Origin of the sequence: Sinomonas cellulolyticus, assembly GCF_014656475.1 — a bacterium.
Lineage (GTDB): Bacteria > Actinomycetota > Actinomycetes > Actinomycetales > Micrococcaceae > Sinomonas > Sinomonas cellulolyticus.
Genome location: NZ_BNCM01000003.1, coordinates 288,358 through 380,321, shown reverse-complemented (window position 1 = coordinate 380,321; position 91,964 = coordinate 288,358). Strand labels below are relative to the sequence as shown.

General features: G+C 69.4%; 81 protein-coding genes, 1 tRNA gene, 1 other RNA gene, 2 pseudogenes and 1 riboswitch. Of the genes and pseudogenes, 48 read left to right on the top strand and 37 right to left on the bottom strand.

Annotation, left to right across the window (positions count from 1 at the left end; translation table 11 throughout):
* Window positions 1-73 precede the first annotated feature (73 nt).
* A pseudogene (locus IE231_RS05815) lies at window positions 74-541 on the top strand (ISL3 family transposase); the annotation flags it as partial.
* Window positions 542-836: 295 nt separating this feature from the next.
* Here IE231_RS05815 and IE231_RS05810 read toward each other — a convergent pair.
* From IE231_RS05810 to IE231_RS05800, 3 genes are read right to left on the bottom strand one after another with little or no spacing between them, the layout of a single operon-like run.
* On the bottom strand, window positions 837-2,762 hold the full coding sequence (locus IE231_RS05810) for a hypothetical protein (RefSeq protein ID WP_189692968.1): 1,926 nt from the start codon (window positions 2,760-2,762) through the stop codon (window positions 837-839).
* A gap of 43 nt (window positions 2,763-2,805) precedes the next feature.
* Window positions 2,806-3,180 (bottom strand): DUF2304 domain-containing protein, encoded by a 375-nt coding sequence (locus IE231_RS05805; protein ID WP_189692967.1) that lies wholly within the window; start codon window positions 3,178-3,180, stop codon window positions 2,806-2,808.
* Window positions 3,180-3,920 (bottom strand): glycosyltransferase family 2 protein, encoded by a 741-nt coding sequence (locus IE231_RS05800; protein ID WP_189692966.1) that lies wholly within the window; start codon window positions 3,918-3,920, stop codon window positions 3,180-3,182. Before IE231_RS05800 ends, IE231_RS05805 begins: the two co-directional genes overlap by 1 nt.
* Window positions 3,921-4,074: 154 nt before the next feature.
* Between IE231_RS05800 and IE231_RS05795 the strand changes: the two genes are divergently transcribed.
* Together IE231_RS05795 and IE231_RS05790 are read left to right on the top strand one after the other, a co-directional pair.
* Window positions 4,075-5,088: a polysaccharide biosynthesis protein gene (locus IE231_RS05795; protein ID WP_189692965.1), complete on the top strand. Its 1,014-nt coding sequence runs from the start codon at window positions 4,075-4,077 to the stop codon at window positions 5,086-5,088.
* 4 nt (window positions 5,089-5,092) lie between these two features.
* Window positions 5,093-6,322, top strand: coding sequence for a glycosyltransferase family 4 protein (locus tag IE231_RS05790; RefSeq protein WP_189692964.1), 1,230 nt, complete (start codon window positions 5,093-5,095; stop codon window positions 6,320-6,322).
* A gap of 273 nt (window positions 6,323-6,595) precedes the next feature.
* On the opposite strand, the pseudogene IE231_RS18595 reads toward IE231_RS05790, so the two are convergent.
* The 9 genes and pseudogenes from IE231_RS18595 to rfbA form a co-directional block, all read right to left on the bottom strand.
* Window positions 6,596-7,128 (bottom strand): annotated as a pseudogene (locus IE231_RS18595) (IS1634 family transposase); the annotation flags it as partial.
* On the bottom strand, window positions 7,092-7,694 hold the full coding sequence (locus tag IE231_RS05785) for an IS110 family transposase (RefSeq protein WP_255429950.1): 603 nt from the start codon (window positions 7,692-7,694) through the stop codon (window positions 7,092-7,094). The gene IE231_RS05785 and the pseudogene IE231_RS18595, both read right to left, overlap by 37 nt.
* 251 nt (window positions 7,695-7,945) lie before the next feature.
* A complete protein-coding gene (locus IE231_RS05780; RefSeq protein WP_189692963.1) occupies window positions 7,946-8,200 on the bottom strand; it encodes a helix-turn-helix domain-containing protein in 255 nt (84 codons plus the stop codon).
* Between the two features lie 293 nt (window positions 8,201-8,493).
* On the bottom strand, window positions 8,494-9,678 hold the full coding sequence (locus IE231_RS05775; protein WP_189692962.1) for a polysaccharide biosynthesis protein: 1,185 nt from the start codon (window positions 9,676-9,678) through the stop codon (window positions 8,494-8,496).
* Between the two features lie 92 nt (window positions 9,679-9,770).
* Entirely contained in the window at window positions 9,771-10,769 is a 999-nt protein-coding gene (locus IE231_RS05770; RefSeq protein WP_189693012.1) for a GDP-mannose 4,6-dehydratase, read from the bottom strand.
* Window positions 10,769-11,752 (bottom strand): GDP-mannose 4,6-dehydratase, encoded by a 984-nt coding sequence (locus IE231_RS05765; RefSeq protein WP_189692961.1) that lies wholly within the window; start codon window positions 11,750-11,752, stop codon window positions 10,769-10,771. The genes IE231_RS05770 and IE231_RS05765 overlap by 1 nt, the downstream gene beginning before the upstream one ends.
* A gap of 82 nt (window positions 11,753-11,834) precedes the next feature.
* On the bottom strand, window positions 11,835-12,914 hold the full coding sequence (locus tag IE231_RS05760; RefSeq protein ID WP_189692960.1) for a glycosyltransferase family 4 protein: 1,080 nt from the start codon (window positions 12,912-12,914) through the stop codon (window positions 11,835-11,837).
* Between the two features lie 95 nt (window positions 12,915-13,009).
* The gene (locus IE231_RS05755; RefSeq protein WP_189692959.1) at window positions 13,010-14,389 is read right to left on the bottom strand and encodes a GH25 family lysozyme; all 1,380 of its coding nucleotides are present in this window, start codon (window positions 14,387-14,389) and stop codon (window positions 13,010-13,012) included.
* Between the two features lie 639 nt (window positions 14,390-15,028).
* Complete coding sequence (gene rfbA / locus IE231_RS05750; protein ID WP_189692958.1) at window positions 15,029-15,892, bottom strand: glucose-1-phosphate thymidylyltransferase RfbA; 864 nt, start codon at window positions 15,890-15,892, stop codon at window positions 15,029-15,031.
* 55 nt (window positions 15,893-15,947) lie between these two features.
* Between rfbA and rfbB the strand changes: the two genes are divergently transcribed.
* Together rfbB and IE231_RS05740 are read left to right on the top strand one after the other, a co-directional pair.
* Window positions 15,948-16,943: a dTDP-glucose 4,6-dehydratase gene (gene rfbB / locus IE231_RS05745; protein ID WP_229866517.1), complete on the top strand. Its 996-nt coding sequence runs from the start codon at window positions 15,948-15,950 to the stop codon at window positions 16,941-16,943.
* Entirely contained in the window at window positions 16,940-18,379 is a 1,440-nt protein-coding gene (locus IE231_RS05740) for a sugar nucleotide-binding protein (protein WP_229866516.1), read from the top strand. The genes rfbB and IE231_RS05740 overlap by 4 nt, the downstream gene beginning before the upstream one ends.
* Window positions 18,380-18,465: 86 nt before the next feature.
* On the opposite strand, the gene IE231_RS05735 is transcribed toward IE231_RS05740, so the two are convergent.
* Window positions 18,466-18,687, bottom strand: coding sequence for a hypothetical protein (locus tag IE231_RS05735; protein WP_189692956.1), 222 nt, complete (start codon window positions 18,685-18,687; stop codon window positions 18,466-18,468).
* Between the two features lie 103 nt (window positions 18,688-18,790).
* On the opposite strand from IE231_RS05735, the gene IE231_RS05730 reads away from it, so the two are divergent.
* The 25 genes from IE231_RS05730 to IE231_RS05610 all read left to right on the top strand — a co-directional run bounded on the left by IE231_RS05730 (window position 18,791) and on the right by IE231_RS05610 (window position 41,441).
* Entirely contained in the window at window positions 18,791-20,017 is a 1,227-nt protein-coding gene (locus IE231_RS05730; RefSeq protein ID WP_189692955.1) for a TadA family conjugal transfer-associated ATPase, read from the top strand.
* Entirely contained in the window at window positions 20,017-20,871 is an 855-nt protein-coding gene (locus IE231_RS05725) for a type II secretion system F family protein (protein ID WP_189692954.1), read from the top strand. The genes IE231_RS05730 and IE231_RS05725 overlap by 1 nt, the downstream gene beginning before the upstream one ends.
* Window positions 20,868-21,809, top strand: coding sequence for a type II secretion system F family protein (locus tag IE231_RS05720; protein WP_229866515.1), 942 nt, complete (start codon window positions 20,868-20,870; stop codon window positions 21,807-21,809). The genes IE231_RS05725 and IE231_RS05720 overlap by 4 nt, the downstream gene beginning before the upstream one ends.
* A 48-nt stretch (window positions 21,810-21,857) precedes the next feature.
* On the top strand, window positions 21,858-22,154 hold the full coding sequence (locus tag IE231_RS05715; RefSeq protein ID WP_229866532.1) for a hypothetical protein: 297 nt from the start codon (window positions 21,858-21,860) through the stop codon (window positions 22,152-22,154).
* A gap of 71 nt (window positions 22,155-22,225) precedes the next feature.
* Complete coding sequence (locus IE231_RS05710; protein WP_306341558.1) at window positions 22,226-22,570, top strand: TadE family protein; 345 nt, start codon at window positions 22,226-22,228, stop codon at window positions 22,568-22,570.
* A gap of 73 nt (window positions 22,571-22,643) precedes the next feature.
* The gene (locus tag IE231_RS05705; RefSeq protein ID WP_189692953.1) at window positions 22,644-23,036 is read left to right on the top strand and encodes a hypothetical protein; all 393 of its coding nucleotides are present in this window, start codon (window positions 22,644-22,646) and stop codon (window positions 23,034-23,036) included.
* Window positions 23,033-23,515 (top strand): pilus assembly protein TadG-related protein, encoded by a 483-nt coding sequence (locus tag IE231_RS05700; RefSeq protein WP_229866514.1) that lies wholly within the window; start codon window positions 23,033-23,035, stop codon window positions 23,513-23,515. Before IE231_RS05705 ends, IE231_RS05700 begins: the two co-directional genes overlap by 4 nt.
* Before the next feature lie 57 nt (window positions 23,516-23,572).
* On the top strand, window positions 23,573-24,694 hold the full coding sequence (gene prfB / locus IE231_RS05695) for a peptide chain release factor 2 (protein WP_189692952.1): 1,122 nt from the start codon (window positions 23,573-23,575) through the stop codon (window positions 24,692-24,694).
* A 233-nt stretch (window positions 24,695-24,927) separates the two neighbouring features.
* Window positions 24,928-26,127, top strand: a complete 1,200-nt coding sequence (locus IE231_RS05690; protein ID WP_189692951.1) for a substrate-binding domain-containing protein — start codon at window positions 24,928-24,930, stop codon at window positions 26,125-26,127.
* 3 nt (window positions 26,128-26,130) lie between these two features.
* Entirely contained in the window at window positions 26,131-26,898 is a 768-nt protein-coding gene (locus IE231_RS05685) for an ABC transporter ATP-binding protein (RefSeq protein ID WP_189692950.1), read from the top strand.
* Window positions 26,895-27,683 carry an ABC transporter ATP-binding protein gene (locus IE231_RS05680; protein WP_189692949.1) on the top strand — a complete coding sequence of 263 codons (789 nt, stop codon included), beginning with the start codon at window positions 26,895-26,897 and terminating at the stop codon, window positions 27,681-27,683. The genes IE231_RS05685 and IE231_RS05680 overlap by 4 nt, the downstream gene beginning before the upstream one ends.
* Complete coding sequence (locus tag IE231_RS05675; RefSeq protein WP_189692948.1) at window positions 27,680-28,552, top strand: branched-chain amino acid ABC transporter permease; 873 nt, start codon at window positions 27,680-27,682, stop codon at window positions 28,550-28,552. The genes IE231_RS05680 and IE231_RS05675 overlap by 4 nt, the downstream gene beginning before the upstream one ends.
* 50 nt (window positions 28,553-28,602) lie before the next feature.
* On the top strand, window positions 28,603-29,682 hold the full coding sequence (locus IE231_RS05670; RefSeq protein WP_374189415.1) for a branched-chain amino acid ABC transporter permease: 1,080 nt from the start codon (window positions 28,603-28,605) through the stop codon (window positions 29,680-29,682).
* Window positions 29,679-31,247 carry an AMP-binding protein gene (locus IE231_RS05665; protein WP_229866513.1) on the top strand — a complete coding sequence of 523 codons (1,569 nt, stop codon included), beginning with the start codon at window positions 29,679-29,681 and terminating at the stop codon, window positions 31,245-31,247. Before IE231_RS05670 ends, IE231_RS05665 begins: the two co-directional genes overlap by 4 nt.
* Window positions 31,244-31,924, top strand: coding sequence for a TetR/AcrR family transcriptional regulator (locus IE231_RS05660; protein ID WP_189692947.1), 681 nt, complete (start codon window positions 31,244-31,246; stop codon window positions 31,922-31,924). Before IE231_RS05665 ends, IE231_RS05660 begins: the two co-directional genes overlap by 4 nt.
* Window positions 31,917-32,957, top strand: coding sequence for an alpha/beta fold hydrolase (locus IE231_RS05655; protein ID WP_189692946.1), 1,041 nt, complete (start codon window positions 31,917-31,919; stop codon window positions 32,955-32,957). Before IE231_RS05660 ends, IE231_RS05655 begins: the two co-directional genes overlap by 8 nt.
* A 115-nt stretch (window positions 32,958-33,072) precedes the next feature.
* Window positions 33,073-33,789, top strand: a complete 717-nt coding sequence (gene ftsE, locus IE231_RS05650; RefSeq protein ID WP_189692945.1) for a cell division ATP-binding protein FtsE — start codon at window positions 33,073-33,075, stop codon at window positions 33,787-33,789.
* Window positions 33,786-34,700: a permease-like cell division protein FtsX gene (gene ftsX, locus IE231_RS05645; protein WP_189692944.1), complete on the top strand. Its 915-nt coding sequence runs from the start codon at window positions 33,786-33,788 to the stop codon at window positions 34,698-34,700. Before ftsE ends, ftsX begins: the two co-directional genes overlap by 4 nt.
* Window positions 34,701-34,722: 22 nt before the next feature.
* Window positions 34,723-36,195 carry a M23 family metallopeptidase gene (locus IE231_RS05640; RefSeq protein ID WP_229866512.1) on the top strand — a complete coding sequence of 491 codons (1,473 nt, stop codon included), beginning with the start codon at window positions 34,723-34,725 and terminating at the stop codon, window positions 36,193-36,195.
* A gap of 40 nt (window positions 36,196-36,235) precedes the next feature.
* Window positions 36,236-36,706 (top strand): SsrA-binding protein SmpB, encoded by a 471-nt coding sequence (gene smpB, locus IE231_RS05635; protein WP_189692943.1) that lies wholly within the window; start codon window positions 36,236-36,238, stop codon window positions 36,704-36,706.
* Between the two features lie 34 nt (window positions 36,707-36,740).
* Complete coding sequence (locus IE231_RS05630; protein WP_229866511.1) at window positions 36,741-38,060, top strand: glycoside hydrolase family 3 N-terminal domain-containing protein; 1,320 nt, start codon at window positions 36,741-36,743, stop codon at window positions 38,058-38,060.
* A 149-nt stretch (window positions 38,061-38,209) separates the two neighbouring features.
* Window positions 38,210-38,578: a transfer-messenger RNA gene (gene ssrA, locus IE231_RS05625) on the top strand.
* A gap of 103 nt (window positions 38,579-38,681) precedes the next feature.
* On the top strand, window positions 38,682-39,599 hold the full coding sequence (locus tag IE231_RS05620) for an alkaline phosphatase family protein (protein WP_229866510.1): 918 nt from the start codon (window positions 38,682-38,684) through the stop codon (window positions 39,597-39,599).
* Between the two features lie 26 nt (window positions 39,600-39,625).
* A complete protein-coding gene (locus IE231_RS05615; RefSeq protein ID WP_189692942.1) occupies window positions 39,626-41,047 on the top strand; it encodes an MFS transporter in 1,422 nt (473 codons plus the stop codon).
* Window positions 41,037-41,441, top strand: coding sequence for a YrdB family protein (locus tag IE231_RS05610; protein ID WP_189692941.1), 405 nt, complete (start codon window positions 41,037-41,039; stop codon window positions 41,439-41,441). Before IE231_RS05615 ends, IE231_RS05610 begins: the two co-directional genes overlap by 11 nt.
* Window positions 41,442-41,498: 57 nt before the next feature.
* Here the strand turns inward: IE231_RS05610 and IE231_RS05605 are convergent, their stop codons facing one another.
* The 8 genes from IE231_RS05605 to IE231_RS05570 all read right to left on the bottom strand — a co-directional run bounded on the left by IE231_RS05605 (window position 41,499) and on the right by IE231_RS05570 (window position 50,039).
* Window positions 41,499-42,221, bottom strand: a complete 723-nt coding sequence (locus IE231_RS05605) for a metal-dependent transcriptional regulator (RefSeq protein WP_189692940.1) — start codon at window positions 42,219-42,221, stop codon at window positions 41,499-41,501.
* A gap of 21 nt (window positions 42,222-42,242) precedes the next feature.
* Window positions 42,243-43,520: an Nramp family divalent metal transporter gene (locus IE231_RS05600; RefSeq protein WP_374189410.1), complete on the bottom strand. Its 1,278-nt coding sequence runs from the start codon at window positions 43,518-43,520 to the stop codon at window positions 42,243-42,245.
* A gap of 83 nt (window positions 43,521-43,603) precedes the next feature.
* Window positions 43,604-44,392 (bottom strand): class I SAM-dependent methyltransferase, encoded by a 789-nt coding sequence (locus IE231_RS05595; protein ID WP_189692938.1) that lies wholly within the window; start codon window positions 44,390-44,392, stop codon window positions 43,604-43,606.
* A 68-nt stretch (window positions 44,393-44,460) separates the two neighbouring features.
* Window positions 44,461-45,882: an aminotransferase class V-fold PLP-dependent enzyme gene (locus IE231_RS05590; RefSeq protein WP_189692937.1), complete on the bottom strand. Its 1,422-nt coding sequence runs from the start codon at window positions 45,880-45,882 to the stop codon at window positions 44,461-44,463.
* A 32-nt stretch (window positions 45,883-45,914) separates the two neighbouring features.
* Window positions 45,915-46,028: riboswitch (SAM riboswitch) on the bottom strand.
* 70 nt (window positions 46,029-46,098) lie between these two features.
* Window positions 46,099-46,911, bottom strand: coding sequence for a histidinol-phosphatase (gene hisN, locus IE231_RS05585; RefSeq protein WP_189692936.1), 813 nt, complete (start codon window positions 46,909-46,911; stop codon window positions 46,099-46,101).
* 53 nt (window positions 46,912-46,964) lie between these two features.
* Window positions 46,965-48,083 (bottom strand): ribosome small subunit-dependent GTPase A, encoded by a 1,119-nt coding sequence (gene rsgA, locus IE231_RS05580; protein WP_189692935.1) that lies wholly within the window; start codon window positions 48,081-48,083, stop codon window positions 46,965-46,967.
* A 1-nt stretch (window position 48,084) separates the two neighbouring features.
* The gene (gene aroA / locus IE231_RS05575; RefSeq protein ID WP_189692934.1) at window positions 48,085-49,443 is read right to left on the bottom strand and encodes a 3-phosphoshikimate 1-carboxyvinyltransferase; all 1,359 of its coding nucleotides are present in this window, start codon (window positions 49,441-49,443) and stop codon (window positions 48,085-48,087) included.
* Window positions 49,440-50,039, bottom strand: a complete 600-nt coding sequence (locus IE231_RS05570; protein ID WP_189692933.1) for a DoxX family protein — start codon at window positions 50,037-50,039, stop codon at window positions 49,440-49,442. Before IE231_RS05570 ends, aroA begins: the two co-directional genes overlap by 4 nt.
* Before the next feature lie 229 nt (window positions 50,040-50,268).
* On the opposite strand from IE231_RS05570, the gene IE231_RS05565 reads away from it, so the two are divergent.
* Window positions 50,269-50,949, top strand: coding sequence for a sigma-70 family RNA polymerase sigma factor (locus IE231_RS05565; protein ID WP_229866509.1), 681 nt, complete (start codon window positions 50,269-50,271; stop codon window positions 50,947-50,949).
* Entirely contained in the window at window positions 50,946-51,203 is a 258-nt protein-coding gene (gene rsrA, locus IE231_RS05560; RefSeq protein ID WP_189692932.1) for a mycothiol system anti-sigma-R factor, read from the top strand. The genes IE231_RS05565 and rsrA overlap by 4 nt, the downstream gene beginning before the upstream one ends.
* Window positions 51,204-51,323: 120 nt before the next feature.
* Here the strand turns inward: rsrA and IE231_RS18540 are convergent, their stop codons facing one another.
* The 3 genes from IE231_RS18540 to IE231_RS05550 all read right to left on the bottom strand — a co-directional run bounded on the left by IE231_RS18540 (window position 51,324) and on the right by IE231_RS05550 (window position 56,211).
* The gene (locus IE231_RS18540; RefSeq protein ID WP_369299106.1) at window positions 51,324-51,398 is read right to left on the bottom strand and encodes a 50S ribosomal protein bL37; all 75 of its coding nucleotides are present in this window, start codon (window positions 51,396-51,398) and stop codon (window positions 51,324-51,326) included.
* Between the two features lie 174 nt (window positions 51,399-51,572).
* Window positions 51,573-52,175: a GDSL-type esterase/lipase family protein gene (locus IE231_RS05555; protein WP_189692931.1), complete on the bottom strand. Its 603-nt coding sequence runs from the start codon at window positions 52,173-52,175 to the stop codon at window positions 51,573-51,575.
* Window positions 52,176-52,374: 199 nt separating this feature from the next.
* A complete protein-coding gene (locus IE231_RS05550) occupies window positions 52,375-56,211 on the bottom strand; it encodes a multifunctional oxoglutarate decarboxylase/oxoglutarate dehydrogenase thiamine pyrophosphate-binding subunit/dihydrolipoyllysine-residue succinyltransferase subunit (RefSeq protein WP_189692930.1) in 3,837 nt (1,278 codons plus the stop codon).
* 476 nt (window positions 56,212-56,687) lie between these two features.
* Between IE231_RS05550 and IE231_RS05545 the strand changes: the two genes are divergently transcribed.
* The 5 genes from IE231_RS05545 to IE231_RS05525 all read left to right on the top strand — a co-directional run bounded on the left by IE231_RS05545 (window position 56,688) and on the right by IE231_RS05525 (window position 61,897).
* Complete coding sequence (locus IE231_RS05545) at window positions 56,688-57,998, top strand: hemolysin family protein (protein ID WP_189692929.1); 1,311 nt, start codon at window positions 56,688-56,690, stop codon at window positions 57,996-57,998.
* The gene (locus IE231_RS05540; RefSeq protein WP_189692928.1) at window positions 57,998-59,050 is read left to right on the top strand and encodes a hemolysin family protein; all 1,053 of its coding nucleotides are present in this window, start codon (window positions 57,998-58,000) and stop codon (window positions 59,048-59,050) included. The genes IE231_RS05545 and IE231_RS05540 overlap by 1 nt, the downstream gene beginning before the upstream one ends.
* 88 nt (window positions 59,051-59,138) lie before the next feature.
* The gene (locus IE231_RS05535; RefSeq protein WP_189692927.1) at window positions 59,139-60,065 is read left to right on the top strand and encodes a metal ABC transporter solute-binding protein, Zn/Mn family; all 927 of its coding nucleotides are present in this window, start codon (window positions 59,139-59,141) and stop codon (window positions 60,063-60,065) included.
* 57 nt (window positions 60,066-60,122) lie between these two features.
* The gene (locus IE231_RS05530; RefSeq protein ID WP_189692926.1) at window positions 60,123-60,989 is read left to right on the top strand and encodes a metal ABC transporter ATP-binding protein; all 867 of its coding nucleotides are present in this window, start codon (window positions 60,123-60,125) and stop codon (window positions 60,987-60,989) included.
* On the top strand, window positions 60,986-61,897 hold the full coding sequence (locus tag IE231_RS05525; protein WP_189692925.1) for a metal ABC transporter permease: 912 nt from the start codon (window positions 60,986-60,988) through the stop codon (window positions 61,895-61,897). Before IE231_RS05530 ends, IE231_RS05525 begins: the two co-directional genes overlap by 4 nt.
* Window positions 61,898-61,940: 43 nt before the next feature.
* On the opposite strand, the gene IE231_RS05520 is transcribed toward IE231_RS05525, so the two are convergent.
* Entirely contained in the window at window positions 61,941-62,372 is a 432-nt protein-coding gene (locus IE231_RS05520) for a Fur family transcriptional regulator (RefSeq protein WP_229866508.1), read from the bottom strand.
* 117 nt (window positions 62,373-62,489) lie between these two features.
* Between IE231_RS05520 and IE231_RS05515 the strand changes: the two genes are divergently transcribed.
* On the top strand, window positions 62,490-63,170 hold the full coding sequence (locus IE231_RS05515) for an MBL fold metallo-hydrolase (protein WP_189692923.1): 681 nt from the start codon (window positions 62,490-62,492) through the stop codon (window positions 63,168-63,170).
* A gap of 72 nt (window positions 63,171-63,242) precedes the next feature.
* Here IE231_RS05515 and IE231_RS05510 read toward each other — a convergent pair whose 3' ends face one another.
* Window positions 63,243-64,355 carry a PLP-dependent cysteine synthase family protein gene (locus IE231_RS05510; protein WP_189692922.1) on the bottom strand — a complete coding sequence of 371 codons (1,113 nt, stop codon included), beginning with the start codon at window positions 64,353-64,355 and terminating at the stop codon, window positions 63,243-63,245.
* A gap of 31 nt (window positions 64,356-64,386) precedes the next feature.
* Between IE231_RS05510 and IE231_RS05505 the strand changes: the two genes are divergently transcribed.
* The 3 genes from IE231_RS05505 to IE231_RS05495 are packed head-to-tail and all read left to right on the top strand — an operon-like array spanning window position 64,387 to window position 66,927.
* Entirely contained in the window at window positions 64,387-65,310 is a 924-nt protein-coding gene (locus tag IE231_RS05505) for a sulfurtransferase (RefSeq protein ID WP_189692921.1), read from the top strand.
* Between the two features lie 10 nt (window positions 65,311-65,320).
* Window positions 65,321-66,502, top strand: a complete 1,182-nt coding sequence (locus tag IE231_RS05500; RefSeq protein ID WP_189692920.1) for an NAD(P)-dependent alcohol dehydrogenase — start codon at window positions 65,321-65,323, stop codon at window positions 66,500-66,502.
* A complete protein-coding gene (locus IE231_RS05495; protein ID WP_189692919.1) occupies window positions 66,499-66,927 on the top strand; it encodes an HIT family protein in 429 nt (142 codons plus the stop codon). Before IE231_RS05500 ends, IE231_RS05495 begins: the two co-directional genes overlap by 4 nt.
* A gap of 54 nt (window positions 66,928-66,981) precedes the next feature.
* Here IE231_RS05495 and IE231_RS05490 read toward each other — a convergent pair whose 3' ends face one another.
* From IE231_RS05490 to benA, 9 genes are all read right to left on the bottom strand, one after another.
* Window positions 66,982-68,013 (bottom strand): hypothetical protein, encoded by a 1,032-nt coding sequence (locus IE231_RS05490; protein ID WP_229866507.1) that lies wholly within the window; start codon window positions 68,011-68,013, stop codon window positions 66,982-66,984.
* Entirely contained in the window at window positions 68,010-69,005 is a 996-nt protein-coding gene (locus IE231_RS05485) for a hypothetical protein (RefSeq protein ID WP_189692918.1), read from the bottom strand. Before IE231_RS05485 ends, IE231_RS05490 begins: the two co-directional genes overlap by 4 nt.
* A gap of 141 nt (window positions 69,006-69,146) precedes the next feature.
* Entirely contained in the window at window positions 69,147-73,223 is a 4,077-nt protein-coding gene (hrpA, locus tag IE231_RS05480) for an ATP-dependent RNA helicase HrpA (protein WP_189692917.1), read from the bottom strand.
* Between the two features lie 89 nt (window positions 73,224-73,312).
* Window positions 73,313-76,159, bottom strand: a complete 2,847-nt coding sequence (locus IE231_RS05475; protein ID WP_189692916.1) for a helix-turn-helix transcriptional regulator — start codon at window positions 76,157-76,159, stop codon at window positions 73,313-73,315.
* An 85-nt stretch (window positions 76,160-76,244) separates the two neighbouring features.
* Window positions 76,245-77,666 carry an MFS transporter gene (locus tag IE231_RS05470; protein ID WP_189692915.1) on the bottom strand — a complete coding sequence of 474 codons (1,422 nt, stop codon included), beginning with the start codon at window positions 77,664-77,666 and terminating at the stop codon, window positions 76,245-76,247.
* Window positions 77,667-77,800: 134 nt separating this feature from the next.
* Complete coding sequence (locus IE231_RS05465) at window positions 77,801-78,664, bottom strand: 1,6-dihydroxycyclohexa-2,4-diene-1-carboxylate dehydrogenase (protein WP_189692914.1); 864 nt, start codon at window positions 78,662-78,664, stop codon at window positions 77,801-77,803.
* Window positions 78,661-79,737 carry a benzoate 1,2-dioxygenase electron transfer component BenC gene (gene benC, locus IE231_RS05460; protein WP_189692913.1) on the bottom strand — a complete coding sequence of 359 codons (1,077 nt, stop codon included), beginning with the start codon at window positions 79,735-79,737 and terminating at the stop codon, window positions 78,661-78,663. The genes IE231_RS05465 and benC overlap by 4 nt, the downstream gene beginning before the upstream one ends.
* Window positions 79,738-79,748: 11 nt before the next feature.
* Window positions 79,749-80,267 (bottom strand): benzoate 1,2-dioxygenase small subunit, encoded by a 519-nt coding sequence (gene benB, locus IE231_RS05455; RefSeq protein WP_304944921.1) that lies wholly within the window; start codon window positions 80,265-80,267, stop codon window positions 79,749-79,751.
* A gap of 46 nt (window positions 80,268-80,313) precedes the next feature.
* Entirely contained in the window at window positions 80,314-81,735 is a 1,422-nt protein-coding gene (gene benA, locus IE231_RS05450; protein WP_189692912.1) for a benzoate 1,2-dioxygenase large subunit, read from the bottom strand.
* A 250-nt stretch (window positions 81,736-81,985) separates the two neighbouring features.
* On the opposite strand from benA, the gene catA reads away from it, so the two are divergent.
* Window positions 81,986-82,843, top strand: a complete 858-nt coding sequence (gene catA, locus IE231_RS05445; RefSeq protein ID WP_189692911.1) for a catechol 1,2-dioxygenase — start codon at window positions 81,986-81,988, stop codon at window positions 82,841-82,843.
* Window positions 82,844-83,078: 235 nt separating this feature from the next.
* Here the strand turns inward: catA and IE231_RS05440 are convergent.
* Window positions 83,079-83,151 (bottom strand) — tRNA-Arg (locus IE231_RS05440).
* Window positions 83,152-83,266: 115 nt separating this feature from the next.
* Window positions 83,267-83,509 carry a DUF2630 family protein gene (locus IE231_RS05435; RefSeq protein ID WP_201896939.1) on the bottom strand — a complete coding sequence of 81 codons (243 nt, stop codon included), beginning with the start codon at window positions 83,507-83,509 and terminating at the stop codon, window positions 83,267-83,269.
* 23 nt (window positions 83,510-83,532) lie between these two features.
* On the opposite strand from IE231_RS05435, the gene IE231_RS05430 reads away from it, so the two are divergent.
* The 6 genes from IE231_RS05430 to thrB are packed head-to-tail and all read left to right on the top strand — an operon-like array spanning window position 83,533 to window position 91,916.
* Window positions 83,533-85,011, top strand: a complete 1,479-nt coding sequence (locus IE231_RS05430) for an MFS transporter (RefSeq protein WP_201896938.1) — start codon at window positions 83,533-83,535, stop codon at window positions 85,009-85,011.
* A gap of 50 nt (window positions 85,012-85,061) precedes the next feature.
* Window positions 85,062-86,720, top strand: coding sequence for an arginine--tRNA ligase (argS, locus tag IE231_RS05425; RefSeq protein WP_189692910.1), 1,659 nt, complete (start codon window positions 85,062-85,064; stop codon window positions 86,718-86,720).
* Between the two features lie 3 nt (window positions 86,721-86,723).
* On the top strand, window positions 86,724-88,283 hold the full coding sequence (gene lysA, locus IE231_RS05420) for a diaminopimelate decarboxylase (RefSeq protein ID WP_189692909.1): 1,560 nt from the start codon (window positions 86,724-86,726) through the stop codon (window positions 88,281-88,283).
* A gap of 26 nt (window positions 88,284-88,309) precedes the next feature.
* Window positions 88,310-89,740 (top strand): homoserine dehydrogenase, encoded by a 1,431-nt coding sequence (locus tag IE231_RS05415; RefSeq protein ID WP_189692908.1) that lies wholly within the window; start codon window positions 88,310-88,312, stop codon window positions 89,738-89,740.
* Entirely contained in the window at window positions 89,740-90,894 is a 1,155-nt protein-coding gene (gene thrC, locus IE231_RS05410) for a threonine synthase (protein WP_189692907.1), read from the top strand. The genes IE231_RS05415 and thrC overlap by 1 nt, the downstream gene beginning before the upstream one ends.
* Window positions 90,891-91,916, top strand: a complete 1,026-nt coding sequence (gene thrB, locus IE231_RS05405; RefSeq protein ID WP_189692906.1) for a homoserine kinase — start codon at window positions 90,891-90,893, stop codon at window positions 91,914-91,916. Before thrC ends, thrB begins: the two co-directional genes overlap by 4 nt.
* Window positions 91,917-91,964 lie beyond the last annotated feature (48 nt).

The following is a 91,964-nucleotide window of genomic DNA, read 5'->3' as shown; positions in this document are numbered from 1 at the left end:
CTTGTACACGGCAGCCCAGACAGCATGCTGAACACCGCCACCACGCCCAAAGTGGAAGACCCCCCAAAGTGGAAGACCCCACAAGGGCGACCCGCTCTACGGCATCCAGCGCACCCTGCGCTGCGGGGCCGAACGGCTGACCGAGAAGCAGAAGGGCCGTCTCGCCAAAGCGTTCGACGCCCACAGCGAGCACTTCGAGGTCGAGCTCGCCTGGGCGTGCGCCCAGCAGCTCCGGTCCGTCTACACAGCCGCCGACCCTGCCGCTGGCAGGCGGACCGCCGCGCACATCCTCGCCGCGTTCCCGTCCTGCCCGATACCCGAGATCGCCCGGCTCGGGAAGACCCTGCGCCGCTGGCGTGTCGCTTTCCTGGCCTACTTTGACACCAAGGGCGCATCCAACGGGCCCACCGAGGCCGTCAACGGCGTCATCGAGACCACCCGTCGCATCGCCCGCGGCTTCCGCAACTTCGAGAACTACAGACTCAGATGCCTGCTATCCGCAGGCGGCCACCGCCCATGGAGAACCCCGAAGCATGCTTGAATCCGAAGAGCCATCAAACCCGGAACGGTTCATCCTGTTCCTCCACGACGGACCCAGCAGCCGGTTCAACGTCAACGCTCATCGGGTACCTCCTGTGTCAGAGTTACACCGTTGAAAGTACAGTCCCCACCCTTGGGCGATCAGAAGCCTACGGAAGCCCCGAACCGACACCTCGATAACTGTAAGAAGAAAAGCGGCCGTCCCGGGCCTCTCTCCAGAGCCACCGTAGGCGCCGGCAACCCGGACACCAACAGGGGGCCACTTCGAGGGATACAAGCCCCTATGTCCCGGATATTCAGACCCCGAGAATGCGGTCACTGTAGCTCGGAAGCGCCCTTCGGAGTTCTGGGACGAGATATTGGTCAACAGCAACTTTGAGCGACGGAGTGTTCGAAAGAACGCCCTCGATGGCCTGCGGAACTTGGGAAGGACCTCTATAGAGGGGACTGAGGAACGGGATCGCTTGTTGGCTGCCTTCGGTCCACTTGCCTTGAAGCGTTAAAGACCATTGTGCCGCCAGCATGGGATCCAGCCCTTCTACGTAACCCACGTAGATGAACGGTGACTTCTCCGAGGAATGGCTCAGTGCAAGGAGTTTGCTCACGGCCGGCCCTGGGTTAGCTTCGGTCGAAGCCAGGACCGCGTCCTGCGTGGCGCGTGCCCTAGCCCCAGGGGCCGTCGTGACGAGCCCCTCTTGGTTCAAGGCCGGCGTCGGCCAGCCGAACACACTTACGGCTCCCAGCGAAACGAAGGCCAAGGGCATGATGGTGCGCCGGCCCGAGGATGCCCACTTTGAAATCCGCGGAACAAGTATTTCTCCGCAGGCGATCGCGGCAGCGGCTATGGCGAGCATGAGGGCCGCAAGCCCGAACTTATAGAAATAGTAGCTGAGGTGATCCGAGGTGAGGAGCTGCCAGACGCCGAAGCCAATGGCAGTCAAGCCTCCGAAGAGCGCCGAGCCTATTGTTCCCAGTCGCCCCACGAAGGCTATGCCACTCGGCCCGTTGAGCTTCGCTCGGTCGAGGACCAGCATCGAGAAGACCGCGGCACAGGTACAGATGAAGGTCATGCCCAGGCCCCAGTCGGGCTGGGTGATGCCGCCGGGAGTTGTAAGCACGGCGCCGGGCGCCAGCTGCTTGAGCTGCCACGCCGCAAGACCAGCGCCTACAAAGGCAACCACACCTGCCACATACCACGAGGTTTGAACAACCAAGCTGCGCTGCCGGAACTTGCGGGCTTCCGTACCGATGATGACGAGGCTGGACGGAATGCAGAGGACGAGCAATAGGATCCAGTTGTGGGCGATCGAGACTACCGATGCGGCGAAGAGAACGGCGATCCGGACGGGGCTGCTCTGGTGCTGAAGTCGCATCACGGAAAGGAGAGCAACGCACACCGCAACCCCAAGCGCAAAGTTCGGGAAGCCGTTGAAGACCGGGATTGATCCAGGCCCGACGAGCCACGCGCTCGCTACAAGCACGGCGAGCGGAAGAGACACAAGGGGTTGATGGCGCAGGGCCGGAACGGAGGTGACTGACGCTACGACCAATACCGCCGACAGAACCCCTATCACGCCGACAAGACGGAGGAACAGGAGGGTCTCTGCGTCGTTCCCAGAGAAGCTCGGTCCGGCGACGACGCCCGCGATCGTCGCCATGAGTGCATGGACTCCTTGGGGGTAGGTGGCTGCCGTCCACGCTGAGCCATCGTTAGACAGGGGCAAGAGCGGGATGACTGTCCCGTAACGACGCAGCATCGCATACATGTTGAAGTGCGGAGCGAAGTCCCAGGTCGTCACGAGAATCGACAGCGTTCCCAAAGCTGACTTGGAGATGAAGAAGTTCCAGAACACGAGCACCGAGCCTGCCCCGGTGAGGATCGGATAGGCGTCGATGACGTTCCAGTCGGGAAGGAAATTCCTCCATGGCCGTCCTAGGACGACCCACTCGACAATACAGCCGATCAGAGCACCGACAACTATCCCCCAGATAATCCCCGTCCTCAGTGACGGGTTCGTCATATGGATCCACCAGAGGAGCGGCGTCAAGCCGCTGATCACGACAATGACATTGACAATCCGTCGCGATAGATGGCGTGATGAGGGTATCGCGAGCCCCAGGAGCCCCAGTACGACGAGGGAGAACCATCCGCTGAGCCCTCGCGTGGGAACTCCAGTAGCGATGACAGCGGCGACAATTCCGGTCGTCGCTGCCGCAAGCATTGCTATCGCGCGCCTCCACTTAAGAAAGGACGCACGGCGGGGTCTAGGCATCTGTTGAGTCCTCGTTCACCTGAAGGCGCCGTTCGAGCCTTTCCACGGAGTGCCTGAGGATCGCTACTTCTTCAGCAAGTGTGCGGTTCTCGTCCTCGATGACCGAGAGCTCCCATGAGAGGTGGAGGCATACACCGAGCAGAAGAATGATGCAGAGCGCGAAGAGGAGGTTCGAGGCAACCTGGACGCCCAGGATCCCGCTGACCCAGGAGAGCATTCCCGGAAAGCCCGCCAAGACTAAGGTGCACGCACCGATAATGAGCCAGAGTGCAGCGTATTTTTCCCGGAACACCTTGCGGCGGAGCAGCTCGAGTACTACTCCGAGGATGATGAGCGCAAAGATGAACGCTGCGAAGTTGTTTCCCATCAAGCTCCTGTCTGGCTGATGTTGATGTTGGAACGCTTTCTCGTGAGCGCGAAGACGAGGGCCAGAATGGCCCGGAGGAGATAAACGGCCGATTTCCATGGATTGTGGCTCGGTTGACCGCCTTGCCGTGGACGCATTTCGACCGGCACTTGCATGACCTTGCAGCCCGATCGGATCGCCACGACGAGGGAGTCAAGCGTATCGCCAAGATATTCCGCGGGATAATGGTCGAGATACTGGGCTATGGCGCGCCGATTTCCCGCTCTGAAACCCGACGTCACATCCGTAAGCCTCACCTTCGCGATGCGCGAGACGACAAGGGCGAGAAATACCATTGCCCACCGCCTAGGTCCGGTTGCCTTATAGCTGCCCCGCTCGGCGAAGCGGGCACCGATGCATATGTCGGCGTGCTCCAACCCCGCAATGACTGAAGTGATGTCGTTCGCGTTGTGCTGACCATCTGCGTCGACTTGGATCACGGCGTCATATCCATGCCGCTGCGCGAACTTGAAGCCCGCCCTCATAGCCCCGCCGACGCCCATATTGAAGGGAAGGCGGAGGACCTCTGCTCCCGCCTTGGAAGCTTCGCGCGCGGTGGCGTCCGTCGACCCGTCGTCGACAACGAGGACGTCGAGCCTCTCGGGCTGACCTAGTACTTCCAAGACTGTCGTCCCGACCGTGGCTTCTTCATTCCACGCGGGCATGATAACAAGGACGCGCCTAGGCATTGCAGTGGGCATAGCGGCGATTATACCCGGAGGGGTGGCCATCCCTTTGCACGCGGAGTTGGAACCGTTCGGTCCCCGGGGTAGGCGTAAGGGCTCCCACGTGCGGCTGGTACCATCGAAAGGGCTCCGCCGGGTGTGGCCGGCCCGTCTAGATTGAGGAGACGTGTTGTTCAAGGATAAGACCCTGCTTATAACGGGCGGAACTGGCTCATTCGGAAACACCGTCCTGAAGCACTTCCTGCACACGGATATCGGTGAAATCCGTATCTTTTCTCGGGATGAGAAGAAGCAGGACGACATGCGCAAGTTCTTTAATAACGACAAGCTGAAGTTCTATATAGGTGATGTGCGGAATCTAGAGTCCGTTCGCGAGGCGGTCCGCGGAGTCGACTTTATTTTCCACGCCGCAGCACTCAAGCAGGTGCCGTCCTGCGAGTTCTTCCCGATGGAGGCTGTACGCACGAATGTCCTAGGCACGGACAACGTCCTCACTGCGGCCATCGACGAAGGCGTGAGTCGGATCGTTTGCCTGTCGACCGACAAGGCTGCATACCCGATTAATGCTATGGGAACATCGAAGGCGATGATGGAGAAGGTCATCATCGCTAAGTCCCGCAACGTGGATCCGGCTCGGACGCTTATTGCCTGCACCCGCTACGGCAACGTCATGGCTTCGCGTGGCTCCGTGATTCCCCTCTTCGCGGAGCAGATCCGTGCGGGCCGCGCACTTACAGTTACCGATCCGAGCATGACCCGCTTCCTTATGAACCTCGATGAGGCTGTGGAACTCGTCCTTTTTGCCTTCGAGCACGCGAATCAGGGCGACTTGTTCGTCCAGAAAGCGGATGCGTCCACGGTGGGGGACCTCGCAGTTGCCATGAAGAAGCTTTTTCAGTCCGATGTCGAGGTCAGGGTCATCGGAACGCGTCACGGCGAGAAGGCGCACGAAACCCTTCTGACGCGGGAAGAGCGTGCGAAGGCTGAGGACTTGGGGGGATACTTCCGGGTTCCTGCAGACGTCCGGGACCTGAACTACGGCAAGTTCGTCGAGCAGGGTGAGATGGTTGCGGAAAGCACTGAGGAGTACACGTCACACAACACCCGACGCCTGACCGTTGACGAGATCGTCGAGAAGGTAAAGTCGACCGACTACATCCAGCAGCTGCTGGCGGGAGTGTAGGAGGGTGGCCTCAGCTCCGCGCGTTCTGGTTGTAGGCCAGCATTTCTGGCCAGAAGGTTTCAGGATCAACGACATCTGCGACTACTTCGTCGAGCAGGGCGTGCAAGTCGAAGTTCTCTGCGGTCTGCCGAACTACCCGAAGGGTGAGTTTTTCCCTGGATACTCGCTGCGCGGTCCGTACAAGCAAGAGCACGGGGGAATCCAGATCCGGCGCGTTCCGGAAATTAAGCGCGGGAGCAACTCGAACCTCCGGATCTTCCTGAACTACATGTCCTTCCCGGTGATGAGTCTGTTGCACCTGCCGCGGCTGCTGTTCCGGCGCTTTGATCGGATTTTCATCTACCAGCTCTCACCGGTGATGATGGCGTGGACTGGCATCGTGCTGGGGTGGCTAACACGGACGACGACAGTTATGTACGTCCTGGATCTCTGGCCAGAGAACCTCTTCTCCGTCTTACACGTGAAGACGCCCTGGCTTCGAAAGTTCGCAACAGGTGTGTCGCACTGGCACTACCGCCGGGTGGACCGGATCGTCGTCCTCTCCGAACTGATGCGCGATCGACTCGCCGAGGTCACAGGCAAGGCTAAGGACGAGATCGAGGTCGTGCCGCAGGCATGCGAGAAGTTCTACGAGGAGACGGTGGTCTCCGCGGAGCTTCAGGAGAGCCTTGGCGGAAAGTTCACTGCCGTCTTCACCGGGAACATCAGCCCGGCTCAGTCATTTGTCACCATCATCGATGCAGCTGAGCAACTCGAGGCCGAAGGACTTGACATCCGGTGGCTGATCGTTGGAGACGGTATGAGCCGATCAGATGTCGAGGACCAGGTCAGGGCCCGGGGTCTTGAGCACGTCTTCCGCTTCGAGGGCCACCATCCGGCGACTGAGATGCCCAAGTATTTCGGAAGCGCCTCCGTCCTCGTCGGATGCCTGGTCCAGAGCGACTTGCTCGAGGCAACGATTCCTGCCAAGGTGCTGTCCTATATTGCGGGAGGGCGCCCCCTCGTGCTTGCGATGGACGGCGACGTCAAGAAGCTGGTCGAGGACGAGGCGAAGTGCGGCTTTGTCGGCCCCGCAGGGGATTCAGCGGCGTTCGCCGCGAACCTACGAACTGTCTACAACCTTTCCGAGACAGAGAGGCGTTCGATGGGGGAGCGGGGGCGCAAGTACCATTTCGAACACTTGGAGCGGAACAAGGTGCTGGCACGCTTGACCGACTTCATTATGCGCGGCTGACTGACAAACCCGCTGATGCCGAAGCGCGTGCCTGGTACGAATTTCTTGCGGGGGCACTAGCCTCGATCTTTCAGCGGGGCTGGTTGGCTCGGTGTCAGGGCCTACCGTCTCCCTGATGGTGTGGATTGTGGCATGGGGGTGCGACAGTTCTTCCCGCTGACCGCGCTGGATGGTCGGTGCGATTCCACTGCTCGCACGGCTGGTTCTGGTTCTGTCTTGCCGCTGCTGGGTCTGTGCACGGGCGTCGCCTCCGACCCGACTTGCACAGGCTTTGTGCCCCGGTGCGTTGATGGGTGGTGGCCGGTTGAGGATGTTGCGGGCGTCGGTACTGATGGCGGGGGCGGCAGTGATGGTCTGGGTGCCGATGCGGATGTCCACGGTGCGGAGGGGCCGCAGGGTGCGGACGAGCTTCTTGATCGTGATGCCGGTGGTGTTCTGAAGATGGCGGGCGATCGCGGGGGCGGCGAACACGATGGTGAGGTGGGCCTCGATGGCCTCGCGCTGGTGGTGAAAGACCGGCCGGGGTTCAGGTCGGACTTGGTCATGCGGAAGGAGGCCTCGACCTGCCAGAGGTCGTGGTAGGGGCAGATCACCGCGTTCCCGGCCATCTTCTCGGGGTGGAGGTCGGTGACGGAGCCTTTCAGGCCAGCGAGCTGGCGCGCGCGGTCGATGGTGGCCTGGTCGAGGGCCTTCTCGGCGCCGGTGACTTTCAGGAACCGCGCCTTCTTCAAGGGGGTGGTGCCGGCGGCGGTGCGTTCGGCCTTCTCGATCATGAGGTTGATGGTGCGCCGGTCCCGTTTGGCCCGCGTGCGATCTCCGCGACCGCGCCCTCGCGGTCCTCGATAGCGGCAGCGACCTGCTCGAGGACCGAATGGCGGCGCAGCCCGCGGGATGGAACGGGCAGGTCGGGGTCCAGCTCGTGGAGGAACCAGCGCAGCTTCGCCTGCAGGGCGGTGCGCTGCTCCACCAGCCTCTTGCGGTGGTCGGAGGACAGCTTGATCTCCCGGTCGGGACCGGCCAGCTGCGCCGCGGGCAGCTGCTCCTCGCGCAGGGCGACACGGGCGACCGCCTCAGCGTCGATCGGATCGGACTTGCCCCGCTCCCGTGCGCTGCGGCGCATCCCGGCCATCAGCCGGGTATGGACCCGCACCACGCGGTGCTCGGCGTCGAGCAGATCGGCCTCCAGTGCCCGTGTCAGGTGCCGGCAGTCCTCGACCGCGACGGTGACCTCGCCGAAGCCGGAGAGCCATTCCAGGATCCGCTCGTGCCCGGCCCTTCGGGCCTCGACCGTCAGGATGCCGAGGCCCTTCCCGACCGGGTCCACGGCAACGAGGGTGTGGCCGTTCTTGTGCGCATCGACTCCGACTGCGATAATGCTGCGCTCCTTCGCTGGGCAGGTCTGGATGGCCCGATTGAGGCGTGCCGACGGGCACGCCTCAATCGGGCACGGGCAAGGGCCCGTGCAGGCTCCCTATCAGGCCACGCCGGCATCCCGGACGTCGGCGCCGGCGGGACGGCACATCGCGGAGAAGCCACCGCCCGGGGGCGGGGCAGCGAAGAAAAGAGCCAACTCCGCCGACGCCAACAAGCCTGACATTGACGCGAAGAAAGCCGAGGGCTGCTTCAGGATGGTGTTCGCCCGGCGCAGCTCGCGGTTCTCCCGCTCGGGCTCAGCGATCCGCGCCGCACACCCGGGCGGATCCCCTCGTCGACCTCTGTATCGCGGACCCACGTGCGCAGGGCCTCCGGGTGGACGCCGAGCTGGTCGCCGACCCGCTTGAATGCCCCGGCCCGCGTTGCAGGGTGATTGCGTGCCTCGATCGCCAGACGTGTCGCCCGCTCCTTCAACTCCTGCGGGTGCTTCCTCGGTGCTGCCATGAGAACAATCCTTCCGGGTGATCGATGTCTCCATCAAACCCGGCACGGTTCAAGCGTGAGCGCCGAGCCGAAGGACCAGAAGGCCAACCGCATATGCAAGGGCTCGCGCTGCGGCCTGCCCGCGGTCTTTGATGCGGAAACCTATAGGGTCGAGCCGCCGTCAAGCAGTCCTTCGGCCTCGTCAAGCAATCGCGCGGGATCGCGACCCGAGGCGACAACCTCGCCGGGACGTATCGCGCGGGACCCGGCCTGTACACCTACATCATCTGGCTACGCCAATAAAGACACACACCCTAGCCGTTTCGGCGGGGCGGCCGGAGGCTGAGCGCGTGGATCACTGCTCCGCAGAGGGGCCCTACGGTGAGACTGAGGACCGTACGCAGATCCGTTTCGAGCGGAAGCAGGAGGACTCCGATGCAGACAATAGTCGCTGCGAGCCAGCCTCGGGAGAACGCAGCGTGGTGGCCCAGAGACACTACTACTGTCCCTAGAAGTGTCAGGATCGCCATGAGGACTGCTGCGAGCGTCAACGCGGAGACCACCAATGGTGTGACGATGTAGGCGGGTCCGAACAATAGAATAATGGACGGCCCTATGAACCAGGCGAGCGCGGTCCCGAGGGCCCCGATGAGGGAGACCCACATGAGCGGCTTGCTCAGCGCCCGCCACCCCGCATCTGGATTTCGTGCAATGTGGGCGATCGCGACCCCCTGAAAGGCTTGGAGAGGGATCATGATGGGCGCCCGGGTCAGCGATACGGCGAGCAAGAGGGGTGCCGTCAGGGCGTAATCCTGGGTCGACGTCGTCAACTTGAGGAGGATCGGGAAGCCGACGACCAAAGCGGCCGAGGAGGCTGCTGAGAGAAGCGTGTGCCCCACATTCGCCAGCAGTACCGAGAGCGTGAGCGATGTCCGCACTCGGAGAGCGACTCGTGCGCGCCTCGACGCGAGGAGCATCAAAACCCAAGCCAGGAGCGACGTCAGGCAGGCAGCCTCGATTCCGCCCAAGGCTGCCCCCAATCCGCCCGCCACGGCGACGCCCGCAAGGCGCAACGTCGCTTCGAGCGACACGAGCTGGCCGAATCTGTCCCACTGCCGTAGGCCTTGAAGTACTCCCGAAAGAGCTGAGTGGAGGGGAAAAGTAAGCGCAGTCACGGTAAGGCAGGCGACGGCGATCCAGCCGTCCCTTTTGAAGACCACTGTGGCCAACAAGGGGCTGAGGACAAGGAGGATGGCGCCAGCGGCGCCCCCAACGATCATCGCTGCCGACGTGACGCGAGCGCCCGAGCGGCTCACGCTGTCGCGGCTCATTTCGCTAACGGCCCGCGTCGCTTCCGTCTGCACGCCGCCCAAGAGCCCGCAGATGAAGAATAGTCCAGCCCAGAAGGAGAGGAATTCAGCGTTGTCTGCCGGAGTCAAGGTGTGGCTCGACACGAACATGATGGCAACGCCCGCCACGGCGGCAACTGCGGACGACACTCCGACCCAAGCTGCTCCGCGCGGAGTGTCGGAACCATCGCTGCGCGGGCCAATCCCTTCGCTGGGGCTACTCACTTCACGAGTCCGCCGAGTCACAGGTCGAGGCCTTCGGTGCCATGCGTTTTGAGCCATTCGATGTCGTGTTCGACCATACGGGCAGCGACCTCTTCGAACTTTGTGGAGGCCTTCCACCCGAGGACACGCGCGATCTTGCTGGGGTCCCCCCGCATGGTGGGAGCTTCGGCCGCTCGTACAAACCTCGGGTCTGTGCGGAGGTAGTTGTCGACCCGGTCGAGCCCCGCTGCGGTGAACGCGGCCTCGGCGAAGTCGCGAATCGAGTGTGATATACCCGTTGCAACGACGAAGTCGTCCGGCTCGGGAGCCTCGGCGATGGCGATCATAGCCTCCACGTAATCCTGCGCCCAACCGAAGTCGCGCAGAGCATTGAGGTTTCCCAGCGTTAGTGTCTCGCGAAGACCGATGCTGATCGCGGCGGCCCCGAGGGTGATTTTTCGGGTGACGAAGTTCGGGGGTCGGAGCACCGATTCGTGGTTGAAGAGGATGGCAGATGATGCGGCAAGGCCTTGGCTTCGGAACGTGCCGACCGCCGAATGCGCCATAGCTTTCGCGACCCCGTATGGGGTAACCGGCCGGAACGGCGTGGCCTCGCTCTGGGGGGCCTTGGCAGCACCGAAGATCTCCGCGCTTGACGCCTGGAAGAACCGGATTTCCCTGCCCGTGGCGCGCTGCGTTCGGAGTGCCTGGTCCATGAGGGCGATAGGGGCCGCTCCGGTGACCACGGCGGTAGTGTAGGGCTCGGACCACGAATAGCCGACCGAACTGATGCCGCCGAGGTTGTAGATCACGTCGGGAACGATCTCCTGCACTATGGCCTCGAGCCGTCCCGCGTCGGCGAGGTCTGCGAAGTGCACATTGATGCCTGCGCGACCCCACTCGTGTCCGGGGCGAACGAGGCCATGCACTGACCAGCCGCGCTGTGCGAGCGCTTCAGCCAGATAAGAGCCATCCTGCCCCGAGATGCCAGTGACGAGTGCTACGCCGGGCTGCCGTCCTTCAGTCCTCGTGGTCATCATCGAGCCAGGACAGACTGCTCCCGCAGGTCCGACTCGACCATCATGTTTACGAGGTCGCCAAACGAGACCTTTGGCTTCCACTTCAGGACACGCCGCGCCTTGGATGAATCGCCGATGAGCAGGTCGACTTCGGCGGGACGCATGAAACGAGGGTCTTGACGTACGTACGGGCGCCAGTCGGCAAGGCCGGCGGCGTCGAAAGCCGCCTCGAGAAAGTCCTCGATGGAGTGTGTCTCGCCTGTGGAGATGACGTAGTCGTCGGCGACGGGCTGCTGGAGCATGAGCCACATGGCCTCCACATAGTCGCCCGCGAAGCCCCAGTCGCGCTTTGCATCGAGGTTGCCGAGGACGAGCTCGTCCTGCAGGCCAAGCTTGATGCGCGCCGCCGCCTGGGAGATCTTGCGGGTCACGAACTCGGGGCCGCGGCGGGGCGATTCGTGGTTGAAGAGGATGCCCGAGGAGGCATGCATCTCGTACGATTCGCGATAGTTGATAGTCATATAGTGTCCGTAGACCTTGGCCACCCCGTAGGGGGAGCGCGGCCACAGCAGAGTGTCCTCGCGCTGAGGAACCTCCTGCACCTTTCCGAACATCTCGGAGGACGAGGCCTGGTAGAAGCGCACCTTCGAAACGTCCTCACCTGCGTAATGGCGGGTCGCCTCGAGCATGTTCAACACACCTTTGCCCGTTACATCGGATGTCACCGAAGCGTTTTCCCATGAGTACGCCACGAAGGATATGGCCCCGAGGTTGTACACCTCCTCGGGCTGGGCCGCGTCCAAGATCCGCACAAGGGAGGAAACGTCCATGAGATCGCCCGTGAGGAGCTTGACGTCGGGAACTACCTCGCGAACCAGCTCGTACTTCGGGTTATTCTGGCCCCGGATGAGGCCGAAAACCTCGTACCCCTTGGACAGGAGGAGTTCAGAGAGATAAAGGCCGTCCTGGCCGGTGATGCCAGTGATGAGCGCACGAGGCATGAGGATCCTTAAGAAGTTAGTAGATGCAGAGACACTATAACGGTTCCGATTGCGTCGACCCCGGCGGAGAGCCGTCTTGGAGTCAGCGCTCGGCGGCGAGACGTCGGTCCCGTGCGCCGGCAGCGTACGCGTAGGCCTCCTCATGGGCTTTGGCACATGCCTCCCACGTGAACTTCCGTATACGTTCCAAGCCGAGGACCTGCAGCTCGCCCGAACGGGCGATCGCCTCGACGATCGCCCGCGCGATCGCGTCGGGGGAGTGCGGGTCGAAGAGTACAGCGGCGTCGCCCACGACCTCGGGGAGGGAGCCTGCGGTGGAGCTGGCCACCGGGCAGCCCGAGGCCATGGCCTCGAGCGGCGGCAAGCCGAAGCCCTCGTAGAGGCTCGGAAAGACGGTGCAGCTCGCGCGGCGGTACAGCTCGCGGAGCTCGGTGAGCCGAACCTGCCCGCGCACCTCGACGTTGCCGGGGATGTTTTCGAGAGACTCGAGCCCACCGCCGGTGAGCACGAGCTTGAGGTGCGGGTGGCTCACCTCGAGGAGTCGCATGGCTTCAAACAGCCGGGCATGGTTTTTGTGAGCCCATCCGCGTGCCGGATAAAGGATGAAGTCGTCCCGTTCGCCCAAGTTCGGTGTGAAGTCCTCGGCCTCGACAGCGAGGTGTGCGATGAAGATTTTCTCCGCGGGGATCCCGAGGTGTTCGATAATCGTCCGCTTCGCGAAGTCGCTGATGGTCACTACTGCGTCCGCGGCTCGTGTGGTCCGTTCGTAGAAGAGACGACGGTAGAGCCTCTCGGCGGAGGAGAAGAGGTGGGGGAGGTCTCGGTGCTGCACGTCGCAGAGCGTCTGGACGACCGCCATTTCCTTGGCCGGCTTCGGAAGGGCGACCGCGAACGGCACGTGGAAGACGTCTGCATCCTCCATAACCCGGCGGAGCTTAGAACCTGACGCGAAGCCTCGTGCGAGCGTCGTGAGCTTGCCCGCCGTCGTGCCCCGCCCGTTGATGCTCTGACACACGACTTCGGGGATTGTAGAGGCAAAGCCTTCGGCCTGACGACCCACGTATGCCGTCGCTTTGATCCCAGGCCGGGACGGCAGCCCGCGGAGCAAGCCGCGGGCGTAGGTCTCTCCTCCCCCCATGGTGCCGGGGACGAGCGTGAGCATCGCGATCGCAACTTTGAGCTGGTTTTCGCGAGTGGGGTCAGGCAAACTCATGCGTCCAGCCTATCCGGTTGGCTGTAGCACGCAGGAATCGACCGTCAGTTGAAGATGATGTTCACCTGACGAGCCCAGTCGCTGTTGGTCAGCTGCCATGTGCCGCCCCGGACAATTCCCACAGTAGAGCCGCCAGAGCCGTCCCAGTCACCGGTGACGGGCGCGTCTGTACCCAAGCCATAGGGGAACGCGTTGTCAACAGACTGGCCGTTGTTGCTCAAGTAGAACCACCCGTCTCGCCATACGCCAACGCCGAAGTTTCGCCCCCCGGTCCAGTTTCCGCTCATCGGCGTGTCTTCAGGGTTGCCGAACGGGAAGGCATACCTTACCCCCGGATAGGGCTCCAACGAATCGGTCAAGTACCACATTCCGTTTCGCACCACCCCGATGGTAGTCACGCCCTGACCGTCCCAGTCACCAGTGATCGGCGTGTCCGTCGGCAGGCCATACGTGATGATGCGGTCTACGGTGAGCGTCGAGATTGAGTTGGAGAGCTGCCATACACCGCCGCGTACGATGCCCGGTGTGTCCACGCCATCGCCATTCCAGTCACCCACCACAGGAATATCCGTAGATCTGCCGTACCAGAAGCAGTAGGGTCCGGACGCGGGCTGCTGGAAGCACCATTGGCCTGCCTTGAACCAGCCCGCATACGCCTTCCCGCCTCCCCACCATCGACCGCTGATCGGCGTGGCGCCCGTCGGCATGCCTATGCCAGGCCGATCCCATGAGCTCACCATCATCGACAGCTGAGTCAAGTTGCCGTTCCAAACGTTGCTGTCGCCGTCGAACGGACCAGTGGAGCTGTACTGCCAGAAGCTGAATTGGCCCCAGCTTGCCGGCAGCGTCCCAGGCGAGGTCGATGGCGAATTCGGATACGCCGCGATCCACAGAGGGTAGTCGTTGAACGAAGAGTCGTTGAGGAGGCACCCCTGCCACCAGTCGGTCGTCGAGTAGATCACCGGGTAGCGGCCGGTTAACGCGTGGACAGTATTGCCGAAGTCGTGGATCCACGAGGAGAGTTGGGCCGCGTTCATGCTGTAACAGACGTCGCCGGCGCTCCAGCCGTTGATAGTCTGTCCCTGATATGGGTTGTACTCGATGTCCAAGACCGGCGGAAGTGTGATTCCGTCCGCGGTCCACTTTCCGCCGTTGGCCACGAAGTACTCGGCCTGCTCGGACCCTGAGGACCAGTTCGGGATGGCGAAGTGGTAGGCACCGCGCACCATGCCGACCCTTTGTGAACCTTGAATCTGCTGCCAGAAGGTCGGGCTAGTGTAGTAGTCTCCTTCGCTCGCCTTCACATACGTGAACCGCGAGCCGAGGTTCCACTGTGCTTGCCAGTCTACGTTTTGCTGCCATGCGCTCACATCTTGCCCCGGGATTCCGTACCCGGGTTGCCAGTGGCTCGGGTCGGTGCTCATTGGGAGTGTGCCCGGCACAGCGCGGGAGCCCGCCGGGAGGCCACCCGACGAGCGCTTCTCCTCGATTACTCGCTTGGACCGCTGGCCCATCTCCGCACCCCCAATCCCGATGGATCTCCGCATCGCTTCCTTCTGCTGGTCCGACTTGCGGCTCAGCGGGGTGGAATTCACGCTCGGGACTGACGGAGTGCCCGTGGTCTGGGATGTTGGCGTACGATCCGACGGTCGGCCTGTGGATACAGCTGGACTCGGTGGCGAAGGGGCCGCCGGAGTGGCAGAAGACGATGGAGAAGCAGAAGCCGAAGGCCCGTTGGGGGCCGCCGCAGATGGTGCCACGACCGCCAGGGAGAGCAGGGCTGCTGTTGCCAGCGCTCCAAAGATAGTAGGCCTCGTACGGTGGTGAGGCGATTGACTCAGCATGCCCCTTCTCCAAACTGCGGACGAGTGACCACGAGGGCCCATCTCTTCGCTTTGCTAGTTCGTGCGGCGGTCCTCCACGGGCGCGCGGGGTCCATCGACCCGTTTCAGATTAAAACACTCTTGTGACGGATGTGAAAAGGGAGCCTGTCGTGGTTTGTGAGACGTTGTTGCTTGGGTCCATGACGAGCGAACGATCACTCGGTACGGTCGTGAATCGGTCTATGCTTTGAGCATGTCCAACAGGTAAGTTCCATATCCACTCTTGGTGAGTTTTTGGGCTCGGGCGCGGAGTTGGTCGTCGGTGATGAAGCCCTGGCGCCAGGCGACTTCTTCGGGGGCGCCGATTTTGAGTCCCTGCCGGTTCTCAACAGTCCGGATGAAGTTCGAGGCGTCGTTGAGGTCCGCGAAAGTGCCCGTGTCCAGCCACGCCGTGCCGCGGGGGAGGACTTCGACCTGTAGCTTCCCGGCTTCGAGGTAGGTGCGGTTGACGTCTGTGATCTCGAGCTCGCCGCGCGCCGAGGGCTTGAGGGACTTCGCTATGGCGACGACGTCGTTGTCGTAGAAGTACAGCCCGGGGACGGCGTAGTTGCTCTTTGGGGAGGCAGGCTTCTCCTCGAGGGAGACCACGCGGCCGTCGCCGTCGAGTTCGACGACACCGTAGGCGCTGGGGTCTTTGACCCAGTAGCCGAAGACGGCGGCGCCGTCGATGTCGCGGTGCCGGCGCAGCTGTTCGCCCATGCCCGTGCCGTAGAAGATGTTGTCGCCCAAGACGAGAGCGACGGTGTCGTCGGCGATGTGGTCCTCGCCGAGCAGGAAGGCCTGAGCGAGCCCGTCGGGGGAAGTCTGCTGGACGTAGCTGATCGAGATCCCGAAGTCGGCTCCGTCTCCTAGGAGGCGATGGAAGTGGGCCGCGTCGTCCGGTGTCGTAATGATGAGGATGTCCCGGATCCCTGCCAACAGAAGTGTGGAGAGGGGGTAGTAGATCATGGGCTTGTCGTAGACGGGGACGAGCTGTTTGCTGACGCCTAGCGTAATCGGGTGGAGGCGCGACCCTGTTCCCCCGGCCAGGATGATTCCCTTCATGCCTGTTATCTTCGCGGTTCGAGCTGCCATTCCCCAACCCGATAGATTCACGTGTATGAAACTCCTCGTCACCGGCGGGGCCGGCTTCATCGGCTCCAACTTCGTCCACTACGTGATCGCGAACACCAGCCACCACGTCACGGTCTTGGACAAGCTGACCTACGCCGGGAACCTCGAGTCGCTCAAAGGCCTGCCGAGCGAGCGTTTCAGGTTCGTCAAGGGAGACATCGCCGACGCGGCGCTGGTCGACGAGCTCGTAGCGGAGGCAGACGCAGTCGTGCACTATGCCGCAGAGAGCCACAACGACAACTCGCTCCACGACCCGCGGCCGTTCCTCGACACCAACATCATCGGCACCTACACGCTCATCGAAGCTGCGCGCCGCCATGGCACGCGCTTCCACCACATCTCGACGGACGAGGTCTACGGCGACCTCGAGCTTGATGACCCCGCGCGCTTCACCGAGCAGACCCCGTACAACCCCTCGAGCCCGTACTCCTCCACGAAGGCCGGCTCGGACCTGCTCGTGCGGGCGTGGGTGCGGTCCTTCGGCCTCCAGGCCACGATCTCCAACTGCTCGAACAACTACGGGCCCTACCAGCACGTCGAGAAGTTCATCCCGCGCCAGATCACGAACGTGATCGACGGCGTCCGCCCGAAGCTCTATGGGAAGGGTGAGAACGTCCGTGACTGGATCCACGCCAACGACCACTCCTCGGCCGTCCTGACCATCCTCGACAAGGGCGAGATCGGGGAGACCTACCTCATCGGCGCCGACGGCGAGCAGAACAACAAGGACGTCGTCGAGCTGATCCTCGAGGAGATGGGCCAGCCCCGCGACGCCTACGACCACGTTGTCGACCGGCCCGGCCACGATCTCCGCTATGCCATCGATTCCACCAAACTCCGCAACGAGCTCGGCTGGAAGCCCGAGTACTCCGACTTCGAGGCGGGCCTGGCGGCAACCATTGCCTGGTACAGGGAGAACGAGGGCTGGTGGCGTCCCCAGAAGGCGGCGACCGAGGCCAAGTACAAGGAGCAGGGCCAGTGAACGCCGGACACATCGAGTTCTCCAAGCCCCTCGCAGCGCATGAGACGACCATTCCCGGCGTCGTGCTCTACGACCTGCCAGTGCACGGCGACAACCGCGGATGGTTCAAGGAGAACTGGCAGCGGGAGAAGATGCTCGCACTCGGCCTGCCGGACTTCGGGCCCGTCCAGAACAACATATCGTTCAACGAGAAGGCCGGCACCACACGTGGAATTCACGCCGAGCCATGGGACAAGTACGTGTCGGTGGCGACTGGCCGCATCTTCGGGGCATGGGTGGACCTTCGCGAGGGGCCGACCTTCGGCGCGGTGTTCACCGCCGAACTCGATCCTTCCAAGGCCATCTTCATCCCGCGCGGCGTCGGCAATGCCTTCCAGACGCTCGAGGACGGAACCGCCTACTCCTACCTCGTCAATGACCACTGGTCGGCGGACGCCCAGAGCGAATACACGTTCCTGAACCTGGCGGACGAGACGGCGGCGGTCCCCTGGCCGATTCCCCTCGAGCAGGCCGAGCTCTCCGAGAAGGACAGGGCGCATCCGCGCCTGGCCGACGTCACTCCCATGAGGCCGAAGAAGATCCTCGTGCTCGGCGCCGGTGGCCAGCTCGGCAAGGCCCTGCGGAAGGCGTACGACGGCGCCGGCTCGCCCGAGGGGCCGAACGCGCCCGTCGAGTTCGCGACCCGGGCGGAGTTCGACCTCGCCGATCCGAACGCGTACGCCTCGAGGAACTGGTCGCAGTACTCGACGATCATCAACGCAGCGGCCTACACCGCCGTGGACAAGGCGGAGACGCCGGAGGGGCGCCGCGATGCCTGGGCGATCAACGTCAGTGCCGTCGCTAAGCTGGCCGCCATCGCTGTAGAGCACCGCCTCACCCTCGTCCACGTCTCAAGCGACTACGTGTTCGACGGGACTGTCGAGGTGCACGACGAGGATGAGCCGTTCTCGCCGCTGGGAGTATACGGCCAGACCAAGGCGGCCGGGGATGCTGTCGTGTCGGTCGTTCCGAAGCACTATATTGTGCGCACCTCCTGGGTCATCGGCGAGGGCAACAACTTTGTCCGGACCATGGCGAATCTCGCGGCGAAGGGCGTTAAGCCGTCGGTTGTGAATGACCAGATCGGCCGGCTCTCGTTCACTGAGGACATCGCTGCAGGCATCCGGCACCTCGTCGAGACCGCCGCCCCTTACGGCGTCTACAATCTGAGCAATGACGACGAGCCGCAGTCGTGGGCCGACGTTGCGAGGTCGGTCTACCACCTCACGGGCCACGAAGCCACGGACGTGACAGGCATCACCACCGAGGAGTACTTCACTGGAAAGACAGCAGCTCCTCGCCCCCTGCACAGCTCTCTGAGTTTGGCCAAGCTCATTGCGCTCGGCTATGTACCCGAGCCCCAGGACCGCCGACTCGCCGTGTATCTGCGCTCCTAGTATGCGTTCGTGGGGCGCAGTGCCGGCCCTTCCCAGCCGTGCGCCCCGACCCCGTCACCGGACTTGTCGAATGTTCCGCCGGGGCATCAGTTGCCGCCGCGCGAGCGGGCACTGGTCTTCCGGATGAGCTCTCTCGGGGTTCCCGCCGCGAACTCGACAAGGCACGACGCTTCGAAGTTTCGACGGCGGAAGTCGGCAATGAGGGCTTCGACTGAATCACGCCACGTGTGCTGCGATGAGGAGGCTGCGTAGGCGTTGTCGAACTCGCGGGAGGTGGCCGGCGGCCGCTCCTGAAGCGTGTCCACCATGGCCTGCCTCCTGCAATTCACCCGACGTTTACAGAATCCGTTAGGCTGGGCTTGCTGCCGGGCCGGGGGGCCCGTAGGGGGCAGCACGCCAGGGGGGAATCCTGTGGAGGCACTGCGTCTCGCCGAGGCTGAGATCCGCGAGCTTATCCGTTTGCGCGGTATCGATCCGCTGCTCGAGGCAACCGAGACACGTCGGCTCGTGGACGCCGCCGTCGTCGACTATGACGAGCGCGCACTGCTCGGCGCTGTCCCGCCGTTGGGATCGCTTGAGGCCGCGCGCAAGAGCCTGTTCGACGCCGTCGCCGGTTTCGGACCGCTCCAGCCGCTCCTCGATGATCCGAGCATCGAGGAGATCTGGCTCAACGCTCCGCACGAGGTGTTCGTGGCCCGCGGTGGCGAGTCCGAGCTGACGGGGGTGACCCTCACAGAGCAGCAGGTCAGGGACCTCGTCGAGCGGATGCTCAAATCCTCCGGGAGGCGGTTGGACCTCTCGAGCCCCTTTGTGGACGCTGCGCTGCCCGACGGGTCTCGCCTCCACGTGGTCATCCCGGACGTGACGCGCCGGCACTGGGCCGTGAACATTCGGAAGTTCGTGGTGAAGGCAAGCCGTCTCGACCACCTCGTTGAGCTCGGTTCCCTCACCCCGCAGGCGGCTCGCTTCCTCGCAGCAGCCGTGTCGGGCGGACTCAACATCCTGGTCTCGGGGGCTACCCAGGCCGGGAAGACAACCATGCTCAACTGCTTGGGCGCAGCGATCGGCTCCCGTGAGCGCGTCGTGACAGTCGAGGAGATCTTCGAGCTGCAGTTCCCGCTCCGCGACGTTGTAGGCCTTCAGTGCCGTCAGCCTAACCTCGAGGGCACCGGAGAGATCCCGATGCGCCGTCTGGTGAAGGAGGCGCTGCGCATGCGTCCGGACCGGCTTGTGGTCGGGGAGGTCCGCGAAGCCGAAAGCCTGGACATGCTGATCGCTTTGAACTCCGGGCTTCCCGGGATGTGTACCGTGCACGCCAACTCCGCCGCCGATGCTGTCACGAAGCTGTGCACACTGCCGCTTCTGGCTGGCGCCAACATCTCCTCATCCTTCGTTGTGCCCACCGTGGCGGCCTGCATTGACCTCGTGGTCCACTGCAGCCGCCACGCGAACGGGAGGCGGCAGGTGACCGAAATCCTCGCGCTCGGCCAGCGTGTCGAGAACGGCATCATCGAGACGTCTTCAGTTTTCGCCGTGGACGGCGACGGTATGCTACGGGCCAGCCCCACCGGGCTTCCAGCTCTTGAGAAGTTCGAGCGCGCGGGCATCGACGTCTTCCCGCTCTTGGCGAGCGCCTGATGGCGGCCGCTGTCGGACTCCTCGGCGGAGCAGGGCTCTTTCTCGTCTGGTGGTCCTTCTGGCCGCTGCCTGAGCGGTTGCAGACGGAACGCAGGCCCGGGCGCCTCGCGCAACTCATCGTCCAGGCTGGCATCCAACGTGTCACGCCGGGCGGGCTCGTGCTTTCGAGCCTCGGTCTCGGCGCCTTTGTCGCCCTCGCGTTCTATGCGGTCACCGCTGCAGCTCCTGTGGGACTGTGTTTTGGCCTCTTCGCTGCAGGACTCCCAGTGGCGCTCGTGAGCTGGCAGGCAAAACGCAGGGCCGCCGTCATGCGCGAGCTCTGGCCAGACGTCGTGGACCACATCCGCTCCGCCATACGTGCCGGCCTCTCCCTCCCCGAAGCACTCATGCAACTGGGATACAAGGGTCCCGAACAGCTGCGAGGAACGTTCCTCGAGTTCGCGGCGGACTACCGCTCCGGCGGCAGCTTCAGCGTCGCCCTCGATCGCCTCAAGGAGCGGCTCTCCGATCCGGTCGCCGATCGCATCGTGGAGGCGCTGCGGCTCACGACGGAGGTGGGCGGTTCCGACCTCGGCCGGCTCCTCGGAACTCTGTCGGAGTTCCTCCGCGAGAGCGCCAGGACGCGCAGCGAGCTCGAGGCACGTCAGTCGTGGACCGTCAACGCGGCGCGGTTGGCCGTGGCGGCGCCATGGATCGTGCTCCTGCTGATGTCGACCCGCCCCGAGGCCATGGCTGCGTACGCGCGCCCCGCGGGTCTCGTCGTGCTGATAGCCGGTCTCGCCGTGTCGGCGTTCTGCTACCGGCTCATGCTCCGCATCGGGGCGCTTCCGCAGGAAGAGCGGGTGCTGAGGTGAGCGGGACGAGTGCCGTCGCCGCGTTTGCGGGGCTGCTGCTCGGGATCGGGCTGTGGCTCACATTCGTCAGGCTTCCCGTGATGCGCCGGACCACGTTCAGTGAAAGGGTCGCGCCGCAGCTGCGTTCAGCAGAGAAGCGCTCCCGGTTGCTTGCAAGCGAGCAGGCCGGCATCACACCGTTCGGTCCGCTCGAGCAGATCCTGCGTCCGCTGCTGCGCGATGCCGCCGGCTCGCTTGGTCGGCTCAATCTCGGCAATGCCGCGCTTGCGCGGCGGCTTGCGAGGGCCGGCTCGCCGAAGAGCCCTGTCGACTTCCGTGCGGAGCAGCTGCTCTGGGCGGGTGCCGCGTTCGTCGCCGCCGCACTCGCTGCGGCGGCCGGTGCAGTGGCGGGCAGGCTCAACCCGGTCTTCGCGACGCTCATGGTCCTCGCGGCAACGAGCGCCGGATTCATGGCGCGGGACTACGTGCTCGGCTCTGCCATCGCCAAGCGCAAGCAGCGGATCCTGGGCGAATTCCCTGCGGTGGCGGACATGATGGCACTGACGGTGGGCGCCGGTGAAACTGCCGCGGGTGCTCTGGACCGTACTTCCAAGGTCTCCCGCGGCGAGCTGGCTCGTGAATTCGCCCACACCCTCGCGGACACGCGGTCAGGGACGCCCCTCGTGGACGCGCTCCATGCCATGGCCGACCGAGTGGACCTCGCGCCCATCACGCGGTTCGTCGATGGTCTGGTCGTTGCTGTGGAGCGCGGCACGCCTCTCGCAGACGTCCTCCGCGCCCAGGCCCAGGACGTGCGCGACCTCGCGAAGCGCGACCTCATGGAAGCGGCGGGCAAGAAGGAGATCGGCATGATGGTGCCGCTGGTCTTCGGTGTGCTTCCGCTCACCGTCGTCTTCGCCGTCTATCCAGGCGTCGCAGCCATCACTTTGGGCTTCTGACCACATACCCATCACATCGCTACACACCCAATCGGGGGAGAGGGAACTATGTACACCAGGAACCGACAGGCAGACCACCGACGCGTCAACACGTCGACACCGCGCACGAGGCAGCTCCAGAGGGCCACTCTCGGCCGGCTGGTCGTCACGGTCATCGGACTGCCGGCCGTCATTGCCGCCTACATGTGCAACCGGGCGGTGAGCGGTGGCCGCGACCGCGGTGACGTGCCGGGCTGGGTCATGATCACCCTGATGTCGGCCGTGCTCGTCATGGGCCTCCTCGCGGTCGCGGGCCCCGCCCTTGAGGGCCTGTTCAATCAGGCCATCAACAGGGTCAGCAAGTAGGAGTGGACGGAGACCTCAGCCGCGGTTCGTGGGCGGCCCGGCCCACGAGGGGCGGCGAAAATGGATCCGCGGTGGCGGACTTCGTCATGGTGGGCGGCCTTCTCGTGGCACTCGCCCTGTCGATCGTCCAGCTCAGCCTCGTGCTCCACGTGCGCAACGTGCTGGTTGATGCTGCCGCCTCCGGTGCGCGCTATGGCACGCTCGCGGACCGTACCGCCGCCGACGCCCGTCAGCGCGCCGAGGAGCTCATCACTGCATCGGTCGGCGCGGACTATGCCAGGGACATCCGGGTCGGGCACGCCGACGTCGCCGGGCTGCGCACGCTCGAGGTGCGTGTGCTGGCGCCGATGCCGGTCGTGGGACTCCTCGGACCGGCGGGACAGATGGAGGCGGCCGGTCATGCGCCGGTCCAGTGACTGGGCTCGTCGGATCTCGGTCACCTGCCGCCACCTGGCAAGGAGTGGGGCGAGCAGTGAGTCCGGGAGTGCAGTGGTCGAGTTCGTCTTTCTGGGCGTGCTCCTGCTCGTGCCAGTGGTGTACTTCGTCATCACCGTCGCGGCCCTGCAGGGCGCCTCGTTCGCTGCGACAGGAGCAGCTGACCACGCGGTGAAGTCGTTTGCCCAAGCCACGGACGACGGCGCCGCGAGTGCGGCTGCGGAGGCTGCGGTGGCGGTAGCCATGGCAGACTTCGGCCTCGCCGACCACAGTGCACGCCTCGAGCTCACGTGCGACCGCAGTCCATGCCTCCAGGCCGGTGCCGCGGTGCGCGCCGTGGTGCGGGTCGATGTCCCGCTGCCGTTCAGTCCGGTCGAGCCCCGATTCGGGTTGACAGTGGGCCGCGTCGAAGCGGCGGCGACGCAGATCGTCGGGAGGTTCAGGTGAGGGCATCGGCGCGGGCCATCGCACTCAGGGCGCGGCCGGCAGTGCGGGGCGACGAGTCCGGCCAGCTGATGGTGATGATCATCGGCTGCGTTGTGCTCTGCCTGCTCGTGGCCACCACGGTCATGGCGGTCTCGGCCGTGCACATCGAGCAGCGCAAGCTACTGTCCGCGGCCGACGGCGCGGCGGCGGCCGCCGCTGACAGCTTCCGGATCGCGGAAACAGACTCCGCGGATGGCCCGCCCTCCGCTGTCCTCGCGCCGGACCGGGTCCGCGGCGTCGTGGCCACCTACCTTGAGCGCGACGGCGCGCTAGCCCGCTTCGAGTCGCTCACGGTGACCTCCGCGACCGGGACGCCGGATGGAAGGACCGCGACCGTCAGCCTCGCGGCCGTCGCTCGCATACCGGTCGCCAACTTCCTCCTGCCCGATGGGGTGCCCATCCAGGCAACCGCCAATGCCCGGGCCCGGCTCGTACGGTGACCCTCCCGCAAGCCGTGAAAGTTGGGGATCACGTCCATGGCGTAACCTTGGATGGTTATGGCTGACATCGATTTTCCCGCAGAAATCCGCGCGCTGCGCGCCACCCACGCCTCCATCGAGCAGGTGACCGACGTCGACGCACTGCGGGAGGAGATCAGCGAGCTGAGCGAGGCCGCCGGCGCGCCGGACCTGTGGGACGATCCGTCGAAGGCCCAGCAGGTGACGTCCCGCCTCTCGCACCGGCAGTCGGAGCTCGAACGGGTGGAGAAGCTGGGAGAGCGGATCGATGACCTCGAGGTGCTCGTCGAGCTCGGCCAGGAGGAGGGCGACGCCGACTCGCTCACCGAAGCCGAGAAGGAGCTCGCCTCGATCCGCAAGTCCCTCGAGGAACTCGAGGTCGTCACGCTCCTGAACGGCGAGTACGACGAGCGAGAGGCAGTGGTCACCATCCGCTCGGGCGCCGGCGGTGTCGACGCCGCGGACTTTGCCGAAATGCTCATGCGCATGTACCTCCGCTGGGCGGAACGCCGCGGCTACCCGACCAAGGTCATGGACACTTCGTACGCGGAAGAGGCGGGCCTGAAGTCTGCCACGTTCGAGGTCAACGCCCCTTTCGCCTACGGCACACTCTCGGTCGAGGCCGGCACCCACCGCCTCGTGCGCATCAGCCCGTTCGACAACCAGGGCCGCAGGCAGACGTCCTTCGCCGCGGTCGAGGTCATCCCGCTCATCGAGCAGACCGACTCGATCGAGATCCCGGACAACGAGATCCGGGTCGACGTGTTCCGCTCGTCGGGCCCCGGCGGCCAGTCCGTCAACACCACAGACTCCGCGGTGCGCCTGACGCACCTGCCGACGGGCATCGTCGTGTCGATGCAGAACGAGAAGTCCCAGATCCAGAACCGGGCCGCGGCCATGCGCGTGCTCCAGTCGCGGCTCCTGCTGCTGAAGAAGGAGCAGGAGGACGCCGAGAAGAAGGCGCTCGCCGGAGACGTGAAGGCCTCGTGGGGCGACCAGATGCGCTCCTACGTGCTCAACCCCTACCAGATGGTCAAGGACCTCCGCACCAACCACGAGGTCGGCAACACGGCCGCCGTGCTGGACGGGGACATCGACGACTTCATCGACGCCGGCATCCGGTGGCGGGCAGGCCAGCGGCACGAGGCCAACGAGAACTAGACACTCCCGGCGGTCAGAGGCCCGGCGCTACCTTCGGGGGCGCCGGGCCTCTCTGTGTCCCGCACCGACCGCAAGCGATGGGCCGCGAGGCTCAGCGGTGGCATCCCGACGTCCTGGGATCGTGAGCGCCAGGCGCGAACCCCTTGACGGCCAGCCCCCCGCCGTCGTACGTTTTCTGTGACCTGAATCACCTTTCATGTTTCCGCTCCTGCACCCGCGAGAAAGGCATTCGCGTGAAGGCAACAAAGAAGTTCCTCCTCACCGCGGCACTGGCCACCGGCCTCGTCGCCACGGGCTGCGCGCCGAGTACGTCCACCGCCTCGGGCGGTGGCTCCTCCGACGCCGCGCGGACCGTCAACGTCGGCATCGTGTACTCCAAGACGGGCCCGCTCGCGGCCTACGGCGAGGCCTACTACGAAGGCCTCCAGGCCGGCATCAAGTACGCCACTGGCGGCACCGGCAAGGTCGGCAATGCCACCCTGAACCTGACGTACCAGGACGACGCAGGCGACCCGGACAAGGCCGTCTCGATCGCCAAGGACCTCATCGGCAAGGACTACAAGATCCTCGCCGGTACGGTGGTCTCCGGCGTCGCGCTCAAGCTCGCCGAGCAGGCAGCGCAGAACAAGGTCCTCTACATTTCCGGGCCGGCCGCGACCGACGCGCTCCAGGGCATCAACAAGTACACCTTCCGCTCCGGCCGCCAGTCCCTGCAGGATGTCGCCACCGCCGGCACCTTCGTGGAGGACCTGAAGGGCAAGAAAGTCGTCGTCTTCGCGCAGAACAACGCGTTCGGCCAGGGCAACGTCGCCGCCGTGAAGGCCGTTCTCGGCGCGAAGGGCGCTACGGTCGAGCAGGTCCTCGTCCCCGAGGACGCCACCGAGTTCACTCCCTTCGCGCGGCAGATCATCGACGCGAAGCCGGCGCTGACGTTCGTGGCCTGGGCGGGCGCGACGAGCGGGGCCATGTGGCAGTCGCTCACCCAGCAGGGCGTCTTCGACGCCGCCCCCGTGGTCACCGGCCTTGGCGATGCCTCGACGTTCTCCGCCTACGGCGCGGCGAGCGGCAAGATCAGCTTCCTCAGCCATTACTTCCCCGGCGCAGGCGGGAACAACCCCGTCGAGCAGGAGATGATCAAGGACGTCACCGCGGCCGGCAAGAAGCCGGACCTCTTCACCCCGGACGGCTTTGTGGCCGGCCAGATGATCGTCCAGGCCGTCAAGTCCGGCGCGAGCGTCGATGACATGGTCAAGGGGCTCGAGGGCTACTCCTTCGACGCGCCCAAGGGCAAGGAGACCGTCCGCGCCTCCGACCATGTGCTCCTCCAGCCCATGTACCAGGCCAAGCTCGTCCAGAAGGACGGCGCGTGGACCCCGGAGCTGGTCAAGACCGTTCCGGCCGACGCCGTGGCCCCCGCAGAGAAGAAGGGCTGACGCATGGCTGCGAGCCCGGGGCACCCCGCCCTCGCGGTCGAGGGCCTCGGGCTCGCGATCGGAGGCGCGAGCATTCTGGCGGACGTCGCGTTCGAGGTCGCCCGCGGTGAGATGCTCGGCGTGATCGGCCCCAACGGCGCCGGCAAGACAACCCTGTTCAATGTCCTCTCAGGACTGGCCAGGCCCACCGCCGGCCGCGTGCTCCTCGATGGAGCCGACGTCACCCACCTCGCGGTCCACCGGCGTGCCCGCGCCGGGCTGGGCCGGACCTTCCAGACGTCGAGCCTGTTCGGCGGCCTCACGGTCCTGGAGAACGTCCGGCTTGCGGCCCAGTCGAGGCTCGGCGGAAGCCTGTCGGTGCTGACGTTCCCCCGGGCGCACGACGCCGCCACTGGCCGGGCGCGCGAGACCCTCGCCGAGGTGGGGCTCGCCGGACGGGAGGAGGACCGTGCGCAGGGGCTCTCGCACGGAGACAAGCGGAAGGTGGAGATCGCCATGATGCTCGCCACAGATCCGAGCGTCGTGCTGCTGGACGAGCCCATGGCGGGCGTCGGCTCCGGGGACGTCGGAGCGCTCAGCGACGTGATCCGGGGCCTCCACCGGGACCGGGGAACCACGGTGCTCATGGTGGAGCACCACATGGACGTGGTCCTGGGACTCGTGGACCGGGTCGCCGTGATGCACCACGGGCGGCTGCTCGCGATCGGCACCCCCGAGGACGTCATGGCCGACGACACCGTCCAAGCCGCCTACCTTGGGGAGCCTGTGTGAGCGACATCCTGGAAATCGAGAGCCTCAGGGCCCATGTGGGCGGCCAGCAGGTCGTCGAAGATGTGGCCTTCACCGTGCCCGACCGCGGCGTGACGGCACTCCTCGGACGCAACGGCGTGGGGAAGACGAGCACCGTGAAGGCGGTGCTCGGCCTGATCGGCCGCTCGGGCCGGGTGCGGCTCGCGGGGGAGCGCATCGACACCGAGCCGACGCACCGCATCGTCCAGCGTGGGGTGGGCTACGTGCCCGAGGACCGCGAGGTCTTCTCGAAGCTCACGGTCGCCGAGAACCTCCAGCTCGCGGTGCGCGGCAGGCCGTCGCCCGAGCGGCGGGAGCTCGTCGAGTCCCTCTTCCCCGACCTCGTGGCCCGTGCCCAGCAGCCAGCAGGGACGCTCTCGGGCGGCCAGCAGCAGATGGTGGCCCTCGCCCGGGCCCTCCTGAACGAGAACCGCGTGCTCCTCGTCGACGAGCCGACGAAGGGCCTTGCGCCCAAGGTCGTCCAGGAGGTTGCCGTGGCGCTCGAGGCCGCGGCGGCCACCGTGCCGATCCTCCTCGTCGAGCAGAACCTCGCCGTGGTGCGCAGGCTCGCCGCCGGGGCGATCGTCCTGGCCGGCGGCCGCGTGGTCCACCGGACGGACAGTGCGCGCGGCCTGCTCGACGACGAGCCCCTCACCCGCCGCCTCCTCGGAGTGGGAGGCGAGCCGCACGAGGGCGACGGGCCCAGCGTCCGGCACCGCCCGCCGTCGTCCGCGGCCACGGCGACCGGAAACGGAGGCGCCCTATGAGCACCGTCATCCTGCTCACCGTCACGGGCCTGGGCCTGGGGGCGCTGTACTTCCTCGTCGCCTCCGGACTGTCCCTGATCTACGGGCTCATGGGCGTGCTGAACTTCGCCCACGGCTCGTTCCTCACGCTGGGGGCGTTCCTCGGCTGGGAGGTTGCTCGCAGGCTGGGCGCTGACTCGTGGTGGGTCTTCCTGCTCTCCCTCCTGGTGGGCGCCGGGGCCGGTGCCGCCGTCGCCGCGGTCACCGAACTTGCCCTCATCCGCCCCCTCTACCTCAGGCACATCGAACAGGTCCTGGTCACCGTCGGCCTCGGGCTCGCAACCGTCGCGCTCTTCGACGGGATCTGGGGAACGGACGCCGTCTACATCGGCGGGCCGGCTTGGTTTAAGGACACGACCGACGTCCTCGGCGCGAAGGTCCCCAACGACCGCTTCGTCGCCATCATCTGCGCGGCCGCCGTGCTCGCAGGCCTCGTGCTCTTCCTCAAGCGCACCCGCTACGGGCTCATCATCCGCGCCGGAGTCGAGAACCGCGCCATGGTCACGGCGCTCGGCATCGATGTGCGGAAGGCCTTCACGCTCGTGTTCGCCATCGGCGGGGCCGCCGCCGGCCTCGGGGGAGTGCTCGCGAGCCACTACTTCGGCTACGTCTCGCCGCTGCTCGGCGGATCGCTGCTCATCTTCGCGTTCATCGTCACCGTCATCGGAGGCCTCGGCTCCCTCACGGGTGCAGCCATCGCCTCCGTCGGGGTGGCTGTCCTCCAGCAGTTCGCCAACTTCTACTTCGGGATCGGGGACTTCATCGTGGTGCTGGCGCTCGCCGTCGTGCTGCTCGTGCGGCCACGCGGACTCATGGGAGCGGCGGCATGAGCCGCGGGGCAACGCGGCGCGCGGCCGCTCCGCGCGGCGCCATGGCACGCATGCCGTGGGGGCGCGCGGCGGGCGGGGCCGCCGCACTGCTCGTCCTCGCCGTCCTGCCGCTGTTCGCGATCGACCTCCCGGGCGTCCTTCCCGGCCCCACGTACACGCCGGGCTCGCTCCAGCTGCTCGCGCTGTGCTTCGCCATGGCGGCGGCGGCGCTGAGCTACCACCTCCTCCTCGGTGCAGCGGGCCTGCTCTCGTTCGGACACGCCCTCTCGTTCGGCGCCGGCGTCTACGGGCTCGCCGTGATCCTCGGCCAGCTCGGGCTCCCGCTGGTGCCTGCGGCGCTGCTCGCCCTCCTGCTCGCGATCATCCTCGCCCTCGTGGTCGGCAGCATCAGCCTCCGCGTAAGCGGGATCCCGTTCGCCATGGTCACGCTCGCGTTCGCGCAGGCCGGGTCGGTGCTCGTGCGCCGCAACCCCGGGGGCGCGACGGGCGGCGATGAGGGGCTGAGCCTGGCGACCCAGAACCTGCCGGACAGCCTCGTCGGCGTGGTGAACACCCGGAACCTCTACTGGCTCGCGCTCGTGGCGCTCGTCCTCGTCTACGCGGTGGTCCTCTGGATCCAGTCGAGCCGCGCTGGGCACGTCGCCGAGGCCGTCCGCGAGAACGAGCTGCGGGTGCGGGTCCTGGGCCTCTCCCCGTTCGCGCCCAAGCTGCTCATCTTCACCGTGGGCAGCGCCCTCGCCGCGGTCGCCGGGATGCTGTACCTGCTCCTCCAGTCCGGTGCGGTGCCCCGTTCGGTGTCCTCCGACCTCACCATCACGCTCCTGGTCATGGTGGTCCTCGGGGGCGTCGGCTCGCGCTGGGGGGCGATTGTCGGCGGAATCCTCTACACGCTCCTCGACCAGCGCCTCGCGGCCCTCGCGGCCTCTCCTTCGATCAAGGAGCTCCCACCGGTGCTGCGCATCCCTCTCTCGGAGCCCCTGTTCATCCTCGGTACGCTGTTCATCCTGGTGGTGCTGTTCCTGCCCGGCGGACTCGCGGGCACTGCGGGCCGGCTGCGCGCACGACGGCGGGGAGCTGGCCCCGTGCCCGAGCCCGCCGAGCGTCTCGAGAAGGTCCTGGAGGACGCATGAGCGAACTGGCACCCGGCACCGGCCGGGCATCGATGGCAGCGCCTGACGGCCTGCACACCCTCGGCCGCTGGACCGCGGACCGGGCCCGCAGCACTCCGGACAGGGTCGCCGTGGACGACCGCGGCGTGAGCGTCACGTACCGCGAGCTCGACTCGCGGGCGGCGGCGCTCGCCGACGCCTTCCGCTCGGCCGGGTACGGCCCGGGGCTGCGGATCGCGACCCTCACCGGCAACAGTTCCGACCACGTGGTCCTCTTCTTCGCGTGCGCCAAGGCCGGCCTGACCCTCGTCCCGCTCTCGTGGAGGCTCGCCCCGGCCGAGCTCGCCGAACAGCTGGGCATAGCCGACCCGGCACTGCTCGTGGTGGAGCCCGAGCATGCCGCACTCGGCGCCGCGGCCACCGCGCTGCTGCCGGTCCCGCCGCCCACGGCGGAGCCCGGCCGAACGGGCATCGAGCGCACGATGCCGCGGCTGGGCGACGCGCTGCCGAGGCACCCCGTCGCCGATGACGACCCGCTCCTGGCGGTCTTCACCTCAGGCACCTCCGGCCAGCCCAAGGCAGCCGTCCTCACCCACGCGAACTGCTTCTGGACCAACCTCTCCTTCTCGCGCACCGTGGAGATCGGGCGCGACGACGTGGTCCTGTGCGTGATGCCCCAGTTCCACGTGGGCGGCTGGAACATCCAGGCCCTCCTCGCCTGGTGGACGGGGGCAACGGTAGTGCTCGAGCGGGGCTTCGACGCCGCACGCGTCCTCAAGCTCATCGCGCTGCGCGGTGTGACCACCATGATGGGAGTCCCCACGCACTACCTCATGCTGTCCCAACAGCCCGGGTTCGCCGACGCCGATCTGACGAGCCTCACGCGCGCCGTCGTGGGCGGGGCGCCGATGCCCGCGCCGCTGCTGCGCACATGGCACGCGCGCGGCGTTGCCCTCACCCAGGGCTACGGACTCACGGAGGCCGGCCCCAACGTGCTCTGCCTGGCCCCTGAGGAGGCGCTCCGGCGGGTCGGATCGGCCGGCACTCCGTACCCGCACGTCGACGTCGCTGTCGCGGACCCGGCAACCGGCCATGAGGTTGCAGGCCCCGGTCGGGGCGAGCTGTGGGTGCGTGGTCCAGGGGTGTTCGCGGGATACCTCGACGACCCGGCCGCTACCGCTGAGGTGCTCACCGACGGGTGGCTGCGGACGGGGGACATCGTCGAGCGCGACGAGGAGGGGTTCCTGCGGATCGTGGACCGGCTCAAGGACATCTACATCTCGGGCGGAGAGAACGTCTCGCCGTCCGAGGTCGAGCAGGCGCTCCTGGCCCACCCGGCGGTCGCCGACGCCGCCGTGATCGGCGTGCCCGACGACCGGTGGGGTGAAGCGGGGGCCGCGTTCGTCGTCGTGCGCGACGGCGCGGCGACCGACGCCGAGGAGCTCACCGAGCATCTCCGTGCCGTCCTCGCGCACTTCAAGGTGCCCCGCACCATCGAACTGGTCGAGCACATCCCGCGCTCGGGTCTGCACAAGGTCGCCAGGTCGAGGCTGCGGCAGGCCCGCGCGGCCGAGGAGCGGCGATGAGCACGCAGCCGCGGACGGCCCGCGGCACGCGGACACGGTCCAGGCTCGTGGCAGCGGCCGAGGAGGTCTTCGCCTCCGCGGGCTACCACGATGCGTCGATCGTGAAGATCACCGAGCGCGCGGGAATCGGCCTCGGCACCTTCTACCTGTACTTCGCGGGCAAGCAGGAGATCTTCGACGAGGTGGTGGACGACCTCAACGCAAGGGTGCGGCGCGCGATGACCGAGGCGGCCAGGGCCGCGCCGTCCCGCCTCGAGGCAGAACGGGCCGGGTTCCGGTCCTTCTTCCGGTTCACGGCCGAGCACCCTGCCCTGTACCGGATCATCCGGCAGGCCGAGTTCGTCTCGCCAGCGGCCCAGCGGCGGCACTACGAGAGGATCGTCCGCAGCTACGTGCAGGGACTCACCGCCGCGCAGGCTGCGGGGGAGATCCGGCCGATCGACCCCGAAGTGGCCGCATGGGCGCTCATGGGCATGGGCGAGCTCTTCGGCATGCGCTACATCCTGTGGGCCGCGGAGGATGCGGCACACGCCGGGGGAGACGCGGACGGAGTAGCCCTGCCGACGGACATTCCCGACCACGTGCTGGACACGCTCATGGACTTCATCCGGCGGGGCCTCGCCCCCGCCGACCGCCAGGAGGCGGGCACACCGAGAGAGGGCACTTCCCATGACTGACATGCCTGCCTACCGCACCCTCGACGTCGAGGTGAGAGGCGGCCGGCTGCGTGCTGGCGAGTGGTCACGCACCATACCGGCCGACCATCACGGGGGGCCGCTTGTCCTCGCAATCCACGGCATCACCGCCTCCCATCGTTCCTGGGCCCCGGTCGCCCGGGCGTTGCTCGACGGGGCGGGGCACGACGGCGCGGGGCACGACGGCGCGGGCCCGGCGGTTCCCGGCGACGCGCCTCGTCGGCTGCTCGCCCCAGACCTGAGGGGGCGCGGCCGCAGCAACGCGCTTCCCGGGCCCTTCGGAATGGCCCAGCACGCCGATGACATGGCCGCCCTCCTGCGCGCCGCCGGTGCGTCCTCCGACGCGCCCGCCGTCGTCCTGGGCCACTCGATGGGCGCCTTCGTCTCGCTCGTCCTCGCAGACCGGCACCCGGAGCTCGTGGACCGCCTCATCCTCGTGGACGGCGGACTGCCGCTCGAGCTGCCCGCCGGGATGAGCCGCGAGGAGGCCCTGCACGCACTGCTGGGGCCGGCCATCCAGCGGCTCTCGATGGAGTTCCCCAGTGCCGAGGCGTACCTCGACTACTGGCGTCCCCACCCGGCCTTCGCGGGGACTTGGGGCGCCGACGTCGAGGACTACATCCGCTACGACCTCGACGGCGAGCCTCCCCACCTGCGTCCCTCCACAGCCCTGGCCGCCGTGGCCGGCGACAACGAGGACCTCTACGGGGGCGATGCGCTGCTCGGGGCCCTCGGGCGGCTGCGGGTTCCAACCGTTCTGCTCCGCGCCGAGCGCGGCTTCCTCGACGACCCGGCACGCCTTTACCCGGACGAGGCGCTCGACCGGGCCCGCCGGGAGTACCCCGGCATCGAGGTGCGCGATGTGCCCGGCACCAACCACTACACGATCATCATGGCGGACCCAGGTGCAGCCGTCGTTGCCCGCACAGTGGCCGAGGCGGTGCGGGAGCGGACGGACGGGCCACACGCCGTCCGGGCTGCCTCGCCGGAGCGGGTCTCCGACACGCCGGGCTGAGAACGGACTGCCGTCCGATGGCTGTGGTTATAGTCGAGCAGCCGGCGCCATCTGCCCCCCAGACCCGCCCGTGCGCCGGGCGACGGACGCGTGCGTCCCGACGGGCCCGAAAGCCATGATCCGCTTCGAGAATGTCACGAAGGTCTATGACCGCAAGGCCCGGCCCGCGCTCGATTCCGTGAGCCTGGAGGTCGAACGGGGCGAGTTCGCGTTCCTCGTGGGCGCGTCCGGCTCGGGCAAGTCCACGTTCCTCCGACTCGTCATGCGGGAGGAGCGCGCCACGAGCGGCTCCGTCTTCGTGGCCGGTCAGAACGTCGCGTCGCTGCCGAGCTGGCGGGTTCCCCGCCTCCGCCGCAGCATCGGCGTCGTGTTCCAGGACTTCCGCCTGCTGCCGCAGAAGAACGTCTTCGCCAACGTCGCCTTCGCGATGCAGGTCATCGGCCGCAGCAGGGCGATCATCCGCGACGCTGTCCCGGAGGTGCTCAAGATGGTGGGGCTCGACGGCAAGGAGCACCGGATGCCGCATGAGCTCTCCGGAGGTGAGCAGCAGCGCGTTGCCATCGCCCGCGCCGTCGTGAACCGGCCCGGGATCCTCCTCGCCGACGAGCCCACCGGCAACCTGGACCCCACGACGAGCCAGGGGATCATGCACATCCTGGACCGCATCAACCAGAACGGCACCACCGTCGTCATGGCCACGCACGATACCGACATCGTCAATTCGATGCGCAAGCGGGTGATCGAGCTCGTGGACGGAGAAGTGGTCCGCGACGAGGCGAGGGCACTGTACACGGCGATGATCCCGGCGGTCGGTCAGGAGGAACGCTCGTGAGGGCCGCCTTCATCCTCGGGGAGATCGCCGGCGGCCTCCGCCGGAACCTCACCATGGTCGTCTCCGTGATCCTCGTGACCTTCGTATCGCTCACGTTCGTCGGCGCAGCCGGCATGCTCCAGCTGCAGATCAACCAGATGAAGGGCTACTGGTACGACCGCGTCCAGGTGGCCATCTTCCTGTGCAACGGCACCTCGAGTGCTCCCGGGTGCGCCTCCGGCGCCGTCACCGACGACCAGCGCTCGGCTCTGGAAGGCCTCCTGAGCTCGCCCGCCGTTTCCCAGTACGTCGCCGACTACCACTATGAGTCGCAGCAGGAGGCGTACCAGCACTACCGTGACCAGTTCGCCAACTCGCCCATCGTGGACTCCGTAACCCCGGACCAGCTGCCCGCATCCTTCCGGGTCAACCTCAAGGACCCCCAGAAGTACCAGATCATCTCGGAGACGTTCTCCTCCCGCCCGGGCGTGCGCCTCGTGAGCGACCAGCGGGAGGTCCTCGAGAGGCTCTTCTCCGTCATGAACGCGGCCTCGCTCGTGGCCATTGTCATCGCAGGGATCATGATCGTCTGCGCCATCCTGCTGATAGCCACCACCATCAGGCTCTCGGCGTTCTCACGACGGCGCGAGACGGGCATCATGCGGCTCGTGGGAGCATCCAAGCTCATGATCCAGCTGCCGTTCGTGCTCGAGGGGACGATCGCCGCGGTGGTCGGTGCCCTGCTGGCCTCGGGCACACTGTGGGCCGTGGCCAAGTTCTTCCTCGGCGACATGCTCACTGCCCAGTACCCGGGCACCGCGTTCATCTCGCCGTCGCAGACCCTCGTGCTCGCACCGCTGCTGATTGCCCTGGGCGTGGTCCTCGCAGGGGTGTCTTCGATGCTGACCCTCCGTCGGTACCTCAAGGTCTAGGCGCGCAGGAGGCGAACCACAGATGATGAGCTCCCCGTTGGCACGTGCCGCACTGCCACAGAACGTCCGCGCGGCGGTCCGCCGCGCCGTCGGCCTCTCGGCGACGGTCGCGCTCGTGGTCGGCCTCTCGGTCACCGGGTCTGCCGTCAGCGGCCCCGCGGCAACAGCGGACAACCTCGACGACCAGAAGGCCCAGCTGGAGCAGCGCGCCCAGGACGTCAAGGAGTCCCTCGAGTTCCTCGACGGGAAGATCCAGCAGACGGCCGCGGATCTGGCCACGTACCAGGCGCAGCTGCCCGGCGCCCAGCAGGCGCTCCTCGACGCCCAGGGCAGGGTGACCACGGCGACGAACGAGGTCAACGCCCTTGCCGTGCGCGTCGATGCCGCCCAGCAGAACAAGGCGAAGATCACCGCCCAGATCGAGGCAGACCGCGGCAAGATGGACAGCACCAAGAAGCTCATCGGCGAGATCGCGAGCGAGTCCTATATGTCCGGCGGGGTGCCCTCGAGCATCGGCGTGATGCTCGGCTCGGGGGACAAGGACTCCCTGACCGGCTCCCTTGACCTCGCCGACACCGTCATGGAGAGCCAGAACAGCGCCCTCGAGCAGCTGTCGCAGCAGAACGCGGCGAATGTGAACTCACAGGCGCGCCTCGACGCCGTCGAGGCGGAGATCAAGGACCTCAAGGCGAAGGCGGACGAGGCGCTCGCAAGGGAACAGGCTGCCCGGGATGATGCCGCGGCGAAGAAGGCCGCCGTGGACAAGCTGGTCGACGACACCGGCCGGCTCAGCCGCGAGCTCGAGGCTCAGCGACCCGCGATCCAGCAGCAGATCGCCGACGTCAAGGCGCAGCAGGACCAGGTCGCGGCGCAGATCGCCGAGCGGGACCGGAAGCTGCGCGAGGCGTGGGAGGCCGAGCAACGGCGGATCGCGGCGCAGCGCGCGGAGGAGGCGCGCCAGGCGGCCATCAGGGCGGGGCAGGAGCGGGCGGCAGCTGAGGCGGCGGCTCAGGCGGCTGCCGACCAGGCCGCAGCCGAAACCCGGCAGGCGAAGGCCGCCGCGGTCACCCAGTCCTCCTGGGGGCTCATCCATCCGTTCCGCGGCATCCCGATCACGTCGGGCTACGGATGGCGGGCAACCCCGCCGGGCACCATCGACTTCTACGGCACCGGAGGCTACATGCACACCGGCATCGACTTCGGGGCGCCCTGCGGCACGCCCGTCTACGCTCCCGCCGCCGGGACCGTGACCACCGCGGGCTGGACGAACGGCGGCGGCGGGTACACGGTCATGATCTCCCACGGCGTGGTGAACGGGAACTCGCTCACCACGGTCTACTACCACAACTCGAGCGTGCAGGTGTCGGTAGGACAGTCGGTGGCCCAGGGCCAGCTCATCGCGTACTCGGGCAGCACCGGCAACTCCACGGGCTGCCACGCGCACTTCGAGACCTGGCTCAACGGCAGCCCGGTGGATCCGATGGGCCTGCTGTAGACTATCCTGATTCAAACCCCGCAACCCGAGGAGTTCTGACGTGCCCAGAGAGAGTGGCCGGAAGGTCGTGGCCACCAACCGAAAGGCCCGGCACGACTACGAGATCATCGACGCGTGGGAAGCGGGCCTCGTGCTCATGGGCACCGAGGTGAAGTCCCTGCGCGAAGGACATATCTCACTCGCCGAGGGATTCTGCCACTTCGACAGGGGCGAGCTCTGGCTCGAGGCCGTCAACATCCCCGAGTACTCGCAGGGCTCGTGGACCAACCACCCTTCCAAGCGCAAGCGCAAGCTCCTCCTGCACCGGGACGAGCTGATCAAGATCGAGCACAAGGTCAACGAGTCCGGCCTCACTGTGGTCCCGCTCCAGGTGTACTTCAGCGACGGCCGTGCGAAGGTCGAGATCGCGCTTGCCCGCGGCAAGCGGGACTACGACAAGCGGCAGGCCCTGCGAGAGGCACAGGACAAGCGCGAGGCGCTCCGCGAGCTGAGGGCGCGCAACCGTCGCTGAGGACCGCGTGGGGACCGAGGGAACGGGAGGCTCCGTGGCTGCGCAGAAGGTGAGGATCTGGGCCGCCGTGGCGGCTGGGATCGTCGCAGTCCTGGCAGCGGTCGCCGCGCTTGCGTTCCCACGCCTCCTCGGGCAGACGGGGGAGAGCACGACGGCGCCGCCAGCCTCCCCCTCCCAGTCACCTACGGACGGGGTGACCCCGGGGACGGCGCCGGCGAGCCCGAGCGGCTCGCCCAGCGCCACCGCGACAGCCACGACGGCGGGTGCCCCCGCGCCGTCGTCCGCGCCCGGTTCCGCCGCGCCCGCCAGCCGCGCAGCGACGCTCCTGGCCTCCATGAGCCTCGAACAGCGGGCAGGCCAGGTGATGATGGTCGGCTCGCCCGTGGCTGGGCCGGATGCCGCAGTCCGAGATGCGGTGGGGCGGCTGCACGTGGGCAACGTCTTCCTGAAGGGACGGACGACTGCCGGTGCGAACGCTGTGGCGGGCGTCGTCGCCGCGCTCAAGGGGGAAGCGGTCCGGGGATCCGGCGGGGCTGCTCCCTTCGTCGCGACGGACCAGGAGGGCGGCCAGGTCCAGATCCTGCGGGGTCCAGGCTTCTCCGAGATGCCCACGGCCCTCGCCCAGGGCTCCATGGATGCCGGTGCGCTCAGGGCGTCGGCCGCAGCCTGGGGCAGGGAGCTGGCCGCGGCCGGGGTGAACGTCAATCTCGCGCCCGTCATGGACACCGTGCCGTCCGCGGCCTTCGCTCCCCAGAATGCGCCGATCGGCCGCTTCCAGCGCGAGTTCGGGTACAGCCCCCAGACCGTTTCCGCCCATGGCATCGCCTTCGCCCACGGCATGGCGGACGCCGGGGTCGCCGCGGTCCCCAAGCACTTCCCCGGCCTCGGCCGGGTGACCGCCAACACGGACACCGCCGCCGGCGTCGCGGACGGCACCACGGGCCGCCACGACCCCTACGTGGCGCCCTTCGCGGACGCAGTCCGCGCCGGCGTCCAGTGGATGATGATCTCCAACGCGCGCTACCCGGCGATTGACCCTGAGAACGACGCCGTCTTCTCGCCCACGGTCATCGGGGGGATGCTCCGCGGCGACCTCGGGTTCCGCGGGATCGTCGTCTCTGACGACGTGTGCGATGCCGTGCAGCTTTCCAGCACTGCCCCCGAGCAGCGGGGCGTCGGGTTCCTCGCGGCGGGCGGGACCATGGTGCTGTGCACCAACGCCCAGACCGCGCCGCGTCTGTGGCAGGGGATGGTGGACCGGGCGCGCTCCGATCCGGCCTTTGCCCGTACCCTCAACGCGGCCGCCCTGGCCGTGCTCGAGGCCAAGGACAGGGCCGGGCTCCTGCCCCGGTGAGCCAGAGGCACCTCCCAGCCAGTGTCGGGGGGAAACTCCGCGAGGCGGGAATAGTGCAGCGGCCCCCCGCGCTATACTGGGTGCTCCGGCGGTGCACGCAGCTGCCGGGCCCGAGCGTAGCGGCTCGGAGCGGTTTGACAACCACATACGGGGATGATCGGTTTCGACGGTGTAGGTCGAGACAGGGGAAGCGGGCCGAGGATGCAGAGTCATCTCGTCAACGCTCTCTGCAAACCAATAAGTGCCAACTCTAAGCGCACTGACTTCGCCCTCGCTGCCTAAGTAGCGAGCAAGTCCGTCAGCCCGGGATTGCTATCGTCCCGGATCCTGGCGTCATCTAGATAGCCACTGCTGGCAGCCCTCGTCGTCGGGGCTGCTGGGACTTCAAGGCGACTGGGCCCGGGTCAGCCACTGGTGTGCATGATGGCTGGGGCCGAGAAATCCCAACGCACACTGCGCCCGGAGAATACCTGGCAAAGCCGCACCGGACGGGGGTTCAATTCCCCCCATCTCCACCCTGCGTGAGCGCCCTCGGTCCTCGGACCGGGGGCGCTCTTTCTGTCACGGAGTTCCCAGCGTGTCGGGGGGTGCAAAGCCAGCACATGGGACGAGAGTAGCGGCATGGACGGCATGCGGCCCCGAAGGCCAGCCCTGGCGGCCGCGGTGCGCGTGCCAGTGCTCTTGGCGGCCCTCTGCTCCGTGGCGCTCACCGGGTGCACGGGATCCGCCGGCACGCCGGCAGCAGCGCCTTCGAGCACTCCTGCCGCACGCAGCGCCTCCCCGGGGGCGATTCCGCGGCCCGACCACATCGTGATCGTCGTCGAGGAGAACAAGTCGTTCGACGATGTGATGGGCCGCTCGGACGCGCCCTACATCAATTCCCTCGCGGCCGGCGGAGCCCTCTTCACTCAGGCCACCGGCGTCGCACACCCGAGCGAACCCAACTACCTCGCCCTCTTCTCCGGCTCCACCCAGGGCGTCACCGACGACTCCTGCCCGCACTCCTTCGGAGCAGACAGCCTCGGATCCCAGCTCATCAAGGCGGGAATGACCTTCGGCGGCTTCGCGGAGAGCCTGCCCAGCACCGGCTACCAAGGGTGCTCCTCGGGCGACTATGCCCGCAAGCACGCCCCGTGGACCGACTTCCCCGCGGTGCCGGCCTCCTCGAGCCAGCCCTTCAGCGCGTTTCCCCACGACTTCGCAACGCTCCCGACCGTCTCCATCGTGGTGCCGAACCTCGCCAACGACATGCACAATGGCAGCGTCAGCCAGGGCGACACCTGGCTCCGCGACAACCTCGATGCCTACGCCAAGTGGGCGCGCACGCACAACAGTCTCCTGATCGTCACGTGGGACGAGGACGACAGCCACTTCCAGAACCACATCGCAACCATTTTCAGCGGAGAACACGTCACGGCCGGAAAGTACAGCGAGCCGATCGATCACTACCGTCTGCTCGCGACCGTCGAGGCGGCCGAGGGACTGCCACTCCTCGCTCAGGCCGCCGCCACTGAGCCTGTCACCGACGTCTGGCATTGAGCGCTCGGACCCCCGAGGATGGGCGTGTGAGCGTTGCCGGCCGGAGCAGCCCACGGCGCGTCCTCCTCGCGGCCGTGACATCGAGCTGCCTCGTCATCGTGGACTCGACGGGAGTCTCGCTAGCCCTCCCTGCCATCCAGCGCGAGCTCGGCGGAGGGCTCGTGCTGCAGCAGTGGGTCGTGGACGGATACCTGCTGACCCTCGGTGCGCTGATCCTCGCCGCGGGCGCGCTCGCGGACCGGTACGGCATCGAACGGCTCCTCCTCACGGGTGCCGCCGTCTTCACCCTGACCTCGGTGGCGTGCGGGCTGGCCCCCACGGGCGCGGTCCTCGTGACGGCACGCATCCTCCAAGGCGCCGCGGGCGCTGTCATCACGCCCAGCGCCCTCGCGCTCATCACCGCCTCGACCGCCGGTCCCGCGAGGATGCGGCTCATTGCGAGGTGGACGGCGTGGACGGCGGCTGCGTCCGTGGCCGGTCCCTTCGTCGGAGGTGCCATCGTCACGCTGGGCAGCTGGCGGTTCGTCTTCCTCGTCAACCTCATACCGGCCGCCGTCCTGGCCCGCCCGCTGCTCGTGCTGGGCCGCACCGCCCCGCCGCCCGCGAGGCGGACGGGACCGTTCGACGTCGTGAGCGCTGCCCTCAGCGTGGCAGGTCTCGGGGGCCTCGTGCTCGGCCTGATCTGGCAGTCCCAGCTGGGCTGGGACCATCCCGCGGTGGTCGGCTCCCTTGCCGTCGGCATTACTGCCACGGCGTCCTACGTGCTGCGGCAGCGGCGCGCGCGGTCCCCCCAGCTTCCGCTGGGCCTGTTCCGGGAGCGGGCCTTCGCAGCGGGGAACGCGGCCACCCTCTGGGCCTACGGAGCGCTCGGACTCGGCTCGTTCCTCGTGGGCCTGTACCTCCAGCAGCGCATGGGACTCACCGCCTTCGCCGCGGGCCTGGCCATGCTCCCGGCCACCCTTCCGATGCTCTTCCTCTCGAGCCGCGTGGCACGCGTCGCTGCCCGCACGGGGCCGCGGCTGCCCATGGCAGCCGGGCCAGCCCTCGCGGCGGCCGGCTTCGCGTGGCTGGCGCTGTCCACTCCGCCGCTGGCCTACTGGACCAACGTCTTCGGACCGATGGTCCTCCTCGGGATCGGCCTCGCCGTCATGGTCGCGCCCCTGACGGCCACGGTGCTCGGCGCCGTCCCGCCGGGCTCGGAGGGCGTCGGATCCGCCGTGAACAACGCGGTCGCACGGGTCGCCTCGCTGGTCGCCATCGCTGCATCCGGCGCCATCACGGGCGGGACGCTCGACGACGCGGGGTTCCGCCGCGGGGCCGCGGCCACCGCAGCGCTGCTCGCCGCGGCCGCGGCGACGTCTGCGGCCTGGATCCCGAGCGCTAGGATCGTCCCACCGAACCCGCGCACAGGCGAGCCGACTCGGACGGAGCGGACCCATGACCAGTGAACCGACCCGGCGCAGCGATGCCCGGCGCAGGCCTGCGGTCGACCCTGAGGTGCAACAGGGGCCGTGGGGCGTGCTGCACGCTGCGCTGGCCTTCCTCCTGGAGGTGGCTGCTCTCGCGGCCTTCTGGTACATCGGCAGCAGGCTCATCCATGGCGTGGGCGGCCTTGCGCTCGGCCTCGGCGTGGCGGCCGTGTTCGTCGGCGTGTGGGCGGTCTTCGTGGCGCCGCGGGCGCCGCGGAGGATCCCGTGGCCGTGGAGGCCCGTGGCCGCGCTGGCGCTGTTCATCGCCGCGGGCGCGGGGCTCCTCGCCGTGGGGCAGGCCCTCGGCGCGGCGATGATCGCCGTGGCGGTGGTGGACGCGGGCCTCGCGTTCTGGCTCAGGAGCCGCGTTTAGCCCGCGACCGATGTGCCGGCTGGCCGGCAAAGCCAGTCCGCAGGCCGGTCCGGGTGATCAGTCCGTGGTGTCGGTCTGCTCGAGCGTGCAGCCAGGATGGGTGCGGTCACTGTGCACCCAGACGGCGTCTCCGACCTCGACCGCCACATCGAAGTCCCGGGCTGCCTCGCCGTGGCCGAGACGGATCACGAGTGGGCCGCCGAACGGCTTGCGCCGGACGACCGTGAGATCGGTTCCCAGCTCGATCCGCTCGCCGGCGAGGTACCGCAGCAGCTCCGGGTTCTCGTCGCTGATGCGGGTGATCGTTCCCTCATGCCCTGGGTCCAGCTCGTCCAGGCGGTGAGCTTCGATCCGGGGGACGTGGCCGCTTCCCGTGGGGATGGGGTCACCGTGCGGATCATGCGATGGCCTGCCGAGCTTGGCGTCGAGCCGCTCGACGAAGAGGTCCGAGACGGCATGCTCGAGAAGCTCCGCCTCGACGTGCACCTCGTCCCAGCCGTAGCCCAGCTCCGTGACGAGGAACGTCTCGAGCAGGCGGTGGCGCCGGACCATCGTCAGCGCCACGCGCTGGCCCTCCTCGGTGAGCCGCACTGCGCCGTACGGGCGGTGGTCCACGAGGCCCAGGTCCTTGAGCTTGCGCACCATCTCCGACACCGAGGAGTTCGCCACCCCCAACCGTGCCGCGAGCTGGGAGGGCGTGATCGGGGTGTCCTGCCACTCGGTGAAGGCATAGATCGTCTTCAGGTAGTCCTCGGTCGAGGAGGAGAGCCGGCTCTTCACACGTCCACCCTAGTGTCTCCCTCAGCCGCTGCCTGAGAGCGTCAGCCAGAGCAGCACGATGTTCAGGACCACGACGAAACCTGCGCTCAGCCAGGATCCGACCACGAGGGGCAGCCTGAGGGTGAAGCCTCCCATGACGGCGGGCGAGGTGCTGAGGCGGATGAGCGGGATGAGCGCGAAGGGGATGCCGAAGCTGAGGACAACCTGGCTCACCACGAGCGCCCAGGTGGGATCCACGCCGAGCGCGAGCACGACGACGGAGGGAACCAGGGTGATTGCCCGACGCAGGAGCAGGGGGATGCGGCGCTCGAGGAGGCCCTCCATGATCGTGGCGCCCGCATACGATCCGACGGACGTCGATGCGAGTCCGCTCGCGAGAAGACCGACCGCGAAGGCGACGCCGACTCCCTGGCCGAGCGCATGCTCGATCGCGGCGTGGGCCCCCTCGATCGAGTCCGTGCCGTCGACCCCACCCAATGTTGCGGCCGCGAGGAGCAGCATGCCGAGGTTGACCACGCCGGCGACGCCGAGGGCGCTGACCACGTCCACCCGCGTCCCGCGCAGAAGGCGGCGGATGGCGCGTTCGGACACGGCGGTGTGCGGATCGGGCCGGTGCCGGTCCCGTGAGAGTGCCGAATGGACGTAGATGGCGTGCGGCATGACGGTGGCCCCGAGCATCGAGGCGGCGAGGAGGACTGAGTCTGCGCCGTCGAACCGGGGGAGGAGACCGCCTACGACGCCGGCCGGGGAGGGCGGGCTCAGTGCGAGGCCGGCGAGGAACCCGACGGTGATGACGGTGAGCAGGCCGACGATGGCCATCTCAAACTTCTGCTGGGTGCGGAAGTCCTGGATGGCGAGAATTCCCATGGACACCACGCCGACGGCGAGGGCACCGAGGGGGAGCGGCACGCCGAAGAGCAGCCGCAGGGCGACCGCTCCGCCGACGACTTCGGCCAGATCCGTCGCGAGGGCCACCACCTCCGCCTGCATCCAGAACAGTCTCCGGCCTGCGGGCCGCAGTCGCTTTCCGAGGAGTTCGGGGAGCGTCCGGCCGGTGACGACGCCGAGCTTGGCGGAGAGGTACTGGATCAGCATCGCCATGAGGTTTGCTGCGACGAGGACCCAGACGAGCAGGTAGCCGTACCTCGCGCCGGCGGTGAGGTTCGCCGCGACGTTGCCGGGATCCACGTAGGCCACCGAGGCGACGAAGGCAGGACCGAGCACGCTCAGCAGGAAGGCCCATCGGCCCTGAAGGCCGCGGGCCTTCACTCCCGCCGCCGTGCTGGCCGCCCTGCCCACACTGCCTCCTCGCCTTGGCATCCGGGCCCAAGCACGAACTCGTTTAACCAGACCGACGTCCTGTTTTTCGGTGTGCCTAAACCCTACTCCGGGGCGTGTGAGCCCTCAAGACCGTGCGCCGCCCGCGCGCGCCAGGCCTGGGCAACGTAGGGCAACGCCAGGACGTCGCCCCACGAATGGCCCAGATGCTCCAACAGGTACCAGGCGAGGTTGTCCTCGACCTTCCGCCGATGCTTCTCCGATGCGCGCAGGTAGTAGCTGCGCGACTTGGCCAGCTCCACGATGCCTTCCGGCGTGATGCGGTCCTCCCAGCGGATCTCGAGTGACTCCCATCCCCGCAGTTCCGGGCCCGACGGCGGGTGGTAGTCGGGCTTGTGGACGTCGCCGGCATGCATGATCCTGGACAGCCGGTGCACCCAGGGCACCTGCGTGTCGAGCTGGTTCCACACCAGGCCCACCCGGCCCCCGGGGCGGAGCAGGCGCGCGGCTTCGCGCGTGGCGGCCCCGGTCTCGAACCAGTGCCATGCCTGTGCGGCGACGACCACGTCCGCACAGGCGTCCGGCAGTCCCGTGTGCTCGGCCGGCGCGACCACGCAGCGCACACCGGGCAGCTGACGAGCGAGCTGGGCGAGCATGTCCTCGGACGGGTCCACCGCGGTGGCCTCGAGCCCGGCGGCGACCAGCAGCTGGGTGAACTTGCCCGTGCCGGCACCGAGGTCCACCGCCGTCCGCGCACCCTCGGGAAGGATCCAGGCGAGCGCCTCGGGGGGATAGCCGGGACGCACCCTGTCGTAGTGCTCGCCCCCGGAGGTGAAGGCGCCTGCGAGCTCGCGCCGCCGCGCGTCGTCGTACTTCGGACCGCCGCGCCTCATCCCCCGCCCTCCCGGCCCCCGGCGTGGCGGCCTAGCCCTACCACTCTACGGGGAGCGCAGGACGCCGCTCAGTCGGCACTCGCGCACGGGGCGGCCCCCGCCGTTCCCGGCGTGTTCGGCGCCCACGAGGGGAAGGGCCGCGTGTCTCGGGCAGGAACCCAGCGCCCCTCGTCCACGGTGTAGTCGATCCCCGGCCCGCGCTCCGTCAGCTGGGCCACCCCGGCCAGGAGCCGCTCGACGTCCTCGAGCCGCGAGCCGAGGCCGAAGCTCGCCCGCAGCGATCCGGACGGCAGGCCGAGCCGGGCGAGGAGCGGGTGTGCGCAGAAGCGCCCGTCCCGCAGTCCCACGCCGTGCTCGGCCGAGAGGAAGGCCGCGACGAGCCCGGCGTCGTACGCATCGACGGAGAAGTTCACCACGCCGATGGCGTCCAGGGAGTCCGCGAAGAGCCGGTGGACTCTCACGCCCCTGATCCCCTCCAGACCGCTGGCGAGCGCCTCCCTGAGCTGCTGCTCGTGCCGGTGCCAGGCGTCGGGATCGAGGGCGCCGAGCGCCTGCGCGGCACGGGCGAGGGCGGCCGCCCCGAGGACGTTGGGCGACCCTGCCTCGTGCCGCGCCGCCCCGAGCGCCCAGCTCGCGGACTCGAGACGGACCTCCCGCACCGCGCCGCCTCCCGCGAGGTGTGGCCGGCCGGCGTCGAGCCAGTCTGGCCGGCCCACGAGCACGCCAGCGCCGAACGGGGCATAGAGCTTGTGGCCGGAGAAGGCGAGGTAGTCGATCGCCGTCCGCTCGTCCTCGGGCGCCGCCGTGATGCGGCGGTGCGGGGCGAGCTGTGCGGCGTCGACCGCGATCCGGGCGCCGTGCGCATGCGCGAGCGCTGCGAGCTGAGCAAGGGGGAGGACCTCGCCTGTGACGTTCGACGCCCCGGTCACGGCGAGCAGGGCCACCCCGCCGGCCGCCAGCTCGGACTCGAGCCGCCCGAGGGTCTCGGCGATGGTCGGCGCGGCGGTCACGCTGCGGTGGGCGCGGCGCTGCCACGGCAGGAGGTTCGCGTGGTGCTCGATGTCCAGGTAGAGCACGTCCGCGCCCTCCGGGACGCAGCCGGCGAGGAGGTTGAGGGAGTCGGTCGTGTTCCGGGTGAAGACGACGGCGTCGTCGGGCCGCGCCCGCACGAACCGGCGGACGGCACTTCGGGCGCTCTCGTAGACGCTTGTGCTCACCTGCGACGCGTAGCCGGCGCCGCGGTGCACGCTCGCGTAGAACGGCAGTACCTCGAACAGGTGGGTGGCGACCTCCGCCAGCGCGGGGGCGGACGCCGCATAGTCGAGGTTGGCGTACCTCACCTCCCGGCCGTCCACGAGCGGGGCCTTGAGGTCCGCACCGACGACGGCGGCGAGCGGCTCGAGCGCATCGGGGAACCGTTCGCGCCACGCGGGGGAGGCCGGGGCCGTGGCGGGGGCGGGGGCGGCAGGAGTCGACAGGGCAGTGCTCATGGGCGTTCCTCACGCTGGAGGGACCCTTCTGGGGTCCGCGCTTGCCGCATCCGTTCCGGACCGGCCAGGTCGTCACCCGGGGCACCCCGCCGCGGAGGGAGGGTTGCCGGCCAGCAAACCGGGGTTTCGCGCTGGCGCTCGTGACCTTTCGAAGAAGACTAGGCCACGCGGCACCGGGGTGCACGCGTGGCCGCCGACTATGACCTGTGTGACGCGCTAGAGGAGGTCGTCGTGGTGGGGGTTGAGCCTGGCGAGGACCTCGGAGTGCAGGATGGCGTTGGTCGCGAGGGCATTGCCGCCCCAGGGCCCGTCTTCGCCCTCGAGGGAGGTGAACCGGCCGCCCGCCTCCGTGACGATCGGCACGAGCGCGGCCATGTCGTAGAGCGCAAGATCCGGCTCCGTCGCGATGTCCACGGCACCCTCGGCGACGAGGCAGTAGGACCAGAAGTCGCCGTAGGCCCGGGTGCGCCACACCGAGTCGGTGAGGCCGAGGAAATCATCGAGGCTGCCGCGGTCCTTCCAGCCCGAGAGCGAGGAGTAGGAGAGGGAGGCGTCGGCGAGTGAGGAGACATTGGAGACCTTGAGGCGGGTCGCGGAGGCCAGGGAGCGCCCCGTGTAGGCTCCGGCGCCGCGGGCCGCCCACCAGCGGCGGCCGAGGGCAGGCGCGCTCACGACGCCGACCACGACCTCGTCGCCGTCGGCCAGGGCGATGAGCGTGGCCCACACCGGGACGCCGCGGACGAAGTTCTTCGTGCCGTCGATGGGGTCGATGATCCAGCGGCGCGCGCCGTGGCCCGTCGTGCCGAACTCCTCGCCGATGACCGCATCCCGCGGGCGCGACCGCGAGAGCTGGCCCCGGATGGCCTCCTCGGCGGCGCGGTCGGCGTCGGTCACGGGGGTGAGGTCAGGCTTGGTCTCGACCTTGAGGTCGAGCGCCTTGAAGCGCTCCATGGTCTGCGCGTCGACCGAGTCCGCCAGCACGTGGGCGAGGCGGAGGTCGTCGTTGTACGTCTCGGTCGCTGAGGTCATGGACCCACGCTATCGTGACGGGACCGGCGCAAGCGTGAGGCTCCCGGCATGGACTAGCTGCCGAGCTCCTTCGTGTCCTGCGGCTCCTCGCGCGCGCCGGCGCCGAGAAGGCGGCGCAGTGACGCGAGCCGGGCCGGGCCGGCCTCGCCGGCATTCCCCGCGGCAACCCACGCATCGAGGCCGCACTCCACGGCGGCCGCGTCATGGCGGCAGCCCCGCGCGCACCCCTCGATGCCCGGCTCGAGGTCGGCGAACGCGTGCAGGATGCGGTCCGGGTCCACGTGGGCGAGGCCGAACGAGCGGATCCCCGGCGTGTCGATGATCCAGCTCCCAGGGGGCGAATCCTCCAGACGGAGTGCGAGCGCCGAGGAGGAAGTATGGCGGCCCCGCCCGGTGACCGCGTTGACCCCGCCCGTGGCCCGGTCCGCGCCCGTGAGGGCGTTGACCATCGTGGACTTGCCCACCCCTGAATGCCCCAGCAGCACGGTCACGTGGCCGTCGAGCTCTGCCCGCAGCGCGGCGACGGCCTCGTCGTCGAGCTTCGCCGAGGCCCCGTCCGCTCCCCGGGCGTCGATGCCCGCGCCCGCGGCGCCGTCGTCGTCGGTCTCTGCAGTCCTGCTCACGACGACCGTCAGGGGCAGCAGGCTGTAGTTGGCGAGCAGTTCTGCAGGGTCCTTCAGGTCTGCCTTCGTGACGAGCAGGAGCGGCTCGATCCCGGCGTCGTACGCGGCGACGAGCGCCCTGTCGATGAACCCGGTGCGGGGCTCGGGGTTCGCCGCGGCCACGACGATCACGAGCTGGTCCGCGTTCGCGACGACGGCGCGCTCGACCGGGTCCGTGTCGTCCGCGCTGCGCCGCAGCAGCGTCTCGCGCTCCTGGACGCGCACGAGCCGCGCGAGGGTGTCCGGCCTGCCCGAGACATCCCCGACCAGGCCCACGAAGTCCCCGGGCACGACGGCGGTGCGTCGCAGCTCCCGGGCCCGGGCCGCCACCACGAGGCGCTCCTGGGGCGTGTCCTCGTCCACGATTGCGGTGTACCGCCCCCGGTCCACGGTCACGATCCTGCCGACCACGGCGTCCTCGTGGCTCGGGCGGTCCTTGGTGCGCGGGCGCGTCCCGCGCTTGTTGGGGCGGATCCGGACGTCGCTCTCGTCCCATTCGCGCTGGGCCATGCTAGGCGCGGGCCCCGCCGACCCGCTCGGCTGCGTGCCCGGCCGACGCGCCGAGCATCCGCGCCCACATCAGGGGGAAGTCCGGCATCGTCTTGGACGTCGTGGCGATGTCGTCCACTTCGACTCCCCGCACCGCGAGTCCCCAGATGGCCCCCGCCGTAGCCATCCGGTGGTCCGCATAGGAGTGCACGACGGCGCCGTGCAGGGTCGCGGGGCGGATCACGAGGCCGTCCTCGGTCTCCTCCGCGTCCCCGCCCAAGCGCCGGATCTCCGCGACAAGGGCCGCGAGGCGGTCCGTCTCGTGGCCACGCAGGTGGGCGATCCCCGTCAGCCGCGAGGGCGAATCGGCAAGCGCGCAGAGGGCGGCCACGGTCGGCGCAAGCTCGCTCGTGTCGGCGAGGTCGGCCCCCGTGATGCGGTCGCCGCCGCGGACGGTGAGGGTGCCGCCGTCGAGCGTCACGGCCGCGCCGAGCTTCGGGAGGATCTCCCGCCAGGCATCCCCCACCTGCGTTGTGTGCTCGGGCCAGTTGGGGACACGGACGGTGCCACGGGTCGCAAGGGCTGCGGCGAGGAAGGGGCCCGCGTTGGAGAGGTCCTGCTCGATCCGGACGTCGAAGGCGCGGATGGGGCCGGGCGCGACGATCCAGTGGTCCGGCCGCGAGTCGTCGACCTCGACACCGGCACCGCGCAGCACCTCGACAGTCATGGCGATGTGGTCCAGGCTCGGGACGGGCCTGCCCGAGTGCTCAAGGTGGAGGCCCTCCGTGAAGCGCGCACCGGCGAGCAGGAGGGCGGAGACGAACTGGCTCGAGCCGCTCGCGTCGACGACAATATGGCCGCCGCGGACCTCACCCGTCCCGTGCACGGCGAACGGCAGCGACCGGGGCAGTTCGCCGTCGGCCGCGGAGGGGCCCACGGGCGAGACCGCCACGCCGAGCGCCTCCAGAGCGTCGATCACCGCGCCCATGGGCCGCACCCGGGCGTGGGGATCGCCGTCGAAGGCGATCTCACCGCGGGTGAGCGCCGCAACGGGCGGGACGAACCGCATGACAGTGCCCGCGAGGCCGCAGTCGACAGCGGCGCGGCCCAGATCAGGTCCTGGTGCGCGGATCGGCACCACCTCGAAGTCCGGCCCGTATTCGCCGTCTCCTTCAACCTCCGTGATGCCCGCTCCGAGCGCACGGAGGGCCTGGACCATGAGCGCCGAGTCGCGCGAGTGCAGGGGGGCCCGCAGCCTCGACGGGCCGTCCGCGAGGGCGGCCAGGACGAGGTAGCGGTTGGTCAGCGACTTCGATCCAGGAACGGTGACCGTGGCGTCAACGGGCCGTTCGGCGAAGGGCGCGGGCCACGGTGCTGTCACGCGAAGACGTCCGAGGCTGCGCTCCGCGCGTCCTTCGCGACGGAGCGCACCGAGCGCTGGGCCTTGCGGCTCGCCTTCCTGAGAGCCTTGCTGGTGCCCTTCTGGGCCTCGGCGATGCCCTTCTCCGCGCCCGCGAGCTGGCGGCGGCCGGCCTTGGCTGCGTCCGAGGCGATGTTCTGGGCACGCCATGCGAGCGAGGGGTGGCCGTTCGTGTCGACGCTGGCGAGGAGCACTCCGCCGAGCAGGGAGAGGTTCTTGAGCAGGCCCGAGCGGCGGGCATCGCGCCCGGTCGGGGTGCTGATGTCCGCGCTGCGCCACTCGACGAAGGTGTTGAGCGCGCTCGTGAGCGCCAGCACCGACGCGGACAGCCGCGGGACCTTGCCCAGAGCGAACAGGACGCCGGCGCCGAGCTGGGTGGCGCCCACCGCGCGGGCCAGGAGCTTCTCGTCGACCTGGACGGGGAGGGCATCGGCCGCGCGCCGCAGCACGGGCGAGAGCTGCTCCGCGGTGTCGTCCGCGTTCTTCAGCTTCGAGGCCCCGGCGATCACAAACGAGCTGCCGAGGAGCGGTCGGGCGATGAAACGTACTGCGGACATGTGGCCTCCTTCAGGCGCGGTCCCTACGGGCTGTGCGCGGTATCTGCTGGTCGGACTATGCCTCAGTCTTGCATCTTCGGGGAATATTTTCCTTTCCGCCTCGCGTTGTGCCTGCTGTCCGCAGGGAGCCCTGGACCTCAGGGCAGAAGGAGGGAGTCGAGTGCTGGTCCTTGACCGCGCCGTCGCGCTCCCGGCTCCGCCGCTGGCGACGACAGTAGACTGGGCGGCGATGAGCACAGCTGACCCCCACGGAAGCCCCGCCCCGGATCCTGCGGAGGACGGGCAGACCACGCGCGCGGACATCGCCTCCGAAAGCGACGACGAGCGGCGCGAACGCTTCGAGCGCGACGCGATGCAGTACGTGGACCAGCTCTACTCGGCAGCCATGCGCATGGCGCGCAACCCGGCCGACGCCGAAGACCTCGTGCAGGAGGCCTACGCGAAGGCGTTTGCGGCCTTCCACCAGTACAAGCCCGGCACGAACCTCAAAGCCTGGCTGTACCGGATCCTCACGAACACGTACATCAACCTGTACCGGAAGCGCCAGCGCGAGCCGCAGCAGGCCCAGACCGACACGGTGGAGGATTGGCAGCTCGCACGGGCCGAGTCCCACACCTCGAAGGGCCTGCGCTCGGCGGAGTCCGAGGCCCTCGACCACTTGCCTGACTCCGACGTCAAGGACGCGCTCGCCTCGATCCCGGAGGAGTTCCGCCTCGCGGTGTACTTCGCCGACGTGGAGGGCTTCGCGTACAAGGAGATCTCGGAGATCATGAACACCCCGATCGGCACGGTCATGAGCAGGCTGCACCGCGGCCGCAGGATGCTCCGCGACCGGCTCGCCGACTACGCCGCAGAGCGGGGCTTCGCCGGCGCCCGCGCGGCGGCCGCACCCCAGGAGAAGGAACAATGAGCGATTGCCAGGGCCTGGGCGACTGCGAGGACAGCCGCCTCCACCGCCTCTACGAGTATCTTGACGGCGCCCTTCCGGCCCACGAGGTGGCCGAGATCCGCTCGCACCTCGAGACCTGCCCCGAATGCCTCGGGGAGCACGACCTCGAGTGCATGATCCGCTCCGCCATGAAGCGCAGCTGCCACGAGCAGGCTCCCGCCTCGCTCAAGGATTCCATCCTCGGCAAGCTCCACGGAGTCCGCCCCGAGGCGTGACGCGCACGCACGGCGGGAGCATGGCGCAGCGATGAGCCCTTCGCCGTACGACGCAGCGAGGCCCCGGACCATACTGGTCCGGGGCCTCGCTCTGTTCCGCATCACGGACCAGGGGCGTCCTCAGGTGTTGGGGCGCTTCCCGTGGTTCGCGCCGCCGCGCTTGCGGTCACGGCGCTTGCGTGCACGCTTGCTCATGGCTGGCCTCCTTCGTTCGACTACACTGGTGGCCCCCGGAAACGGGGGCGAGTGGCCCAGAAGGCCGTCGTCCAGTCTAGCGCAGTGCGCGGGCTCCGGCCGCCGAGGCCTATCGCATGGCGTCTCCGCGCCCAGCTCCGCCCAAGCTTCCGGCGCTGCGGACCGTGGCGGCTGTCACTGCGGCTGAGGCAGGCGAAGCCAGGGGAACCAGCCGCGGTGCAGCACGAGCCACGCGATGAGCCCGTAGCCCGCCTGGCCGGGAGAACCGGCATTCGAGGCCAGATCCCCCCGCCACTGGTCGTGGTTCAGCAGCGGCGAGAACGTGTCCACGTAGTAGTAGTTGCGGCGCGTCGTCACGTCCGCGAACGCTGTGTTCAGCTCGGCGAGGCGGCGGTTCTGCACCGGGTCCAGCGTGGGGGGCGGCCCGACAACGAACACTTCGCAGCTGTTCTGCTGGGCCGAGTCAAGGATGTTGGCCACATTGAGGCGGCTCCGGGCGGGGGAGAGGCCGAACTCGATGTCGCGGCCGGAGAGCCCGACGACGAGGCGGTTCTCGAAACCGTCGCCGAAGCGGCGCATGACCTCGCCCTCCCAGCGGGCGGCCAGCGATTCGGTGCCCTCCTGGGGCGCGGCGAGGACGTAGGACTCGAGGACCAGTTCCTCCCGAGGCGTGCGTGCGAGCACCCGCCCAAGCCAGCCGAGCGCCCGGGGATCGCCGACGCCCGCCAGCAGCTCGTCGCCGACTGCGGCAATCCGCAGCTTCCTCTCGTGCGCCATCCACACTCCGTCCGTCCCGCCGGTCCCGCCGGCCCATGCCCTCGGTTTCCGAGTCTAGCGAAGCGGACATCGTCGACGGCGGAAGACGCCCCGCCGCGCCTGCTGCGGCGCGCACAGACGACGGCGGCCGGCCCCCTGAAGGGGACCGGCCGCCGTCGTGGGCTGCTGCTGCGGGCAGGCGAGCCCGCGGGACGAGCCGCTAGTGCGAGAAGACCTCGTGGACGAGGACGTCCTCCTCCGCCGCGTGGCGCTTCATCGACCCGGCACTCGTGGCGGCCGACGCGGCGCGCGAGACGAGCTGCACGGGCCGCTCAAGGGTCGGCGCGAGCGTGAGCGCCATGTACGGCCACGGGCCCTGGTTGGCCGGCTCGTCCTGCGCCCACACCACCTCGGCGTTCGGGTACTTCGCGAGTTCGGCCTTGATCTCGGCCTCGGGCAGCGGGTAGAGCTGCTCGACGCGCACGATGGCCGTCGTGGTGTCCTTGGCCTTGGTGCGGGCCGACAGGAGGTCGTAGTACAGGCGACCGGAGACGAGGACCACACGGGTCACGGCGCTCGCGTCGAACTGCTCGTGCTCGCCGATCACCGGCCGGAACGAGCCCGAGGTGAACTCCTCGACCGGCGAGGCCGCCGCCTTGAGACGCAGCAGCTGCTTCGGGGTGAAGACGATCAGCGGCTTGCGGGGGCGGTTGTACGCCTGGCGCCGGAGCAGGTGGAAGTGCGACGCCGGCGTGCTCGGCTGGGCGACGACCATGTTGTACTCGGCGCACAGCTGCAGGAACCGCTCGATGCGTGCGGAGGAGTGGTCCGGGCCCTGGCCCTCGTAGCCATGCGGCAGGAGCATGACGAGCGAACTGCGCTGGCCCCACTTCTGCTCGGCGGACGAGATGAACTCGTCGATGATCGTCTGGGCGCCGTTCACGAAGTCGCCGAACTGCGCCTCCCACGCCACGAGGGCGTCGGGACGCTCGACCGAGTAGCCGTACTCGAATCCGAGCGCCGCGTACTCCGAGAGCGAGGAGTCGTAGATCGACAGCTTCCCCTCACCCTCGGCGAGGTCCGCGAGCGGGGTCCACTCGTTGCCGTTGCGGCGGTCGTGGAACACCGCGTGGCGCTGCACGAACGTACCGCGGCGCGAGTCCTGGCCGGCCAGCCGCACGGGCACGCCTTCCGAGATGAGCGAGCCGAAGGCCGCCATCTCGCCGAAGCCCCAGTCGATCCCGCCGTCGCGGGACATCGCCTCGCGGCGCTCGAGCAGCTGCTTGAGCTTCGGGTGGACGGTGAAGCCCTCCGGGACGTCGAGGTGTGCCTTGCCGATGCGGGCGAGCAGATCGGTGCTGATCGCGGTGGGGTGCTGGTTCCCGCCGGCGTCGTACTGCTGCTGCGCGAGCGGGCGCTCGAGGTCGGACACCGCCTTCGAATCCGCGGTGATGATCGGGATCGGCGAGGTCTGGGCCGCGTGGGTCTCCGCGAAGACGCGCTCGAGGCGCTCCTGGTAGTCCCGGAGCAGCTGCTCGGCCTCCTCCTGCGTGATGTCCCCACGGCCGATCAGGCTCTCGGTGTAGAGCTTGCGGACCGAGCGCTTCGCCTCGATGAGGTTGTACATCATCGGCTGGGTCATCGACGGGTCGTCGCCCTCGTTGTGGCCGCGCCGGCGGTAGCACACGAGGTCGATGACGACGTCCTTGTGGAAGCGCTGCCGGAACCGGTACGCCATCTGCGCCACGCGGACCACGGCCTCCGGGTCATCGCCGTTGACGTGGAAGATCGGGGCCTGGACCATCTTGGCCACGTCGGTCGAGTACACCGAGGAGCGCGAGGAGGACGGCGAGGTGGTGAAGCCGACCTGGTTGTTCACCACGATGTGGATGGTGCCGCCCGTGCGGTACCCGCGCAGCTGCGAGAGGTTGAGCGTCTCCGCCACGACGCCCTGGCCCGCGAAGGCCGCATCGCCGTGCACGAGGATCGGGAGCACCGGGAAGGCCTCGCCGCGGTCGATGCGGTCCTGCTTGGCGCGGACGATGCCCTCGAGGACCGGGTCGACGGCCTCGAGGTGGGATGGGTTGGCGGCGAGGTAGACCTTGGTCTGCTTGCCGTTCTCGGCCGTGAACGTGCCCTCGGTGCCGAGGTGGTACTTCACGTCGCCCGAGCCCTGGACGCTCTTGGGGTCCTGGGTGCCCTCGAACTCGCGGAACACCTGGGCATAGGTCTTGCCGGCGATGTTCGTCAGGACGTTGAGGCGCCCGCGGTGGGCCATGCCGATCCCGACCTCGTCGAGCCCGTCCTCAGCAGCCTCGGACAGGGTCGCGTCCAGGAGCGGGATGAGGGACTCGCCGCCCTCGAGCGAGAAGCGCTTCTGGCCCACGAACTTGGTCTGCAGGAACGTCTCGAATGCCTCGGCCGCGTTGAGCCGGGACACGATGCGCAGCTGCTCCTCGCGGCTGGGCTTCTTGTACGGGTGCTCGAGCTCGTCCTGGAACCACTTGCGCTCGGAGGGCTCCTGCAGGTGCATGTACTCGATGCCCGTGGTGCGGCAGTACGCGTCCCGGAGCACCCCGAGGATGTCGCGGAACTTCATCTTCGGCTTGCCGCCGAACCCGCCCGTGGGCCACTCGCGGTCGAGATCCCAGAGGGTCAGGCCGTACGTGAGCACATCGAGGTCCGGGTGGTGGCGCTGGACGTACTCGAGCGGGTTCGTGTCCGCCATGAGGTGGCCGCGCACGCGGAACGCGTGGATGAGCTGCTGGATCCGGGCCACCTTGTTGATGGTGTCCTCGGGGTTGACCTGCAGGTCGGGGCTCCAGCGCACCGGCTCGTACGGGATGCGCAGGGACTCGAAGATCTCGTCGTAGAAGCCCTGCTCGCCCAGCAGGAGCTGGTGCACGATCCGGAGGAACTCGCCCGAGCCGGCGCCCTGGATGACCCGGTGGTCATAGGTGGAGGTGAGCGTGATGATCTTGCCCACGGCCTGGAGGGCGAGGACCTTCTCCGAGGAGCCCTGGAACTCCGCGGGGTACTCGAGGGCGCCCACGCCGATGATGGCGGCCTGGCCCTTCGACAGGCGCGGGACGGAGTGGACCGTGCCGATGCCGCCGGGATTCGTCAGGGAGACGGTCGTGCCGGCGTAGTCATCCGCGGTGAGCTTGCCGTCGCGGGCGCGCTTGATGAGGTCCTCGTAGGTGTGCCAGAAGTCCGAGAAGTTCATCGTCTCGGCCTTCTTGATGTTCGGGACCACGAGGAGGCGTGAGCCGTCCGGCTTCGGCAGGTCGATCGCGATGCCGAAGTTGACATGCGCGTGCTGGATGGCGACCGGCTTGCCGTCCACCTCCTCGTAGGAGACGTTCATCGACGGCATGAGCTTGAGCGCGCGGATCACCGCGAAGCCGATGAGGTGCGTGAAGGAGACCTTGCCGCCGCGCACACGAGTGAGGTGGTTGTTGATGACGATGCGCTGGTCGATGAGGAGCTTCGCCGGGATCGCGCGGACGGTCGTCGCCGTTGGGACCTCGAGGCTCTGGACCATGTTTGTCGCGATCGCCTTGGCGGGACCGCGCAGGGGCGAAACGACGTCCTCTTCCGTCGACTCGCTCTTCGCGGTCTTCGGCAGCTGCGCCGGGATCAGGCCCGTGGAGGGCTTCGCGCCGTCGCGCACGACGCCGGCCGAGCCCTTCTTGGGGGCAGGTGCCGACGTGCTCGGGCTGACGGGGGCAGGTGCCGCGGCGGCGGCCGGAGCCTGGGCTGCGGGCTTGGGTGCCGGGGCTGCCGGTGCGGGCGCAGCGGCCGCAGGCGCAGCGGCAGCAGGCGCAGCGGGCGCCGCGGCCTGGGTGGCCTGCCGGGTCAGCGTGTCCGCGGACGCTCCCTTCGCCGTGCCATTGGACGTGTGGCCGCTGTCCGAGTCGTCGAAGGACTCGAACAGCGGCCACCACTTGGCGTCGACTGAGTTCTTGTTCTGCTGGTACTGCTCGTAGAGCTCGTCCACAAGCCACTCATTGCCGCCGAATTCCTCGGGCAGGCGGTGCGTTGGCAGTTCTGGCACTGGAGATACGCCTCTTCCATCGATACTTAGGCCCGCGGGTCCGCGGCTCCGCACCCGCCTCCAGACTGCGTTGCCCGCGTGCTCCATGGGGCCGTTCCGGAGGCTGGCCGTCTCCGCCGACCGCCCGTGGGCACCTCAGGAGCCCACACTCAACAGGACAGTCTAGTAAACCGAGCGAGGATTCGCGCGCTTGTGAGTCCACAGTCACACGCGTCGGTCCGATGCCCACCTGGGGAGGGCCTCCCGCGGGCCCTGCTAGTCTGGGAGGACTATGGACGGCACCTCTAGATGCCGGCGTGATCGCGGGGGCCGCAGTGCCGCCCGCGGCCACAGAGCCGGCATGCACCGTGTACTTGCCCACTTCACAGCCGCACGAGCGGCCGCGCAGCCCGGAGGCCCGTTGATCCGCAGGCCTCGGTGCCGTTCCGGAGAGACCGCCCGCGGCGGGGCCCGTCCTGGCGTCGTGGACGCCTGAGATGGAATGGATCCTCCTGGCGGCGGGCCTGCTGCTCATCCTCGGCACGGGATTCTTCGTCGCCGTGGAGTTCTCCCTCGTCGCCCTCGACCAGTCCACGGTCCAGCGCAGCGTGGACGCCGGCGAGCCCGGCGCCGCCGCGCTCCTCGCCTGCGTCAAGTCGCTGTCCACCCAGCTCTCGAGCTGCCAGCTCGGCATCACCCTCACCACCCTCCTGACGGGCTTCGTCATGGAGCCCTCGGTCGGGCGGCTCCTCGAGGGCCCTCTCGGCGCTCTCGGCGTCCCGGGTGCTGAGGCGATCTCCCTGACGGCCGCGATGGTCTTCGCGACCCTCCTCTCGATGCTCATCGGCGAGCTCGTCCCGAAGAACCTCGCGATCGCCCGCGCGCTCGCGGTGGGGCGCGTTGTCGCCCGTCCCCAGCTGGCCTTCACTGCCGTGTTCAAGCCGGCGGTGCTCCTCTTCAATGGGTTCGCCAACCGCGTCCTCGGGCTCATGGGGATCGAGGCGAAGGAGGAGATCTCAGGCGCGCGCTCACCGGCCGAGCTCTCGTCGCTCGTGCGCCGCTCCGCCGAGATGGGCACCCTCGACGCGGGGACGGCGCGTTTCGTCTCCCGGACCCTCCGCTTTTCGGAGCGCACTGCCGCGGACGTCATGACGCCGCGCATCCGCGTGACGACCGTCGACGCCGACGGGCCGGTGGACGATGTCATCGACGCTGCCCGCCGCACTGGGCATTCGCGCTTTCCCGTGATCGGCGAGTCCCCCGATGACGTCCGCGGGGTCGTCCACGTCAAGAAGGCCGTCGCGGTACCCGCCAAGAAGCGGGCGACTGTACCCGCGGGCGCCATCATGACCGAGATCCTGCAGGTCCCCGAGACGATCCATCTTGACGCGCTCATCTCGCAGCTGCGCGGCGGCAACCTCCAGCTCGCCGTCGTCCTCGACGAGTACGGGGGCACCGCGGGCATTGTCACGCTCGAGGACCTCGTCGAGGAGATCGTCGGGGAGGTCGCCGACGAGCACGACCGGCGCGCACCCGGCGTTCTCCAGAGCTCGGCCGGGGACTGGTACTTCTCGGGGCTCATGCGGCCGGACGAGGTGTCCGAGCAGGTTCCCGGGCTCCACGTCGCGGACAGTCCGGCCTACGAGACGGTGGGCGGCTATGTCATGAGCGCGCTCGGCCGCGTGGCCCAGAACGGCGACGCCCTCGAGGTCGGCGACGGGACGCTGACCGTGGTGCGCATGGACGGGCGGCGGGTTGACCGGCTGCGGTTCACGCCGGCCGCGCACGACGGCGGGAGGGCCGCCTGATGGGGGACTGGGGCGGAATCCTGTGGCTGGTCGTGCTGCTGATCGGCAATGCCTTCTTCGTCGCCGCCGAGTTCGCGATCATGAGCGCCCGGCGCAGCCAGATCGAGCCGCTCGCTGAACGCGGATCGGCCCGCGCCAAGACGACACTGCACGCGATGGAGAACGTCTCCCTCATGCTCGCTGCCGCGCAGCTGGGAATCACGGTGTGCTCCCTGCTGATCCTGCAGGTGGCCGAGCCGGCGATCCACCACCTCATCGGCGATCCCCTGCACGCTGTGGGCCTGCCGGTGGAGCTGGCGGACTCGGTCGGGTTCGCCGTGGCGCTCGCGCTCGTGACCTTCCTGCACGTGACGCTCGGCGAGATGGTGCCGAAGAACATCTCGGTCTCCGCGGCCGACCGTGCCGCCGTCCTCCTCGCTCCCGTGCTGCTGGGCATGGCGCGGCTCGTGAAGCCCGTCATCTACTTCCTCAACGGCGCGGCCAACCTCGTGCTCCACCTGCTGCGCGTCGAGCCGAAGGCGGAAGTGACCTCGAGCTTCACCCTTGAGGAGGTCCAGTCCATCGTGGAGGAGTCGACCCGCAGCGGCCTCGTCGACGACGAGTCGGGGCTCCTCTCCGGTGCGCTCGAGTTCTCGGACCGGACGGCCGAGTCGATCATGGTGCCGCTCGAGGAGCTCGTGGCGCTGCCCACGACTGCGACGCCGGCGGAGTTCGAGAAGGCCGTCTCCCGGACCGGCTACTCGCGCTTCCCGATGGTGGACGACGAGGGGGAGCTTGTGGGGTACCTCCACCTCAAGGACGTCCTGGCCATCGCCCCGGACCAGCGCACCCAGCCGATCGGGGAGAGCCGGGTCCGTTCGCTGGCGAACCTCTCCCTTGACGAGGAGATCGAGGATGCGCTCTCGACCATGCAGAAGTCGGGGTTCCACCTCGCCCGCGTGATCGGGCCGGAGGGTGCGACCCGAGGCGTTGTGTTCCTCGAGGACGTCATCGAGGAGCTCGTGGGCGAGATCCGCGACGCGACGCAGTCCCAGGGGTTCCGCCGGTCCTAATGGGAATTGTTCGCAAGAGGCGGTACGATGGCTGTATTGCGATCCGTTCTCATCCGGACCGCGGTTCCCGACCAGAACTGAGGCCTCCATGCGTTCCCCCCTCCTGTCCCCGGCGTGGGTCCGGGCCGCCGGACTCGGCGCCGCCGCGCTCGCGGGCGTGCTCGCTCTCGCGGGGTGTGCGGCCGGATCACCCGGCGGCTCCGGCTCGTCCGCGCCCGGTGCGGTCTCCGTCGTGGCCTCCACGAATGTCTACGGGGACCTTGCGAAGGCGGTCGGCGGGGACAAGGTGGCCGTGACCTCCCTCGTGTCGAAGAGCAGCCAGGACCCGCACTCCTACGAGGCGACGAGCCTGGACCGCCTCGCCGTGTCCAAGGCCGGGCTCGTGATCGAGAACGGCGGAGGGTACGACCCGTTCCTCAGCACGCTCGTCCGCGAGGGCAAGGTCCCCGACAGCTCCGTCATCACCGCCGTCCAGATCGCGGGCGTGGCCGAGGGGGGCAACGAGCACGTCTGGTACGACCTCGGGGCCATGGGGAAGGTCACTGCTGCGATCGCCGACCGCCTGTCCGCCCTCGACCCGGCAGGCAAGGAGGCGTTCCAGGCCAACGCCAAGGGCGTCGAGGAACGGCTCTCCGCCCTTGAGGCCCGGGCGGCCGCCCTCGCACCGCACACGGCGGGCAAGAAGGTTCTCGTCACGGAGCCCGTCCCGCTCTACCTGCTCCAGGCGGCAGGGCTGGCCAACGCCACCCCCCAGGCCTTCACCTCGGCAGTCGAGGAGGGCCAGGATGCGCCGCCCGCTGCCTTCAAGGAGACGCTGGACCTCGTCACCTCCAAGTCCGTGGCGCTGCTCGCCTACAACCCGCAGACCGAGGGGGCCCAGACTGAGCAGCTCCGCAAGGCGGCGCAGTCGGCGGGACTCCCCGTCGTCGACTTCACCGAGACCGTCCCAGCGGGCATGGACTACCTGGGCTGGATGCAGTCCAACGTGGACGCGCTCGCCAAGGCCGTTTCCTAGAGAGGGGGCACCGTGAGCGACGATCCTTCTCAGGCCCGCACCCTACACTTGGCCACCATGACACCGGCAGCGGAACCGCGCTCCGCGGGCGCATCGGCCCCTCGCGACGCCCACGCGCCGGCCGTGCGCCTGCGCCGCGCCTCCCTCTCCTTCGGTGACCGCGTGCTCTGGTCGGACCTCGACCTGGACATCCGTCCGGGCGAGTTCTTCGCGGTGCTCGGGCCCAACGGAAGCGGCAAGACGAGCTTCCTCAAGACGCTGCTCGGCGCCGTGCACCTCACCTCGGGCACCGCGGAGATCGCCGGCCGTTCCCCCGGCCGCCACGGCGACCTGGTCGGCTACATCCCCCAGCAGAAGATGTTCCCGCCGAACACCCCCCTGCGCGCCCGAGACCTCGTCTCCCTCGGTGTCGACGGCCATCGGTGGGGCATGCGGCTGCGCTCGCGCGCCGTGGACCGTCGCGTCGACGAGCTGCTGGCCAAGGTGGGTGCCTCCGACTACGCGAAGGTGCCGGTGGGGATGCTCTCGGGGGGCGAGCAGCAGCGGCTGCGGGTGGCCCAGGCGATCGCAGGGCGTCCCCGCGTGCTGCTCTGCGACGAGCCGCTCCTCTCGCTGGACCTCAACCACCAGCAGGCCGTGAGCGGGCTCATCGACGCTCAGCGGCGAGAGGGCGCCGCGGTCGTGTTCGTCACGCACGAGGTCAACCCCGTCCTGGACTACCTGGACCGCGTCCTGTACATCGCCGACGGGAAGTTCCGGGTCGGCACCGTGGAGGAGGTCATGACAACCGAGGTCCTCTCCGAGCTCTACGGCAGCCGCGTCGAGGTCTCCCGCGTGAACGGGCGGCTCGTCGTCGTGGGCCTGCCCGACGCCACGACCCACGCCCACGCACCCGAATCCGACGGCCAGGAGCAGTCCGCATGAACCTCGCAGACTTCTGGGGCACCGTCTTCTCGTTCGAGGACTACGGCGAAATCCTTGCCCTGGTGATCAACTCCGTCTGGGCCGGAGCGGTCCTCGGGGTGCTGGGGGGAGTGGTGGGGACCTTCGTCATGAAGCGCGACCTAGCCTTCGCGGTGCATGGCATCTCGGAGCTCTCGTTCGCGGGGGCCGCGTTCGCCCTGCTCATCGGCGCAGACATCATCACTGGCTCCCTCGTGGCCTCGATCGCTGCGGCACTCGTCATCGGCCTCATGGGGGGCCGCGCACGCGAGAAGAACTCGGTGATCGGCGTGCTCATGCCGTTCGGGCTGGGCCTCGGCATCCTCTTCCTCGCCCTCTACCAAGGGCGTGCCGCGAACAAGTTCGGTCTCCTCACCGGGCAGATCGTGGCGGTGGACACGGTCCAGCTTGAGACGCTCGCGACGGCGTCGGCGATCCTGCTCGCTGTGCTCATCGCCGTGTGGCGGCCGCTGACGTTCGCGAGCGTGGACCCGGACATGGCCTTCGCCCGCGGGGTGCCCGTGAGGTCCCTCTCGATCGTCTTCATGATCGTGCTCGGCGTGAGCGTGGCCCTCTCGATCCAGGTGGTCGGGGCGCTCCTCGTCCTCGCCCTCCTCATCACGCCCGCCGCGGCGGCCCTGCGCGTCACCTCGTCGCCCCGGCTCGTGCTGCTCCTGAGCGTGGTCTTCGCCGTCGCGGCCACGGTAGGCGGCATCCTGCTGGCCCTGGGCGGGAGGCTGCCGATCAGCCCCTATATCACGACGCTCTCGTTCCTCTTCTACGTCGTGTGCGCCCTCATCGGCTGGGCACGCCGGCGCTCCGGCCACAATGGCGGCGTTGTGCGCCCCGCCGAGGACTCGGCGCCGCGCACGACGCCGGTCTCCGCCTGACGCCGTCCCTGGCCGGCACGCGGGCGGCGGGTACCGCGGCGCGCTATGCGGAGTACTGCCCCTTCGCCGTGCACTCGGGGCACAGGCCGAAGACCTCCACGGTGTGCTCGACAGCGGTGTAGCCGTGCTCCGCGGCGACCCGGCTCGCCCACGTCTCGACAGCCGGGGCCTCGATGTCGACGGCCTTGCCGCACCGTCGGCAGACGAGGTGATGGTGGTGGCCCGTGGCCTCGCAGCGGCGGTACACGGCCTCGCCGTCGTCGCTGCGCAGCACGTCGACCAGGCCCTCCTCGGCCATGGACTGCAGGATCCGGTAGGTCGTGGCAAGCGAGACGGACGCCCCCTCGTCATGGAGCATCCGGTGGAGCTCCTGCGTGCTGACGAAGTCCTCGATGCGGTCGAGGGCCGCCGAGACGGCAACGCGCTGCTTCGTGACCCGCTGCTCGCGCGGCTTCTCGCGCGAATTCTCGACCACGTACTCCTCCTGCACCACGTCTGTTGAGCACCGTCTCCTGGCGATGTCTCCCATGCACCGGTGCTGCCCGTCGGTCCGGACCTTCAAGCTTACCAAGAACGGTTCTAGACTGGCGCCATGCTCATGACCAAGTTCACGCACGCGTGCGTCCGGCTCGAGAGGGGCGGCGCGGGGGCCGAGCAGGCGAGCCGGTCCGTCCTCGTCATCGACCCAGGGAACTTCTCGGAGGTCGAGGAGGCCCTCAGCGGGGCGCAGGCCTTCCTCGTGACCCACGAGCACTCCGACCACGTCGACCTGCCGCGGGTCGCCGCCGTGCTCGAGGCGGATCCTGGCCTGCAGGGGTGGGCGCCCGAGAAGGTGGCGGGGCAGCTCAAGGAGGCTGCGCCGTCGTGCGCCGACCGGATCCACACCGCCGAGCCCGACACAGAGTTCGAGGCCGCGGGCTTCCGCATCCAGACCTTCGGGAGCCAGCACGCGCTCATCCATGCGAGCATCCCCGTGGTCGCGAACATCGGCTACCTTGTCGACGGCGAGGTCTTCCACCCGGGGGACTCCTTCACCGTGCCGCCCGGCGTCGACGTCGAGACTCTCCTCGTGCCGATCCACGCGCCCTGGAGCAAGATCGGCGAAGTGCTCGACTTCCTCATCGCCGTGAGGGCGCGGCGCGCCTACCCGATCCACAACGCCCTCCTCAACGACCGCGGGACGGGCCTCGTCGAGAGCCACGCCGGGCGCATCGGGGGCATCTACGGGACGGAGTTCGCGCATCTGGAGCCCGGGGAGTCGGTCGAGCTCTGACGCGGGGGCGCCCTCGGTTCGGCTTTCTGATAGGACAGTCCGGGCAGCTGCGTCCGCCGAGGGACAACCGGCTCAGGCCCGCCAGCGGCCCATCGCGAAGAATGCCTCGAGCGTGGCGCGGTGGGGTGCGGGGTCGAGGCCATGGGAGGCCAGCCACGCGTCGTCGCCGTAGGAGCGGCGGTAGCGGGCGCCGGCGTCGCACATGAGGGTCACGATGCTGCCGCGCTCCCCGACGGCGGCCATCTCCGCCACGAGCTGCCACACAGCCCACAGGCTCGTGCCCGTGGACGGCCCGGCGTCGAAGCCGAAGCGCTCGGCGAAGTCGCGCATTGCGGCGACCGAGGCGGCGTCCGGCACCCGGAACATCCGGTCCACGATGCTCGGGTTGAAGCTCGGCTCGAGCCGGGGCCTGCCGATGCCCTCGATGCGGGACGAGCCGCCCTGGGCAGGCAGTCCCGATTCCCAGCTCGGGTAGAAGGCCGAGTTCTCCGGGTCGGCCACGGCCAGTTCTGTCGCGAGGGTGCGGTAGCGCACGTAGCGGCCGATGGTGGTGCTCGTGCCGCCCGTCCCGGCACCTACCACGATCCAGCGCGGCACCGGGTGGGCCTCGAGCGCGAGCTGGTCGAAGATCGTCTCCGCGATGTTGTTGTTGCCACGCCAGTCCGTGGCCCTCTCGGCGTAGGTGAACTGGTCCAGGTAGTGGCCCCCACACGCCTCGGCGAGGCGGGCCGCCTCCGCGTACACCTCGCCGGCCTGCTCGACGAAGTGGCATTCCCCGCCGTACTGCTCGATGAGGGCGATCTTCTCCGGGCTCGTGCCGCGCGTCATGACGGCCGTGAAGGGAACCCCGATGAGCCGGGCGAAGTACGCCTCCGAGACGGCTGTGCTCCCGCTCGAGGCCTCCACCACCCGCGTTCCCTCCCGTATCCACCCGTTCACGAGCGCGAACAGGAACAGCGAGCGCGCGAGGCGGTGCTTGAGGCTGCCCGTACGATGCGTCGACTCGTCCTTGAGGTACACGTCCACGCCCCATGAGCGCGGGAGGGGCACGCGGTGCAGATGCGTGTCTGCGCTGCGGTGCGCATCCGCCTCGAGCCGCCGGATGGACGCCTCAGCCCATGCGCGCTCGCCACGCCGGGCGGTCGGCGTGTGGTTCGGTCGGTGCTGGCTCGCACGGGGGTCCATCCGGACAGCCTACGCGGGCTAAGGTGTGGCCATGAGCCCACATCAGGTCCTGATCTCCGCCGCCGAGCTCGCGGCACGGCTCACGGCCGGCCCGGACGCCCGAGGACGCGGCGCGGAGGCTCAGGAAGGCGGATCCCGGGGCCCCCGGACCGTTCTCCTGGACGTCCGCTGGGCCCTCGGCGGACCGGATGGGCGTGCCGAGTACGAGGCCGGGCACCTTCCCGGTGCCGTGTTCGTGGACCTCGAGACGGAGCTGGCAGTCCCCGTTGCCCCCGGGAGCCCCGAGGAGTCTGCCGGTGGCCGCCATCCGCTTCCGGCGAGGGAGGCCCTCGAGGCCTCGGCGCGCCGCTGGGGCATCAACGACGGCGACACGGTGGTGGTCTACGACGCGACCTCGGGGCAGGCCGCGGCCCGGGCGTGGTGGCTGCTGCGCGACGCCGGGATCGCCTCAGTGAGGCTCCTCGACGGAGGCCTCGCTGCCTGGACACGCGCTGGCGGCAGGCTCGAGACGGGGACGGCCGCGCCCGTTCCGGGCGCCGTGTCCCTCGGGGAGGGCCGGATGCAGACGATCGACGCCGGCGCGGCCGCCGCGTTCACCGAGGGCGCGACCGCCGGGGTGCTGCTCGACGCCCGCGCGGGAGAGCGCTATCGCGGCGAGGTCGAGCCGGTCGATCCCCGTCCGGGGCACATTCCCGGGGCGACGAGTGCCCCGACGGCGGAGAACCTCGCTCCCGATGGCACCTTCCTCCCCGCCGACGCGCTGCGGGAGCACTTCGCGGCGCTGGGGGCAGTCCCGGGCCGGCCCGTGGCCGTCTACTGCGGCTCCGGCGTCACGGCGGCGCACGACGTCGCGGCGCTCGCGCTCGCCGGCATCGACGCCGCGCTGTACCCCGGCTCATACTCCCAGTGGTCCCGCGACCCCTCGCGCCCCGTGGCCACGGGCGGCGTGCGATAGCGTCGGCACCATGAACCCAGGACGACCGGTGATGCCCGGGGCGGACAAGCTCCGCCGGCCCCTCGCCCAGGAGACGACTCGACTGGCCGAGGAGGCGGAGTCCGCCCGCGGGGCGGACACGGTGCGCGCGTACGGCGCGACCTCCGCCGAGAGCGGCCTGGTCCCGCTGACGATCACCCGGCGCGAGCCCAAGCCGGACGACGTCGAGATCGAGGTCGAGTTCTGCGGACTGTGCCATTCCGACGTGCACGCGACCCGTGGCGAGTGGGGACCGAGGCCGTGGCCCCTCGTTCCCGGCCACGAGATCGTGGGCCGCGTGCGGCGGGTAGGAGCCGAGGTGCGCCGCTTCGCCGTGGGCGACAGGGTGGGCGTGGGCTGCATGGTCGACTCGTGCCGGGAGTGCGCCCACTGCCGTGCCGGCCTCGAGCAGTTCTGCGAGCGCGGCACCGTCGGGACCTACGGGGTGCCGGATCCGCGCAACGGCGGTGAGGTGACCCAGGGAGGGTACTCGCAGCGCATCGTGGTCAATGAGGGCTACGTGCTCCGGATCCCTGACTCCCTGGATCCGGCGGCTGCGGCCCCCATCCTCTGCGCCGGCATCACCACATATTCGCCGCTGCGCCGCTTCGGCGTGGGGCCCGGCACGCGGGTGGGAGTCCTGGGGCTCGGCGGCCTCGGCCATATGGCCGTCAAGCTCGCCGCGGCCATGGGCGCAGAGGTCACCGTCTTCACGCGCACACCCTCCAAGGCCGACGACGCCGCGCGCCTGGGTGCCCACCGTGTGGTGGTGACCAGCGACGCGGCCCAGCTCGAGGCTGCGGCGGGGACGCTCGACGTCGTCCTCGATACCGTCTCCGCGCCGCACGACCCCAATGCCTCCCTGCGCACCTTGCGGCTCGACGGCGCGCTTGTGGCGCTGAGCCTGCCGTCCGGGGACATGCCGCCCGTACGGCCCGGTGCCCTCATCCGCCGGCGGCTCACCTACACGGGCTCGCTCATCGGCGGGATAGCCCAGACGCAGGAGGTCCTCGACTTCTGCGCCGAGCGCGGCGTGGCACCGGAGATCGAGATGGTGCGCGCCGCGGACCTCAACGAGGCGTTCGACCGGATCGTCGCCTCCGACGTGAAGTACCGCTTTGTCCTGGACGCCGCGAGCCTCGCGGACGCCGGGCAGGAGACAGGAGAGTCATGAGCACGCTGTTCACCCGGATCATCGATGGCGAGCTGCCCGGCCGCTTCGTGTGGAAGGACCCCGAGGTGGTCGCCTTCCTGAGCATCGGCCCTCTCGCGGACGGGCACACACTGGTGGTGCCGCGCGAGGAGGTGGACAAGTGGACTGACGCTCCGGGCGAGCTGCTGTCCAGGACCATGATCGTGGCACAGACGATCGGCAAGGCCCAGATGGAGGCGTTCTCAGCGCCTCGTGCGGGCCTCATCATCGCCGGATTCGAGATCAACCACCTCCACCTGCACGTGTGGCCGTCCTTCTCGGAGGCCGAGTACGACTTCAAGAAGGTGCAGCAGAACCCCGATCCCGCAGTCATGGACGATGCGGCGGAGAGGATCCGGCAGGCGCTGCGGGCCGCAGGGTACGGGGCCAGCGTCCCCGAGGCGTGAGAACCGGGCGTGAGAACCGGGCGCCACGCAGGGGCCCGCGCTCAGGGCACCTGCTCAGGGCCCCGTGGGTGATGTGCCGTACTCGACCCGGACGCTCGAATCGTCCGGCAGGACGATCACACGCCCCCGCTGGAGCGTCCAGCCGTCGTGGAGCAGGAAGATACGGCCCCCGCTGACGACGAGCAGCCTCAGGCCCGTGTACCGGAAGAGGGGCGCCTCCGCCGTCCCCATCGACTGCTCGGTCACCCCCGAGGCGCTGAGGCCCAGACGCTTGGCGGAGTAGACCGTGGCGAGGGGCAGTGACCCTACCCGCTGCTCCACCGACACGGCCAACCCCCGCCCCACCGCCTGCGCATAGTCGGACGTCCCCCAGAACAGCAGCAGCGCGACGAGAGCGAACACCAGGATGCGCTCGACTGCCAGCCCGTCCCGGTGCGGCACCACGGCTGCCCGTTGAGGCTCCGCTGGCGGTGAGGACGTGGTCCGCCTCGCCGCTCGGCGGAGCGACAGGCCCCACGAGGCCACCAGCACGGCGCCGGCAAGCGCATAGGGAACGTAGAGCACGGACAGAGACGGCAGCGCCATGATGACAAGCCACAGCGCGACGGCGAGGGCCAGCCCCGCCGGCAGCACGGCGAGCGCCAGGCGGCGCACGCGCGACCGGTCGAGACGGCGTCGGACCCGCCGATCTGCGGCGAGCCACCCGACAGCGATGACCAGCAGCCAGACGAGCGGCAGGTACAGGGACGGGATGCTCCTCAGCACGAGGTCCTGCACGGTGTACCCGAACAGGCTCGCATCCAGCCCCATTGAGCGCGCCTGGGCGCCCGCCCGGGCCCACCCGAAGTACACGAGGAGCGCGGTTGCGAGCGTCAGCGGCGGCCCGAAGGCACCGACCAGCTCGAGTCCCCGCCGCCAGACCTCGGAGGCGGTCGGGGGCTCGGACGAGGAGTGCGGCGCGTTCCCAGCCGTCCCTGCCGGGGCCGTCCCTGCATGCGCCGGGCTTCCCTCGGCGGCGGAGGCGCCTGGCCCGTCGCCGGCCGGCCGGTCGCCCGCAGGCCCATCGCCCATGAGTTGTCCGCTCACGGCGCGTTCCCGGACGGTCCGGCGGGGGGCGAGGCGGCGGCTGAGGGCGACGCCGCGGCGGAGGGCGACGTGGCCGGCGTCGTGCCGGTGGAGGACCCGGGGGACGCCGGCGGCGCCGTGGGGGTCCCCGCGACATAGGTGAAGTCCACCCACCCCTCGATCGGCAGGGGCCCGGACAGGGACAGGCGGACGGTCCTCGCGCTCGGCTCGGGCGGCATGACGAGCGTGACGGGCTCGAACGAGTTCGCGCCGTTGACGGTGATCGCGTTCTCGGCGTCCGGCGTGCCGTCCACGAGCACGCCCGAGACGGCCCCCGTGAAGCCGTCGAGCCTCAGGACCGTGCCGCCGGTGAGGGGGCCGGACACGCGGACGCTCGAGGGGCCGACCGGGGTGCCGGCGCCGTCGAGAACGGTGGCGCCGTTGAGGTGCCGCGGGCACGCCTGGCCCGAGCCGCTCGCAAGCCGGACCGGCACGCCGGGGTTCGCGGCGTGGAAGTCGAGGACGCGGGCTGCCCCGGCCACGGCCGCTGCCTCGAGGCAGCGCGCCGCCGGGACCGGAGGAAGCGCTGCCATGAGGGAGGCGGCTTTGGCCCATTGGGCGGGGGAGCCGCCGACGAGGGCGGAACAGGTGGCCCCCACCGCGTTCCAGAGCGGCTCGTTCCCCGTGCCTGCGGCGAGCGGGGCGGCGTCGTCGCAGGCCAGCCGCGAGATGCGCTCATAGGAGGAGCCCACCGGCGGATCGGCGGGGGAGGCAGGGCCGGGCGGAAGGAACACGACCGGCTCGGTCGGCACGGCGGGAATTCCCGGCTCGGCACTCGCCGGCTGCACCGCGGGCCCGAACGGGGGGAGGACCGTGGGAGCGGAGCCGGCGGCGGCTGGTGGAGCAGCCTGTGTGCCCGAGGCCTCCGTGCGGGCACCACCCGGGGCCGAGCACGCACTCAGCAGGATCACGGCGGCGGCGCACACCGCGCTGCATCGGCGACCGCGTCCCATGCCCGACTCCTCGCACTGAACGGTCCCCAGCTGTGATCATTATCACACCTCGGGGGCCGTATGGGGTGCTGCGGCGCGCCAGCCGATGCTCGCGTCGCGCGCGTCGACGGGCGCTGAACTCACACGCCAGCCGGCGACCCGCTACGCCGGGGCCAGCGCCTCGCCGAGGGCCTGCCGGACCCGCTTCTCGGACACCTTCCCCGCGGTCCCGAGCTCGACGGCGAACAGGCTGACCCGCAGCTCCTCGATCATCCATCTCACGCGCTCGAGCTTGGCCTCATGGCGGCCGGTCGGGGCCAGAGCTGCGGCCGCGTCGTCGTAGTCGTCCTCGAGGGACTGGACGGTGGCCATCGCGACCGCATCGCGCTGGACGTTGGTCGGAAGCTTCTCGAGGCGACGCTCGATCGCCCTGAGGTAGCGGGGGAGGTGCTCGAGCTGGGCGTAGCCGGTGCGGGCCACGAACCCCGGGTAGACGAGCTGCTCGAGCTGGGCGCGGATGTCATTCAGCGCGCTGATGAGGGCCAGACTCGTGGTGCCCCTCAGAGCCTTGCCGATCCGCTGGGCCGAGGCGAGGACCTGCTCGACGATTGCGGTGACCTTGAAGACGGTGTCGATGAGCTCGGCCCGGACCTCGTCGTAGAGCGCGTCGAATGCGGCCCGGTCCCAGGGCAGCTGGGCCGGGACGAGCCTGTCGATCGCGGCGAGGGAGCAGTCCGCGATGAGGTCAGCGACCGAGCCGTGGGGGTTCTGGCTGAAGGTGAGCTTCTCGCGGTTGTTGAGGTGCTCGAGGACGTAGCGGTCCGGCGGCGGGACGCGGAGCGCGAGCAGGCGGATGACGCCGGCCCGGTGCGCCCGCAGCTGGTCCTCCTCGGTCTGGAAGACGCGCAGGCCGGCCGTGCCCCGGGGCGTGTCCTTCCGCCGGCCCTCGTCCACGAGGGCGGGATAGCCCGTCACGGTGTGGCCCGCGACGACGGTGCTCGCCGTGCGCGGGATCGTCCCCACGCTCCACTCGGTCAGCCCGGAGCGCTCGCTCAGCCCGCGGCCGTAGGTGAGGCCGGAGTCCTCGGTGAGGTCCGAGCGTGCGGCGGGTGCCGCCGTCGTGCGTGCCGAACCCGAGGCAGGCGCCTTGGTGCCGTCGCCGCGGGCCGCTGGCCGCGATACGGGGACGCCGCGGGCCGTGGCGGGCGTGGCCCCGAGGGACTCGGCGATGGCCCGGCGCGTCGCGGGGGCGAGCTCCTCCTGGAGCGCCACGAGGTCCTTGCCCGTGCCGAGGACCTTCCCGCGGGAGTCGACCACCGAGAAGGACATCAGCAGGTGCGGCGGGACGGCATCCCAGTTCCACGAGCCTGGCGGGATGATCTGGCCCTTGAGCCGGCGCAGCACGAGCTCGAGCGACTCCTCGAGGGAATCCCGCTGCGGGTCGAAGTCCGCCTCGAGCGCCTCGACGGCGCGCCGCGCCACGTCCGGCGCAGGGACGAAGTTCTTCCGGATCTGCTTCGGCAGGGACTTGATGAGGGCCGCGACGAGCTCTGCGCGCTGGCCGGGGATCTGCCAGCGGAACGGCTCCGGGTCGAGCTGGTTGAGGAACAGCACCGGGACCTCGGCGGTAACGCCGTCGGACGGATCCGGAGTGCCGCCCGGCGCCACGGGATGGAACTCGTAGGAGAGGGGGATGTCGAAGCCGGCCTGCCGCCAGACCTTCGGGAAGGCCGCGTCGGCCGATTCGACGGCGTCCGCCGCCTCGTCGCCCAGCACGAGGGCGCGGTCGAAGTCCAGGAGGTGCTCGTCGTCGTGCCGGGCCTTCTTCCACCACGCGTCGAAGTGCCGCTCGGACACCACGGTGGCGGGGATACGGGCGTCGTAGAACTCGAAGAGGGTTTCGTCGTCGACGCGCAGCCCGCGGCGCCGCACGCGGGTCTCGAGCTCGTCGACCTCCTCGAGCAGGGCGCGGTTGCGCTTGAAGAAGTGGTGGCGCGTGCTCCAGTCGCCCTCCACGAGAGCGTGCCGGATGAACAGCTCGCGCGCGAGCTCCGGATCGACCCTTCCGTAGTTGATGCGCCGCTGCGCCACGAGCGTGACGCCATACAGCGTGACCTTCTCGTAGGCCTGCACCGACCCGGCCCGTTTCGACCAGTGCGGCTCCGAGTAGCTGCGCTTGACCAGGTGCGGGGCCACGAGCTCCCCCCAGGCCGGGTCCATCTTCGCTGCCGTGCGGGCCCAGAGGCGGCTCGTCTCCACGAGCTCGGCCGCCATGACGTACGTGGGGCTCTTCTTGAACAGCGCCGAGCCCGGGAAGATCGCAAACCGGGTGCCCCGGGCGCCGAGATAGTCCCGCTTGCGCTCGTCGAGGAGCCCGATGTGGCTCAGGAGGCCGGCGAGGAGGGACTGGTGGACCGCGTCGTGGCGGCCCACGGGATCCGTCTCCCGCCCCTGCCCGAGGGAGATCCCCAGCGGGCGCGCGAGCTGTCGCAGCTGCTGGTAGAGCTCCTGCCACTCGCGCACCCTGAGGTAGTTGATGTACTCGGCCTTGCAGAGGCGCCGGAACGCCGAGGAGGAGAGCTCGCGCTGCTGCTCCTGCAGGTAGTTCCAGAGGTTCAGGTAGCCCGTGAAGTCCGAGTTCTCGTCCCTGAACCGGGCGTGCTTCTCCTCGGCGGCCTGCCGCTTGCCCGTCTCCTGGGACGGGCGCTCGCGCGGATCCTGGATGGTCAGGGCCGCGGCCAGGACCATCACCTCGCGCGCGCAGTCGCGCCGGGCGGACTCGACGATCATGCGGCCCAGCCGCGGATCCACCGGAAGCTGGGCGAGCTGGTGCCCGACGGCGGTCAGGCCGCCCCGCGCTCCCTTGCCGCCTTTGCCGTTCGCTCCGGAGGCCTCGCTGAGCGCGCCGAGCTCGCGCAGGAGCGTCACGCCGTCGTTGATCGCGCGGGACTCGGGCGGCTCCACGAAGGGGAAGGCCGCGACGTCCTTCGGCCCGCGGGCGATCCCCATCGCCGTCATCTGGAGGATGACGGCGGCGAGGTTCGTGCGGAGGATCTCCGGGTCGGTGAACTCGGGCCGGGAGAGGTAGTCCTCCTCGGAGTAGAGGCGGATGCAGATGCCGTCCGAGACGCGCCCGCATCGGCCGGCACGCTGGTTCGCCGAGGCCTGGGAGACCCGCTCGATCGGCAGGCGCTGGACCTTGGTGCGGTGGGAGTACCGCGAGATGCGTGCCGTTCCGGTGTCGATGACGTACTTGATCCCCGGGACGGTGAGCGATGTCTCCGCCACGTTCGTGGCCAGGACGATGCGCCGCTTCCCGCCCGGGCTGAACACGCGGTGCTGCTCGGCGAGGGAGAGCCTGGCGAACAGCGGCAGGATCTCCGCGCCGGCCATGCGCGGGTTCTTCTGGATGCTGGAGGAGAGCGCGTCGGCGGCGTCGCGGATCTCGCGCTCTCCCGAGAAGAAGATGAGGATGTCCCCGGGCGCTTCCCGCGAGAGCTCGTCGACGGCGTCGCACACCGCGTCCACGGGGTCGCGGTCCTCCTCGAGCGCGTCGTCGGAGCGCGCGACGGCGCCGTCCTCGCCGTCGTCCGGGCCGCCGTCCGCGTTCGGATCCGCACTGAGCGGACGGTAGCGGATCTCCACCGGGTAGGTGCGGCCGGAGACCTCGACGACCGGCGCGGGCTCCTCGGTGCCGTCGGGGAGCTCGTGCGCGAAGTGCCGGGCGAACCGCTGCGGGTCGATCGTGGCCGAGGTGATGATGACCTTGAGGTCGGGCCGCTGCGGCAGGATCCGCTTGAGGTAGCCGAGGATGAAGTCGATGTTGAGGCTGCGCTCGTGGGCCTCGTCGATGATGATCGCCGAATAGCGCTTCAGGAGCTTGTCCCGCTGGATCTCGGCGAGCAGGATGCCGTCGGTCATGAGCTTGACCTTGGTCAGCGGCCCTGCCTCGCCCGTGAAGCGGACCTGGAAGCCGACCTCCTGGCCGAGCTCCACGCCCAGCTCCTCGGCGATGCGCTCGGCGACCGTGCGCGCGGCGAGCCGGCGCGGCTGGGTGTGGCCGATCAGGCCCTTCTCGCCGAGTCCGAGCTCGAGGCACATCTTCGGGATCTGGGTGGTCTTCCCCGAGCCCGTCTCACCGGCGATGATCGTGACCTGATGCGCCGAGATCGCCTCCATGAGCTCGTCGCGGCGCTCGGAGACCGGCAGTGCGGCGGGGTACGTGATCGTCAGGGCCATGGCTGATCCAGTCTAGTCGGCGCGCGGAGGGCCCCGAGGGCCGCTACGCTGCCGGCGTGACCGTGGTCTGCCGGCGCACCCATCGATCGCTAGTCGACGGCCGCGGCGTCCTCCGATCCCCGGTAGAGGGCGGCGAGCTCGGCCCGGGAGCTGATCCCGAGCTTCGCGTAGATCCGCGTCAGGTGGTACTGGATGGTCTTGACGGACACGAAGAGCTCGTGTGCCGCCTCGCGGTTGCTCAGCCCCCCGGCTACGAGGCGCGCGACCGCGGCTTCCTGCGCCGTGAAGGCCGGATGCAGCCCCTCCTGCTGGCGCCGCGTGTCCCGGCTCCGTCCTGGATGGTGGGGGACCGTGCGGAAGGCGCTCGTCCCGGCCGCCTGCAGTTCGCGATCGCAGCGCGCCACGTAGACCGTCGCGCCGATCGCCGAGAAGGCATCGCGCGCCGACGCGAGCACCTCGGTCGCGTCCCGCCGACGTCCCGACCGCCGGAGGGTCTGTCCGTAGGCAAAGCGCCCGCGCGCCATGGCATACGGCAGGGAGAGGCCATCGAGCTCGGCGAGCGAGTCCTCGAAGCACCGCACGGCGTCGTCGAGCCTTCCCTGGGCGCCGAGCACGCGTCCCCTCACGTAGCCGAGCCGGGCAATAGTGCTGCGGTGGGCGGCGGCGCCGGCCGCGGCCTCGAGCGGACGCAGGAACGCGTCGGCCTCCTCGACGCGGCCGGTCAGCACGAGCGCGTTCGCGTACACGTCCTGCCACGGCCAGAAGCCCGGCTCGTCGATGCCGCGGGAGCGGTCCAGCCGGACCACGGGCTCGAAAGCGCGCAGGACGGCCGGGTAGTCCCCGGCGCTCTCGGCGACCGCGGCCGCGGCGAGGGCGCCGCCGAGGTGCATGACCGGGTAGGCCTCGGGCCCGGGCTGGGCGAGGCGGCGGTGCCGTGCCGCCTCCTCGGCATCGCCGCGGAGCGCGTGCACCTGCGCTGCGGTGAAGTGCAGGAGCGGCTCCACGAGGTCCATCCCGACCGGCGCGTTGAGGGCGATGCCGGCGCGGGCGACGGCGAGGGCCTCGTCCCAGCGGCCCACGGAGAACTCGGCGCGGGCCAGCCACACGTGTGCCCAGAGGGTGATGCGCAGGGCACCGGGCCGGCGCGCCTGCGGGATCGCCGCCCGCAGCTCGAGGCGTGCCTCGTCGATGTCGTCGAGCGCGAGGGCAAGCCAGCCGCGGCCCAGGTGGAGGCGCTGGTCCCGGCCTCCGAGGTGGGGCGACGATGCGAGCTCGTCGTAGGCCGCGCGTGCCTCCTCGCGCCGCCCGGCCGAGCCGAGCCCCAAGCCGAGCATGGCCCTTGCCTCGATGCCTGCCGCGCTCTCCGGACCGGCGAGGCGCACGGCCCTCTCAGTCCAGTCCAGCAGCGCCGGGATGTCCCAGTCGGCGAGGGCGTTGAGGACGCGGTACTGCGCGATCCGGGACGCGAGGTCCGCGGACCCGAGGGGATCCCTCGTCTCCCACGCCCGGTCCAAGAGGGCGGCTGCGCGCCGCGCGTGGCCCCTGTGGATGGCGTAGTACGCCAGCACCGCGTCCCTCGCCGCGCTCTGGGGGAGGGACTCGATGCGCCGTGCGAGCGGTGCGGCCTGCGGCAGGTCTCCCGCACCGACCATCGCCTCTGCCGCGCGGAGGAGGCGGTTCTCGCGCAGCCCCGGATCCACGTGGAGCTGGCTCGCCGCCATCAGCGCGTCTGCCGAGGCGCTCCAGTCGCCCGCTGCAGCCTCCTCGTCGGCGAGCCGGTCCACCTCCGCTGCCAGGCCGGCGTCGGGCATCGCCGCCGCGGCCACGAGGTGCCGGACGCGCTCGCGGGTGGAGCCGGCCAGGCCTGCCGCGCGCCGGTGCAGCGACGCGCGGTCCCGCGGTCCGAGGCCCGCGTGGACGGCGTCACGGACCAGCGGGTCCCGGAGGGTGAGCTGGAGGCTCCCGGCGACGGTCCGGCACTCGAGGAGCCCGGCGCGCCAGGCGGCGTCTGCCGCGGCGAGCAGGGCTTGCGGGTCGTCGGCGGGAAGGCCTGCGAGCTGGGCGGCGGCCGCCCCGGTGGGGGTGCCGCCCAGGACGCTCACGGCCTCCACGAGCGAGCGCGAGTCCGGCGGCAGGAGGCTGAGGGCAGTCTCCACGCGGGAGGCGACGGAGGGCACGACGGCGCCGGGCCCCTGTGCGGCGAGGGCCTCGGCGCCGAGGGACGCGAGTCCATGGTCGAGGGCCTCGACCGCCAGCCCGGGGTTTCCGCGGCTCACGTTCCACAGAGACTGGGTGGCCTCTGGCGAGAGGTGGACGCCGCTGTGCACTTGGGCCAGCCAGCGCAGTCCCTGGGCCGGGAGCGGGCCCAGGGTGAGCCGGCGCGCTCCCACGGCGTCGGCGAAGGAGGCCGCAGGGCTCCCCGGGTCCGCTCCTCCGGAGCGCAGTGCCGCGAGCAGAGCCACGGGGCCGCGGACACGCCGCGCGGCGTAGGCCAGCGCTTCGAGGGAGAGGACGTCGGCGTCCTCGAGCGAATCGATGAAGACCAGGACCGGGCCGCGCGCGGCGAGAGCCGTGAGCCGGGCCAGGGCCGCGCGTCCGGCGGGGAGCCATGCGGGCTGGGCTGTCGCATCATGGGGGTCGGTGGGTGTCCCCGTCCCGCCTGTATCCTCGTCCGGCACGAGGCCGAGCTGGGCGAGGACGCCGCCCACGAGCTCCCGCTCCCAGGGCGACGCATCCGCGCGGGCTACGGCGACTCCCGGATGGGCCGCCAGGAAGGCCTCGCAGAGCGTCGTCTTGCCCATGCCCGCCGGCCCCTCGACCACCGCGCACAGTGGCCTGCCGGGCGCGGCTCCGCCGGACACGGCCGCGCCCAGGAGCGAGTCCAGCTCGGACAGCTCCTGGGCGCGTGAGACCGCCTCGTCGCGGGAATTCAGCATGCTCCGACCGTAGCCGTACGGCCCGCTGAGCGCATTCCCCGGGATACCCTGTGACCGTCCATCGGACAGGACACGGCGCGAGGCCTCACCGGATGGCCGGCTCCGGCTCGCCGTCGGGGGCGTGGCGCTCCGCACCTGCCGGGGTCGCGGCGCCCTCGTCGCTGCCCCCACCATGCACGGGGGTGCTCCGGGGCCGCGGGACGAGGGCCGTCACGGCAGCGCCGAGCAGAGCGACGACGGCGAACAGCCAGAATGCGGTCTGGCCGGTGACTCCCGCAGAGAGCAGGAGGCCGCCGAGGAGCGGGCCGAGGATGCCGCCCAGTCGTCCGAAGCCCGCGCACCACGCCACTCCCGCGGCTCGGGTCCGGGTCGTGTAGAAGTTGGACACGAAGCCGTAGACGAGGACCTGGGTCCCGATGGTCCCGATGCCCGCGACACCCACAGCGGTCAGGAGGACGGCGAACGGCATCTGGAAGCTCAGGAGGATCAGGGCGAGTGCCGCGAGCGCGAACGTGCCCGCGATGATCCGCTTGGGACCTGTCCTGTCGACGGTCGCCGACGCGACGAGCCCGCCCACGATCGCGGACGCGTTGAGCACGAGCAGGAACGTGAGCGAGTACGCCTTGCCGAACCCGTACTGGCCCATGATCTCCGGCAGCCACGTGTTGAGGCCGTAGGTCAAGAGGAGACCGGCGAAGCTCATGAGGCCGAGAAGGGCCGTGGGGAGAGCGAAGCGGCGGGTGGCCAGGCCTGCGAAACCCGCGGGCTCGCCGTCGTCCGCTGCGGGGCGATGTTCCGCGCTGTGCGCAGCGGTCGGCTGCGCCGGAGGTGGAAGCACGACGCCGGTGCGGCGGCTGAGCGCCTCGGCCTCGGCCGAACGGCCGCGCGCCAGGAGCCACAGGGGCGACTCAGGCAGCCTCGCCGCCGCGAGGGGGAGGATGACCACGAGAGGGGCGGCGCCGACCCAGAAGAGGGGGCGCCAGTCGGCACCGTTGTTGAATGCGAGCGCCAGGAGCGAGGCGAGCACGCCGCCCGCCGGCACACCGGAGTAGACGATGGCGTTGTAGAAGTTGCGCCTGTTCTTGGGCGCGAATTCGGCGACAATGGCGCCCGCGGTGGCCACGAGCGAGCCGACGCCGATGCCCGTGACGAACCGGAAGGTGCCGAACGCCACGACGTCGGTGGCCAGCGCCGTGGCGCCCATGCCGAGTGAGAACCAGGCGAGCGCGGCGAGCATGACCTTTCGGCGGCCCACGAAGTCGCCGATCGCGCCGCTGGCGAGCGCCCCGACCATGACGCCGATGAGCGCGTAGCTGCCGAGGACGCCGGCTGTGGCGGGATCGAGGTGGCCGATCTGGTTGGGGTCCCTCATGAGGCCCGAGACGACGGTGCCATAGACCACGAGGTCATAGCCGTCGAACGTGAGGGCCGCCGTGCCGAGGGCGACGACCCAGACCAGGGTGCTGCGCTGCCGCTGCCCGAGGGCAGCCTGTGCTGAAGATGACATGCAAGACTCCGATGTCTGTGCTGGGATCTGGAGCTGGACAACTGCTGGTGATGCGTGATGGTTCTTTACTGCTGATTCGAAGCCGCCCCCGGACCCGTGGGGGACCGGGGGCGGCAACGCGTTGGGGGAGGGCCTCAGCCGAGGTCGCCTCCGGCCACGGGCAGGATGGTGCCCGTGATGTAGGACGCCTCGTCCGAGGCGAGGAAGCAGATGGCGGCGGCCTGCTCGTCGAGCGTCCCGTACCGCTTCATGAGCGACGAGTCCACGGTCTGGTCCACGATCTGCTGGTACCAGGCCTTCTCCTGCTCCGTCTGGGGGAGCGGTCCCCGCTGGACGGCGCGGGCAGGGGCCTCGGTGCCGCCGGGTGCGGTGGCCACAACGCGCACCCCGTGCGGCGCGGCCTCGAGGGCAAGCGCGGTCGTGATCGCCCGCACCCCGCCTTTCGACGCCGCATACGGGACACGGTTGACGCCCCGCGTGGCCACCGAGCCGACGTTGACGATCGTGCCGGTCCTCTGGGCGATGAGGTGGGGGAGCACCGCGCGGCACATCCACAGCGTCGGGAAGAGCGAGCGGCGCACCTCCTTCTCGATCTCCTCGGGCGTGTAGTGCTCGTACGGCTTGGCCCAGATCGTGCCGCCCACGTTGTTGACCACGACGTCGATCCGCCCCGCTGCGGCGATCGCCGCCTCGGTGGCGGCCTGCGCGCCGTCGAACGTCTCGAGGTCCGCCGTCACGCTGTGCACGGGAGCGGGGTCCGGATACGCGGCGGCCGCCTCACGGACTCCTGCGGCGACCTCGTGCACGAGCTCCGCCCGGTCGACGAGGACTACACCTCCGCCCTCGGCCGCGATGCGCTCCGCGACCGCGCGCCCGATCCCCTGGGCAGCGCCCGTGACCACGACGGACCGTCCCGTGAAGCGGCCACGGTGGGCGGAAGGACCGGCCGCCGTGCGCCTCCCCGCCGCCCTGGAAGGGGCGGTGTCCGTCGTCGTCATGCGACCGCGCCCGCGAGGGCCGGGGCCGGTGCAGCGCCGACCGCGAACCGCTCGTAGTAGAAGTTGGCCGGTGCGATGCCCTCGCCGTCGAAGTACCGGCGCACGGCGTCGACCATGGCGGGCGGCCCGCACAGGTACACGTCCACGTCGCCGTCGTTGAGGTGCTCCGGCAGCAGGTGCTGCGTGACGTAGCCCTTCTTCGGGTGGTCCGACTCGGCGTCGGCCACGATCGTGTCGAAGGTGAAGCCGGGGATCGCCGCCGCGTAGCGCTCGAGTGCCTCGACCTCGACGAGGTCCTTGTCCCACGTGGCGCCGTACGCGAGGTGGATCGGGAAGGCCGGGACGGACCCCTCAGACGCGGCCTGTGCGAGCTTCTCGAGCATCGCCAGCTGCGGGGCAATGCCCGTTCCGCCCGCGAGCATGAGGGTGGGGCGCTTGATGTCGCGAAGGAAGAAGCTGCCCTTGGGCCCCTCGAGGGTGAGGGTGTCGCCCACCGCGGCACGCTCCTTCAGGTAGGTGGTCATGACGCCGTCGGGCGCGGTGCGGACCAGGAAGGTGAGCTTCTCGGCAGTCGGGCCGGACGAGAAGGAGTAGCTGCGCTCCTCGTCCGTGCCCGGGACCTTGACGTTCATGTACTGGCCGGGGAGGTAGGCGAGCTTCTCGCGCTCCTCGACGGCGAGCGTGAGGCCGGCGGTGTTGTCGGCGTACCAGTGGAGCTTCTCGATGGTGGCCGTGAACTGGCCCACGCCGCTCTTGGCCATCTCGGCGGTGCCGGAGATGCGCAGCACGAGGTCGCTCTGGGGGGTCATCTGGCAGGGCAGGCAGTAGCCGGCGTCGGCCTCGTCGTCGGTGAGCGCGTCCTCGATGTAGTCGCCGCCGTCGTACGTCCCGGACTCGCAGAACGCCTTGCACGTCCCGCACGCGCCGTCGCGGCAGTCCAGGGGGATGTTGATGCGGGAGCGGTAGGACGCGTCGGCGACCGTCTGGCCCGGGGCGACGGAGATGAAGCGCGTGACGCCGTCCTCGAAGGCGAGGGCAACGGAGTGGCTGGTGGAGTCAGGTGCAGTGGTCATGGGTGTCCTCCTCAGATGTGGTAGATGTCCACGACGTGGTGGATGTAGTCGTTCTTGAGGACGACCTTCTTCCTGGTGATCACCGGCTGGGTGCCGGAGAAGTCGATCGTGTAGAAGGAGTCGCCGAAGTAGGTGTCGACCGTGTTGTAGCGGTAGTAGAGCGTGAACCAGTTGAAGCGGACGTCCACGACGTCGTCCTCCTGGCTGAGGATCTCGACGTTGGTGATGTTGTGGCCCGTGCGCGGGTCCGGGAGGCTCGTGGCGCCCGAGCGCTCCGTCTTGATCCGGAACACGCGATCCTCGAGGCCGCCCCGGTTGGGGTAGTAGATGAGCGAGATCTCGCGCTGGGGGTCCTCGGTGAGGGTGTCGTCGTCGGCCCAGGCGGGCATCCAGAACTCGGCCTCGGGGTGGTAGCAGTCCACCCACCGGTCGAATTCGCGGTCGTCGAGGAAGCGGGCCTCGCGGTAGAGGAACTGGCGCACGTCCTCGAGCCCGATGGTCCCGGGCACGATCGTGGTCATGAGGGTCATGGGGATGTCTCTCCTTGAAGGAACTGGCGAAGTAACCGGGCCGGGATCAGTGGTGCGAGCACGCGGACTGCAGGTGGGCGGCGGGGCAGGGAGCGGCACCCTGGCGCTCGGCCTCCTCGAGGCGCTCCTCGGACTCCACCGCGGCGCGCATCGTCTCGCGCCAATAGCCGTGCTGGATGGGGTAGAGCCCCTCATCCTCAGTCTTGACGCCGCTCGAGAGCGGGTTCAGGCCCAGGCCCTTCGCGGTCTCGTCGGGCCCGGTCAGCTGGTGCGCCTGGCCGCGGCTCATGTCATTCCACGGCGCGGCGCTCGCGAGGTACGTCTTCTGGCACGAGCGGAACTCCTCGAGGTCGTCCGGGGTGGCCATGCCCGTGGCGTTGAAGAAGTCCTCGTACTGGCGGATGCGGTTGGCGCGCGCCTCGGCGGACTCGCCCTTCGGGGCGATGCAGTAGATGGTCACCTCGGTCTTGTCCACCGAGATCGGGCGGAAGTGCCGGATCTGCGAGCTGAACTGGTCCATGAGGTAGACGTTCGGGTACAGGCACAGGTTGCGGGAGGCGCCAACCATGAACTCGGCGCGCTCGGCCCCGAACTGCTCCGTCCACTCCTCCTTCTTGTCGAAGTTCGGGCGGTCCTGCGGGTTGCCCCACCACATCCACAGCAGCAGGTGGCCGTGCTCGAACGAGTAGTAGCCCCCGCCCTGCTTGCCCCACGTGCCGGCGTCCATCGCCTTCGTCTCGTTGCTCGACTCGCCCGTGCCGCGCCGGGAGGTGGTCGCTGCGTAGTTCCAGTGCGTCGCCGAGACGTGGTAGCCGTCCGCGCCGTTCTCCGCCTGCACCTTCCAGTTGCCGTCGTAGGTGTAGGTCGAGGCACCGCGCAGGACCTCGAGGCCCTCGGGGGACTGGTCCACGATCATGTCGATGATCTTCGTGGCCTCGCCGAGGTGCTCCTCGAGGGGCTTCACGTCCGGATTGACGCTGCCGAAGAGGAAGCCGCGGTAGCTGTCGAAGCGGGCCACCTTGGTCAGATCGTGCGAGCCGTCCTTGTTGAACTGCTCCGGGTAGCCCGCGTCGCGGGGGTCCTTGACCTTGAGGAGCTTGCCGTTGTTCGAGAACGTCCAGCCGTGGAACGGACACGTGAAGGTCGTGCGGTTGTCCGTCTTGCGGCGGCAGAGCATGGCGCCACGGTGGCTGCACGCATTGATGTGGGCGTACAGCTCGCCGTCCTTGGCGCGCGAGATCACGACCGGCTGGCGGCCGATGTAGGTGGTGAAGTAGTCACCCACGTTGGGGATCTGGCTCTCGTGCGCCAGGTAGACCCAGTTGCCCTCGAAGATGTACTTCATCTCGAGCTCGAACAGCTCCTCATCGGTGAAGATGCTGCGCTTCGCCCGGTACGTGCCGGTCGACGCGTCCTCGATGAGCGCGTCGGAGAGCTGGGCACGGACATGGTCCAGGGTTTCCGTCATGGTTGTCTCCCTTGCCTGTTGCCTTCCACGACGTCCTCGTCGCGGGCTGTGAAAGAGCCTGCCAAGGCGTGAGGCCGATCACACTGGGGGATTGCCTAGGCTCGGCCAAGGGTGCTTTTCAAACGCGTCGGATATCAATTGGATGGAACTAGGTATTTGTGCAGATGCAATGACTCCTCCTAGCGTGAAGTCAGCGCGAGCCACTGTGCCGCCCATCACCCAATCACGGCTGATCATCGAGGAGGATGACATGAGCCAGACCCTTTCCGAATTCGACGCGAAGGCTGCCGAGTCAGGCAACAAGGCCACCGAGCGGTTCAAGGAGAGCGGCAAGCGTGCGAGCCTGGACGTTCCCAAGGAGCGCGTCTCGCTCCTTGCCCGTGAGGTCCTCGAGGCGGTCTACGCCACCATCCGCAAGCACAAGGTCACCTACGCCGAGTACAACGCGCTCAAGGACTGGCTGATCAGCGTCGGCGAGGACGGCGAGTGGCCGCTCTTCCTCGACGTGTGGGTCGAGCACGTTGTCGAGGAGGTGGCCACCGAGAACCGCAAGGGCTCCAAGGGCACCATCGAGGGGCCGTACTACGTGCCGAACTCTCCCGAGCAGCCCACGCCGGCCCGCCTGCCGCGCCGCGAGGACGAGCCGGGAACCGAGCTGACGTGGAAGGGCCAGATCCGCGACCTGGACGGCAACGGCCTCCCGGGCAAGGTGGAGATCTGGCACGCCGACGGCGCCGGGTTCTACTCGCAGTACGCGCCGGGCCTGCCCGAGTGGAACCTGCGCGGCACGGTCCTCGCCGACGAGAACGGCAACTTCGAGATCCAGACCATGCGTCCGGCCCCGTACCAGATCCCGACCGACGGCGCGTGCGGCAAACTCATCGCCGCGGCCGGCTGGCACGCGTGGCGCCCGGCCCACATCCACGTGAAGGTCTCCGCGCCGGGCCACGAGCTGATCACCGCGCAGCTCTACTTCCCGGGCGACGCCCACAACGACGACGACATCGCCTCGGCCGTCAAGCCCGAGCTCATCCTCGACCCGAAGCCCGCAGCGGACGGCAAGGGCGAGGAGATGGTCTACGACTTCGTCCTCGACCCCGAGGACTGAGCCCCGCGACTCCAGCACCGGAGTCTGAGCACCAGGCCCCTGCAGGAAGGCATCCGCGCAGGACGCCGCACGACGCGGCGCAGGAAGGGCCCCGCCGAGAGCACTCGGCGGGGCCCTTCCTGCGGTCTGCGGCCTGCTGCCTGCGCGCCCGGACGGCCGTTCGGGCGCACTCGGGGCGGAACCATGCTGCAACGACAAAGCACCCCCGGCCCATACGGACCGGGGGTGCTTGCGGTGCCCTCGATAGGATTCGAACCTACGGCCTTCTGCTCCGGAGGCAGACGCTCTATCCCCTGAGCTACGAGGGCATCAGGCTTCCCTTGCGGGAACTCATCGAGCTTATCAGGTGCCCGGGGTCAGGACGCAAACCGGGACCGGCCCGCGCGGCGGCCGCGCGGGGCGGCGGCGGTGACGCTGCAGAACCTACTCCCTGTAGTGCTCGACGACGTCTGCCGGACGCACCGAGGCCTCGTCCGGATCCTCGCCGAACTCGCGCTTGGCACGGCGCTGGCGCAGGAGGTCCCAGCACTGGTCGAGCTGCTCCTCGACCTCCCCGAGCCTGACGGAGTTCGACGCATCGGTACCGGTGCCTGCGGGATGCTCCGCGCGCAGCGTGTGCTCTTCGTCGATGAGGTCCCGGATCCGGTCCAGTATGTCCTTGTCCATGGAAGCCACGATAGCGTCGTGGGGTGAGACGACAACCCCGCGCGGAGCGGAAACCGGCGAGGGCCCGGACGGGCGGGAGGCCGGAGCGGCGCGGCCTGTTCCTCGTGGCGGCCGGCCTGTTCCTCGTGGCGTTCACGCTGCGCACCGCGGTGACCAGCGTCCCGCCGCTGACGGAGGGCATCGGCCACGACCTCTTCCTGCCGTCCTGGCTCGTGGCGGTCCTGGGCATGCTGCCTACGGCACTGTTCGGCGTCGCCGGCCTCGCCACACCCCTCCTCATGCGGGCGTGGAGCGTCGAGGCGATCTCCGTCGCCGCAATGGCGGCCTCGGGCGCGGGGCAGGTGCTCCGTGCGGCCGCGCCGGAGACTGGCATGTTCCTCGCGGGCTCGGCCCTCGCGCTGGCCGGCATGGGAGTGGGCAACGTCGTCCTGCCTCCCATCGTGCGCAAGTACTTCCCCGAGCGGGTGGGGCTCTTCACCGCCCTGTACGTGACGGTCATCAACGCGGGCACCACCATTCCGCCGCTCCTGGCGGTGCCCGTGGCCGACGCCGCCGGGTGGCGGCTCTCCATCGGGTGGTGGGCCGCGCTGAACATCCTCGCGATCCTCCCCTGGCTGAGCGTGTGGCCCGCGCGCGGGCGGCGGATGCCGTCCCCGACGGGGTCCGTGGCCGCCACGCGCTCGCCTTCCCCTGCGTCGGGGAGTTCACCCGAGCGCACCGGCTCGCCTGAGCCGACCAGCCGCCTCCGGGCGCACGACGGCGGCTCCGCGCCACGCGCCGTCGTCCGCGGCAGCGGGCGGGTCACCGTGCGTCCGTGGCGTGCGCCGGCGGCGTGGGCACTCGCCCTGATGTTCGGGTGCACGTCCCTGAACACGTATGCGATGTTCGCGTGGCTGCCCGGCATCGTGGCGGAGGCGGGGCTGGGCCCCGCCGCTGCAGGCGTCCAGGTCGGGATCTTCGCCGGCCTGGGCCTGCCGCTGAGCCTCGCGGTGCCGATCCTGGCCTCGCGCCTGCGGAACCCGTTCCCCGTCGTCGCGTTCGGCGTGACGGGCTTCGCGGCCGGGTACCTCGGCCTCCTGCTCGCCCCGGGCACGGCCACGTGGCTCTGGTCCACGCTCGCGGGCCTCGGGCCGGCGACCTTCCCCCTCGCGCTCGTGCTCGTCAACCTGCGCACCCGCTCGCATCAGGCCTCCGGAGCGGTGTCCGGGTTCGCGCAGGGCGTGGGGTACGTGGTGGCATGCACCGGTCCGCTCCTGGTCGGGCTCCTCCACGACGCGACCGGGACCTGGACGCCGTCCTTCGCGTTCCTCGGGCTGACCCTCGTGGTGCTCGGCGTCTCCGGGTGGGTGATCAGCAGGCCGCACTGCATCGACGACCACCCCCGCGTCGTCGAGCCCGCGTACCCGGAACGGGCCCGCGCCTCGGGCGCCCAGGACGAGCGCGCCTCGGGCGCCCAGGACGAGCGCGCATCGGGGCCGGCGGAGGTCTGCGGGGAGCGGTAGGGTTTCGACCCGGATTCAGCGCGCGCGCACGGCGCCGGTAGGCTAGGGGGGTGACTCCCGAAGAACTTTCCGCCGCTCTCTCTGCCTGCCTCGCCGACGCCGTCCGCGCCGGCGAGATCACTGTGGACGTGCCGGAAGGTATCCGAGTGGAGCGCCCCAAGAACCGGGAGCACGGCGACTGGGCCACGAACATTGCCCTCCAGCTGGCCAAGAAGGCCGGGATGGCACCGCGCGCCTTCGCGGACATCCTTGCGGAGCGGCTCAGCGCCGTGGACGGGATCGCTTCGGTGGACGTGGCCGGCCCGGGCTTCCTGAACATCACCCTCGACGCCGCTGCCGCCGGGGCCCTCGCCAAGGCCATCGTCGAGGCCGGCCGGGCCTACGGCACGAACGAGGCGCTCGCCGGGCACGTGGTGAACATGGAGTTCGTCTCGGCGAACCCCACCGGTCCCCTCCACATCGGCCACACCCGGTGGGCGGCGCTCGGCGACTCGATCGCCCGGGTCCTGAAGGCCTCGGGGGCGGACGTGACCCGCGAGTACTACATCAACGACGCCGGCAACCAGATGAACGTCTTCGCCAACTCCGTCCTGTCCAGGATCCGCGGGCGCGAGGTGCCGGAGGGCGGCTATCCGGGCCAGTACATTGCGGATCTGGGCCACGAGGTCCTCGCAGAGCACCCGGACGTGCGAGAACTCACGGACGAGGCCGCGCTGCCCGTGGTCCGTGAGGCCGCCTACGCCGCACAGATGAAGGACATCACCGCCACGCTCGCCGAGTTCGGCGTCACGTTCGACGTCTACTTCTCCGAGCGGGACGGGCTGCACGACTCGGGGGCTATCGAGGGAGCCGTGAAGCGCCTGCGCGAGCAGGGCCATGTCTTCGATTCGGAGGGCGCCGTCTGGCTGCGCACCACCGACTTCGGCGATGACAAGGACCGCGTCCTCATCCGCGCGAACGGGGAGCCCACGTACTTCGCCGCCGACGCCGCCTACTACCTCTCGAAGAAGGACCGCGGGTTCCCCGAGAAGGTCTACCTCCTCGGAGCCGACCACCACGGCTATGTGAACCGCCTCAAGGCCATCGCGGCCTGCGCCGGTGACGACCCGGACGCGAGCATCGAGATCCTCATCGGCCAGCTCGTCTCGGTGAACGGTGCGAAGCTGTCCAAGCGCGCGGGCAACATCATCGAGCTCAAGGACCTCATCGAGTGGCTCGGCAAGGACGCGGTGCGCTACTCGCTCGCACGCTACCCCGCCGACTCGCCGCTCACGCTCGACCCCGAGCTCCTGAGGAAGAACTCGAACGAGAACCCGGTGTTCTACGTCCAGTACGCCCATGCGCGCTCTCGCGGCGCGGCCCGCAACGCCGAGGCTGCGGGCGTGGCACGCACCGTGGACGGCCGCGACGCGTTCGACGGCGCGCTGCTCACCCACCCGACCGAGGGCAACCTCCTCGCGCACTTGGCCGCATACCCCTCGATCGTGGCGAAGGCCGCCGAGTTCCGCGAGCCGCACCGCGTGGCCAGGCACCTCGAGTCGATCGCGAGCGCCTACCACTCCTGGTACGACAACTGCCGCATCTCGCCCCAGGGCGACGAGGAGGTCACCGACCTCAACCGCACCCGCCTGTGGCTCAACGACGCCACGAGCCAGGTCCTCGCCAACGGCCTGGACCTCCTCGGTGTCTCCGCACCGGAAAGGATGTAGTCCGTGCCCGAGACGACCCTCAGCGCCGCCTCCGCGGCGCCCTCGCCGCTGGCCCCCGAGTGGCTGGGAATCCCGGCGGACCTCAACCGGCTCGCCCCCGCGCTCTGGGCGCACGACGCCGAGCGGGGCCCCAGCGGCGGACTCACCCTCGCCGGCCTCGCCGTCGGGGAGATCAAGACCCGGTTCGGCTCGCCGGTGTTCGTCCTGTCCGAGTCCGACTTCCGGGCCCGCGCCCGGGCCTTCAAGCAGTCATTCGACACCGCGTTCGCCGATGTCTGCGGGGGAGTGGACGTCTACTACGCAGGCAAGTCCTTCCTGTGCACGGCCGTCGCCGCGTGGGTCCGCGAGGAGGGCCTCCGGCTCGACACAGCCTCGGGCGGCGAGCTGGCCGTGGCCCAGCGCGCCGGGACGCCGGGGGAACTCATCGGCCTGCACGGCAACAACAAGTCGGACGCCGAGATCCGCCGTGCGCTCGACTACGGCGTGGGCCGGATCATCGTCGACAGCCTCGACGAGCTCGAGCGCGTGGCCCGCATCGCTGCTGACCGGGGGACGGATACCCCCGGCTCAGCACCGGACGGATCGGAGGCGCCCCGGGCCAAGGTGATGCTCCGGCTCACTCCCGGCGTCCACGCGCACACGCACGAGTTCATCGCCACTGCCCATGAGGACCAGAAGTTCGGCCTGTCGATGGCGCCGGGCACCGCGAGCCCGGGGTTCAGCGGTGCGGGCGCCGAAGGGGCGCCCGAGGGCGCTGCGAGCATGGCCGAGGAGGCGGTCGCTGCGGCCGCCGGCCACGACAGCATCGAGCTGCTCGGCGTCCACTGCCACATCGGATCGCAGATCTTCGAGCCTGAGGGATTCGAGGCCGCCGCGGTGAAGCTCCTGCGGTTCGTCGCCGACATGCGCTCCTCCTACGGGGTCGCGTTGCCCGAGCTCGACCTGGGCGGCGGCTATGGCATCGCCTATGTGCCGGGGGACACGCCCCGACCGCCGGCCGAGATCGCGGAGGCGCTCGCCGGCGTCGTGCGCGAGACCTGTGCGGAGCTGGGCATCACGGCCCCGCGAATCTCGATCGAGCCGGGCCGGGCAATCGTCGGCTCGACGACCTTCACCCTGTACGAGGTGGGGACGATCAAGGACGTCGTCGTTGATGTACCAGTCGGGGACCTGCCGGCATCGGGCGAGGCGGTGACGGCGGTGCGCCGCTACGTCTCGGTGGACGGCGGCATGAGCGACAACCCGCGGCCGGTCCTCTACGACGCCGACTACTCGGTGGTGCTCGCCAACCGCACCTCCGACGCCCCAGCGCAGCTCGTGCGGGTCGTCGGCAAGCACTGCGAGAGCGGGGACATCGTGGTCCGCGACGCGTACCTGCCGGCCGATGTGCGCGCGGGCGACCTGCTGGCCGTCCCCGGGACCGGTGCCTACTGCTGGGCGCTGTCGAGCAACTACAACTACCTCGCGCGCCCGGGCGTGCTGGCCGTCCGGGACGGCGACGCACGCTGGATCGTGCGCCCCGAGACCGAAGACGACCTGCTCTCGCGCGATATGGGAGTGTAACCCGCATGCGGGAGAACGGAGAGACTATGACCTCGACGAGTGAGGCGCAGCTGGCGGCTGCGCAGCGGCAGGACGCCGGGGCCGAGCGCGTGCTCACGGTCGCGCTGCTGGGCGGCGGGACGGTCGGCTCCCAGGTGGCACGCATCCTCCTGGACGACGCCGAGGCGCTCACCGCGCGCGCCGGTGCCCGTCTGGAACTGGCCGGGATCGCTGTGCGCAACGTCGGCGCGCCGCGGGACGTGGAGCTGCCGCGCGAGCTCTACACGACGGACGCCGAGGGGCTCGTGGCCCGCGCTGACCTCGTCATCGAGCTCATGGGCGGGATCGAGCCCGCCCGCACCCATATCCTCGCGGCGCTGCGCCACGGGGCCTCCGTGGTCACCGGCAACAAGGCCCTCCTCGCGCAGGACGGCGCGACCCTGTTCGACGAGGCGGATGCGAACGACGCGGAGCTGAACTTCGAGGCGGCCGTTGCCGGGGCCATCCCGATCATCCGGCCCATCCGCGAGAGCCTCTCCGGCGACCGCATCACCCGGGTCCTCGGGATCGTCAACGGCACCACGAACTTCATCCTCGACTCCATGGACACCACCGGCGCCCAGTTCGCCGACGTCCTGGCGGAAGCCCAGCGGCTCGGCTATGCCGAGGCGGATCCCACCGCCGACGTCGAGGGTCTGGATGCGGCGGCGAAGGCCGCGATCCTCGCCTCGCTCGCGTTCCACACCCGCGTCTCGCTCGACGACGTGCGCTGCGAGGGCATCACGAAGGTCAGCGCCGCGGACATCGCGGCCGCGCAGGATGCCGGGATGACCATCAAGCTCCTCGCCATCGCCGAGCTCGTCGCCGACGGCGCGCATGGGGCGGGCACCGGGAAGGGCGAGGGCGTGAGCGTGCGCGTCCACCCGACGCTGCTTCCCCGCACCCACCCGCTCGCCGCCGTGCACGGGGCGTACAACGCCGTCTTCGTCGAGGCTGAGAACGCCGGTTCCCTCATGTTCTACGGGGCGGGCGCGGGAGGCGCGCCCACGGCGTCGGCGATCATGGGCGACGTCGTCACGACCGCCCGCCGCATCGTCGCGGGCTCGCCGGGCCGCGCCGGGACGGCGACGCGCGTGCTGCCGATCGTGGGTCCCGAGAGCATCACCACGAGCTACAGCGTGGGCCTCGAGGTGGCCGACCAGCCGGGCGTCCTCTCCCGTGTGGCCTCCGTGTTCGCCCAGCATGGCGTGTCGATCGAGACCATGCGCCAGCAGATCCACGGCACGGAGAAGGCCGGCGGCGCGGGCGCGGCGGCGGACAAGGATCCCGCCGGCCGAGGCGAGGGCGCCTCGCGCGCGGAGCTGCGCTTCGTGACGCACCGGGCCACGGAGGCCGCCCTCGCGGCGACCGTGGCCGACATCAAGAACCTGGACGTCGTCGAATCCGTGACGAGCGTCCTGCGAGTCGAAGGAGTCTAGTGGCCCACCAGTGGCGCGGAGTCATCCGCGAGTATGCAGACCGCCTGCCGGTCACCGAGTCCACGCGCATCATCACCCTGGGCGAGGGGGGGACGCCCCTCGTCCACGCGCAGAAGCTCTCCGAGCTGACCGGTTCGACCGTCTACCTCAAGGTCGAGGGCATGAACCCGACGGGGTCCTTCAAGGACCGGGGCATGACGATGGCGATGACGGCCGCCGTCGAGGCGGGCGCCAAGGCCGTGGTGTGCGCGTCCACGGGCAACACGTCCGCCTCCGCCGCCGCGTACGCGACGTCGGCGGGCCTCACGTGTGCCGTCCTCGTGCCCGAGGGCAAGATCGCGATGGGCAAGCTGAGCCAAGCCATCGCCCACGGTGCCACGCTGCTCCAGGTCGACGGGAACTTCGACGACTGCCTCGAGATCGCGCGCAAGCTCGCCGACACCTACCCCGTGTTCCTCGTCAACTCCGTCAACCCCGCCCGCATCGAAGGCCAGAAGACGGCCGCCTTCGAAATCGTGGATGCCCTCGGGGACGCGCCTGACATCCACGTGCTGCCCGTGGGCAACGCCGGCAACATCTCCGCCTACTGGAAGGGCTACAAGGAGTACGCGACGGAGACCACGTACTCCTTCCCGAAGGGCGGAGCCGACGGCGCGGACAGCGCACCGGCCGAGCCCCGCACGCTCCCGGCGGTGTCCACCCGGCTGCCGATGATGTGGGGCTTCCAGGCCGCCGGCGCCGCGCCGTTCGTCGCGGGCCACCCCATCACGCACCCCGAGACGATCGCCACGGCGATCCGGATCGGCAACCCCGCCTCGTGGGAGACCGCCGTCGCGGCCCGCGACGAGTCCGGCGGCCTCATCGACGCGGTGAGCGACGACGAGATCCTCTCCGCGCACCGCTGGCTGTCCTCCAAGGAGGGCGTCTTCGTGGAGCCCGGCTCGGCCGCCTCGGTGGCGGGACTGCTCAAGATGCACGAGGCCGGGAAGGTCCCGCAGGGCAAGACCATTGTGTGCACCGTCACGGGGCACGGCCTCAAGGACCCCCAGTGGGCCCTGAAGACGGCTGCCGGCGAGGACGTCGAGCCGGTCAAGGTCGGCAACGACGTGGTGAGCGTGGCCGCGGCGCTGGGGCTGGAGTCCGCCGCCTCATGACCGCCGTCAGCGAGCCGCGCTCCGATGCGGGTCTGCGCCTCGTCGCACCGGGACAGCGGGTGAGCGTCCGCGTCCCTGCGACGAGCGCGAACCTGGGCCCCGGCTACGACAGCCTGGGCCTGGCCCTCGCCCTCTACGACACCGTCACGGTCGAGACGGCCGGCGAGGGCGGGCTCACGTTCGACCTCACGGGCGAGGGGGCCGACACGCTGCCGCGCGACGAGTCGCATCTCGTGGTCCGCACGCTCGACGCCGCGCTCGCCCGCCTCGGCTACGCCCGCTCGGGCCTGAAGCTGACCGCCGAGAACGTGAGCCCGCACGGGCGGGGGCTCGGGTCCTCAGCATCCGCGACGGTCGCAGCCGTCCTCGCGGCAGCGGCCCTCGTCGATCCCGCCGACCGGCCCGACCGCGCGTGGGCGCTGCAGCTCTGCAGCGAGATCGAGGGCCATCCGGACAACGTCGCGCCCGCGATCTACGGCTCGCTCGCCCTCTCCTGGCAGGACGGCGACGACTTCCACACGGCCGTCGCTCAGGTGGCACCGGAGGTGGTGCCCATCGTGGCGATCCCGGACTACGAGCTCTCGACCGAGCTTGCACGCTCGCTCCTGCCCTCGTCGATCCCGCACGGGGCGGCCGCCGCCAACGCGGGCCGCGCGGCGCTGCTCGTCCACGCCCTCACGCGGGATCCGTCCCTGCTCCTTCCGGCCACCGAAGACTTCCTCCACCAGAGCTACCGTTCAAGCGCGATGGAGCCCAGCGCGCAGCTCATTGCCCAGCTCCGCGCCCAAGGGCACGCGGCCGTCGTCTCCGGTGCAGGTCCCACGGTGCTTGCCCTCGCGGCGGGGGCCGCCGAGGCGGACGAGGTGCAGGCCGCGGTCGAGCGCTTCGCGCACGCAGCGGATGGCGAGCCGGTCGGCCTGCCCGGGGAGACGGCGCTGGGCGAGGAGCGCGCGACACGCTGGCGTGTGCTGAGGCTAACTGTTGACCGCGAAGGTGCTAGAGTAGACGTGCACCCAGGGTGAAGTCTCGAGTATCCCTGATTCCACGGGTTCCCTGATCTCACGGACCGG

Excerpts from the sequence above, each read along its gene's own strand:
- IE231_RS05810 (WP_189692968.1), bottom strand. The coding sequence starts at position 2,762 with ATGCTTGCGGCAGCGACGACCGGAATTGTCGCCGCTGTCATCGCTACT.
- IE231_RS05805 (WP_189692967.1), bottom strand. The coding sequence starts at position 3,180 with ATGGGAAACAACTTCGCAGCGTTCATCTTTGCGCTCATCATCCTCGGA.
- IE231_RS05800 (WP_189692966.1), bottom strand. The coding sequence starts at position 3,920 with ATGCCCACTGCAATGCCTAGGCGCGTCCTTGTTATCATGCCCGCGTGG.
- IE231_RS05780 (WP_189692963.1), bottom strand. The coding sequence starts at position 8,200 with ATGGCAGCACCGAGGAAGCACCCGCAGGAGTTGAAGGAGCGGGCGACA.
- IE231_RS05770 (WP_189693012.1), bottom strand. The coding sequence starts at position 10,769 with ATGACCACGAGGACTGAAGGACGGCAGCCCGGCGTAGCACTCGTCACT.
- IE231_RS05765 (WP_189692961.1), bottom strand. The coding sequence starts at position 11,752 with ATGCCTCGTGCGCTCATCACTGGCATCACCGGCCAGGACGGCCTTTAT.
- IE231_RS05760 (WP_189692960.1), bottom strand. The coding sequence starts at position 12,914 with ATGCTCACGCTCGTCCCCGGCACCATGGGGGGAGGAGAGACCTACGCC.
- IE231_RS05755 (WP_189692959.1), bottom strand. The coding sequence starts at position 14,389 with ATGAGCACCGACCCGAGCCACTGGCAACCCGGGTACGGAATCCCGGGG.
- rfbA (WP_189692958.1), bottom strand. The coding sequence starts at position 15,892 with ATGAAGGGAATCATCCTGGCCGGGGGAACAGGGTCGCGCCTCCACCCG.
- rfbB (WP_229866517.1), top strand. The coding sequence starts at position 15,948 with ATGAAACTCCTCGTCACCGGCGGGGCCGGCTTCATCGGCTCCAACTTC.
- IE231_RS05735 (WP_189692956.1), bottom strand. The coding sequence starts at position 18,687 with ATGGTGGACACGCTTCAGGAGCGGCCGCCGGCCACCTCCCGCGAGTTC.
- IE231_RS05725 (WP_189692954.1), top strand. The coding sequence starts at position 20,017 with ATGGCGGCCGCTGTCGGACTCCTCGGCGGAGCAGGGCTCTTTCTCGTC.
- IE231_RS05715 (WP_229866532.1), top strand. The coding sequence starts at position 21,858 with ATGTACACCAGGAACCGACAGGCAGACCACCGACGCGTCAACACGTCG.
- prfB (WP_189692952.1), top strand. The coding sequence starts at position 23,573 with ATGGCTGACATCGATTTTCCCGCAGAAATCCGCGCGCTGCGCGCCACC.
- IE231_RS05685 (WP_189692950.1), top strand. The coding sequence starts at position 26,131 with ATGGCTGCGAGCCCGGGGCACCCCGCCCTCGCGGTCGAGGGCCTCGGG.
- IE231_RS05675 (WP_189692948.1), top strand. The coding sequence starts at position 27,680 with ATGAGCACCGTCATCCTGCTCACCGTCACGGGCCTGGGCCTGGGGGCG.
- IE231_RS05670 (WP_374189415.1), top strand. The coding sequence starts at position 28,603 with ATGCCGTGGGGGCGCGCGGCGGGCGGGGCCGCCGCACTGCTCGTCCTC.
- IE231_RS05665 (WP_229866513.1), top strand. The coding sequence starts at position 29,679 with ATGAGCGAACTGGCACCCGGCACCGGCCGGGCATCGATGGCAGCGCCT.
- IE231_RS05660 (WP_189692947.1), top strand. The coding sequence starts at position 31,244 with ATGAGCACGCAGCCGCGGACGGCCCGCGGCACGCGGACACGGTCCAGG.
- IE231_RS05655 (WP_189692946.1), top strand. The coding sequence starts at position 31,917 with ATGACTGACATGCCTGCCTACCGCACCCTCGACGTCGAGGTGAGAGGC.
- ftsE (WP_189692945.1), top strand. The coding sequence starts at position 33,073 with ATGATCCGCTTCGAGAATGTCACGAAGGTCTATGACCGCAAGGCCCGG.
- IE231_RS05640 (WP_229866512.1), top strand. The coding sequence starts at position 34,723 with ATGATGAGCTCCCCGTTGGCACGTGCCGCACTGCCACAGAACGTCCGC.
- IE231_RS05620 (WP_229866510.1), top strand. The coding sequence starts at position 38,682 with ATGGACGGCATGCGGCCCCGAAGGCCAGCCCTGGCGGCCGCGGTGCGC.
- IE231_RS05610 (WP_189692941.1), top strand. The coding sequence starts at position 41,037 with ATGACCAGTGAACCGACCCGGCGCAGCGATGCCCGGCGCAGGCCTGCG.
- IE231_RS05595 (WP_189692938.1), bottom strand. The coding sequence starts at position 44,392 with ATGAGGCGCGGCGGTCCGAAGTACGACGACGCGCGGCGGCGCGAGCTC.
- IE231_RS05590 (WP_189692937.1), bottom strand. The coding sequence starts at position 45,882 with ATGAGCACTGCCCTGTCGACTCCTGCCGCCCCCGCCCCCGCCACGGCC.
- hisN (WP_189692936.1), bottom strand. The coding sequence starts at position 46,911 with ATGACCTCAGCGACCGAGACGTACAACGACGACCTCCGCCTCGCCCAC.
- rsgA (WP_189692935.1), bottom strand. The coding sequence starts at position 48,083 with ATGGCCCAGCGCGAATGGGACGAGAGCGACGTCCGGATCCGCCCCAAC.
- IE231_RS05570 (WP_189692933.1), bottom strand. The coding sequence starts at position 50,039 with ATGTCCGCAGTACGTTTCATCGCCCGACCGCTCCTCGGCAGCTCGTTT.
- IE231_RS05565 (WP_229866509.1), top strand. The coding sequence starts at position 50,269 with ATGAGCACAGCTGACCCCCACGGAAGCCCCGCCCCGGATCCTGCGGAG.
- rsrA (WP_189692932.1), top strand. The coding sequence starts at position 50,946 with ATGAGCGATTGCCAGGGCCTGGGCGACTGCGAGGACAGCCGCCTCCAC.
- IE231_RS05555 (WP_189692931.1), bottom strand. The coding sequence starts at position 52,175 with ATGGCGCACGAGAGGAAGCTGCGGATTGCCGCAGTCGGCGACGAGCTG.
- IE231_RS05545 (WP_189692929.1), top strand. The coding sequence starts at position 56,688 with ATGGAATGGATCCTCCTGGCGGCGGGCCTGCTGCTCATCCTCGGCACG.
- IE231_RS05540 (WP_189692928.1), top strand. The coding sequence starts at position 57,998 with ATGGGGGACTGGGGCGGAATCCTGTGGCTGGTCGTGCTGCTGATCGGC.
- IE231_RS05535 (WP_189692927.1), top strand. The coding sequence starts at position 59,139 with ATGCGTTCCCCCCTCCTGTCCCCGGCGTGGGTCCGGGCCGCCGGACTC.
- IE231_RS05530 (WP_189692926.1), top strand. The coding sequence starts at position 60,123 with ATGACACCGGCAGCGGAACCGCGCTCCGCGGGCGCATCGGCCCCTCGC.
- IE231_RS05525 (WP_189692925.1), top strand. The coding sequence starts at position 60,986 with ATGAACCTCGCAGACTTCTGGGGCACCGTCTTCTCGTTCGAGGACTAC.
- IE231_RS05515 (WP_189692923.1), top strand. The coding sequence starts at position 62,490 with ATGCTCATGACCAAGTTCACGCACGCGTGCGTCCGGCTCGAGAGGGGC.
- IE231_RS05510 (WP_189692922.1), bottom strand. The coding sequence starts at position 64,355 with ATGGACCCCCGTGCGAGCCAGCACCGACCGAACCACACGCCGACCGCC.
- IE231_RS05505 (WP_189692921.1), top strand. The coding sequence starts at position 64,387 with ATGAGCCCACATCAGGTCCTGATCTCCGCCGCCGAGCTCGCGGCACGG.
- IE231_RS05500 (WP_189692920.1), top strand. The coding sequence starts at position 65,321 with ATGAACCCAGGACGACCGGTGATGCCCGGGGCGGACAAGCTCCGCCGG.
- IE231_RS05495 (WP_189692919.1), top strand. The coding sequence starts at position 66,499 with ATGAGCACGCTGTTCACCCGGATCATCGATGGCGAGCTGCCCGGCCGC.
- IE231_RS05485 (WP_189692918.1), bottom strand. The coding sequence starts at position 69,005 with ATGGGACGCGGTCGCCGATGCAGCGCGGTGTGCGCCGCCGCCGTGATC.
- hrpA (WP_189692917.1), bottom strand. The coding sequence starts at position 73,223 with ATGGCCCTGACGATCACGTACCCCGCCGCACTGCCGGTCTCCGAGCGC.
- IE231_RS05475 (WP_189692916.1), bottom strand. The coding sequence starts at position 76,159 with ATGCTGAATTCCCGCGACGAGGCGGTCTCACGCGCCCAGGAGCTGTCC.
- IE231_RS05470 (WP_189692915.1), bottom strand. The coding sequence starts at position 77,666 with ATGTCATCTTCAGCACAGGCTGCCCTCGGGCAGCGGCAGCGCAGCACC.
- IE231_RS05465 (WP_189692914.1), bottom strand. The coding sequence starts at position 78,664 with ATGACGACGACGGACACCGCCCCTTCCAGGGCGGCGGGGAGGCGCACG.
- benC (WP_189692913.1), bottom strand. The coding sequence starts at position 79,737 with ATGACCACTGCACCTGACTCCACCAGCCACTCCGTTGCCCTCGCCTTC.
- benB (WP_304944921.1), bottom strand. The coding sequence starts at position 80,267 with ATGACCCTCATGACCACGATCGTGCCCGGGACCATCGGGCTCGAGGAC.
- benA (WP_189692912.1), bottom strand. The coding sequence starts at position 81,735 with ATGACGGAAACCCTGGACCATGTCCGTGCCCAGCTCTCCGACGCGCTC.
- catA (WP_189692911.1), top strand. The coding sequence starts at position 81,986 with ATGAGCCAGACCCTTTCCGAATTCGACGCGAAGGCTGCCGAGTCAGGC.
- IE231_RS05435 (WP_201896939.1), bottom strand. The coding sequence starts at position 83,509 with ATGGACAAGGACATACTGGACCGGATCCGGGACCTCATCGACGAAGAG.
- IE231_RS05415 (WP_189692908.1), top strand. The coding sequence starts at position 88,310 with ATGACCTCGACGAGTGAGGCGCAGCTGGCGGCTGCGCAGCGGCAGGAC.
- thrB (WP_189692906.1), top strand. The coding sequence starts at position 90,891 with ATGACCGCCGTCAGCGAGCCGCGCTCCGATGCGGGTCTGCGCCTCGTC.